Raw genomic sequence first — 111,590 nt, 5'->3', positions numbered from 1 at the left:
CGCCCGTCCTCGCTGCGGGGCTCGCGCTCCAGCGCGGCGTACAGGGTCAGGTGCATCAGTCGGTGCACGGCCGACTGGAGCAACTGCCGCTTGCCCGGGAAGTAGTACGAGACCAGGCCGCGCGCCGCCCCCGCCCGGTCGGCGATGTCGCCGAGTGTGGTGGCCTCGTAGCCCCGCTCGGCGACGAGCTCCACCGTGGACTGCAGCAGCCGCTCCCGGGAACGTCTGCGCAATTCTTCATTGACCGATGCGCTGCGCGGGGACATGCTTACTCCTGCGTTGACTGGCTCGCGGCCAATATACTCAGCGCACGGCGTCGCCTGCTCTGGGTGACACGGGGGATCATCCAGGGCAGGCACGCCCCGTCCTCAGCGCCGTCCTCCGCGCGCTCCTCGGCTCAGCGCTCCACCGGCTCACGCCCACCGAAGCGCAGCGACGTCGCCAGAACCACCAGGACCGTGCCCAGCAGCCAGCCCGCCACGACGTCCGAGAACCAGTGGACGCCGAGGTAGAGCCGGGTGAAGCCGACGCCGAGGACCGAAAGGGCCGCCACGGCCCAGGCGGCCGGGGCCCACGTCGGGGCGGGGCGGGGGACCAGCCACAGCAGCATCCCGCACACCACCGTCGCCGTCAGGGCGTGCCCGGACGGGTAGGCCGCGGAGTGCGCGGAGTCCACCGGGTCCGACCACACCGGGCGCTCCCGCCCCACAGCGGCCTTCAGCCCCTGTGACACCGCCAAAGCGCCCACCGTCGCAAGCGCCACGCGCAGCGCCCGCTCCCGGTCGCCGCGCCACCACAGGAGGAAAGCGGCCACGGCAGCCAGCACCCGCATGGTCCACGGGTCCCAGACCAGGTCGGACAGCACCCGCATGGACTCCCTGACCCCGGAGTGGACGACGGCGTGGGCGTGCAGGTCCCGCGCGACCCGGTCGTCCCAGGCCGACAGGGGCTGCCAGCCCGTGACCACCAGGGCGGTCAGCACCGCCGCAAGCAGCGCGCAGCCGATGCCCACCCGACGCAACAGATCGTTCCACATGAAGGGATCCTTGCACCGGCGACGGCCCGGCGGGGCCGGACACCCCTGGAATGTCGTGCCGGTCGGGCCGGGCCCGCGGCGCCGGGGCACCTCCTACGCCAGCGCGCTCAGCCCCGGTACGAAGGCCACCAGCAGGGGGACGGCCGGGACCAGCGTGGCCAGTGCGGTCAGTCGCAGCCGGCGGCCCGGCGACAGCCGGGGCGCGGCCGACAGCAGTCTGCGCACCCGCTGCGGGACGTGCGCCTCCGGCGCTGAGGAGGCCGCGAACACCCCGCGGTCCTCATTGAGTCCGACGAGCGCCAGCGCGACCGTCAGCCGCCCGAACCGCCGCGAGGCCATGTCGTCGGCGGCCAGTTCCACCAGCCGGTGCATCTCCGCCTCGAAGGCCGCGAAGACGGGCACTTGGGGGAAGGCGCGGGCCAGCGCCCGCGAACAGTGCAGCAGCCAGTCGTGCCGGGCCGCCGCGTGCCCCTGCTCGTGCGCCATCACGGCGTCCAACTGGCTTCCCTTGAGCCGGCCCAGCGCCGCCGTCGTGACCACCAACTGCGGCGCCGCTCCCGGCAGCCACCAGGCATCCGGCCGCGGACCCTCCAGTACGACGAGCCGAGCCCCCACCGGGTCCTCTCCGGGCAGCAGCGGGGCCCGCTGCATCAGTTCGCTGCCCTGCGCGCGCCGACGGGCCCGGGCCCGCAGCACCTCCCCGGCCAGCATCGCCCCGGTCCACAGGCCGCCGCCCGCGAGCGCGAGGGCGGTGACGGCGGCCCACGGGCCGCCGGACGCGCCCAGTGCGTACGCGTCGACCACCCCGTGCGGGGCGGCGGCGAAGAGCCGGCCCCGGACCGCCTGCCAGGCCGCCGCGGAGCTCAGCAGCATGGACAGCCCGAGGCACAGCAGTACCGCACCGACGACGCACTGCCACGCCCACAGGGCCACGACCGGTTCTCGCTCGGGCCACTGGGCACGGGCCAGCAGGCGGGGGGCGAGCACCGCGGTCAGGGCGCCGAGCACGAGGAGGGCGGCGGGGACCATCATGGCCACCAGCCTAGAAGCGAGGGGCTACCTGCGGGTACGGGACGGCGGCATTGGTGACGCAGGACACGTTTGCCGGCTGTCGTCACATCGACAGCAGCATCGCCAACATCCCCATTCCCATGGCGAGTCGGCAGGCCCGGTCGAGCTCCGTGGGGGCCCCGTGCGGGGGCCCGGGAGCCGTACCGCCCCCCGTGGCCAGCCGGGTGCCGCCGAGCATCACGTAACCGGCGTAGTAGAGCAGGAGCAGCCCGGTCAGCAGCGGAGGTCCCGCCCCCCGGCCGTGCCCGTGCGTGCCCCCGGAGCCCGCCGCCGCGGCCATGTACACCATCGTCAGCGACCCCACCAGGTGGTGCAGGTGGTGGGTCGTCCCGCCCCGCAGCAGCCACAGGGCGTGCACGGCCGCGGCGCAGAAGACCGCACCCAGCACGGGCGGACGCCACGCACCGGCGGCCCCGAGCGGCACCGCCATGACCGCCATCCCGATTCCCATCACCGCCTCACCGGCTGCGTCCCCGCGCCCCCCGCATGCCCGCCGCAGGCAGTACCCGCCGCTCACCGCGCACAGCAGCACCAGCAGCCAGGCGGAAACAGAGGCGGACAGGGGCGAGGCGGATCCGTGCACGGCGGAACCTCCCGGTTCGTCGGCGTCACGGAGAGGGATGCCCTTCTCACGGGGCCCTCACGCGGGTGGGGATAGGCTCTCCCCGCCGTCCCAGGCATGTCATATGCCACCGCACCGAACGGAGCGCCCATGTCGACCGCCCAGCCCGCAGCCCTCAGCTTCCGCAGCGCCGTCGAGGCGGACGTTCCGGAACTGGTGGCGCTCGTGGAGTCCGCGTACCGCGGGGACGCCAGCCGGGCCGGCTGGACCACCGAGGCGGACTACCTGGACGGACAGCGCACCGATCCGGACGGGGTCCGCGCCGTTATCGAGAGCCGGGACGGGGTCCTGCTCGTCGTCGAGCGAGCGGGCGAGCTCGTTGCCTGCTGCCACATCGAACACCGGGGCGACCACGCGTACTTCGGCATGTTCGCTGTCCGTCCGGGGCTCCAGGGTGCCGGCCTCGGCAAGGAGATCCTCGCCGAGGCGGAGCGCCGTGCCCGCGAGACGTGGGGCGCCGGGGAGATGCGGATGACGGTGGTGAACGTACGGGAGGAGCTCATCGCCTACTACGTGCGCCGTGGCTACCGGCGCACCGGCGAGCTGAGCCCCTTCCCGTACGGCGACGAGCGCTTCGGCATCCCGCTCCGCGACGACCTCGCCTTCGAACTGCTGGTCAAGCCGCTCCAGCCGTGAACCGCCCGCCAGGGTCTCCGCTCAGGCGGTGAAGCGGCCCGTGCTGCGGATCTCCGGGAAGTCCGTGGCCACGCCGTCGAGTCCGAGCGCCCGTGCCAGCCGCAGTTGGTCGAGGGTGTTGACCGCGAGGCCCGTCATCCGCAGGCCCGCTGCGTGCGCCGCCTCCACCGCCTCCAGGGCGATCACGCGGATGTCCAGGGCGATCGCCGCCGCGCCCGCGGCCACCGCCCGGCCCACGGCGGCCTCGGCGCCCTCGACCGGGGACGGGACGAACAGGGTGGTGCGCACCCCCGGCACCCGCCGGGCGGCCTCGGTGAGCACTGCCTCGTGCGCGGAGCCGATCTCCACCCGGGAGACCAGGTCGCGGCGCAGGAGCAGGTCCGCGAGCGCGATGGCCGCGGCCCGGTCCTGGACGGACACGTGCAGCGGCGGCCGTACCGCGTCCAGCACCTCCTCGAACACCGGGATGCGCTCACCCTGGCCGGCGTCCAGACCGCGCAGCTCGGCCAGGGTCAGGTCGGCGACGGTCCCCGATCCGTCGGTGGTCCGGTCCACCTCGGGGTCGTGCACGGCGACGAGGACGCCGTCCTTGCTCAGCCTGAGGTCCAGCGCGATGGCGTCCATGCCGGCACGTTCCGCTCGGATGTACGACCGCAGGGTGTTCTCCGGTTCGACACCCATGACCCCGCGGTGACCGATGGTGAGGAAAGTCAAGGTTCTCTCGCTTCCGTCGACGGCGGCTCCCCGCGCGGTCGCGGTGTCCCTGCCGGCCGCGCGCGATGAGGTCGCATGCTAGTGCGCCGCTCGTGGATGCGGACCACGCCTGCACGGGCCCGCGGGAGCGCCACCGACCGCTTCCCGCCAGGGTTGTGCGCCCCCGCGAGGGCTTTCGCGGCCGTGCCGCGTCACCCGGGCGTGGGCGCGTCCCCGCGGGCTTGACGTGCCGCCGCACCGTGCCGCGTGGAGGATCCCCCGAGGTCGGCCAACAGGGCTTCGCCAGGCTCCAGTTCGGCGAGATGCTGCCGTTCGCTCCAGCGCAGCGCGAGGGCGGGGAGGGTCCCTTCCGGTATGCCGGCGGCCTGGTCCGTCGCCTCGCGCGCTGCGCCCGGTTCACCCCGGGTGTGCGCCGGCTCACCGACCGTCGACCGCAGCGGGGCCGGTTCGGCCGGGTGGCCGAGCCGGATTCGCAGCAGCAGCCCGTGCTTGAGCACCGGGGGTCTGCGTCCGCCCTTCCGGAGCCCGGGGCGGCCACCGCGGGGGACCGGCCTCGGCGGCCGCGGCCCGCTGGCCTCCCCAGCGCGCGCCGCCCCCGCCGTGCTGCCGCCCGCGCACCGGGTGGTCGCCGGGTGCGATCCGCTGCGGGACGACGGGCGGGTGTACCACCGCTGGCTGGCGCGCAGCGGAATCCGGTCGGTTCTGGACGTCCATCCCGGCATGTTTCACGGCTTCCCGGGGCTGGCCGCGGTACTGCCACAGGCATGTGAAGCCTTGGCGCGACTGGGCGGAGCTATCAGTTCCACCCTGACTGACGGGAAGACTTTCGGTGAATCGGGGGGTGATGCAGGATATTTTCCCGAATCTCCTCTTGAGTGGGAGAGCCTCGCACGCATACGCTGTGCGGACGTGAGGTTCTCCTGTGGAGGAAGTGACATGACGGAAACTCTTGTGCCGGGCGTCGGCGGTGCCGTGATATCCGCTGGAGCGCGGGTGGTCGACCACCCTGCGTGGCTCGAGCTCAAGGCCGCCGTGGAGGAGATCCGTCCCTGGCAGGCCGCCGACGGTTCCATCGACTTCGAGGCGGAGGGCGAGCACGCCCGCGCCACCGTCAAGGCAGCGGTCGAGCGCGTGATCGGCGCCGTCGAGGCGCTTTCCCCGCTGCTCCCGCACGCCACCGCGTACCACCAGGCGCTCGTCGCCGACCTGCGCAAGTGGGCCGCGGACGACTTCGGCGTACCGGACTTCCTCGACTCCCTGATGGCCTTCCACCCGGCCGCCGAGCGCGCCGACGGCCTGCAGCACCTCGTCGTCTTCCCGATGTACACGCAGAACGGCAACCCGGACCGCAACCTCGAGGCCGTCGTGCTGAAGATGGTGTGGCCTGAGTGGCTCTCCGAGCTGGAGCGCACCCGCTACGACAACCCGCTCTTCCTCGGTATCACCTTCGAGGACTTCACCCCGGGCTACGACACGCACTCCGCCGTGCTGTTCCCGGAGACCATCGCCGTGCGCGAGGCGCCCGAGCGCTTTACCTGGGGCGGCATCTTCTGTGACCGCGAGGCCGCCCGCTACCGCAAGGTGACCGCGGCCGCCGTCGACATCCTGGGCATCGACCTGCCCGAGGACATCGCGCGCATGGTCGACGACCAGGAACGCTGCGAGAAGGCGTTCGTCCTGTGGGACATGGTCCACGACCGCACCCACAGCCACGGCGACCTGCCGTTCGACCCCTTCATGATCAAGCAGCGCCAGCCGTTCTGGATGTACGGCCTGGAGGAGCTGCGCTGCGACCTCACCGCCTTCAAGGAGGCCGTGAAGCTGGAGTCCGAGGGCAACGAGCACGGCCGTGACGTGCAGTACGCCGTCCTCTTCGACCGGATGTTCCGCTTCCCGGTTTCCGGCGACCGCAACCGCAACTACGACGGTCTCGGCGGCCAGCTGCTCTTCGCCTACCTCCACAAGCACGACGTCGTGCGCTGGACGGACAACAAGCTGAAGATCGACTGGATGCGCGCCCCGCAGGTCACCAACCAGCTCTGCGCCGAGATCGAGGACCTCTACCGGGCCGGCATCGACCGCCCGAAGCTGGTCCACTGGTTCAAGGCCTACGAGCTCGTCTCCACCTACCTCGCCCCGCACCCGGGCTCCAAGTGGGCCAAGGGCGCCGACGCGCTCGACCTGACGCAGCCGCCGCGCAAGCTCGTCGACGACGTGCTTCCGGACGAGTTTCCGCTCAGCATGTTCTTTGAGGCGCTCGCCAAGAAGCTCAAGGGCACCATCGCCTCGACCAAGGGCATCACCGCTCTGAACGCCGAGCACGGCGAGCGGGTCGCCGCGTGAGCACTCGCCCACAGGAGGCTGTACCGATGAACGGCTCCCACAACGGCAACGGAAAGCTGCACGGAGCGGTGGTGGCGGTGGCTGGAGCCGGCGGGCCCGCCGGCCGCGCGGCCCTGCTCCGCCTCGCCGAGGCCGGCGCGGTGGTCGTCGCCTCCGACGCCGATCCGGCACGGCTCGCGGAAGCCGTCGACGCGGCACGCTACGCCCATGGCGGCGCCACCATCACCGGTGACACCGTCGACCTGCTCGACCTGGACGCCACCAAGGCGTGGGCCGAGCAGACCGAGAAGGAGTTCGGGCGGGTCGACGGACTGGTCCACCTCGTCGGCGGCTGGCGCGGCAGCAAGACCTTCACCGACGTCGACCTCGCCGACTGGGCCTTCCTGGAGAAGCTCCTCATCCGCACCGTCCAGCACACCTCGCTCGCCTTCCACGACGGACTGCTGCGCAGCGACCGCGGGCGCTACGTCCTGGTGAGCCAGTCCGGCGCGCACAAGCCGGTCGCCAACAACGCCGCGTACAACGCGGGCAAGGCGGCCGCCGAGGCGTGGACCCTCGCCATGGCGGACTCGTTCCGCAAGGCGGGGGGTGACGAGGGGCCCGGCGCGGCAGCTGCGATCCTGGTCATCAAGGCACTGGTGCACGACGCGATGCGCGCCGAGCGTCCCAATGCGAAGTTCGCGGGCTTCACCGACGTGAAGGAGCTGGCCGAGGCCATCGCCGGCGTGTGGGAGCGGCCCGCCATCGATGTGAACGGACAGCGTCTGTGGCTCACTCCGCAACCGTGAAGACCGATGCCCGCCGGCACCACGATCCGGCAGTGCGCGGCTTCGCCAGCGACAACTACGCGGGAGTCCATCCGGAGATCCTGGAGGCCCTCGCGCTCGCCAACGGAGGTCACCAGGTCTCCTACGGCGAGGACGAGTACACCGAACACCTGCAGAAGATCGTCCGCAGCCACTTCGGCCCGTACGCGGAGGCCTTCCCGGTCTTCAACGGCACCGGCGCGAACGTCACCGCCCTCCAGGCGATGACGGACCGCTGGGGTGCGGTGATCTGCGCCAAGAGCGCCCACATCAACGTGGACGAGGGCGGCGCGCCGGAGCGGATGGCCGGGCTCAAGCTGCTCGCCGTGCCCACCCCGGACGGCAAGCTCACGCCCGAGCTGATCGACGAGGAGGCCTGGGGCTTCGAGGACGAGCACCGCGCGATGCCGCAGGTGGTCTCGATCACCCAGAACACCGAGCTCGGCACGGTCTACACCCCGGACGAGATCAGGGCCATCTGCGACCACGCCCACGGCCTCGGCATGAAGGTGCACCTCGACGGCGCCCGGATAGCCAACGCCGCGGCCTCGCTCGACATGCCGATGCGCACCTTCACGAACACCGTCGGCGTCGACGTGCTGTCCTACGGCGGCACCAAGAACGGCATGATGTTCGGCGAGGCCATCGTCGTGCTCAACCCGGACGCGGCCCGGCAGATGAAGCACGTCCGCAAGATGTCGATGCAGCTCGCGTCGAAGATGCGCTTCGTTTCGGTGCAGCTGGAGGCGCTGCTCGCCAAGGACCTGTGGCTGCGCAACGCCCGCCACGCCAACGAGATGGCGCAGCGACTGGCCGCCGGCGTCCGCGAGACCGACGGCGTGGAGATCCTCTACCCGGTGCAGGCGAACGCGGTGTTCGCGCGGCTGCCGCACGAGGTGTCGCGGCGCCTGCAGAAGCGATACCGCTTCTACTTCTGGGACGAGGCTGCGGGTGACGTCCGCTGGATGTGCGGCTTCGACACCCAGGAGGAGGACGTGGACGGCTTCCTCCAGGCCCTCAAGGAGGAGCTCGCCCGCTAGGCAGGGACCGCGGAACACGTACATGCTGCATAGGTATGCCACTCACTGTAAATCCATTGATGGATGGTGGGTGGCATACCTATGCTCCGGGCCATGCAGCTGATGCAGCAGGATCCCGACGTCCTCGCCTACCTGGCTTCGGATGAAGCCGTGGACCACCGGCATCCCCGCGTGCGGGACAACGCCAAAGCCCTCTGGTCGGCCACCGGGGACGCCTACGCGTACGCGGAGGCCGCCTTCGAGTTCGTCCGCGACACCATCGCGCACTCCGCCGACTCCGGGGACCCTCGGGTCGCCTGGCGGGCCTCCGACGTGCTGGGTACGCGCAACGGCATCTGCCACGCCAAGTCCCACGCCCTGGTCGCCCTGCTGCGCGCCCAGGGGGTTCCGGCCGGGCTGTGCTACCAGCGCCTCGCCGACGACGACGGCTCCAACCCCCTCGTCCACGGGCTGATCGCGCTGCGTCTGCCCGGCAGCGGCCGCTGGAGCCGCCTCGATCCGCGCGGCAACAGGCCCGGGGTCGACGCCCGCTTCGACCTCGCCGAGGAGCGCCTGGCCTTCCCCGTCCGCCCGGAACTGGGCGAGGTCGACTACCCCGGGCTGTACGCGGCCCCGCACCCGGCCGTACTGGCGGCCCTCCAGGATTCCGCGGACCGGCAGGAACTGTGGCGGAAGCTGCCGACGGCGCTCTGAGGCGCCTCCGCGGACGGCCCCCGGGAGAGCCCGGGGGTGCGCCCGTCCCCCGCGGCGCCGAGCCCGCGGCTCCAGGGCCCTCGGACGGGGCCGCCCGGGCGCGGGAGGGGCCCTCAGCCGGCTTCGCGCACCTGCGCGGCGGTCGGCGCCGTACCGCCGAGGTGGGCCGGCAGCCACCAGGAGTCCTCGGGGCTCCGGGGCTTCTCCGGGTAGGCGCGCTGGGCGGCGTCCAGCAGTTCCTGGACGCGCTCGCGCAGCCGCCGCGTGATCGCCCCGGCGTACTGGTCGGTGGGAGCCTCGATCGGCTCGCCCACCCGCAGCGTCACCGGGATGTGGCTGCGCTTGAGGTTCTTCGGACGTCCCTTGGTCCACAGCCGCTGCGTGCCCCACAGCGCCACCGGGATCAGCGGGACGCCGGCCTCCTGCGCCATGCGGGCCGCACCCGACTTGAAGCTCTTCAGGGTGAAGGACTGGGAGATCGTCGCCTCGGGGAAGACCCCGATGATCTCACCGGAGCGCAGCGACTCCAGGGCGTGCTGGTACGCCGTCTCGCCCTGTTTGCGGTCCACCGGGATGTGCTTCATCGCGCGCATCAGCGGACCGGACACCTTGTGGCGGAACACCGACTCCTTCGCCATGAAGCGCACCAGGCGCTTCTGCGGCCGCGCCGTCAGGCCGGCGAAGATGAAGTCGAGGTAGCCGATGTGGTTCGACACCAGGACCGCACCGCCCTTGCGGGGGATGTTCTCGGTGCCCTTCATGTCGATGCGGATGTCGAGCGCGCGGAACAGCCCGTGCGCGGCGCCGATCACCGGAGGGTAGACGAGCTCAGCCATGGGGAGACCCGCTTTCTGTCTGGGGAGGTGCTCCCGGCCGGAAGTTACGGAAGCGTAGGTACGCGACCCTTGGGGATGGTGCCCCAAACGAGGGCCGCTGGCCAGTCCAGGCGTCCGCGCCCGGGGAGATTCTCGTCACGCCGGGAATTCCGCGGGGCCGCCGGGTGTCCCCATCCACGTACGAGCGTACGACGATCATGTGCGTGGACGAAGACGGTGGTGTGACGGGAGTGCGGGTGCTCGGCAGGGAAGAGGGGCGCAACGGCGCGGGCGGGGCGGTGCCCGCGCGCCTGGGCGCCGCGGAACTGGGTGCGCGACCGGGGCGCCGGGCCACCCTGGTGCAGTTCTCCAGCGCCTTCTGCCAGCCGTGTCGGGCCACGCGGCGGATCCTCGCCGAGGTGGCGGAGATGGTCGAGGGAGTCGCGCACATCGAGATCGACGCCGAAGAGCGGCTCGACCTGGTGCGGGCCCTGGGGGTCGAGAAGACCCCGACCGTGCTCGTACTCGACGCCGCCGGACGTATCGTGCGTCGGGCGGCCGGGATGCCGCGCAAGGTGGACGTGATCGCCGCCCTGGGCGCGGCCGTATGACGCGCGGTGCGGCCGGGGGTGGGAGCGGGTCGGGGCCGGGGGTGCCGGAGGCGCCGGTGCACACGCCCGCACACCGCGTGACGCGCCTGACATCTGCCCGATCCCGCTTGACTGGGTCCACGGGAGATCGCCAGGCTGGCGGTATGCGGTATGAACTCCTGCTCTACGGACGGTTCCATGTGGACCTCGTCCGATACGCGAGCGCGCTCTGTCCGGATCGCTGAACGCCCCGTCCCCGATCCCGACCGTGCCCGCGTGTCCTGCGGCAGAAGGCAGAACCCTGATGAGTGCTCCGACGGCCCCGACGGCTGCTTCCCTCCTTTCCGGCGCCGGCCGTCCCGGCTCGCCCGAGCTCCTGCGCTCCGTTTTCCGGCAGCACGCCGCCGGGGTCGCCGTGATCACCGCCCAGGACGGCGGCCGGCCGGTGGGCTTCACCGCCACCTCGCTGAACTCCGTCTCGGCGGACCCGCCGCTGCTGTCCTTCACGATCGGCACCGGGGCCTCGACCTGGCCCGCGGTGCGCGACAGCGAGCACCTCGGCGTCCACATACTTGGCGAGCACCAAAGGGAGCTGGCGGGCCTGTTCGCGCGGAGCGGAGCCGACCGTTTCGGTCAGGACACCGGCTGGGCCGTCGGCCCGCACGGGGTTCCGGTCCTGGACGGCGTGCTGGCGTGGCTGGTCTGCCGGGTGGTGGCGCGGGTGCCCGCGGGGGAGCACCGTGTGGTCATCGCCCAGGCGGTCGTGGGGGACCCGGCCGGGGAAGGCCGTCCGCTGCTGTACCACCAGGGGCGCTTCAACGCGCTGCGCGACTGAATCGTCCCTGCTGGGGCGGGTCGGGCGGCGTTGGGCAGATCACAGTTCGCCGACCTTGCGACTTGGTGGGACCCACGGTGTACTGACGAGTAACATTCCCTTCGGGGCGCGGGCCGCCCCGATCGGGATCCGCCCGACAAGGCGCCTATGCTGCCTGCATAAGGCGGTACACGAAAAGACGATGCGGTAGGAGAGCCGGCGTGAGCCTGAGGATCGTTGTCTGTGTGAAGTACGTGCCCGACGCCACTGGCGACCGGCAGTTCACCGAGGACTTGACCGTCAACCGTGACGACGTCGACGGCCTGCTGTCGGAGCTCGACGAGTACGCCGTCGAGCAGGCGCTGCAGATCTCCGAGAACTCGGACGACGACGTCGAGATCACCGTCCTGACGGTGGGCCCCGAGGACGCCAAGGACGCGCTGCGCAAGGCGCTGTCGATGGGCGCCGACAAGGCCGTCCACGTCGAGGACGACGACCTGCACGGCACGGACGTCATGGGCACCTCGCTGGTGCTCGCCAAGGCCATCGAGAAGGCCGGCTACGACCTGGTCGTCACGGGCATGGCGTCGACCGACGGCACCATGGGTGTCCTCCCGGCGATCCTGGCCGAGCGCCTGGGCGTCCCGCAGGTCACCCTGCTCTCCGAGGTCAAGGTCGAGGGCGGCACCGTGACCGGCCGCCGTGACGGCGACACCGCCAGCGAGCAGCTGGAGGCCTCCCTTCCGGCGCTCGTCTCGGTGACGGACCAGTCGGGCGAGGCCCGCTACCCGTCCTTCAAGGGCATCATGGCCGCGAAGAAGAAGCCGGTCGAGTCCTGGGACCTCGAGGACCTGGAGATCGAGGCCGACGAGGTCGGTCTCGAAGGCTCCTGGACCGCGGTCGACTCCGCCGCGCAGCGCCCGGCCCGCACCGCCGGCACGATCGTCAAGGACGAGGGCGAGGGCGGCAAGCAGCTGGCCGAGTTCCTGGCCGGCCAGAAGTTCATCTAAGGGCTTCGGCCACCCCTCGCTAGCCCCCAGACACCTCGCAATCGCAGGAGAGCAGTCCCATGGCTGAAGTTCTCGTCTACGTCGACCACGTGGACGGCGCCGTCCGCAAGCCCACCCTCGAACTGCTGACGCTGGCCCGCCGCATCGGCGAGCCCGTCGCCGTCGCCCTGGGCGCCGGTGCCGACGCCACCGCCGCGGTGCTCGCCGAGCACGGCGCGGTCAAGGTCCTCACCGCCGACGCCCCCGAGTTCACCGAGTACCTCGTCGTGCCGAAGGTGGACGCGCTCCAGGCCGCGTACGACGCCGTTTCCCCGGCCGCCGTGCTCGTCCCGTCCTCCGCCGAGGGCAAGGAGATCGCCGCGCGCCTCGCCGTGCGCATCGGCTCCGGCATCATCACGGACGCCGTGGACCTGGAGGCGGGTGACGAGGGTCCGGTCGCGACGCAGTCCGCCTTCGCGGCGTCGTTCACCACCAAGTCCCGCGTCTCCAAGGGCACCCCGGTCATCACCGTGAAGCCGAACTCGGCCGCCGTCGAGGCCGCCCCGGCCGCGGGCGCCGTCGAGGCGCTCGCCGTCACCTTCGGCGCCCTGGCCACCGGCACCAAGGTCACCGGCCGCACCCCGCGCGAATCGACCGGCCGTCCCGAGCTGACCGAGGCCGCGATCGTCGTCTCCGGCGGCCGCGGCGTCAACGGCGCCGAGAACTTCGGCATCATCGAGGAGCTCGCGGACTCCCTCGGCGCGGCCGTCGGCGCCTCGCGCGCCGCCGTCGACGCCGGTTGGTACCCGCACACCAACCAGGTCGGCCAGACCGGCAAGTCGGTCTCCCCGCAGCTCTACATCGCCTCCGGCATTTCGGGCGCGATCCAGCACCGGGCCGGCATGCAGACCTCGAAGACCATCGTGGCCATCAACAAGGACGCCGAGGCCCCGATCTTCGACCTCGTCGACTACGGCGTGGTCGGCGACCTCTTCACGGTCGTCCCGCAGCTGACCGCGGAGATCAAGGCTCGCCAGAGCTGACCGGCTGACCTGCGTTTCTCTTCGCAGCATCGCTTCTTCGGGGCCGTGTGGTGATTCTCACCACGCGGCCCCGAGTCGTTTGCCCGGGACGGCGGAGGGACCATTGACGGAGCGGAACCACGTGACTAAATTCTGCTATGCGGATCTAGGCTTCCGTGAAGCGGAAAAGAGGAGAGTGCACGATGGGTCAGCAGGAGAAGGTGGCGACGAGCCTCGCAGGCGCGGTCAGCGAGGGCATCAGCGCCTCCCTCGCGCCGGTGGACGCGGAGCTCGCGCGCCACTACCCGGGCGACCCCGGCACCCGGCAGCCCATCCACACCGTCTACGTGCCCGGTGACGTCTTCGCCGCCGACACCATCCGCTCCTGGGGCGACCAGGCCCTCGCCGCGCTCGACGAGCACGCTCCCGACGCCGCGACCTTCGCCGCGGTGCTCGGCATCTCCGACGAGCTGGCCGTACCGGTCTACGAACGCGTCCGCGCCAAGCTCCTGCGCGAGCCCGTCGAGGACCTCCGGGTCGACTTCGAGGACGGCTTCGGCGTCCGCTCCGACGAGGAGGAGGACCAGGCCGCGGCCCGTGCCGCCCGCCTCGTCTCGGAGGCCTTCGCCAACGGAACGAACGCGCCGTACATGGGCATCCGTATGAAGTGCATGGAAGCGAACGTCCGCGACCGTGGCATCCGCACCACCGACATCTTCCTCTCCGGTCTGCTGGAGCACGGCGGCCTGCCCGAGGGCCTCGTCCTGACGCTGCCGAAGGTCACCTACGCCGAGCAGGTCAGCGCCTTCGTCAAGCTGCTGGAGGCCTTCGAGGCCACCCGCGGCCTGCGCCCGGGCCGGATCGGCTTCGAGATCCAGATCGAGACCAGCCAGTCCATCCTGGCCTCCGACGGCACCGCCACGGTCGCCCGGATGATCGAGGCCGCGAAGGGCCGCGCCACCGGCCTGCACTACGGCACCTTCGACTACAGCGCCTGTGTCGGCGTCTCCGCCGCTTACCAGGCCAGCGACCACCCGGCCGCCGACCACGCGAAGGCGATCATGCAGGTCGCGGCGGCCGGTACCGGCGTGCGCGTGTCCGACGGCTCCACCAACGTGCTGCCGATCGGCACCACCGAGAAGGTCCACGAGGGCTGGAGGCTCCACTACGGGCTGACCCGCCGCGCCCTGGCCCGTGCCTACTACCAGGGCTGGGACATGCACCCGGCGCACCTGCCGACCCGCTACGCGGCCGTCTTCACCTTCTACCGCGAGGGCCTGCAGGCCGCCGCCGCGCGCCTGAAGGCGTACGTGGCCAGGATCGAGGGCGACGTGATGGACGAGCCCGCGACCGCCAAGGCCCTGGCCGGCTACCTGGTCCGCGGCCTCGACTGCGGCGCGGTGGGCCCCGACGAGGTCACCGCCCTGACCGGCCTCACCCGCGCCGAGCTCGACGCCTTCGCCATACCCCGCCGCTCGGCCACCCTGACCGCCACCGCCTGACCAGCACGGGCGCCCCGCCCCCGGACCGCTCCGGGGGCGGGGCGCCCGCGCCGCGCCGCGTGCCACGTGGGCCGGGGCCGGTGGGACGTCAGTCCGCCGGCGGGAGTTCTCCCGAGCCGCGGGGGATGAGACGGGTGGTCAGTTCCGTGCGGACCGGCGGCAGACCGGTGCCCGACAGGCGCTGGAAGAGGCGGTCCGTGGCCACCCGGCCGAGGGCCGCCGGATCCTGCGCGACCACCGTGACGCCCGGGCGCAACAGGTCCGCCAGCTCGAAGTCGTCGAAGCCGACCAGCGCCACCGGGCGTTCCAGGGGAGCCAGGACCCGTACCACGGTGACCGTCACCCGGTTGTTGCCGGCGAAGACGGCGGTCACCGGCTCCGGACCCGTGAGCATCGACCGCGCCGCCGCCGCGACCCGGCCGGGAGCCGTCGAGCCGAGCGACACCCAGGATCCGGCCACGGGGAGGCCCGCCTCCGCCATGGCGGCGTGGTAGCCGCGCAACCGCTCCGCCGCCGTGTGGATATGGGGGTGGTCACCGAGGAAGCCGATTCTGCGGTGGCCGCCCGCGATCAGGTGCGCGACACCGCCGCGCGCCCCGCCGTAGTTGTCCGACAGCACGACGTCGGTGTCGATCCCACCGGCCGGCCGGTCCACGAACACCGTGGCGACACCGGCCCGCATCTCCGGCTCCAAGTAACGGTGGTCGTTCCCGGCCGGGATCACGATCAGGCCGTCCACCCGGCGGGCGCACAGCGCGAGCGCCAACTCCCGCTCCCGGTCCGGGTCCTGCGCACTGGAGCCGTTGACGAGCAGCGCCCCGTGCGCGCGGGCGACTTCCTCAACGGCCCGGTTCAGCGGACCGTAGAAGGGATCGGCCAGGTCTTCCAGGACCAGACCTACGGTGGCGGTACGGCCCTTGCGGAGCACCCGCGCGCTGTCGTTGCGGCGGAATCCCAGGGCCTCGATGGCCTCCTGGACCCGCTTCTCCGTCTCGGGGGTGACGCCGGGCTCGCTGTTGACCACCCGGGACACCGTCTTCAGGCCGACACCCGCCCTGGCGGCCACGTCCTTCATGGTCGGCCGGCTGCCGTAGCGGGGGTCGGACGGGCGGCGGTTGTGGGGCACTGTCGCGATTCCTCCCTAGCTGCCCGGGCGGGCGCGCGGGCCGTGACCTCGAGGATAAGCACTCGGCCGATAGTGAGGTTTCCGTGACAGGGTGGGGCGGGCAAGCCACTGGGGGCTTCGGACGAGCCATGGGGAGAGGGGTAGACGTGATTGTCTGGATCAACGGTACGTTCGGCGCCGGGAAGACCAGCACGGCCCGTGAACTGACCGGAATCCTCCCGGACAGCACGCTGTTCGACCCGGAGCTCATCGGTGACGCGCTGCGGCTGCTGCTTCCGCCCAAACGGCTGGCCGAGGTGACCGACTACCAGGACCTGCCCAGCTGGCGGCGGCTGGTGGTGGAAACGGCCGCGGCGATGCTGGCCGAGGTGGGCGGGGTGCTCGTGGTCCCGATGGCGCTGCTGCACCAGGAGTACCGGGACGAGATCTTCGGCGGGCTGGCAGCCCGGCGGATACCGGTACGGCATGTGCTGCTCGCGCCTGCTGAAACGATCCTGCGCAAGCGCATCGAGACCCGCACGGAACCGGGGGCCCCCGAGGACGTGGACATCCGGGTCCGACAGTGGGCCTACGACCACATCCCCGCCTACCAGGAGGCCCTCGGTTGGCTCACCGGCGACGCGCACGTCATCGACAACGGTCCCCTGACCGTGCGGGAGACCGCCGAGCGCATCGCCGAAGCCGTCCGCTCCGAGACCGCCCGGGTCTGCGACATCGTGCAGACCCCGGAGCCCACGCGGGAGACCGTGGCGGCCGGGGTGCTGCTCTTCGACGAGCGCGACCGGGTACTGCTGGTGGATCCGACGTACAAGGCCGGCTGGGAGTTCCCGGGAGGCGTCGTGGAGGCGGGCGAGGCACCCGCCCGCGCCGGAGTACGGGAGGTCGCCGAGGAGTTGGGCCTCGTACTGGACCGGGCGCCGGGGCTCCTCGTCGTCGACTGGGAACGCCCGCAGCCCCCCGGCTACGGAGGGCTGCGCCTGCTCTTCGACGGCGGCCGCCTCCCGGAAGAAACGGCGGCTCGCCTCCGCCTGCCCGGTCCCGAACTGCGGGCCTGGCGCTTCGTGACCGAGACCGAGGCCGCGGAGCTGCTGCCACAGCACCGCTACGAACGCCTGCGCTGGGCCCTGCGCGCCCGGGAACGGGCCCGCCCCCTGTACCTGGAGGCGGGCGTCCCCACCGGCTGAGGCAGCCCCTCTTCCGCGGGCTCGGTCGGCCGCCCGCGTGCCCCGTGCCGTCGCCGCTCACTCGCCCCGGGCCGGGGCTCAGGCGGCTCCGGCCGCAGCATCGGCCAGGACGGAGGCGGTGTCCACCGTCAGGGGGTCCCCGTGGCCGAAGCAGGCGACCGACGGCGCGAGCCCGGCCAATCGCCGGAAGGACTCCACGGCCCGGCCACGGTCGACGTTGAACACCCCCAACATCGGCGGACCGACGGCGGCGATGCAGTCCCCCGCGAACAGCACGCCGTGGCGCGGCAGGTGGATGCCGATGCTGCCGTCGGTGTGGCCCGGGGCGTGCACCACGTACGCCCCGTCCCCGAACTCCAGCGCGTCCCCGTCCTCCAACTCCCGGTCGACCCGTGTGGGCGGGGCCTCAGGGACGGTCAGACCGTGCTCGTACAACGGGATCTCCCACTCCAGCAGCACCGGTTCGGGGACGGGCCGCTCACCCCGGACCACCGGAGCGTCCAGCCGGTGCGCGAACACCGACGCCCCCCAGCGGGCCGCGAGTTCACCGGCCGAGCCCACGTGGTCGCGGTGGCAGTGCGTCAGCACGATCCGCCGCAGGTGCTCGGGCAGCAGCCCGAGCGAACGTATCGCCCCCTCGATCTCCGCCGCGGATCCGGCGTGACCCGCGTCGACGAGGGTCAGCGCCTCGCCGTCCCGCCAGAGATAGGCCTGACCGATGGGGAAGCGGAGCATGTGGAGCCGGTTCGGGAGTACGTCGACAAGGTCCATGCCGTGAACGTACGGGCGCCCCGCCGCCCCGGGCAGGCGGCTTCACCATGAGCGAAGCACGCCCGGGGCGGAAACGCGGCGGCCGGCACCGCCCGGATCAGGCGCGCCTGGACTCCGCGTAGTTCACGAGGAAGAGGGCCTCGGCCACCGACAGGCGCTCCAGCTCCTCCGGCGACACGCTTTCGTTGACCGCGTGGATCTGCGCCTCCGGCTCGCTCAGCCCGATCAGCAGCATCTCCGCCCGCGGGTACAACGACGTCAGCGTGTTGCACAGCGGAATCGACCCGCCCATGCCGCTGATCTGCATCTCCTGGCCGGGGTAGGCGGCCTCCAGGGCCGTGCGCATCGACGCGTACGCCGGGCTGCCGGTGTCCGCCCGGAAAGGCTGGCCCTGCCCGACGACCTCCAGTTCGAGGCGGGCCTTCCACGGCGTGTGCGCCTCGAGATGGGCCTGGAGCAGCTTGATGGCCTGCGCGGTGTCCACGCCCGGCGGCACGCGCAGGCTGATCAGGGCGCCCGCGCTCGCGTGCACCGAGGGCGTCGCGCCGACGACCGGCGGGCAGTCGATGCCGAGGACGGTGACGGCCGGGCGGGCCCACAACCGGTCGGCGACGGTGCCCTCGCCGATCAGCTCGACACCCTCCAGGACCTTCGCGTCGGCGCGGAAGTCCGCCTCCGGGTACTGCAGGCCCTCCCACACCGCGTCCGAGGCGAGGCCGTCCACGGTCGTCGATCCGTCCGCGGCGCGCAGCGAGTCGAGCACCCGGATCAGCGCGGCCAGCGCGTCGGGCGCGGCGCCGCCGAACATGCCGGAGTGCAGGTTGCCGCCCAGCGTGTCGATCTTCACCTTGAGCAGGCACATGCCGCGCAGGGTGGCGGTCACGGTCGGCAGGCCGAGACGGAAGTTGCCCGCGTCGCCGATGACGATGGCGTCGGAGGTCAGCAGCTCGGGGTGGGCCTGCGCGTACTGCTGGAGGCCGCCCGTCCCCTGCTCCTCGGAGCCCTCGACGATGACCTTCACACCGACCGGCACACCGCCGTTGGCCTTCAGGGCGCGCAGCGCGAGCAGGTGCATGATGAACCCGCCCTTGCAGTCGGCCGCACCGCGTCCATACCAGCGGCCCTCGCGCTCGGTCAGTTCGAAGGCCGGGGAGATCCAGGCGGCGTCGTCCAACGGCGGCTGCACGTCGTAGTGGGCGTAGAGCAGGACCGTCGGCGCGCCCTCGGGGCCCGGCAGGAAGCCGTACACCGACTGGGTGCCGTCAGGGGTGTCGAGCAGCGCCACGTCCCCGAAGCCCTCGGCGCGCAGGGCGTCGGCGACCCAGTTCGCCGCGGCCTCGCTCTCGCTTTGCGGGAACTGCGCCCAATCCGCCACCGACTGGAAGGCCACCAGCTCGGTCAGCTCCCGCTTCGCGCGGGGCATCAGCGAGGCGATGGTCTCGGCGATCGGATTCTGGGACATGGGCACGCTCCTTTTGGGTGCGACGTTGTATCCGTGTACGCGTCCCGCGCAGGTGCGGGGCGTGCGTATGCCGGGTACGGCAAAAGACAGTCCCGATCCTCGCACAGCGGGGGTGGGGCGGCGTCTCGCCGTAGGATTTCCCCGGCATCGGAGCAACCGGGTGATCAGGAGCAGCAACACATCGTGAGCAGCGACGACGACGTACGCGACGCAGGTGCGGAGCAAGGCGCAGGCATGGGCGCGGACGCGGACGCGGACGCAGGCGCAGGCGTGGGCACGAGCAAGGGCGCGGGCCCGGCCGGGCAGGGGGCGGACGACGAGGTGGCCGGGGGATCCGGCGAGGTGTGGGACGTGGTCGTGGTGGGCGCGGGGCCGGCCGGTTCCTCGGCCGCGTACGCGGCAGCCACGGCGGGGCGCCGCGTCCTGCTGCTGGAGAAGGCCGTACTGCCCCGGTACAAGACGTGCGGCGGGGGCATCATCGGCCCCTCGCGCGACGCGCTCCCGCCGGGCTTCGTCCTGCCCCTCAAGGACCGTATCCACGCGGTCACCTTCTCGATGGACGGCAAGCTGGCCCGCACCCGGCGCTCGAAGCACATGCTGTTCGGGCTCATCAACCGGCCCGAGTTCGACGCCGGCCTGGTCGCGGAGGCGGAGAAGGCGGGCGCCACCGTCCGTACGGGAACCGCCGTGACCCGCGTGGAGCAGCACGGGGCGGCCGTGCCCGACCGGCGGACCGTCGCGGTGGTGCTGGCCGACGGGGAGACCGTCCTGGCGCGTGCCGTGGTCGGTGCGGACGGCAGCGCGAGCCGGATCGGCGCGCACGTGGGTGTCGAGATGGACCAGGTGGACCTCGGCCTGGAGGCAGAGATCCCCGTCCCCGCGACGGTGGCGGAGGACTGGAAGGGACGGGTGCTGATCGACTGGGGCCCGCTGCCCGGCAGTTACGGCTGGGTCTTCCCCAAGGGGGACACCCTCACCGTCGGGGTGATCTCGGCCAAGGGCGAAGGGGCCGCGACCAAGCGGTACCTGGACGACTTCATCGCCCGGCTCGGACTCGCCGGCTTCGAACCGGCCGTCTCCTCCGGGCATCTGACCCGGTGTCGCAAGCCGGACTCGCCGCTCTCCCGCGGTCGGGTCCTGGTGGCCGGTGACGCGGCCGGACTGTTGGAGCCGTGGACCCGTGAGGGCATCTCCTTCGCGCTGCGCTCGGGGCGGCTCGCGGGGGAGTGGGCCGTGAAGATCGCCGAGGCGCAGGACGCGGTGGACGCCCGCCGCCAGGCCCTCAACTACGCCTTCGCGGTGAAGGCGGGGCTGGGGGCAGAGATGGGGGTCGGCAAGCGGATGCTGACCGTCTTCGAGGCCCGGCCGGGGTTGCTGCACGCTGCGATCACCGGGTTCCGTCCGGCGTGGCGGGCCTTCGCCCGCATCACGCGCGGCGCCACGACCCTGGCCGACATGGTGCGTACCTCTCCGCTGGCGCGCAGGGCCCTACACGCGCTGGACGCGCGGCAGGCAGCGGCCCGGACCGGCAACCGCGCGTAGGCCCGGTCTGCCCGCGGATTCCGCCGGCGGACGGTGCCGGGCACCAGGTGCGCCGTCCGGCCGGCGTTGCGCCCGCCGGGTGGCGCGTCCCGCGTGTGGCGCGGGCCTGGGGGCCGGCGCCGCACGGTGCTTCCCCCGGCCCTGCGGGGCATGGCGTCCGGATCCGGGCGGACATGCCCCGGGCCGGGCGCCGGATCCGGGGGTGGGAGAGCAGTCGTTGCCGGGCTGAGGGCTGAGGGCTGAGGGCTGAGGGCTGAGGGCTGTGCGCCGCCCGGCCACCTGCGTCCGGCGCCGGGCTCCGAGGCCCCCGAGGCCGGCCCGCGCGGTTTCAGCTCGATGCCGGGACGATCCGGAAGACGGGGTGGTCGCCGGCGACCGCCTGGAGCTCCGCGTCCGACGCCTTCGCGTCGACGCCGCGGAAGAACCGGTCTACCTCCCAGCCCCACTTCTCCAGGTAGGCGCGCAGGATCGCGGCCTTCTCCACCGGGTCGGTGATCTCGACGGCGGTGAACGCACGTACCTTGCGCCCCACTCGCAGCTCACCCCCGCCCGCGGCCCTCATGTTGCGGACCCACTGGGAGTGGCCGCGGGCCGAGACGAGGTACTCCCCGCCCGCGTAGCGGTGCGGATTGACCGGGATGCGCTGCATCTTGCCCGACGTACGCCCGCGCACGGAGAGCTCGGCGCTGCCGGCCAGGCTGATACCGAAGCGGGCCAGCTTCCCCAGGAGGGAGTTGAAGCGGGCGGCGAAAGGGCCGGCCTGGGCGTAGTACGGGGTGCTGGGCGCGTTCACGGGGACCTCCGGCCGTCTTCGGCATCGCCGTCTTCTGCGTTACGAGAGCACTGCTCTTGCTGAGCCAGTGTGCATCGGATCGGTGCACCAGAGCAAGAGCAGTGCTCTCTCAGTGGAGCGGTGGACTGATTCCTGGGCAGTGCTCCGCCGCGTGGCACACTGGCTCCCATGAACACCGTGCGAGGGGCCAGGGAACGGGCCCGCATCGAGGTCGCCGCCGCCATCAAGGACGAGGCGCGCCGCCGGCTCGCGGCCGAGGGGGCCGCCAAACTCTCCCTCCGCGCCGTCGCCCGCGAGCTCGGCATGGTCTCCTCCGCGCTCTACCGCTATTTCCCGAGCCGCGACGAGTTGCTGACCGCGCTCATCATCGACGCGTACGACAGCCTCGGTTCGGCCGCCGAGGCAGCCGATGCCCGCGCCCTCGCCGCCGGCGCCGCGCCCCGCGGCCGTTGGATCGCCGTGTGCGAGGCCGTCCGCGCGTGGGCGCTGGAGCGTCCCCACGAATACACCCTCGTCTACGGCTCCCCGGTACCCGGCTACAGCGCCCCCGCCGATACCGTCGGACCCGCCTCCCGGGTCGGCAACGTCCTGATCGGCGTCGTCCGAGCCGCCTACGAGGGGCGCGGTCTCGCCCTCCCTCCGCTGCCGCCCGCCCTCGGCCCCGAAGCGGCCCGGATGGCCGCCGACTTCGCCGAGGGCCTGCCCCCGGAGGTCGTCGCCGCCCTTGTCGCCGCCTGGGCGCAGCTGGCCGGGCTCGTGTCCTTCGAGCTGTTCGGCCAGTTCAACGGCGTCGTCGAGGAACGATCCGCCTTCTTCACGCACGCGGCCGGCCAACTGGCGCACGGGGTCGGTCTTCCGGTCGTATGACAGCAGGGCGTGCGAGGAGTGTGCTCCCGCGGGAATTCACGTGATGGGGCGATGGCTCGCTCGCCTGTTCCTCGGGCCAATGCGGGAGGTTCAGCCTTGAACGACGGGCCGCCCGTCTAGTGTTCGTCGAGTCCCCCGCAGAGCCTCCACCGGAGGAAACGTTCATGCCTCGCGCCGAGAAGGCCCTGTACGCCGTCCTGGCCACCCTCCTCCTGGCCGCGTCGGCGCCGTCCGTCGGCGCGCCGCCGCGCGAAGCATCCGCCGGGCCCGCTCCCGCCGCCGCCCCGGCGCCCGGTCCGCCTCCCACACCCCGGATGCCCGGTGTGCGGGGCCTGGAGATCGCCGTCCCCGCGTACGTGATGGCGGACGACCGGATGCTGGCCGACCTCACCGCCACCGCCCCGGCCCCTTCCGTGGTCGTCCTGAACCCGGGCAACGGCGACGCCCCCTTCGGTGCTCCCTGGCGGGCCCGCGCCGACGCGCTCCGTGCCCGCACCACCTCCACCGGTGAGCGGACCAAGGTGCTCGGGTACGTCCACACCGACCACGGCAACCGCGAGATCGCCGCCGTCAAGGCCTCCGTCGACAACTACCTCAAGACGCCCGACGGCCGTCTCCACGTCGACGGCATCTTCTTCGACGTCGTCAGCCGCGACTGCGGACCCGACAACGCAACCCGCGACCACTATGCCGAGCTGCGCCGCTACGTCCAGGACACCATGAACGCCGCGGACCCGGACGTCCCCGACCTGGTGGTCAACAACCCCGGCACGGCCATAGCCGACTGCTACCTGGAGCCCGCCCACCGCACCGCCGACGTCTTCGTCACCTACGAGGACACCTACGCCGCCTACACCGCAGCCGGATGGCTCGGCGGCAACGTCTTCGACCACGACTCCGGCTACCGTCCCGGCACCGAACTCGACCCGAGCGGAACGGCCTTCTGGCACCTGGTCCACGGTGTCCCGGGCGACGCCGCGATGCGCGCCACCCTCCGCACGGCCTTCGACCGCGGCGCGGGCTACGCCTACGCGACCGACACGGTCATGCCCAACCCCTGGAACGCGGGCCCGACCTGGCAGTACGGCGCGCAGACCGGCTACGCGGCCACCCTCGGCTAGGACGTCCCGCCGCCGCGGCGGCCGGCGCGGTCGCCCGCGGCCGGGGTCAGCGGTAGTCGTCCGGGTGGCCCTGCATCCAGGTGTTGATCTTGTCGCGCGTGCCGATCAGCAGCGTCTGGTGCGCCTTGAGGTTCCCGAAAGTCCGGTCGCCGCCGAGCTCCGCATCGAGCTTCGCGATCAGCGCGATCGGTTCGGGGAAGTGCCCGGGGCCCTTCGGGTCCGCCTTCATCGCCGCGTCCAGGCGGTGGAGTTCGTCGTGGACCCGCCCGAGGAAGTAGGCGCAGTCGGCCGGCGTGCACGCGTCGTTCAGCGTCGCCTGGAGCCCGGCGAAGGCGTCCCGGACCTTCTCCGGCGGGGTCCCGGGAAGGGTGGAGGCGCCCGGTCCGCCGCTCGCCGGGGGCGCTGACGGGACGGGGGGCGTCGCGGCGGCGGAGGCCGACTCCGCCGGGGGCGCCGTGGATACCGAAGGCGTGGCCGGCGTGGCCGGCGTAGCCGGATCCGCGTCGCAGGAGACCGCGAACCCTGCCAGGAACACCGCGGCCACCGCCGCGCCGCGCCATGTGGAACCGAACATCCGCCACCCCCGTGATCGTCGAGGAAGTGACCATAACCGCTCGTCCGGGAGGCCTCCCAGCCGGGGCACAGGCGGGAGGCCGGGCGGGAGGCCGGGAGGGGACGCCGGCCGGCGCCCGGCCGCCCGCTCCGGCCGCCGGTCAGATTCCGGCCGTCTCCGTCCACAGCGCGGCCAGCGACAGGTCGCCCGTCACCCCAGGACCCGCCAGGGGCAGCCGGTTCCACAGTGCCGCGTACAGCCAGGCGGCCTCGCCGGTCACCTCGCAGTCGACCGGATCGCCCAGGTCGCCCGGCACCGTGCGCGGCGGTGCCGGAGACAGGTGCACGGTCCACACCGCGCCCGTGTCCGCGGCCCGGATCCGCACGGTCCGCGGCTCCGGGGTCCGCACCCGGCTGCGCGGCCGCGCGTGGAAGCCGGTGAGCAGTTCCTCCACCCCGTCCTCCGCGAACTCCGGCGCCGGCGGCGAGAAGGCGACCCCCAGCGCGCTCTCCGCGTCCAGCCGGTGCACGGTGGTCTCATGGGCCTGACGCCGGGCCCAGAACGCCAGCGGCGAGGGCGGAGCGGTCGGCAGGAAGGTCCAGCACTGCACGTCGGCCGGGGCGTCGGTCAAGGTCCGCACCAGGTCGGCGTGGCCCTCCCGGAACCAGGCCAGGAGCTCGCCGCCGACCAGTTCCGGTGCTTGCGGCAGGCCCATCGGCTCCAGCTGCCGCTCCGCGACGTACCCCGTCGCCCAGCGGTGCACCGCTCCGGTGTGCCGCAGCAGGTCGGTGACGTGCCAGCCCGGACAGGAAGGGATGAGGGCGTCCGTACCGGCCCGTTCGGCCGCTTCGGCGAGCAGCTCGCCCTCCCGGGCGAGGGTCTTCACGTATTCAGTGATCTCCATACCGGGAGTCTCGCAGCCCCGGCACCGACAATGGAGGGGTGGACGGGGAACTCTTTCCGCGCGAGCGGACCGTGATCGCCCCCGGCGCGGTGCACGTGCCCGACTGGCTCGGCACCGGCCGGCAGGACGAGCTGCTGGCGGCCTGCCGCGAGTGGGCCCGCCCGCCGGCCGGCCTGCGCACGGTACGCACCCCGGGCGGCGGGGCGATGACCGCCCGGCAGGTGTGCCTGGGCCTGCACTGGTACCCGTACGGTTACGCCCGTACCGCCGTCGACGGCGACGGCGCACCGGTCAAGCCGATGCCGGACTGGCTCGCCGACCTCGGTCGGCAGGCGGTGGCCGCCGCCTACGGGGTGGCGCCCGACCCGGGTGCGGCCGCCTACGACATCGCGCTGATCAACTTCTACCGCGGGGACTCCCGCATGGGCATGCACCGCGACGCGGAGGAGAAGTCCCCGGCGCCGGTGGTCTCCCTCAGCCTCGGCGACAGCTGCCTCTTCCGCTTCGGGAACACCGGTACCCGCGGGCGTCCGTACCGGGACGTCGAGCTGCGCAGCGGGGACCTGTTCGTCTTCGGCGGCCCCAGCCGGTCGGCCTACCACGGGGTGCCGAAGGTGCTGCCGGGCACGGGTCCGCGGACGCTGGGGCTGACCGGGCGGCTCAACATCACGCTGCGGGTCGGCGGGCTCGGCTGAGGGGCGGCGTCCGGCGCCCTCCGATCATGCGAGGATCGATGCCATGAACGGCAACGGGGCCCCGCAGAGGGTGGGGGACGCGACCACGCCATCGGTGTCGAGCGCGGGGGCGCGGACCAGGCTGGAACGGGGTCGCGGTGCGCTCGGTCCGGCGCTGGAGCTCGTCCACACCGGTCGCGCCCCCACCCGTGCGGTCCTGACGGCCGAGCTGGGGGTCACCCGCGCCACCGCAGGTGCGGTCGCGGCCGAGCTGGAGGCGCTCGGGCTGATCCGGGTCGATTCCCGCCCCGGGGCCTCGGGCGGTACGGGCGGCGGCCAGGGCCGTCCCTCGCACCGGCTCTCGGTGGCCGAGGACGGGCCGGTGGCGCTCGCCGCCCAGGTGCACTCGGACGGCTTCCGGGCCGCCCTGGTCGGGCTCGGTGGCCGGATCGTGGCCACCGCACCGGGCAAGGTCACCGTCTCCGCGGATCCGGCGCAGGTGCTCGGCGCGGTCGTCCAGGCGGGCGCGGAACTGCTCGCGGACAGCGGCCGCCGCTGCGTCGGCGCAGGGCTGGCGGTCCCGTCGGCCGTCGCCGAGCCGGACGGCACGGCTCTGAACCCGCTGCACCTGGCCTGGCCGGCCGGTTCCCCGGTACGGGACATCTTCGCGGAGTGCGTGAAGGCCGCCGGGATCGACGGCCCGGCTCTCACCGGGAACGACGTCAACCTCGCGGCGCTCGCCGAGCACCGGCACGGCGCCGGGCGCAGCGCACAGCACCTGCTGTGCGTGGCCACCGGGCACCGCGGCGTCGGCGGCGCCCTGGTGTTGGACGGCCGCCTGCACAGCGGCAGTTCGGGGCTGGCCCTGGAGGTCGGCCACCTCACCGTGAATCCCGAGGGGCGGGCCTGCCACTGCGGCGGCCGCGGCTGCCTGGACGTGGAGGCGGACCCGCTGGCCTTCCTGACCGCGGCGGGCCGCAGCCCCGGCCCCGAGGTGTCGCTGTTGCAGCAGGCCCGTGACCTGCTGCGCGAGCAACCCGAGGAACCGGCGGTACGTGCGGCCGTGCAGGAGCTGATCGACCGGCTCGGCCTGGGCCTCGCGGGGCTGGTGAACATCCTGAACCCGGACCGGATCATCCTGGGCGGGCTGCACCGGGAACTGCTCCACGCGGACCCGGAGCGGCTCCGCGCGGTCGTCGCGGACCGCAGTCTGTGGGGACGCAGCGGTGGTGTGCCGATCCTGCCGTGCACGCTGGACCACAACAGCCTGGTCGGCGCGGCGGAACTGGCCTGGCAGCCGGTGCTCGACGACCCCCTGGGAGCCCTCGCCTAGGACATCACGGCCCGGGAGCGCTCCCGTCGGGGAAGACGGTCAGCCGGGGTGCACGGCCACCGGTGAGGGCACCGCCAGCGCCGCCGGGGCGGAGCCGGGATCGAGGGCCACGACCAGCGTGCGCGCGGGCTCCCGTACCGGCCTGGCCGCGATCGAGACCGGGCGCTGCGGTGCCACCGGCGCGGGCGCCGCCGTCAGGGAGAACCAGACCACCTTGCCCGGTCCGTCGGGCCGTTCACGGACCCCCCAGGCCTGGCTGAGGGCCGCCACGAGGGCGAGCCCGCGTCCGCAGGTCTCCAGCGGTCCGGCCTGCGCCGGGCGTAGCACGGGAAGCCGCGGATCGCTGTCGATGACCGAGACCGTGAGCCGGCCGAGCCGCAACTCGATCTCGACGACGCAGGTCTTGTCCGGCTGTGCGTGGCGGTGGACGTTGCTCAACAGCTCCGTCACGCCGAGCGTGGCGACGTCGATGAGCGGATCGAGCTGCCAGTGGCGCAGCTGGGCCGAGACGATTCTGCGGATCTGGCCGATCCGCGACGGCAAGGCCTGCAGTTCGACGACGCAGTGCCTGCGGGAATGACTGATCACGGCTGCGACTCCCCGACATGAGTGTTACGGGTGCTGCACCCTCGGTAATCCTCCACCAGGGTCACCCACGGTGCCGCGCAGTGCAACCGAACGCGATCGAAAGCGATCCGCATAGATACCCAAAGTGACTATTTGTGCAGGTGGGAGAGGTACATTGCGAAAGGAGAAGGCGAAGCGGAACCATGAAGGAGCACGGCGCATGAGCACCACCGGCACCACCGACATCACAGGCAACCCCGGCACCGGGACCGGCACCGGGGCGACCGCCACGACCGTCGACGTCGACCGCAGTGACGCGGACTACCGCGCCTGGCTCAAAGAGGCCGTGCGCAAGGTTCAGGCCGACGCGAACCGCTCGGCGGACACGCACCTGCTGAAGTTCCCGCTGCCCGAGGCATGGGGCATCGACCTCTACCTCAAGGACGAGTCCACGCACCCGACGGGCTCCCTCAAACACCGCCTCGCGCGCTCGCTGTTCCTCTACGCCCTGTGCAACGGCTGGGTACGGCCGGGCCGCCCCGTCATCGAGGCATCGTCCGGCTCGACCGCCGTTTCCGAGGCGTACTTCGCCAAACTGATCGGCGTCCCGTTCATCGCCGTCATGCCGCGCACGACCAGCCCGGAGAAGTGCCGCCTGATCGAATTCCACGGCGGCGCATGCCACTTCGTGGACGACCCGATGAAGATGTACGAGGAATCGGCTGAGCTCGCCGCCCGCACCGGCGGGCACTACATGGATCAGTTCACCTACGCGGAGCGGGCCACCGACTGGCGCGGGAACAACAACATCGCCGAGTCCATGTACCAGCAGCTCAGGCTGGAGCGCTTCCCCGAGCCCGCCTGGATCGTCGCGACCGCCGGCACCGGCGGCACCTCGGCCACCATCGCGCGCTACGTGCACTACATGCAGCACGACACCCGCATCTGTGTCCCGGACCCGGAGAACTCCTGCTTCTTCGAGGGCTGGACCCGCAACGACCCGGACGCCAGGAGCGATTGCGGCTCGCGCATCGAGGGTATCGGCCGCCCGAGGATGGAGCCGAGCTTCGTACCCGGCGCCATCGACCGGATGATGAAGGTCCCGGACGCGGCGAGCGTCGCCGCCTGCCGCGCGCTGGAGACGGCCATAGGGCGCAAGGCGGGCGGCTCGACCGGCACCGGCCTCTGGAGCGCCCTGAAGATCGTTTCGGAGATGGTGGCGGAGGGCCGTACCGGAAGCGTCGTCACGCTCCTGTGCGACCCGGGCGACCGCTACCTCGACAAGTACTACTCCGACGCATGGGTGGCGGCGCAGGGGCTCGACCTCGCCCCCTACGCCGAGACCCTCGACACACTGCTGACGACCGGCGTCTGGCGCGAACCGGCCGCCTGAGACCCCCACGGGGCGTCCTGGGCGCTGCCCCACTCCCACATGCTGTGCACCACCGGTTCCAGGGCGCGGCCCCGGCCGGTGAGGACGTAGCGGACCCGGGGAGGCCAGCCGGGGATGCGGTGGCGCTCGATGACGCCCACCCGGGTCAACTGGGCCAGCCGGTCCGAGAGGACCTTGTCCGACAGTGCGGGCAGGGCGGCGGACAGCTCGGAGTACGTGGCCCGGCCGCGGCGCAGGAACTCCCGCAGGACCAGGGGCGTCCACCGGCCGGCCAGCGCGGCGAGGGTGACGTCGACCGGGCAGTGTGGCGCACCGGCCGGCGGGACGAGGGTGCCGTCCGGGCAGTCCGCCAGCGCGCCCTGCGCCGGGAAGCCGTCCGCCGCCGGGGCGTCCGCCGCCGGGGCGTCCGCTGCCGGGACGTCCGCAGACGGGCAGCGCCGGCCGTCCAGGGCGTCCTCCGGCGCGTGTCCAACCGTTTGGTGAGTCACGAAAGCCCCTCATAGCGTCCATGGCGAACAGCCCGCCCGCATACCTTCAGGGGGCCCTTGTGCGCATCCATCATCTCAACTGCGGTTCACTCCGGACGATTCCACCGCTCGGGACACCGCTCCGGACACCGCACCCGGCCGGCGCCGCGCACCGCGCGCTGCCCGCCGTCTGCCACTGCCTGGTCATCGAGACGGACACCGACGGACCGGTCCTGGTCGACACCGGGCTCGGCACCGCCGACCTGCGGCAGCCCGACCGGGCGCTGGGCGCGGACTGGGTGGCCTACGCCGAGCCCGTGCTGGATCCGCGGGAAACCGCACTGCACCAGCTCGCCCGCCTCGGGTACGAGCCGCGGGACGTGCGGCACATCGTCGTCACCCACCTGCACCGGGACCACACGGGAGGGCTGGCGGACTTCCCCCACGCGCGGGTGCACGTGCACCCCGACGAGTACCGGGCCGTCACCGACCCGGCGGCCGTGCACCACCGGCACAGCCTCGACCGCTTCATGTCCGAGCACCGGGCGCACGGCCCGCTGCTGACCCCGGCGACCGCGGACGGACGCACGACATGGTTCGGCTTCCCGGGTGTGGCGCGACCGCAGGGTATGGGGTGCGCGTTGTTGCTGGTGCCGCTGCCCGGTCACTCGGCCGGACACGCGGGCGTGGCGGTCCGCGACGACGACGGCCGCTGGCTGCTGCACGCGGGCGACGCGTACACCCATCACGCGGAACTCGAACAGACCCCGCCGCTCGCCCACCCCGTCTTCGAACCGGTCCAGCAGGGCGCGCAGACGGACGCCGCGGCGCGCATCGCGACCCGCGACCGGCTGCGCGACCTCGTCCGCGACCACGGCGACGAGGTCACCGTCTTCAGCGCCCACGACCCGTGGGAGTACGCCCGTCTCGCCGCCGTCACCGGCCGCTCCAACGGCGGGCGCTGAGGCGGGCGTCCAGGGTGCGCACCGCCGTCCGGAACGAGTGGCCCAGGCCCGGGCGGGCGGCCGTCAGGGCCAGCCGGAACCCGGTCGGACCGTCCGCGGCGAAGGTCCAGCGGACGTGCGTGCCCGAGCCGGCCGGAGCAAGCCGCCACTCCTCCAGCAGGGCACGGACGCCGGGGGCGTTGGTCGTGTCGACCCGGTACGCGTAACGCCGTTCGGGCTCCGCAGCCATGATCGTCTCCTGCATGCGCACCCCTCCCAGCAGCCTGATCTCGCGGCCCGCTCCGCCGCGCGCGGGGCGGGCCAGCGTCACCGCCCTGAACCAGTGCGGCCAGTCGGCCACTTCGCGGGCGAGCGCCCGGTACACGGCTTCGGGCGGCGCCGCGGCCTCGGCGGCGAACACCAGCCGGACGGGCGCGTCGTCGATGAAGTCCAGCTCCACCGGGCGGAGTCGGCGATCCATGGGCGATACCTCCGGGAGCGGTGATCGGGACGGACGTGCGCGTCACCATAGCCGTGCGTCCACGAGATGTCCGCTGCGATCCGCCCACGATGTCTCCGCTCGCTGTCTTGCCCGATTTCCCCGTGACTGTCCCGCGTTCTCCCCGCATTCCCCTCGCACGGCAGGGCCGACGGCAGGGCAGCCGACCCGTACGACGGCCCCGTTGCTCCGCTCCGGCGTCGTCCGGTCGGGGCCCGCGCGCCGTACGGCCCGCCCCGCCGCCGGTTCCCCCGTACGGGGCCTGGGCAGGAACCCCGCCGCGCGGGATCCTGGAGCGGCCGCAGCCCCCCGCGAGCGGAGGCCTCCGTGCCCGACCGCCCCCAGCCCGACCCGCCTCCCGCCCTCGAACTCCTCGTCCATGGTGTCGCCGGAGCATCCCCGGCCGAACTGCTCGGCGAGCCGCGCACCGTCCGCGTCACGGGCGACTCCACCGCGGCCGTGTTCCGCCGCGCCGAGGACGCCGATGCCGAAGCCCACCCCGAGCGGTACGCGGGACTGCCCGTCCCCGAGGCCTACTGCTGGTCCCGGCTCACCTCCGGCAACGGAGCCCGCGCCCTGTGGCTGCTGCTCCTGCCCTTCATGGTCGTCAACCTCGCCCACTGGGCCCGGCCGGCCGGGCCCGCCGACGCCCCCGCGCCGCGCGCGGTGCGCACCTACGGAGTCCTCGTACGGATCCTCGCGCTCAGCCTGACCGTCCTGCTGATCGCGGCCGCCTGCGAGGTCGCGCTCGACCTCGCCGCCTGGCAGTGCGCGGGCTCCGCGACCTGCACCGCGCCCGACTCCCGGCTCGGCTTCCTCGCCCCCGACGGCGGCGGCTGGTGGTCGCAGCCCGGGCGCCGCCTCGCCCTCGGCGCGCTGGTCCCCACCGCGCTGACCGGACTGCTCTGGTTCCTGTCGAACCGCACCTGGAGCGCCTACGAATCCCAGCCGCCGCCCGCCGGGGCCGCCGACCCGGACACCGCCTGCGACACCGCGCCCGCGCTCGGCCGCCCCGGGTTCTGGTACGGGCGCCGTATCGTCGCCCGGCTGCGAGCCGCGCACACCGCGGCCGGGCTGCTCACCGTCGCGGTGGCCGTCTCCGCACCCACCGCCGCCCAGGACCGCCGGGCCGCGGTGACCTCCCCCGCCCTCGAACTCCTCGGCTGGATCACCCAGACCCTCCTCGCGGCCGGGGCCGTCACCGTCGCCTGGGTCGTCTGCCGGCGCGGACGCACCGAAGCCCGACCCGACCACCGCCTCGACCGGGCCGCCGTCAGCCTGCTCCCCGGCGCCGCCTTCGCCCTGCTCACCGCCGTCCTCCTGCACGCCTGCTGGTCACGCCCGGGCTGGACCTCCACCGGGCGACTCCCGGGCGACTTCGCCTTCGGGGTCATCATGCTCGGCCAGGGCCTGTGCGTGCTCGCCCTCGCCTCCGTCGCCCGCCACCTGCACCGCAGGGCCCACGATCCGGCGGCCGCCCTGCGCGGATTGGGCGGCCCCGCCGTCGCCATGCTCGGCTGCGCCCTCGGCGGTGTGATGTCCGGCGGGGTCGCCCAGCGGGTCGCCGACTGGATGGACGGCGGGGCCACCCCCGGGATGCCGGGCGCACCGCTGGCCGGGCCCCCCGTCCTGCTTTCCTGGCAGGCCGCCGTCCTGCCGCCGCTGCTCGTCGTACTGGCGCTGCTCGCCGCCTGGTTCGCCGTGCGCGCGACCCGCGCCCGGCGCCGCCTCGCCACCGCCATCGCCGCCGAATACCCGGGAGAGAGTCCGGACGAGGCGCGCAGCCGGCGCATCGCCGGGGCGCGGACGACCGCCGCACTCACCGACTCCGCGCCCTGGTTCGTCGGCGCCGTCTCCGGGATCACCCTGGTGCTCGGCGCGGGAGCCCTGGCCGGAGCCTGGCTCACCGGACGGGTCCCGGGTGAAGCCGCCCGCGGGGGCCCGCCGCTACTGGAAGCCGCCGCCCGCGCCGCCCAGGACGCCGGGTCCTGGCTCATCGGCCTCGGTATCGCGCTCTTCGCGGCCTGGGGGCGACGCGCCTACCGGGACCCGGCCGCCCGGCGGACCATAGGGATCCTGTGGGACGTCGGTACTTTCTGGCCGCGCGCGGCCCACCCCTTCGCACCTCCGTGCTACGCCGAGCGGGCCGTCCCGGACCTGACCTGGCGGATGGCCGGCTGGACCGGCCGCACCGGCGGGCGGCTGGTGATCTCCGGCCACTCGCAGGGCAGCGTGCTCGCCGCAGCGGCCGTCTGGCAGCTGCCGCCCTCCGTCCGCCGACGCGTCGCGCTGCTCACCTACGGCTCCCCGCTCGCCCGCCTCTACGGCCGCTGGTTCCCCGCCTACTTCGGCTCCGGACAGCTCACCGCGCTGCACCGCGACGTCGACTGCTGGCGCAACCTCTGGCGGGCCACCGACCCCATCGGCGGGCCCGCGCTCCCCGGCCCGGACTCGCCGGAGGTGGACCGCGGCCCGCTCGCCGACCCGCTCGCCTACGGGCGCAGCGCCCGCCACCCGCTGCCCGCACCGATCCTCGGGCACGCCGACTACCAGGCGGACCCGGCCTTCGCCGCCGAACGCGCCGCTCTGCTCACCCGGCTGGAGGGGCCGGTCCGGGCCGCGGAGCCCCGCCCGGCGCCGGCCGGGGGAGTACCGGACCAGCGCCCCGGGGTCAGCAAGAGGCGGGCAGCGTCGGCAGATCCGCCGGGAACAGCAGGGTGAGCTCGTCCGTGTCCGGCTCCGACAGCTGGGCCACCCGCCCCGCGTGCCGCTCCACCATCGACTCGAAGGTCTGGCGCGCGGTGCGGCCGTTTCCGAAGGCCGGACCCTTGGGCAGCGCCGTGAAGTACGCCAGCAGCGCCTCGGCCGTGCCCTCCCCGAGACGGTACTCGTGCTCCTCCGCCTGCTGTTCCACGATCCGTAGCAGTTCCCCCGGGCCGTAGTCGCCGAAGGCGATGGTCCGCGAGAACCGTGAGGCCACGCCCGGGTTCACGGTCAGGAAGCGTTCCATCTCCGCCGTGTACCCGGCGACGATCACCACCACCGCGTCCCGGTGATCCTCCATCAGCTTCACGAGCGTGTCGATCGCCTCGCGCCCGAAGTCCCGCCCCGAGTCCTCCGGGGCCAGCGCGTACGCCTCGTCGATGAACAGCACCCCGCCGCGCGCCCGCTCGAAGGCCTCCTGCGTGCGGATCGCCGTGGATCCGATGTGCTCGCCCACCAGGTCCACGCGGGACACTTCGACCAGGTGCCCGAGTTCCAGCACCCCGAGGGAGGCGAGGATCTCGCCGTACAGCCGGGCGACCGTGGTCTTCCCGGTGCCGGGGGAGCCGGTGAAGACCAGATGGCGCCGCACCGAGGCGGCCTTCAGGCCCGCCTGCTGCCGCCGGCGGCCCACCTCGATCATGTCGGTGAGCGCCCGCACCTCGCGTTTGACGCTGTCCAGGCCCACCAGCCCGTCGAGCTGCCCCAACACTGCGTCGGACGGCCGCGCTGCGGCCTCCGGAGCCCCGGCCCGCTCCGGGTCCGCGGGCCGAGGAACGGACGCCCGGGCCGCCGGTGCCGGCTGCGCCACTGGGCTGCGCTCCGCGGCCTGCGGGCGGATTGCGGTCTGCACCCCGGCGAGGCCGCCCGCGGCGGGCTGGGCCGTTTGCCGAGGGCCCGACCCGTCGCCGGTGCACTCCTCGGCGACGGGCCCGTCCTCCGCGAACTCGTAGCCGCCGCGGGCACAGCGCTCCGTGTGGCAGCGTTTCAGCGTGGTGCGGCAGCCGTCGAGGACGTGGAAGCCGAAACCGGAACTGTCCGTCACCCGGCAGGCCGTGAAGGTGCCGCGGCCGCCCGCCGACACGTAGAAGCCGGCTTCGGCCGGTGAGGTGACCGTGCAGCGCTCCAGGGCCGGGTCGGCGCCCTTGGTGACGATCACACCGGTCTGCACGGCGTCGACGGTGCAGCCGGCGAGGGTGCCGCCGCTGCCGTGGTCGCGGAACCAGGCCCCGGTGCCCGCCTCGCGGATGCGGCAGTCGTCGAGCCGCGCCGTGGCCCCGTCGCTCACCGAGACCGCGGTGTTGCGGACCTGGGACAGATCGCTGTCGGTGACCTCGACGGCCGACCCTCGGTCCAGTACGAAGAGCGCGTCGGGCACGTCGTGCACCCGGCAGGAGTCCAGCGAGGCGGAGGCTCCGTCGCTGACCCACACCGCCGGATAGTCGCCCGTGCTGTCGTGGATCTCGCAGGACTCGGCGTCCACCCGGGTGCCCGGGTCCCACACGGACAGGCCGTTGCGCCCGAACCGGCGCACCGAGGTGCGGCTGAGGGTGAGCACCGAACGCGACCGGAGGTCGACCGCGTTCTCCGGGATGTCGTGGATATCGCACCCGGCCAGGGCGAGCACGGCATCGGTGTCGAGCGTGACCCCGTCGGCCGAGGTGCGGTGCACCGCACAGTCGGTGAGGCGGGCGGCGGCCCGTGCGGCGATCTGCACCCCGGCCCCCCGTACTTCGTACACCTCGCAGCCCAGCGCCTCCAGGCCCGAGCCCTCGCCGGTGACGGCGATGCCCGCGCCCGTGGAGTGGTGGATGCGGCAGCGCTCCAGCCGGGGCCGGCCGCCGCCGCGGACGGAGAACCCGGTCTGTCCCGAGGCCACGACCTCGCACTCCTCGAAGACCCCGCCACCGCCGTCCAGTACGGCGATGCCTACGCCGGCCGGGTTCTCCACGGTGCAGCGGCGCACCAGCGGCCGGGCGCCGGGGCCGCGCACCTCGATACCGGCCGCCGAGTGCGTGCTCACGCGCAGGTCGCTCAGCTCGGGGGAGCCGTCCTCGATCAGCAGCGCCGGGGCCGCCCGGTCCTGGCCCTCCAGGTACAGGTCCTGCACCACGGCCGAGGCGCGCAGGGTCAGTGCGACGCCGTCGAGCGGCGCGATCCGCACCGATCCCGACCCGTCCTCGGGCCCGCGCAGGGTGACCGCGTGCTGCAGCACCAGGTTCTCCCGGTAGGTGCCCGGGGCGATGGACAGCACGTCCCCGTCGCCCGCGACGGCGAGCGCGGCGGCCAGCGTCGGATATTCACCGGAGCGGCGCCGCCACCGCGAAGAGCCGCCGTGCGTCACCTGGACCGTGCCCTGAACCATGGTGCTGTCGTGCCCCCACCCTCGTGCTCGCGCTGCCGATGCGGCCGGAGCCGCTGATGTCCGAGGCCACTTGAGAGACTGCTGCCACGGGAGCGACCGGTCCGGCCGCTCCACCGTAGCGCGCGCGGAGCGGATGGGCCGCCAGGTCAGCCACCGGCGTCCGCCCTGCCCCAGTCCGGCCCGACGGCCGCCCATGCCCGGTCCAGGTGTGTGTACCGACGGTGCATGAGCCGTCGTACGACCAGGCGGCGGACCGTCACGGCCATGACGGCCACCCCGGCCGCGGCGGCCAGACCCGCCGTCCCCGCGTGGAAGGAGGCGGCCGATGGGTCGAGCGGCTGTCCCACCAGGCGACCCCGTGCGTCGGTCCATATGCGGAACCGGTCCCCGGGGCGCGGCGGTTCCTCCGCGGCCGGCACCGTGCCCTGGTGGCTGCTGCCGTCGGGCGCGGTCCACGCGGCCACGATCTGCGTGCGTCGGGGGGCGGTCCGCTGTGCCGAGGAGTCGGCGGACACCTCCCCGGCCTGCTCCGGGGCGGGCCGGACGACCACAGCCGGGACGAGATGACGCTCCTGCCGCTGCTCGTGCGCGGCCCGCTGCAGCGTGGCGTCCACACGCAGGCCCGCCACCCAGCCGATGGCCGGAGCCACCACCACGACGCACACGAGCGCTGCGAACGCCACCCATGCCTCGAAGAGATCGGTCGGCCGGCGCAGCGGATTGCGCCGCCAGCGCCACACTCCCATCGCTGTCTTCACGGTCAGGCTCCCCCTGCCGACGGGTGCCCTGCCGGCCGCGTCGGGCTCGCGGCGCACGGCGCCCCGCCCCGCCGCGCCGTCCTCGTCCGGCGACGCTCCGGGCCGCCTGCCCCGTCCGCCCCGCGATGCTTCTCCTCGGCCCCGCGGGGCTGGTCAGACCCCATGGCGCCGTGCGCCGCTCCCTGATACGCCCTGATCGACAAGACACCCCCCTAGCGCCAGTCTCCGTCTGTGCGCGCCCACGCCCTCCGCCTGCCCCGGGGGACGCGTTCCGGGACGCACGAGACATGTGCCACCCGATCCGGACCGGTCTTCCGGTGTCACTGCCCGAGCGGGTGCCCACCTGTTCTGACTGCTCCAACGGCCTGGTCGCGCCGGTTGGTTCCAGCTCGGCGAAGGAGCCCCCCGAAGGTGTCATTCCGGTGGTTCGGGCGTCACCCGCGGGCGGCCCGTCAGGCCAGGACGCGGACCTCGTCGCCCACCTGGAGGGTGCCCGGCCGTAGCGGCACCAGCAGCCGCCCGAAAGCCAGCGACCTGCCGATCCGCCGGTGCCTGCCCAGGGTCTTCAATGGCTCTCTGCCCCGCTCGGCCGTCCGCTGGTCGGTGGTGGTGACGACACACCGGCCGCATTCGCGCGCCCCGCGGAACAGCGCGTCCCCGATGGCGATGCGCTGCCAGTTGTCCTCCGCCCAGGCCTGGGCCCCCGAGACCACCACGTTGGGACGGAAGCGGTCCATGGGTAGCGGGCCCTCATCGGGATGGTCCCCCTGCGCGATGAGCGCGTTGAGGGCGTCCAGCGAGGCGAGTGTGGTGAGCAGCAGCGGATAGCCGTCGGCCAGGCTCACCGTCTCACCCGGGAGTGCGTAGTCCGGATCCACCGGACGCCGTACGGCCGGGTCGTCCAGGTGCACCAGCCGGACCGGTACCCCGAGATACGTGCTGAACCAGTCGGCCGCGGCCCCCGCCGCGACCACGGTCTCGACCTTCTTCCCGAACAGCGACACCGGCTCCAGTGGACCCGGCTCGGGCACCTCCACGACCAGCTCCGTCATGTCCGGAGCGGCCACCGCGATCCGGCCGCCGCCCAGCGGTCGTGCGGAAGCCAGGGCCAGCCGGGGATGGCGGCGTTGGGTGACGACCGTCCCCTCGGGGTCGATCAGGGCCCACCGCCGGTCCCCGGACAGACCCCAGGGCTCCACGGCCGCCTCGTCGGGTGAGGTGCCGGCTACCGACTTGACGGGGTGGACGTGGAGCGCCTGGACGTGCAACTTCGACATGAGGGCATACTGCCAGCCCGCTCCGCCGTCCCGGCGCGCGCGAGGGGCCCGGTCAGTAGCCGCGGCCCTGGTAGGGGCGGCCGTAGGGGTCCTCGTACGAGGACCCCGCGGCCGGAGCCGACACCTGCATGGGCCGCGGCGCGGCCGGGCGCATCGCCTCGTAGCCGGTGGCCATGGCCGCCGGGCGGGGCTGCTGGGGCTGGGGCTGCGACACGAACCCGGCCCGGGCCGCGACCGGCTGCTGCTGCGGAATGTAGGGAGCGGGTGCGTTCTGCAGCGGCATCGGCTGCGGAGCGGCCTGCTGTTGGTAGGGGTACCCGTATGACGGAGCCTGCTGCTGAGGGGTGGCAGCCGGCAGTGCGGGCAGGGCCGACGGCAGGGCCGGCAGGTATCCGCCGCTCGAATAACCCGCGCTCGGGGACTCGTAGGCGGCCGGGACGCGGATCGGGGCGATCTGCGGAGTGCCCCGTTCTGCGACGAGAGAGTCGTAGATGGGGGTGTCCGGGAAGGAGGGCGCGGAGTAGTAACCGCCGCCATAAGTGGAGCGGGGGGAGGTCATGAGACATAAGTTAAGCCCACGAATTCGCGGGGTCTATAGCGAGGTGCCGTCAACACCGCGCTGACCTGCATATTCGCAGGTCAGAGCCACAGCTTTCACTTGACGTTCACGTGCGCGATTTGGTCACTTCCATCCCACCTTGGTCTAACTCGTACCCAACGGTTGCGCGTTGCACCGACTTCTTGCTGACGCAGCGTCACAATGCGGTGACCTCGGATGACGCCCGGTCAGGATGGTGGTTCGCCGGGTCAGGCGTCGCTCGGGCGGGCGTAGGTGCGGCCCTTCCACGACGCGCCCCGCCCGCGGTAGTGCTGGACGGCCGAGTCGACGGTCATCAGGAGGTACAGCAGCGCCGTGAACGGAAGCAGCGGCGCGAGCGCCGCGGACTGGCGGTAGTGGCGCAGCATCGGCACGTACGTGCCGGCCATCAGGAGCCAGGCGAGACCACCGGCCCACGCGGTGGCGGGGCGTCCGGTCGCGAGGCCCGCCAGGAGGGCGGCCGGGGGCACCAGGTAGACGAGCACCAGTCCGGCGACCGTCCCCGCCAGCAGCAGGGGCTGATGACGCAGTTGCGCGTACGCGCTGCGCGAGACCATCCGCCACAGGTCCGCGAGCGCGGGGTAGGGGCGGATGCTGTCCACCCGCTCCGCGAGCCCCAGCCAGATCCGGCCGCCTGAATCCTGGACCGCGCGGGCCAGCGAGACGTCGTCGATGACGGCCTGGCGGATCCGGTCGGGGACCCCCGCCCGCACGGCGGCCCGGGTCCGCAGCAGTACGCAGCCGCCCGCGGCCGCGGCGGTGCGCGCGCCGGGCCGGTTGATCCGGCGGAACGGGTAGAGCTGTGCGAAGAAGTACACGAAGGCCGGTACGACCAGGCGCTCCCACATGCCGCAGACGCGCAGCCGGGCCATCTGCGAGACGAGGTCGAGGTCGGCGGAGACCGCGGCGGAGACCAACGCGCGCAGACTGTCCGGCTCGTGTGCGATGTCGGCATCGGTGAGCAGGAGGAACTCGGGCTCGCCGGCCTGCGCGGCCCGGGCGAGCGAGATGCCGTGGCGCAGCGCCCACAGCTTGCCGGTCCAGCCCGGGGCGGGATCGCCGGGGGAGACGACGGTGAGCGGGAGGCCGGGCCGTTCGGCGGCCAGACGGACGGCGAGGGCGCCGGTGCCGTCGGTGCTGCCGTCGTCGACCAGGACGATCTCGGCCGCACCGGGATAGTCCTGCGCGAGGAGCGAGGGCAGGCTCAGCGGCAGCACCCCGGCCTCGTCCCGGGCGGGTACGACGACGGCGACGGACGGCCAGTGCGCGGGGGCGCTGCGCGGGGGCAGCCGGACGTCGGTGCGCCAGAACATGCCCTGGGCGAGGGTGAGCCACAGCCATGCGGCGAGCGAGGCGAAGGACGCGGCGGTGAGGAGGCCCATGGCGGCAGTGTGCCGCGCAGCCGGGCCGCTGTCCCGCACCCGGCCTCCCGGTGCGGCGCCCCTCGCGCGGGGTCTGGCGGGGCGGGGTGCGGTGGCGCCCCGGCTCCGGGACATCTCCCCGGTCGGCGGTCGCAGGTGGATGCGGCCGTGCGTGGGCGCACGGGCGAAGGCCGGGACCCGGTGGGTGCGGCCGTGTTCGGCACCGGGGCGCCCTCCGGGGTGCGAGGAGGGCGGGCGGACGCGCCGGAGCCCCGCGTGCGGGCCGGGCACAGGGCGGTTTGGCGGCCCGCGCCCGGGCGGAGACGGACGCGACGGTTCCCGGCCGTGCGGCGGCGTGGATATGGGCGGTGCCGGGGTCGGTCGGGGGCGGTGTCGACTAAGGTGGCCGGGTGAAGATCGCGCTCATGGACTCCGGAATCGGCCTCCTCGCCGCGGCCGCCGCGGTGCGGCGGCTGCGGCCGGACGCGGATCTGGTCCTCTCCTCCGACCCCGACGGGATGCCCTGGGGTCCGCGGACCCCCGACGACCTCGCCGGGCGCGCGCTGGCCGTGGCCCGGGCCGCCGCCGCGCACCGCCCCGACGCGCTGATCGTGGCCTGCAACACCGCCACCGTGCACGCCCTGGAGGCCGTCCGGGCGGAGCTGGAGCCTGCCATCCCGGTCATCGGGACCGTGCCGGCGATCAAGCCCGCCGCCGCGGCCGGTGGGCGGATCGCCATCTGGGCCACCCCCGCCACCACCGGCAGTCCTTACCAGCGCGGGCTGATCCGCGACTTCGCCACCGGCGCCCGCGTCACCGAGGTGCCCTGCCCCGGGCTCGCCGACGCCGTCGAGGCGGCCGACGACGCCGCAGTGACCGCGGCCGTCGCCGCGGCCGCCGCGCTGACCCCGGACGACGTCACCGACGTGGTGCTCGGCTGTACCCACTACGAACTGACCGAGGCCCCGATCCGGGCCGCCCTCGCCGCGCGGACCGGGGGAGCGGAGCTGGTCTACCACGGCTCCGCCGAGCCCGTCGCCGTCCAGGCGCTGCGCCGGCTCGGAGCCGTCGCCGAGCCCGGCCTGCCCCGCACGGGCGGCCTGACCGTCCTGCACAGCGGCCGCGAGGCGGCCCTGCCCGCCGCCGCGTTCGCGTATGCGGAGGGCCGCCTGCTGTCCGGTCAGGGCGCCCCCGTCGGCTGACCTTCCGCGGGGTGTCCGCCGGAGCGCGCCGGCTGGCCGTCCGGGGCCCGCCCGGCCGTGGTGGAGGAGCCGGAAGTGGCGCCGTCCCGACGTCGGGGGACCCTCGTGGTGGTCACCACCGGCCGGCGGACGCGCGCGGGATGGTGCGGCCGCCGTCCGGAACGTCAGCGGGAGCCGGCCGTCGCGAGCCGCCGAGCCAACGCGCGCAGGTCCTCCGCCTCCAGAACCCGATCGCCGAACCCGGGCAGCGGTACGTGGAGCGGGGCCGTCCAGTGTGCGGGCACCGCTTCCTGCCCGTAGCGTGCTCCGGCCAGCGCGCCCGTCACCGCGGCGACCGTGTCGGTGTCCCCGCCCAGGTCCACCGCCGCCCGCACGGCCTCCGCGAACCCGCTGGTGGTCCGCAGCGCCCACACCGCCGAGCCGAGGCAGGGCCACACCGCCCCGTTGAACTCGGTGGCCAGGCCGGGGTCCCAGTCGGGCGCGAGGACCCGGCCGTACCGTTCGCGGTGGTCCGGGTGCACCGCGCCGAGCGCGTCCGGGAGGGTGGCGAGCGGATCGGCGCCGTCCAGGGCGACGCGGACGAGCTCGTGCAGGATGGCCGTCCCCTCCCAAGCGGCCCGGTCGCCGTGGGTCAGTGCGGCGATCCGCCGCCCGGCGTCCATGGTCACCTCCCGTCCCCCCGCGGCGAAGTACACCGCCGAAGTGGCGGCCCGCATCAGGGATCCGTTCCCGGCGGCCCGGGCGTTGACCTGGAAGTGCAGGGCCGCCGCCAGGTCCCAGGGCTCGCCGTTGGTGAGCACGTCCTCGGTCTGGAGGCCGATGTCCTTGGGCTGGCCGGCCGCCCACCGCTGGAACCGGGCGAAGACATCGGAGAGTTCGAGGCCGTCGTGCTCCAGCAGCGACTCCGCGACCAGGACAGCCATCTGGGTGTCGTCCGTCGCCTCGCCCGGATCCCAGCCGCTTCCCCCGCACATCTCCCGGCCTCGCGCGCTCAACTGACCCGCCGGCCCGAACTCGTACGGTGCGCCGAGTGCGTCACCCGCGGCCGACCCGAGCACGGCCCCCACGGCCCGGTCGAGCCGGGCGGACGCCATCACCGCGCCTCCTCGGCGCATACGGCGGCCAGCACGCGACGGGCGAAGCCGGTCAGGTCGTCCAGGCCGGCGGCGGCCAGGGTGGCCGGGGCTCCGGCCAGGAGGTGGGGGATGGCCCCGTGCAGGGCGAGGGTCAGGGCCCGGGCCCGCTCCGGCCCATCCGGGAGCCCGGCCGTGCGCAGCAGGTGCGCGTGTGCGGCGAAGTCCTCCGCCGCGATGGGGTCCAGCAGTGCGGCCAGCCACGGCCGCCGTGCCCCCTCGGTCCGGAGCTCCAGGTACGCCAGCGCACCGGGGCGGCCCGGCCCCGCCACGTCCCGCAACCGCCGGGCCAGCAGTGCCGCGAGCTGCTCGGCGTCGGCCGGCCCCGGGCCGGTCCCCGCCGGCGGCGCGGCGGACGCCCGATGCCGCTCCGAACAGTGCTCGGCGACCGCCCGCAGCAGGGCCTCGCGGGTGGGGAAGTAGTTCTTGGCCGTGCCCGTCGGCACGGCGGCTGCCGCATCGACGGCCCGGTGGGTCAGCCCGCGACCGCCCGACTCCGCCAGCACGGCGACGGCCGCGTCCCGCAGCCGGTCCCTACGGTCCGGATTCACGGCGCCAGGATAGCCATGTCGCCTGCTACCGCACATGTGGTACCACGGGCGTGGTGGTCGTGATCGTGGCCGTCGTCGCCGGTGAGGCCGGTGCGGGCCGGGACGGCGGCCCGTCCTGCAGGCGAGACCACGAACCGCCCCGTCACCCCGAACGGCCACGCGGCGGGACGGCGCCCGACGCCCCGGACCCGGCGCCCGCTCTGCGGGACGTCCTTCCGACATCCTCCCCGGCCGAGCCCCCGCCCGTGGTGCGCGCGTCGCGACGGGCTCCGCGGCGACCCGCGGCCGTAGGGTCGGATTCCGCACCGAGGGAGGACACCTGATGCGACGCGTGACCTATGCGATGGGCGTCTCGCTCGACGGCTACATCGTCGGGCCGGACGGTGACTTCGACTGGACCGAACCGGACGAGGAGGTCTTCCGCTTCTGGATCGACGAGACCCGCGAGGTCGGCGTCCACCTCCTGGGGCGGCGGCTGTACGAGACGATGCTCTACTGGGAGACCGCCGACCAGGACCCCTCGCTCGACGCCGCGTCACTCGAATGGATCTCGGTCTGGAATCCGCTCCCGAAGGTGGTGTTCTCCAGTACCCTCTCGGCGGTACAAGGCAACGCCCGCCTGGCCTCGGGCGGCCTGGCCGAAGAGATCGGGCGACTGCGGGCCGAGCCGGGGGGCGGTGACATCGCGATCGGCGGCGCCACGCTCGCCGCCGAGGCAGCCGCCCTGGACCTGATCGACGAGTACCGGATGGTGGTCCATCCCGTGCTCGTCGGCAGTGGCATCCCCTTCTTCCCCCGGCACGGGCGCCGGGTGGACCTCGAACTCCTTGAGACCCGCACCTTCAGCTCCAAGGTCGTCCACCTCCGCTATCGCGTGACACGCCGGCCCGTGCGTCCGCCCGGCCCCCCGGCGACGGGCGGTGGTGTCCGCGCGGAACCTGGGTAGGCTGCTCCGTATGACGGGTCACCCTCCTGGTCCGCTCTGGACGGGCCGGGCCTCCAACCCCATGCAGTGGCTGCTCGCGGCGGTCGGAGCCGCCTGCGTGGCACTCGGCGTCGAGCTGGCCGTCGACAACGCCTGGACCTCCGGCTTCGTCCCCCTGCTCATGGCGGTGACCGGCTGCCTAGCCGCCGGACTGCTCATGGTCTACGGCACGGTCGCCTTCGTGCACGTCGCCGTCACCATCGATGCCCGAAGCCTCTACGTGCGCTGCGGCCACATCGGGCTCCCCCGCCGCAGGATCGATCTCGCGGACGTGGCCTCGGCCGAGTTCCTCCCCCGGATCACCCCGCAGAACTGGGGCGGCTGGGGGTACCGCTGGCGCCCGGAGAAGGGCACCGCGGTGATCGTCCGGCGCGGCGAGGGCTTCGAACTGAGGCTCGTCGACGGCAAGCTCTTCACGGTCACCGTCGACGACGCCGAGAACGCCGTCCGCGTCATCCGCGCCCATCTGCGCAGTCTCGCCGGCTGATACCGCCGGCGGACCGAGGCGCCTGCCCGATCCGAAGCCGCGGGGACGTACACTCCGCCAGATGAGCAGCAGTGTGACGCGCGAGGCCGCCTCGAACGAGCCCCCGCAGCCCGCCGGCGGACCGGCCGAGCCCAGGACGCCGTCCGTGACGCCCCCCGCCGACGGGCCCGCGCCGGCCACCACGGCCGCACCGCCGCGCCGGGGCGCCGCGCCGGTCCGGGCCGCGCTCGCGGCGCTGTCCGGCGTCCTGCTGTACCTCAGCTTCCCGCCCCGCCCGCTGTGGTGGCTGGCCCCGCTCGCCCTCGCCCTGCTCGCGGGCTGCCTGCACGGGCGCCGCCCGCGGGCCGGCTTCGGACTCGGCACCCTCGCCGGCCTCGGCTACCTGCTGCCGCTCCTCGTCTGGACCGGTGAGGAGGTCGGCCCGGTGCCCTGGCTCGCGCTGGCCTTCCTCGAAGCCCTCTTCATCGGCCTGACCGGCCTGGGCATCGCCCTCGTCGGCCGGCTCCCGGCCTGGCCGGTCTTCGCCGCCGCCGTCTGGGTCGCGGGCGAGGCCCTGCGTGCCCGGGTCCCCTTCGGCGGGTTCCCCTGGGGCAAGCTCGCCTTCGGACAGGCAGACGGCGTCTTCACCCCGCTCGCCGCACTGGGCGGCACACCGCTGCTCTCCTTCGGCGTGGCCCTCTGCGGATTCGGCCTCTACGCGGCCGTGCGCCTCGTCCGGCGCCACCCCGGCCGCACCACCGCCGCGCTGACCGCCCTCACCGTCGCCGCCCCCGTCGCCGCGGCCCTCGCCGCCCGGCCGCTGGTCTCGGACGCCGCCGAGGACGGCTCCGTCGTCGCCGCGGTCATCCAGGGCAACGTGCCCCGCCTCGGTCTCGACTTCAACTCCCAGCGCCGGGCCGTCCTCGACAACCACGTCAAGCGGACCATCCAGCTCGCCGAGGACGTCGAGGCCGGCCGGGTGCCCAGGCCCGACTTCGTGGTCTGGCCCGAGAACTCCTCCGATCTCGACCCCTACGCCGAGCCGGACGCCCACGCCGTCATCGACCGGGCGGTCAAGGCCATCGGCGTGCCCGTGGCCATCGGTGCGGTCGTCGCCCCGGAGACCGGCCCGCTGCGCAACACGATGATCCTCTGGGACCCCGTCGCGGGCCCCACGGAGACCTACGACAAGCGCAAGATCCAGCCCTTCGGCGAGCGCATCCCGATGCGCTCCTTCGTCCGGCTCTTCAGCTCCGACGTGGACCGGGTACGCCGCGACTTCGGCCCCGGCACGGAGCCCGGCGTCTTCGACATGGCCGGCAGCGGCGTGGGCATGGTCACCTGCTTCGAGGCCGCCTTCGACGACGCCGTCCGCTCGACCGTCCGGGACGGCGCGCAGGTGATCGCCGTACCGAGCAACAACGCCACCTTCGGCCGCACGCAGATGACCTACCAGCAGCTCGCCATGGACCGGGTCCGCGCCGTCGAGCACAGCCGCACCGTCCTCGTCCCCGTGACCAGCGGCGTCAGCGCCGTCATCCGCCCGGACGGTCGGATCGTCTCGCAGACACAGATGTTCACCGCGGACGCGCTCGTCGCCGAGATCCCGCTGCGCTCGACCCGCACTCCGGCCACCGTGCTCGGGCCGCTCCCCGAGTACGCCCTGCTGCTGCTCGCCGCGGGCGGGTTCGGCGCACTCGCCACCCGCCGGATCCGCGCCGGCCGCGCCGCATGAGACGTGGAGAGTCCCCGGCCTCGTAGGGTCGAGGGATGACCACACCTGATTTCATCCGGCGGATCCGCGAGTCCGCCGGGCACCAGCTGCTGCTCCTGCCCGGGGTCACGGCCATCGTCTTCGACGACCGGGGCAGGGTCCTGCTCGGCCGCCGCTCCGACACCGGGCGCTGGTCCGTGGTCGGCGGCATCGCCGAGCCGGGCGAGCAGCCCGCCGAGACCGCCGTGCGCGAGGTGTACGAGGAGACGGCCGTGCGCTGCGTCCCCGAGCGCGTGGTCCTCGTCCAGATGCTCGACCGGATGACCTACCCCAATGGCGACGTCTGCCAGTTCCAGGACATCACCTTCCGCTGCCGTGCCACCGGCGGTGAGGCGCGGGCCAACGACCACGAGTCCCTCGAAGTGGGCTGGTTCGACGTGGACGCGCTGCCCCCGCTGGATGCCTTCGCGCTGGACCGGATCCACCGGTCCTTGCGCGAGGAGCCCACCTGGTTCGAGGTCCCGGCCGGGACTGCGGACCGGGGCGCGCTGTGATGATCATGACGGCCGCCCCGGGCGGACCCCGCGCGGCCGGCCTGTAGGGTTCCGCTGACCTGGCGGTCTGCAGCGGACCGTCACGCATTCGGGGAGCGGTCGAGGGATGAGCGTGCGAGCAGCGGAGGCGGCAACGGCCGGGATACCGGCGGCGGGCGGGCGCGCGAGCGCTGCGGTACCGCCCGCCGGAACACCCGGCCCGCGGCTCGCGGCGCTCGACGGGATCAGGGTCCTCGCCGCGCTCTCCGTGCTCTTCTACCACTACGCGGCTCTGGACAGCGCCTGGGGGAAGCCGGCCGCGGACGTCTTCCCGGCTGCGCACGCGCTGGCCGTCTACGGCTGGCTCGGCGTCGAGATCTTCTTCCTGGTCAGCGGTTTCGTCATCTGCATGAGCGCCTGGGGCCGCACCGTGGGCGACTTCGCGGTCTCACGGGTCTCCCGGCTCTTCCCCGCCTACTGGGCGGCCGTCGTCTTCACCTCACTCGTCCTGTTCACCTGGCCGGAGGTGCGCGGGGTCGGTTCGTTGAGCGACGTGGTGGTGAACCTCTCGATGCTGCAGGGCGGGATCGGGGTCCCCCACGTGGACGACGCGTACTGGACGCTCTTCGTCGAGCTCAAGTTCTACGTGCTGTTCGCCGTCGTCGTCGTGCGCGGGGTGACCTACCGCAACTGTGTCCTCTTCTGCGGGGTCTGGACCTTCGCCGGCGTCGTGGCCCCGGCCGTCGACAACGGCCTGCTGTCCTTCTTCGCGGTGCCGTCCGCGTCCCCCTACTTCATCGCGGGCATCGCCTTCTACCTGATGCGCCGTTTCCGGCCGAACGCCGTCCTGTGGGCCGTGGTCGGCGTGCAGTTCCTCCTGGCCCAGCACCACGTGCACGCCCGCATGATCTCCAGCCTGGGCAGGGACGCCGCCGAGCAGACGCCCGCCTGGCCGGCGCACGTGGTCATCGCCCTGGGATTCGCCGTCATGGCGGCCGTCGCGCTCGGTGGCCTCGACCGCGTCCGGTGGTCCTGGCTCCGGCACGCCGGAGCGGTCACGTACCCGCTGTACTTGATCCACATGATGGCCGGGCTGACCCTCATCCACCACTTCCGCCGCGACGTCGCGCCCGTGCCGCTGGCGATCGGCGTCACGGCCCTCATGGTGGTCCTCGCCTGGCTGGTCCACCGCCTCGTCGAACGCCCGTTGGGCCGACGGTTGCGGGACGGCCTGCGGCGCGGGTTGCAGGACATCCGCCGCGGGACCCCGCGCCGTGCCGGGCTCGGCCGGATTCCCGCCCAGCCCTGCGCACCCGGAGCGGAACGCGTCCCGGCCGGCCGTTCCTGACGCACCTCCGGCACGATCCCGCGGCCGGTACCGCCCTCAGCCGCGGACCGCGGCCTCCCGGTACAGCTCCACCGCCTGGTCGCCCATCACCGCGCTGTAGGAGATCTCCGGTACGGTCCCGCCGGCCTCGTGGCCCCCCAGCACCCCGGCCAGGGCACCGTCCACCAGCCAGGGGCTGCCGCTGGTGCCGCTGCTGAGGTCGGGGCAGCCGATCCGGCGCTGGGTCGGCGACAGTAGGCCGGTGCTGTTGGCGCAGCGCAGTGGGGCCTCCAGCGTCCGCGGGTAGCCGATGACCGTCACCCTGGCCCCGGGGGGCTGCTCGGCCGCGATCGGGAAGCCGCCGACGAGTTCCTCGACGCGGCCCGTCCGCCCGCTGTCCACCGGGGCCACCGTCGCGAAGGCGATGTCGGCGTCCGGGTCCTGCCCGTCGGTCCACTCCGGTGCCACGTACACGCCGGTGAGTCGCCACAGACCGTACGGCGCCCTTCCGTCCCGGTAGCCCGGCGCGAAGACGGTCGTGGACGGGCTCTCCAGGCAGTGCGCGGCGGTGGCGATCACATCGCGGTCCTCGCTGCGCACCACGGCCGCGGTGCAGAAGTGGCCGCCGTCCAACCCGTCCGCGAACAGCGCGCCCACCCGGTCGGCCTCGGCGCCGGACGGAGCCCACGCGGTGACGCCCAGCGGGGGTCCGGCCATGGTGCCGGGCAGGTCCACGCCGAGCAGCGCGGCCATCGCGGTCAGTGCGAGCAGGATCCGTGATGCCCGCCGCGCACGGGAGCGCCGGGCCGTTCGGGGGAGCGCTTCGTGGATCATGCATGCCACCCTGCCCGCCGAACCTATGACCGGAGGGCGGAGTTCCGTATGAATTCGCTGTGAATCCCGTGAAGCTGTTGTGAAGGCCGGCCCATGCCGGGACGAGGCCGTCCCGAACGGGACAGTGCCGGACGAGCCGCGCGGGCGGCACGGGGCGTGCGGGATCAGCCCCGGCGCTCGTACACCGTCACGCGGCGCCCCCGCACCTGCCGGTCCTCCACTGCCGTGAACCGCTCGCGCAGCACCGTGGCCTTCGCCTTGTCCCGTGCCGCCGACGGAGCCTTCGCGACCTTCGCCGAGTCCGTCACCAGCAGCACCCGCCGCTGCTCCAGCAGCGCCCCACGGATCCGCTCCGGCTGGGCCTCCTCGCCCTTGAGGGTGGCCGAGTCCACCGGGCTCTCGGCCAGCGCCAGGTCGGTCAGGCCCGAGAAGGCGTCCGGGGAGACCAGCGCCGTGTCCCGCCGCGCGGCCGGCACGAACAGCACGGCGTCCCCGTCCCTCTTCAGCCGGGCCACCTCACCGGCCACCGCCAGCACGTCGTCGACCCGGCTGGCCGGATCCCGCTTGCCCAGCTCCACCGGCAGCAGGGCCAGTACCGAGACGCCGACCACCCCCGGGACCAGCAGGGCCGAGGCCTTCGGGAACCGGGGCGCGCAGGCCCGCACGGCAGCCCCCAGAGCCGCACCGATCAGCAGCGCCAGCCCCACCATGCTGAACAGCACGTAGCGGTCCAGGAACAGCGGCTGGACCAGCGACAGTCCGATCAGCCCGACCTGGGGTACCGCCAGCAGCGGCAGCCCCACCGCCGCCGCCGAGAGCCGGGACCGGTCCGGCCGGTCCGCCCAGGCCCCCAGTGCGCCGATCGCCAGGAGGATCCCCGGGCCGATCAGCATGTGCCAGGTCAGCGGCGGTATCCAGGACACCTGGTCGGACTGGCCCCGGCTGAACAGGATCAGCGGCAGCGCCCCCGCCACCGCCCCGGATCCGTACGCCGCCCAGCGCAGCCACACCCCGCGCCCCGCCCGCACCCACCACAGGGTCGCCGCGTGCGCGGGCAGGGCCAGCAGCGACAGCCAGTTCAGCAGCGCGCACACCAGCGCGACCGCCCCGTACGCCGCCCAGCGCGGCCACGTCCGGCGCCCGGTCCGATCCTCCAGCAGCGACACCAGCAGCAGTGCCGACAGCCCGGCCCCCGCCGCGACCAGTGCGTAGGGCCTGCCCTCCTGGAGGTAGAACTGAACAGCCGGCAGCAGTCCGAGCGCCAGGGCGCCCCCGAGCCCCGCCCAGAAACCCGCCAGGCGCCGCCCGATCACGGCCACGCACACCGCGGCGCACGCGACCGCCAACACGGACGGCAGCCGCAGGGTCGTCGTACTCGCCCCGAACACCTCGAAGAGGCAGTGCATCAAGAGGTAGTAGAGCCCGTGGACGGCGTCGACGTTCCCGAGCATCCGCCAGATCTCCCCCGCCGACCGTCCGGCCACCTGCCAGGTCGCCGCCTCGTCGCGCCACACGCTGTCCTGCCGGGAGAGTCCCCACAGGCCGAGCGCCAGGGTCCAGAGGAAGGGGACGAGACAGAGGAGGAGGGGCCCGCGCCGGGCCGCGGGTATGTGGCAACGCATGAAGGTGCTGGATTCCTCGCTCTGGCGTTCGGCGGAAGTCACCAGTCTAGGGACGCCACGGAGGCTCCCCCGACCGCCTGTTGCGCACCGCGGAGCGAGCTCGCCGGCACCGCCCGCCGCCCGCCTCGCGGCAGGGAGCATCAGGCGATGCCCGGCCCGACGTGCACCGGTTCCCGAACGCCGCGGTCGCCGGGCGTCCCCGGGCCTCCGCCGCTGCGGCCGACTCCGCCAAACGCGGGACACGTGACGTTATTTCCTGAAAGGATCGAGCCATCGCGGGCTTCGCTTCAAGGGCCCCGCGGACTTCATGAGCGTGCGACACGCATCCTGGCGGACCCGTACCCCGGCCGACCGATCGCACACCCCGGGACATGGTTCACCTCGCGTAGGTGGCGCCAACTGGCCGTGCGCGAACGCATGGGCGGGTGCTGTCCGGCCGGACTCCGGCGGAGAAAGCGAAGAAACGGGAGGAACCATGTCCGAACTGGTGGCGACCGCCGCTGTGATCGCGCCCTTCGTCAGCGCGGCCGCGGCATCCATGGCCCATGCCCTGGTCGATTCCGCACAGACCAGGCTCGCGGACGGCGCGGTCGAGCGGGGGCGGCAGCTCCTGGACAGAGCACTACACCGCGGCGACGACCAGCCCACCGGCCGTGACAGCGACGCCGTCCGGGCGATCGAGGCCCTCTCCCGGGACGAACGCGAGCTCCTGGAAGGGGCGATCGGCCGGTGGCTGGGAGACGGCACCGATCTGAGCGCCCGAGCCCTGGAGCGGCAGATCAGCGAGGCCGGCCCCGCGGCCAAGCGGTTCCACGTCGCCACCTACGGGAACAACTCGCCGGCGATCGGCGAGGCGGCCGAGGTCACCTTCACCTTCAACACCGCGCCGGACCCGGGTAGCGCCGGAAAGTGAGCGGCAACCCGGCGGGACGGCACAGCGCTCAGACCCGAGGAGACAACTCACCGGCGATCGGCTTCGTCGGCAAGCTGTTCCTCAGCGTCCTCGTCGGTGACGTCGTCGAGTTCGCCGACCGGGCGAAGCGCTGGGGCGGCTGGAACTGGCCGCCGTTCCTGCTCGTTGTCATGCTCGACGGCTACGCCCTGATCAGCGCCCCCGCCGGTCCACCGCACCAGTTCCTCTCCGTGTATCTCGCGATCGCCGGTTCGCTCGTCCTGGCGCTCGCCCGGCTGGCCCACCCCAGGAGCGACAGTCCGGCCCGGCACTGGCGCGTGCTCATCTCGGCCGCCGCCGTGATGCTCGCGGTCGCCGGCACGGTCGGCATGGACCACCTCTCCGATCACGGCGAGAAGGACGTCACCGGCCGCACCAGTCTGACACCGCCCGGCGAGGTCACGCCGGGCTCCGAACTGACGCTCGTCGTCGCGGGCCCCACCGACCGCGCCCACCTGCGGCTGAAACTCACGATCTCCGACGCCCATCCGGATCGGGGGTTCTGCGATCCGGAGACCCACTACGCCGCTCAGCTCCGTGACCGTGCCGCCACCCGGGTCAAGGAGATGCGCAGCGGCCGGACGGCCGACTTCCCGCTGGGTGGTCTCCAAGGCCGGATCGAAGTGCAGATCACCCTGTGGGCCGAAGAGGGGTGCCGGATGAACGTGTCCGTCGCCGAAGCCGTCCTGCACGACTGAGAGGATCCCGTGCCCGCCACGTCCCCGAAGCCACCCCCGTCCCTCCGGCAGCCCGGCCGGATCGGCAGGTCGGCCGCCGTCCTGGCCCTACTGCTGAGCCTCGCCTCGTGCTCCTCCGAGGAACCCGAACCGGAATTCCTCGGCATGCCGCGCATCACGGTCGCCACACACAACGACCTGCCAGGCATGTCGTACTCCGAGAACTACGACCGCTCCGGACTGGACTTCCTCGTCTTCCAGCACGTCAAGGAGGAACTCCACCCCGTCCCCTTCACCGATCCCTTGGACGTCGCCTCGGGTGGCAGGGTCACCCAACTCCGTGAGGGAAGGGCCGACATGGTCATCGCCTCGTTCTCCATCACGGCGGAGCGGATGAAGCTGATCGATTTCGTCGGGCCCTATCTCAAGACCAGGCAGGGGTTTCTCGTCGGTCCTGACAGTGCCCACGTACAACACCTCTCCGATCTCAGCGGCATGAGGATCTGCACCTGGGAAGGGACCACCTCGAAGGAAGCACTGGACGACATCGAGAACACCGTCCACGCCGAACCGGTCGTCCTCACCGACGCCTCGGACTGCATCGAGCAACTCCTCGCCCACGAGGTACAGGCGGTCTCCACCGACCAGACGATCCTCTACGGCTTCGCCCGGCACTACGAGGACGACGGGCTGCGCGTCGTCCCCGACGCGACCATCGGGACGCCGCAGCACTACGGGATCGGCCTGCCGAAGGGGCACCGGAAGGACTGCCGGAAGCTCAAGGACTGGCTGAAGGAATATGTCGGCACCAGTACCTGGACCCGGGACGTGGAGACCTCCCTGCCCGCTCTCACCGCTGCGGACACGGGCTGGATCAGCAAGCACAAGCCGAGCGAAGCGGAGATCGAAGCACGCACGTGCCGCGACGGCATCAGCCCTTGAGCGGCCGGGCGCGATCGCGTCCTGGCAGCTGCCGGTGGACCGCGCGGGCCCGTTCCCCGGCCCGGGCTCCCACGCGGGGGTCGACCGGCGCGAGAACTCCGAGTCGGTCCTCGACCGCCTGGGCCGCGTCCAGGCACAGGTCCTCCCGGAACGCGCGCCCGACGATCTGCACTCCGCAGGGGAGCCCGTCGGCCGTCCCGGTCGGCACGGCCACACCGGGTACGCCCACGAAGCTGGTCACCGTGCACAGGCGCATTCCCGACGCGACACGGTCCCTGCCTGACCTGTCGCGCGATTCCAGCCCCGGCTCGACCGGCGGCTCGGTGAAGACCGGGCCGAGCAACAGCGGGTACTCGTCGAGGAATTCGGCCCAGGAACGGCGGATGTTCAGCCAGGTGCCCATCAGCTTCATGAGCTCCTCCGCGCTTGCGGGCGGGGTCTGCTCCATCGCCATCCCGATATAGCGGTCCCCGCCCGTGCCGAGCAGTCCGCGCACCACCGGCCAGCTCGGGGCGAACTCGGTCACGGTGATCCGGCCGTACGCCTCCAGCGCCTCCGCCATCCGCGGTACGTCCGGTACCTCGCGCACGTCGTATCCGGCGTTGCGGAGCGCATCGGCCGCGGACGCGACGGCTCCGCGAATCGCGGGGTGGACGCCGTGCCCGCCGGGGTCCGCCACGACCGCGACCTTCACACCTCCGGGGAGCGGTTCGCCGTAGGCGGGCACCGGCACGGCCCGCGGGTCTCGCGGATCGGTCCCGGCCAGCGCCTCGAATGCCAGCCGCAGATCGCCCACGCTGCGGGCCAGCGGGCCGTCGGTCACCAGCATCTGGGACGCCGGGCCCGGGTCGTCCGGGCCGAGAACGCGATGGTCGGCGGGAAACCGGCCCGCGGACGGCTTCAGCCCGGCCACACCGCAGAACTGGGCCGGTATGCGCACCGATCCGCCGGAGTCGTTGCCGAGGCCGAGCGCTGCCATGCCCGTGGCGACGGCCACCGCGTCGCCCCCGCTGGAGCCGCCCGGGGTCCGACTGCTGTCCCACGGGTTGACCGTGTCACCGAACAGCTCGCTGCGCGTGTGCATCCCCGCCAGGATCAGGGTGGGGATGTTGCTGTGCCCGATGGGGATGGCTCCGGCCGCGCGCAGCCGTGCCACCGGGGGTGCGTCGGCCGGCGCCACCGCATGACGGAAGCGCTCCGTGCCGAACGTGGTCGGCACGCCTTCGACGGCTGTGCTCTCCTTCACCGTGAAGGGCACCCCCGCGAGGGGCCCCAGCGCTTCACCGGCGGCTCGTCGGCGGTCCGTCTGTGCCGCGGCCTCACGCGCCCGCTCCGCCAGGAGCTGCGTCACCGCGTTCACCTGAGGGTTGACCTCGGCGATGCGGTGCAGGTGGCTGTCGACCAGTTCCACGGCCGAGACTTCTGCGCTGCGTACGGCCTCCGCCTGCGCGGCGGCCGACATCTTCCACAGGGCGTCCTGCATGGCTGCACCTTCCTCGTCCACGTACCAATGCGTATGCATCGGAACGATATCCCGGGAACCGATGCGCTCGCATCGAATAAACTTCGCCTCGAAGCGGAGCGCGGTTGAATCGAAAGGCGGTCGGACATGCCCAGACAGGTGGACCACGGGAGTCGACGCCGCCTCATCGCCGAGGCGGTGTGCCACCTCGCCGACGAGCGCGGACTGGAGGGCGTGACCCTCCGCGACGTCGCCGCCCGCGCCCAGGTGTCGATGGGCGCGGTGCAGCGGTGCTTCCGCACCAAGGAAGAGATGCTCGTGTTCGCTCTCGGCCACATCGGCGAGCGAATCGGCGAGCGGGTACAGGCGCGCCTCCTCGGGAGCCCGGCCCAGTCGGCCGGCACCGCCCTGGGCCACGCAGCCACCGAGCTCTCACTGCTCCGGGAAGAGCACCGGGCCGAGGCCAGGGTCTGGCTCGCCTTCGTCGCCCAGGCGGCTGTCAGCGAGTCGCTGGCCGGGATATTGAAGGCGAACTACGCAACCCTGCACGAGGCGTTCACCCGCCTGATCTCGGAAGCCGTCGAGGGTTCCGAACGCGCCGACGGCGCCGTGCGCCTCGATCCCCACGTCGAGGCCCGCACCCTCCTCGCCCTCGCGGACGGCCTCACCGCGCACGTCCTCATCGGCCACCTCACCCCGCACGAAGCGCACGACGTCCTCCACGCGCACCTGGCCCGCCTGTGGGAGTAACCGGTCGTCAGCGGCCCGCACGCCCCGTCACGCACCTCCGGGCGGTCCGGCTACCGTCGGGGCCCGGGCTTCGTCGTCTTCATGACCCTTCCGGGGCTGGCCATCCTGCTCACTGCCAGGGCCTTCCTCGACGGTCCGCCGTCATCCGCGTGCCTGCTACGGGGCGCAGCGGTACGTGAAGTGCACCGAGGCCGTGCGCTGCCCGGGCGACAGCAGTTGGAGCTCGGCCTTGGCCTGGTAGGTGCCCGCGCCCCGGAACGTCCACAGCAGGTGCAGCCTGGCCTCGCGCTGCCCGCGTGGAACCCGTTCCGTCAGTTTCTCGGACTTGGTGCCGTCGCTGCGGACCCAGCGGTAGGCGAGCGTTCCCGGGCGGCCGTCGGTGGCCACGACGGCCACCACGTCGGCGGTCCCGTCGCAGCCGGGACCGGCCGGATCGGTGCTCACGGCCACGTCGCGGACCTCGATCCCGGGCCCGAACCGCTGCCACCCGAGGTACGCCAGGACCGCGGCCAGCACGGTTGCGGCGAGTGCGTACCGGCGCAGCCCCGCACCCCGTCGCCGCCGGGGTGCGGCGGCCACGGCCACGGCCGCGTCCAGCGGGAACGGTGCGGGCATGGCCGCCGTGACCCCGGGCCCGAAGCGGAGTACGGACCCCTCGACGCGGTCGGGCGCCACCGGCTCCGGCGGACCGGGCGGTCCGCTGAACCAGTGGCTGCCCAGGACGGTCGCGCTGTAGTCGTCGCCCTCGGGGGCGCGGGAACCGCTCATCGTGGCACCTCCACGCAGCGGGCCAGGTACTGCGAGGCCGACGCGGACTTGTTCCCGGCGGTGGGCTTGGTGGTCACCCGGACCCCGCCGTAGCAGCCGCGGTCACGGCTGAAGGTGTGCGACCTGGTCGCGGTGGCGGTCGAACCGCCCTCGACCGTGAACGACTCGCTGCCGTCGGGCACGGAGAAGGAACCCTGAGAGCCGCCGAGGAACCACTCCACCACCACGGTCACCGGCCCGGTGCCCTGGGAGGAGACCGTGATGCCCGCATCGCCGTGGTAGACGCCGGTCTTGAGGGACACGGAGACGTTCGTGACCCGCAGGGTCGGCGTCGGCGTGGGCCGGGGCGTGGGAGACCAGCTCACCGTCGGCCGCCCGGTCGTGGGACTCGGCGACAGCGACAGCGACGGCGACGGCGACGGCCAGGTCGAGGCGGACGGGGAAGCGGACGGGGAAGCGGACGGCGAGGGGCTCGGCGAGGCCGAAGCGCTCGGACTCGGCGACGGCGACGGCGAGGCCGAAGCGGACGCGTCGGGGGTGGGGGAGGCCGACCCGGGAGGGGCCGCGCTCGTCGTGGCGAAGGCGCTCAGCGCCGACGCCCCGCCCGGGGCGGCGCCGCTCGCGTCCGTCGTCAACACCAGCACCGCCCCCAGGACCAGGGACACCCCCGCCGCGATCCAGCCGCGCTTGCCGGGAGCCCAGCCCGAGCCGCTCTCCACCTTCGTCGTCGCCACGGCGGTGGTGCCCGCCGCCGACCCGCCCGCCGAAGGGAACAGCAGCGGCAGCAGCGCGGCCAGCGCCGCCAGCTTGCGCTGCCCGCGTTCCTCCCAATCAGGCCCGTACGCGGCCAGCGCCACGTCCTCCAGTTCGGCCACGAACGCTTCGGCGTTCTCCGGCCGCTGCTCGGGCGCCTTGGCGAGACCGCGCCGGATCAGCGGACGCACGGGCTCCGGGGCCTCGGTCTCCGGCACCGGGGCCTCGATGTGCTGGACCGCGAGCTCGGCGAAGTTCTGCCCGTCGTAGGGCTTGCGCCCGGTGAGGCACTCGAAGAACGTTGCCGTGGCCGCGTACACGTCGGCGGCGGGCGACGCGGGCCGGCCCTGCCACTGCTCGGGCGCCATGTAGGCGGGAGTGCCGGCGACACCGGGGGTGCTGCCGCGGTTCGCCGCGATCCCGAAGTCCACCAGCTTCGACGAGCCGTCGGCCGCGACCAGCACGTTCTCCGGCTTGTAGTCCCGGTGCACGACGCCCGTCCGGTGCGCCGACGCCAGGCCCAGCAGGGACCCCTTGAGGACCACCAGCGCGGCCTCGGCGTCGGCCTGGCCGGACTGCTTGAGCAGCGCGCGCAACGAGACGCCGTCCACCAGCTCCATCACGATGGCGGCGCCGCCGGGCGCCTCCACGTACTCGTACAGGCGCACCACGTACGGAGACTCCAGCCCGCCGAGCAGCCGGGCCTCGGCGCGGAACTCCCCGACGAAGGCGGGGTCCTCGCGCAGCCGGTCGCTGAGGTACTTGACGGCGACCGCCGTGCCCGTGGCGTCGTGGACGGCGAGCACCACCCGGCCGCTGCCGCCCGAGCCGAGCTCGCGGACCTCGGTGTAACCGGGGACAGACCATGCCGCCCGCGTGTCGTTCATCGTTCCTGCCCCCTGCCTGCTGCCTCTGCCTGCTGCCTGCCGTGCGACGCCGGATCCGCCCATGTCACCGGCCGGCCCGGACTCCCCATGGGACGTGTTGCGGGCCACGGCCGGTTCCCGACGGTGTGCGGTGTCTCAGGCCGCGGTCGACTCCGCGCCGATCATGGCGTGCAGCCGGTCCGCGGCCGCCCGCCCGAAGGCCGGGTCGTTGATGTGCGTGTCGTAGTCGTAGAGCCGTACGGCACTGCCCCGCAAGCCCTCGCGCAGTGCCGAGAACAGTGCCCCGTCCGCGCGGGGGTCATGGTACGGGCCGCCCGGCGCGCCGAGTGTGGACAGTCCGCGGAGCGGGACGCAGACGGCCGTGTGCCCGGTCGCCGCGCGGAGTTTGGCGGCGACCCGGCGGCCGAGCTCCGCGCACTCGGCCTCGCTGGTGCGGATCACCGTGATCGACGGGTTGTGGACGTGGACGCCCCGGTCCAGGACCCGCTGGGGCAGGGACTCCAGCGGGCCGAACTTCACCATGTCCAGCGCGCCCAGGCTCACCACCTGGGGCACGCCCGCCCGGCCTGCCGCGCTGAGCCGGTCGGGACCCGCGGTCAGCACGCCCCCGCACAGGTCGTCGGCGAGTTCGCTGAGGGTCAGGTCGAGCACCCCGGCGAAGACCCCCTGGGCCGCCAGGCTCTCCAGCGTCCGGCCTCCGGTACCGGTCACGTGGAAGACGAGCACCTCGTAGCCGAGTTCGGTCAGTCGCTCGCGCGCCGCGTCCACGCCGGACGTGGTCACACCAGCCATGCTCGCCGCGACCAGCGGACGGGGGCCCGCCCCCAGCCGCGCCGGGCGCTCCGCCGAGCCGCGGGCGAAGGATCCGGCCATCCCGGCGATGGCCGCCACGGCGTTCGCCAGGATCGGTGCGGAGACGCTGTTGATCCCCGCGATGTCCACCACGCTGTACATCATCGTGATGTCCGAGGTGCCCACGTACGGGGCGGTGTCCCCGGACGCCATGGACGAGACCATCAGTTTCGGGACGCCCAGCGGCAGCGCGCGCATCGCCCGGGTGGCGATGGAGGTACCGCCGCTGCCGCCGATCGCCAGGACTCCGTGCAGCCGGCCCTCGGCGTGCAGGCGCAGCAGGGTCGCCTCGGCGCCCCGGGCCATCGTGGTCACGGCCGCGCCCCGGTCGGCGGCCGATCGCAGGAGGGACAGTTCGGTTCCCGCGGCCCGGGCCACGGCAGCGCGCGGTACGTCCGCGGCGACCCGGGGTTCACCCATGACCCCCGTGTCGACCAGTACCACTTCGACGCCGGCCCGCAGCAGCCGCTCGCGCAGCCAGCCGTACTCCACACCCTTGGTGTCCAGGGTTCCCACCAGCACGACGTTCGTCATAGCTGCAATGTCCAGGCATGCGGGAACGTTGGCAAGTACGAGCTCTGGTCAAGCCTTCATCAGCGCCAACAGTCTTTCCAGGAAGGGGAGCTGCGCAGGGATCAGCATGCTCTGCGCCATCTCGGGAGTGCACCAGGCGACCCGGTCCAGCTCCGGGAACTCCTGGACGTTCCCCGAACGCGGGGGCCACTCCAGGGTGAAGGTCCCCGGCACCATGAGCGCCGGATCGAGGTCCGCCTCCACCGCCCAGATGGTCACCAGCTTCCCGCTGGAGAGCCGTACCTCGCCCAGCGGCAGGTACTCGCCCTCCGGCGGGGGCAGGCCGATCTCTTCGGTGAACTCCCGGCGGGCGGCGTCGCGCGGGGTCTCCTCCGGCCCGTACTCGCCCTTGGGGATGGCCCAGTCCCCGGAGGTCCTCCCCGACCACAACGGGCCGCCCATGTGCCCAAGCAGGACCTCGACCCCGGGCCCCGGCCGCGAGGGCGCCCGCGCCCCCGCCCCGTCCGTCCGCCGGAAGAGGAGCAGTCCGGCGCTGCGCTTGTTCGTCATGGGCCCATACATGCCCCGTACCGGCGCGGGTCAGTGGTCGTGCACTGGTCAGTGGTCGTGCGGGCCCTCCCGGTGGACCGGTCCGTGCGCGTCCGCGCAGTGCGGGTCGTAGGCGGCCTCGCCCCGCCGGCCGACCGAGAGGAGGGAGTCCTGCACGTGGTCCACCTGCAGCGTGGTGTGGGTGATCCCGTACTCCTCGTCCAGTAGCCGCTCCAGCTCCCGGCGTACGGCGTGGCAGTCGCCCGCCGGTTCGACCAGTACGTGTGCGGAGAGCGCGGCCTGTCCCGAGGTGATCGTCCAGATGTGCAGGTCGTGCACCTCGGCGACCGGCGGGTGCCCGACGAGGCGGTCGCCGACCGCGTCCGGGTCCACATGGGCGGGCGCGGCCTCCAGGAAGATCCGCCCGGAGTCGCGGACCAGTCCGTAGCCCGCCCTGACCATCAGGGCCACGACCACGAGCGTGGCGATCGCGTCGGCCTGCCGGAACCCGGTCGTCATGACGACCAGACCGGCGACGCCCGTTCCGATGAAGGCGAACAGGTCGTTCAGGACGTGCTGGTAGGCGCCCTCCACTGCCAGCGACGAGCGGTTCGCCCGGGAGATGCACCAGGCCGCGGCCACGTTGACGACGATGCCCGCCAGGGCCGTCACCAGGACCAGCCCGCCCTCCACCGGCGGCGGGTCCATCAGCCTGCGCACCGCTTCGTACGCCAGCCAGGCGGCCAGCAGCAGCAGCGTCAGGCCGTTGGCCTGGGCGGACAGTATCTCCGCCCGCTTGAGGCCGTACGTGAATCCGCCGCGGGCCGGGCGGGCGGCCAGCCTCATCGCGATCAGCGCGAGGACGATCGAGACGGCGTCCGTCAGCATGTGGGCCGCGTCGGAGATCAGAGCCAGCGAGTGCGCCATGACGCCGATGACCACCTCGACGGCCATGAACCCGCCGATCAGGCCGAGCGCGATGGCCAGCCAGCGGCGGTCGGCGTCGGCGGACACGCCGTGGCTGTGGCCGCCGGGCCCGTGGCCGTGGTCGTCGTGCCCGTGGTCGTGCCCGGTCATGGCATCCCCTTCGCGTCGCGGCAGCCGTTTGTTCGGTTCCCGTCGCGTGAAGTGAAGCGCACCCGGACGTGATGGGCAAAGGCTGCAACGGGGACCGTTGTCATTCCCCATAAGAGGCCTCTGACCTGCGGTTTCATCCGGCCGCTGCCAGGGTGGCGTGATCGTGGGAAAATCTGCTCATGGTCCAGCGCCCCGGTGTGCCGACCGCGCCCGAGCTCGTCCTGGAAACCGCCACGGGCTCCACAGCGATGAGCCCGGGCCGGACCTACCACGTCGGCAGGGACCCGCTCTGCGAGATCTGCTTCGAGGACGCCCGCGTCTCCTGGCACCACGCGATCCTGCGCCCCGACGGCGACCACTGGACGGTGGAGGACGAGGACAGCACCAACGGCACCTGGGCCGACGGCCACCGCATCCACGAGTGGAGCGTCGGCGTCGGCAGCGAACTGCGCTTCGGCGACGCACGGGACGGCCCGCGGGCCGTCCTCACCGCGCCCCGGCCCCCCGGTGCCGGAGCCCGGCCTTCCAGGGTCTCCAACCCGTCGATGACCACCACCTTCCGCCGGCCGAGCGCCGTCCTGCCGCTGCCCGCCCGCACCACCGTGCGCATCGGGCGCGCCACCGACAACGACCTCGTCATCGACGAGCTCGACGTGTCACGCCGACACGCCGAACTGCGGGCCCTCCCCGACGGCGGCTACCAGATCGCCGACCTCGGCAGCCACAACGGCACCTACCTCAACGGCGCCCCGGTCACGGGCGCAGCCCCCCTCGCCGAGGGAGACATCGTCGGCATCGGCCACCTGGCCTTCTGCCTCGTCGGCGACCGGCTCCAGGAGTACGAGGACACGGGCGAGGTCACCCTGGACGTGCAGGGCCTCACCGTCGCCGTCGACCGCGGTCGCAAGACCCTCCTCGACGGGGTCTCCTTCCCCGTGGGCGCCAAATGCCTGCTCGCCGTCATCGGTCCCAGCGGAGCCGGCAAGTCCACCCTGCTCGGCGCCCTCACCGGCCTGCGCCCCGCCGACCGGGGCGCCGTCCTCTACGACGGCCGCGACCTGTACCGCGACTACGCCGAACTGCGCAGCCGCATCGGACTCGTGCCCCAGGACGACATCCTGCACTCCCAGCTCACCGTCCGGCGCGCCCTCTCCTACGCCGCCGAACTGCGCTTCCCACAGGACACCGCGAAGGCCGAACGCCGGCGGCGGGTCGACGAGGTGATCGGCGAACTCGGCCTCGAACAGCGCGCCGACCAGCCCATCCACAGCCTCTCCGGCGGCCAGCGCAAACGCGTGTCCGTCGCCCTGGAACTGCTCACCAAACCCTCCCTGCTCTTCCTGGACGAGCCCACCTCCGGCCTCGACCCGGGCATGGACCGCTCGGTGATGCACATGCTGCGCGGCCTCGCCGACGACGGCCGCACCGTCATCGTGGTCACCCACAGCGTCCTCAGCCTCGACGTCTGCGACCGGCTGCTGGTCCTCGCCCCAGGCGGCCGCATCGCCTACTACGGGCCGCCCGCGGGGACGCTCGGCTTCTTCGGGTTCTCGCAGTGGCCCGAGGCATTCGAGGCCTTCGAGAACCAGCGCGGCCGCGACTGGGCGGGGGAGTACGCGGCCTCGACGGCCCACCGCACCTACGTCCTGGGCGGGGCCCGCCAGCCCTGGCACGGCGGGGACGACCGGGCGGCCGCCGGGGCCGCCCCAGCGGCCGGCTTCGTCCCCGCGCCTCCCAAGGCGCAGAGCTGGGGATCCCAGCTGTCCACCCTCGTACGGCGCTACGCGGCCGCACTCGCCGCGGACCGGACCTTCCTCGCCATCATGATCGCGCTGCCCTTCGTCATGGGGGCCATGGCCCGCGCCCTGGCCGGCAGCAGGCTCACCCAGGAGACCGCGATCAACGCCCTGCTCATCCTGTCCGTCGGCGGCGTCCTCACCGGGGCCGCCAACGCCGTGCGCGAACTGGTCAAAGAGCGGGTCATCTATCGGCGGGAGCGGGCCGTGGGGCTCTCCCGCTCCGCCTACCTGATGTCCAAGGTCGTGGTGTTGGGCGCGGTCACCGTCGCCCAGGCGGTGGTCCTCACCCTGGTGGCACTCTACGGAGTGGACCTGAACGCACCGGGCGGCCGCGGCGTGCTCCTGAATCCCCTCCTCGAGATCACCATCGCCGTGGCGCTGCTGGCGTTCAGCGCGATGATGCTCGGCCTACTGGTCTCCGCCCTGGTCCGCAAGGAGGAGGTCACCATGCCGCTGCTGGTCCTCCTGGCCATCGTGCAGGTGGTCTTCTGCGGGGCGCTGCTGGAGCTGGACGGCGTGCCCGTCATCGAGCAGCTGGCCTGGCTGGTCCCCTCGCGCTGGGCCCTCGGTGCCATGGCGGGCACCATCGACCTCGGTGCGATCGTGCCCGGCCCGCTCACCGACGACCCGCTGTTCGCGCACAGTCCCGGGGTGTGGCTGCTGAACCTGGGCATGCTGGTGGTCCTGTCCGTCCTCTTCGGAGTGCTGGTGGCGAGGCTGCTGCGCCGGCACGAGCCCGCGATCATGCGGAAGTAGGCCTCATGAGCAGCTCCATGGATTCCGGGACCTCCGTGGCGGACTTCCGGCCCACCCACGTGGTGCCGCCGCCGGGTCTGCCCGCCTGGGAGGCCCCCGACGTATCCCGGCCGACCGCGGCCCTGGACGCCTTCCTGCCGGTGCAGCTGCTGTCCCGGCGCGGGGAGTGGGGGGAGATCCTGTGCGCCAACGGATGGAGCGCCTGGGTCGACGGGCGGCTCCTCCTGGCGGTTCCGCAGCCGCCGCCGACCACGGGGGAGGGGCCGTCCGTACGTGCCGAGGACCCGAGGCCGCTGCTCCAGCGCGGCGCCGACGCCCTGGAGCGCTACCGGCACGCCGTGGACGAGCTGGCCTCCGGCCGCGCCGACACCGACGCCTTCCGGCGCTCCCTGCGCGGGCTGCGGGCGGGTGTGGTCCTCGACGGGGAGTCGGTGTGGCTCTACGACGAGAACGCGGGGCGGTGGATGTACGGCGACGGGACCCGCCTGGCGACCTACGCGGTGACCGAGGGGCCGGGGACCACCCGGGGGCACCCGTCGACGGCGGATCATGACAGCGCCGGTGCGGCCCGACCGGGGCCGGCCGCGCCGCCCGAGGGCCCCCCGGCGGGCCGGCCCGCCGGGGCCACCCCGACCCGGATCGTGGACGCGGGCGATTCCGCACCGGAGTGAAGGACGGGCTCGGGCACCGAAGCGGAGTTCTGCCGCGGGGCGCCCCGCGGCGGACACCGGGCCGGTGGTGCGTGCGCCCGGTCAGGCGTGTGTCGCGGCGGGGGCGTCCACCTGCCCGCGGCGGTGCAGCGGGCGGGCCAGGACGCCACCGAGGAAGCCCGCCACCGCCCCCCACAGGAGGCCGAGGCCGACCGTGCGCCACAGCACGGGGTCCAGCACGATCTTCCCGCCGAGGGCGTCCACCTCGCCGATGCCCAGCAGCGACAGCCCGTACTCGGCCCCGACCCGGGCCAGCAGGCAGACCGTCAGGGTGGCCAGGGCGAGGGCCGCCCCCAGATGCAGGGCGTGCTGCCAGGGCCGGACATGCGCCGGGGAGCGCACGGCCGCCAGCACGCCCGCGCCGAGCAGCAGTACGGCGGCCACCACCACCAGCCACCACGCCCGCGGGTCCCGGGCCGCGAAGGACGCCACATCGACGGGGGCTCCGTCGGCATCGCGCAGCACCTCGTCCACGAGCGGCGGCATCGGCAGCCCGAAGGCCCCTTCCACCCGGGATTCCCAGGCTCCGCCGAAGCCCAGGGTGAGGGCGATCCAGACGAGGTTCGGCAGGGCCAGCAGGAGTACGGCAAGGGTCCGGCCGGCGTTGCCCTGGGTCGCGGCCGCCACCAGGCCGACCGCGACGCCGATCACGACGTAGGCGAGGAGCAGCAGGGTGGTGGCGAAAGCGGCCGGACGCACCGCGGTGTGGAAGCGGACCAGTGCCGCCGGAAGCGGTGCGCGGCGCGACACGAGCAGGGCGATGAGCAACAGGCCCAGGACCCAGAGCAGTCCGAACAGCAGTGTGGCGGGCAGGTCGGCGCGGAAGCCCACCGTCGGCGCGGAGTCGAGGAGTTCGCCGATCACCCCGAGGGTGGAGTCGCCGGTGGAGATGCCGAAGTCCTGCCGGGCCAGGGCCGTCGCGCCGGTCAGGGCGAGCAGCCACAGCACCACCAACGGAACCGCGCGGCCGAGGAGTTCCCGGGGCCCGGCCACGGCCCGGTTGTGCAGTGGGCGCAGGAAGCAGTAGCCGGCCGCGAGAGCGCCGGCCAGGCTCACCGAGAGCGGAAGCACCGACAGGCTCACGTCTGCGCCGGCCAGCAGCCCGGCGTCACCAGAGACCTCCACTGCGCCGCCGGCCCCCATCACGACGACGGCGGCGAGCACGTGCGGGAACGCCCCTTCCGGCAGGCCCCCGGCCCCGGCGCACGCCAAGCCCGCCGCGGCGATCGCGACCATCGCCGCGAAGCCGGCCACGACGGCGACGAGTGCGTCGCGCCACGCCCGCGCGGAGCCCCCGGACGATGCCGATCTCGCTGTCTGGCTCACCCTGCAACCGTGGCACTCCCGGCTTGCGGGCACCACCCGGACGGCGCACACAATGGTCCGATGGGAACTCCCTCCTCCTGGGAAGAAGAGCCCGTGAGCACACAATCCTCCGGCGGGCAGCCGTCGTCAGAGCGACCCACCGGGCCGCCTTCCGGGCCGCTGTCGGGCGGTCAGCAGGTGCCGCCGCCCCCGCCGCCGACCGGGCCGCCCGATGGTCCCGGAGGTTCCGGAACTCCGGGGCCGGACAAGGGCCCTTGGTGGCGGTCCGTTCCACGCCTCGTCACCGCGCTCGTCGCCGTGGTCGCGGCCGTGACCCTGGCGGTGGTGCTGACCCGGCCCGACGGCGCACCGAGCGCCGGGGCCGAGGTGTTCCTCCAGCCGGCCGCCGCGGCCGGCCCCGACCCCTTCACCGAGTCCACCGTGGTGAAGGAGGACGCGCCGCCTCCGGTGAGCCCGGCGCCGTCCCCCACCACGACCGGCTCCGCCCCCGCCCCCGACGGCACCACCACGGGCACCAGGAGCGTCAGCGGATCCGCCCCCGGCGTGTACGGGGGCACCCAGGACGTGGCGAGCTGCGACGTCGAGAAGCAGATCACCGTGCTGGCCGCGGAGCCCGCCAAGAACGAGGCCTTCGCATCGACGCTCGGCATCCAACCGGCTGCCGTTCCCGGGTACCTGCGCTCGCTGACCCCGGTGCAGCTGCGGCTGGACACCCGGGTCACGAACCACGGCTTCCAGAACGGCAAGGTCACCAGCTACCAGGCCGTGCTCCAGGCCGGGACGGCCGTGCTCGTGGACGACCGGGGCGTGCCGCGGGTGCGCTGCGCCTGTGGGAATCCGCTCGGTCCGCCGGTGCCGCTCAAGGCCGCGCCGAAGCGCTACGGGCAGACGTGGCCCTCGTACCAGCCGGCGAAGGTGGTCGTCATCGCGCCGGCCGTGCAGCCCATGACGAAGATCGTCATCTACGACCACCAGAACCGGCACTGGTTGGAGCGCGACAAGGGCCCGCACCAGGACAGGAAGCCGGACCGGCCGATCCCGCCGCCCGTGATCCCGACGCCGCCGACCTCGCCGAGCCCCGCGGTCACCCCGACGCACACCGGCTCGAAGCCGCCGGGACCACCGTCGACGTCGCCCACGCCCACGGGCTCGACGACCCCGACGCCGACGCCCACGACGACGACCACGCCGACCCCGACGACGACCGCCACGCCGACGCCGACATCGCCCACGTCGCCCCCGGTTTCGCCGTCGCCCTCGACGACCCCGTCCCCGACGCCGACGCCTTCGGCCTCACCGTCCGCCTCCCCGTCGCAGTCGCCGTCCGGATCGCCGCCGGTCTCGCCGACGCCCCCTGCGTCGGGTGCCCCCTCACCGACGGTCGCCTCGTCACCGTCCTCGGCCGAGCCACCCTCGGGATCCCCGTCGGAACCTCCCTCGCCGCCGGGTCCGGGGACCTCGGCGGCGTCGCCCTCGACCAAGCCGTCACCGTCGCCCTCTGAGGCGCGCCCACCGCAGCCCGAGGCCCCGCCGTCTGCGGAGTAGCGCCGCGAGGGCGGGGGCGGGAACCACGGCGGAGGCAACGGCGGGAACCGGTAGCCGGCCCCGGCGAGCTCGGCTGGTCCGCTTCCGGACAAGGCCGTTGAAAACGGGTGAGAGCCGCCCGCCCCGACCACCGTGTTCGGACGGCCCTGTTGGTCCACGACGCTGACGAACGGGCCTTCAGGACGCGCGTGTCCGGGCCGTGGCGCGGGCCGGCCCGGTGAAGCCGGGCTCCGCGGTGCGCGAGACGTTCCGAGGATGCGGCAGCGCTCGAAATGGATGGCCCTTGCATGGGAATTGTTCGCCATTCCGGACGGATTGAGGGCCTGCCCGAGATGCCGATCGGATGGACGGTGACTAATATCATCCGTAGGTAACTGTGGCAACCGCGGGATGCACACCCTCTGCCCGCGGTGACAACGCCAGAGCGCGCGGCGTGCGACATACATCGCACCGGCCCGCGAGGTCCACGGTCCGAAGAGGCCGTGTTGACGGGGGATGCGCGCAATCCGACACATCTGTACGGCCACAGGTGCAGCCGTGTACAGCCCGTGCTGAGGAGGAAGAGCAAATTTTCGTGCCACAGCAATGCGTGCCATAGCAACGAGAAGGGTTCTCAACCATGCGAGCAACGAGAGTCAAGCGTCTCTTCGCGGCGTCCGCCATCGGCGTTCTGATGGCCGGCGGAGCCCTGGGAGCCGCAGGCACCGCCTCGGCGGCGACCCCCACCCAGCCCGTCTCCTACGTGAGCGGCGGCGGAGGCTGGGACCACGACAGGGGCGGCCACCACGGCTGGTACGACGACGATGACGACGACGACTACCGCGGCGGAGGCTACGGCCACGGCTACGGCCACGACTGCTGACACCATCGCACGCTGTGCGGCCCGTACGACGGGCCGCACAGTGCCGTGTCCGGCCACGGCGCCCCGCCGCCGTGCGTCCCACGGGGACACCGGCGGAGGACAGTGAGACCCTGGCTGCATGGTCGGTAGGGAAGACGTTCCCGAGGTCGGCTGGCCCGCGCGGCCGGACACGAGCTTGGCGCTCAACCGCATGGGCACCTTCGACTGGGACCTCGACAGCGGGCGGATGTACCTGGATCCCATCGCCCTCGATGTCCTCGACCTGCGCCCGGACGAGTACAGCGGCACTCCCGCCGGGCTCCGCGCCCGCATCGCCCCCGCCGAGGAGGCCCGGCTCGACTCCCGGGTCGCCCAGGCCCTCAAGGACGGCCGGAGCCACTACGGGGCCTATGTCCGCAGCCGCCGCCGCGACGGGTCACCGGCCTGGACCCACGTCCAGGGGCACATCCTGCGAGACCCGGCCGGCCGCCCGTACCGCGTCATCGGCGTCCTGCGCGACGCCGCCCACGATCCGGGTGAGCCCGGAGCCTTGGGGGAGCAGGACGAGGGGCGCCGCCGGATGACCGGCGTGGTCGAGCGGACCACCGCCATCCTCGCCCACGCCCGTACCGTCAACGACGTGACCGACGTCCTCAAGGACCCCCAGGCCCTCGGCCACCTCGGGGCGGTCAGCGTGATGCTGGGCGTCGTCGACGGGGGCCGCATCCACCTGGTCGCGGAGGGCAGGCTCGGCACGTACGTCCCCGAGATCGAGTACACGCGGATCGACGCGCAGTTCCCCATGAGCGTGGCCGTGCGCACCATGCGGCCGGTCTTCATCCTCTCGCGGCAGGAGTTCCAGGAGTCCTATCCGGAACTGTGGCCCTACATCGAGCCGCTGTCCGTCCACAGCGGGGTCTACCTGCCGCTCATCGCACAGGGCCGGCCGGTCGGCGCCCTGGGACTGCTCTACCGGCGCGAGGGCGACTTCACGGCCGAGGAACGCAACGTCCTGATGGCGCTCGGCAGCGGCGTCGCCCAGAGCCTCCAGCGCGCCATCCTCTTCGAGCAGGAGCACGACCTCGCCGAGGGGCTCCAACGGGCCATGCTGCCCCGGCGGATCCCCGCGGTGCCGGGCGCGCTGATCGCCGTACGCTACCGGTCCGCCCGGATGGGGCGGGACATCGGCGGCGACTGGTACGACGTCGTCCCGCTCGGCGGCGGCCGGGTCGGTGTGATGATCGGCGACGTCGAGGGCCACGACACCGACGCGGCGGCCGTCATGGGTCAGCTGCGCATCGTGATGCGCGCGTACGTGGTCGAGGGGCACACGCCGGGCGCGGCGATGGCCCGGGCTTCGGCCTTCTTGCGCGAACTGGACACGGAACGCTTCGCCACCTGTACCTACGCCGAGGTCGACCTCACCACCGGCACACTCCAGATGGTCCGCGCCGGCCACCTCGACCCGGTCGTGCGGCGCGGCGACGGCAGCTGCCATCGGATCCAGGTGGCGGGCGGCCTGCCGTTGGGACTGCCGCCCCGCGAGGCGAACGGGGCGGTGGGCTCCGGCTACCCCGTCACCAGCCTGGAGCTGCACCCCGGGGACACCCTGGTGCTGTGCACGGACGGCCTGATCGAACGGCCCGGAGCCGACCCCGACATCGGCATGCGCGAGCTCATGGCGGCGATCCACAGCGGCCCGGCGGACGTCGAGGAACTCGCCGACGTGCTGTGCGACCTGGTCGGGGACTCCGGCGGCGGGGACGACATGGCCCTGCTCGTCCTGCGCCGCCGCGGTACGCCCACCGGACGCGGCGGCGGCCCGCTGTGCCAGCGCCTGGACCCGGGCGACGCCCGGGCCCCGGCCCTGGCCCGGCATCTCGTTCGGGCCGCGGCGGCCGCCTGGGGCGCGCGGGACCGGGCCGACGAGATCGAGCTGGCGGCGGACGAGCTGATGACGAACGCCCTGGTGCACACGGACGGCGGCGGCCGGATGAGCGTGCGGATCACACCGCAGGGACGGATCCGGATCGAGGTCGAGGACTCCAGCAGCGCCCTGCCGAGGCGGCGCGAGGCCGACGACTGGGCGGTGTCGGGGCGCGGCCTGATGCTGGTGGAGCAGCTCGCGGACGCGTGGGGCGTGGAGCCACGCGGCGGCGGCAAACGCGTGTGGTGCGAGTTCGCCCCGACCGACCCGCAGAGCACGACTCGAAGGCCCGGCCCGTGATCCCTGGTGGTCGGCGCACGACGCCGGGCGTCCGCCGGGGATCGGCCGGGGATCGGCCGGCGGTCCTCGCGGGCCGGGTCAGCGCCGAGGCCGGGCGGGCGCTGCGCACCGACCGCGGCGAGCAGCCGGCAGGAGGCGCCCGGTCCGCCCGATCGAACGGGAATCCTTCCGGCGGCGCTCGGCCGGCCGGGCGAACCGAGCGGCTCGGGTCCGACCGCGCCGTCGCGGCCGGTGCCGGGGGACCGGCCCAGGATCCGACCGCGGCCGATCCCCGGGGGCACGCCCGGTCCCCCGGCACACGCCCGGGGTAGCGGCCGCCCCATCCGGCGGCGTCGTGGCAGTCCGCCGCCCACCGCCGGGACGGGGGACCTACAGTCCCACCAGCGTGACCTCGGTGGCCTTCACACTCGTCCACACCTCGGAGCCGTCGGCCAGGCCCAGTTCGGCCGCCGCGTCCGGGGTGATCTCGGCGACCAGATCGGGCGCCTCGGCCGAGGAGATCAGCACGCGCAGCCGGCTGCCCACCGCGGTGATCTCCCGGACGGTGCCCGGCCACACGTTACGGGGGCTGCCGCCCGGGCGGTCACGGTGCACCGACACCGCCTCCGGGGCGATGATCGCCAGCGCCCGGGACCCCTCGGGCAGGGCCTCGGCGACCACCAGGCGGCCGCCGGCGGCGAGGGTGAGGCCGTCCCCCGAGGCGGTGCCCGGCCAGGCGTTGCGCCCGAGCATGCGGGCCACCCACGGGGACCGTGGGTGCCGGGACACCTCGGCCGGCGGCGCGTCCTGCAGGGCCCGGCCGTCGGCCAGTACGAGCACCCGGTCGGCCAGCGACACCGCCTCGACGGGATCGTGGGTCACGATGAGGCAGACCCCGCCGAAGCCGGCCAGGTGCGTGCGCAGGGTGTGCCGTACGTGGGCCCGCGTGGCCTGGTCCAGGGCCGCGAGCGGCTCGTCCAGCAGCAGGAGCCGCGGCCGGGCGGCCAGAGCCCGGGCGAGGGCGACCCGCTGGGCCTGGCCGCCCGAGAGCTGGGACGGCCTGCGGTGCGCGAGGTGGCCGACGCCCAGCCGGTCCAGCCAGGCCTGGGCATCGCGGCGGGCGTCGGCGCGCGGCACCCGGCGGGCGCGCAGCCCGTACGCGGTGTTCGCCAGCGCGCTCAGGTGCGGGAACAGCGCCCCGTCCTGCGGGACCCAGGCCACCTGTCGCTGGTGCGGCGGCAGGGCGGTGACGTCGGCGTCACCGAGCCGCAGCTCGGCGTGGGCCCGCGGCGTCAGGCCGAGCAGGGCGCGCAGCAGGGTGGTCTTGCCGGCCCCGTTCTCGCCGACGACGGCGATGGTGGTGCCCGGTTCAGCTTCCAGGGTGAGGCGGTTGAAGCCGGTGACGGTGGCATGCAGGGGCCAGCGCCCCGGTTCCGCGCCGTGCGGCGCGGACTCCGTGGGGACTCCGGCTGCCGGGCTGCCCGCCCCGGCCGGTCCCCGGTCCCCCTCCGGTCCCCGGTCCCCCTCCGGTCCCGGGTCCCCCTTCGGCACCAGGGCTTCCTCCGGCGCCGGTGGCCGCGCCGTGATCGCCCCGCGGTCGACCGGGGCGCCCGTCCACCGGCCGCGTAGTGCGATCAGTACGGCCATGGCGATCGCCAGGAGGAGCAGCGACACCGAGGTGGCCGCCTCGGGCTGCTCCTGGAGCAGCAGGTACACCTGGAGCGGCAGGGTCTGGGTCGTGCCGGGAAGGTTCCCGGCGAAGGTGATGGTCGCGCCGAACTCGCCCAGCGCGCGGGCCCAGGTGAGGGCGGCGCCGGCGACCAGGCCGGGCGCCACCATCGGCAGGGTCACCGTGAAGAACACGCGGACCGGCCCCGCGCCGAGCGAAGCCGCGGTCTCCTCGTAGCTCTCCTTGAGGCCGCCGAGGGCGCCTTCCAGGCTGATGACCAGGAACGGCATGGCGACGAAGGTCGCCGCGACGACAGCCCCCGAGGTGTGGAACGGCAGGGTGATCCCGAAGGAGTCCTCCAGCCAGGGCCCGAGCAGCCCCCGCCGGCCGAAGCCCAGGAGCAGGGCGACACCCCCCACGGTCGGCGGCAGCACCATCGGGAGCAGCACGAGCGAGCGGACCAGCGCCTTGCCCTTGAAATCCACGCGGGCGAGCAGCCAGGCCAGCGGCACACCGAAGACGAGCGAGCAGCCCAGCGCCCACAGCGAGACCAGCAGCGAGAGCTTCAGGGCCTCGACCACGTCCGGGCTACCGAGGTGTTCACCGAGGTTGCCCCACGGTGTGCGGACCAGGATCCCGATCAGCGGCATCAGCAGGAACGCGACGGCGAGCAGCGCGGGGAGCGCCAGCGCGAGCGGGGGCCGGGTGCGGGTACGGAGTCTGCTCACGGGACTTCCTGGCTGGGGCCGGCAGGGCCGGGCGGGTGGGACGGTCGTGCGGGGCAGGGGACGCGGGGGCGCAGGGGATGCAGAAGACGCGGGGCGCAGGGGGGAAGCCTATGCGGCAGCGGCCGGCGGAGGCGGCGGTGCGCGGGCACGCCGAAGGGGGCCGTCCGAACCCCAGGACCGGACAGCCCCCGGACGCCCCGGCGCGGCGGAGCGCCGGCTACGGCTGCTGGAAGCCCGCGTCCCGGAGGATCTTCTGCGCCTCGGGGGTGCCCAGCCAGGTGACGAACGCGGCCGCGGCCTCGGCGTTGCGGGACTGCTTCAGCGTGGCGGCCGGGTAGGAGGCCACGGCGTTCTGGTCGTCGGGGATCTCCACGGCGACGACCTTGTCGCCCGCCGCGGTGGAGTCCGTCCGGTAGACGAGGCCGGCGTCCGCTTCACCCAGCTCGACCTTGCTCAGGACGGCGCGGACGTTGGGCTCCAGGGAGACCGGCTTCACTTCGATCCTCTGGGCGTCGAGGATCTGCTTGCTGTAGCGGCCGACCGGCACCTCGGGCGCGGCCAGCACGACCTTGATCTTGGCGTTGGCGAGGTCCCCGAGCTCGTCGATCTTGAACGGGTTGCCCTTGCCGGCCGCGATGACCAGCCGGTTCTTCGCGATGATCGTGGCGTCGCCGGTTTCGGCCTTCAGTCCCTCCATGGTCCTGGTGTCGGCAGTCACCAGCGCGTCGGCCGGAGCACCCTGCCTGACCTGCGCCGCGAGCTCCTGGGATCCGGCGAAGGAGAAGGTGACCTTCGTGCCGGGGTGGGACTTCTGGTACGCCTCGCCCGCGGTCCTGAAGACGTCGGTGAGGGAGGCGGCGGCCAGGACGGTGATCGCCTTCGGTGCGGTGGACGCCGAGGGCGCGGCCGGGTCGGAGCCGGAGGCGGCGGGCTTGTCCTCGCCGCAGGCCGTCAGAGCCACGAGCAGGGCGGCGGACAGGACGGCGGCGGCGGTGCGGCGGAGGGCCGGGGTCGGGGACGGTGACATGGGTGCGGGCTCCTCGGTCGGCTCGGCGGCCGGCCGGGTGCCGGATCCGCGCTGTGGTGACCCGCGCCGGTGACGGGCGGAGCGGGTGGGGAGGGTGCGGCGGTGCTGAGGGATGGTGGTGCGGGGCCGCGGGGTGGGCCGGGAGCGGGTCGTCGGCCCGCCGCGGGCTGCGTCCGCGGTTCAGGCGCGGGCGAGCCGGGCGCGGGCGGACTTCGAGGGGCCGTCGACCGGCGGCCGGCCGGCCCCGCCGCGCCGGTTCACGACCCGGCCGGCGTCGGCCCGGCGCCGCGCGGTGTCCGGGCCGACGCTCGGACGTCGCGCCACCCGCTCCATGGTGTAGGACTGCATGTGCGACAAGGTAGGGGCATGAATGGCGCATGTGCAATCCTCTTTGGTTGATCGCCATGGCAGATGCGGCACCCCTTGGTGTATCCGCCGAACACTGCCGGAAACTCATTCCGTCCTGAGGGGCCCGAATCGTTAGAGTCGGGGCATGGCTGATGAGGTATCGGTGACGGAAACGGGCACGGTGCGGGTCGATGCGTGGATCTGGTCCGTACGTCTGACCAAGACCCGCTCGATCGCGGCGACGGCCTGCCGGGCGGGCCATGTGAAGGTCAACGGGGAGCGCGCCAAGCCGGCGCAGCCGATCCGCGCCGGCGACGAGGTGCGGCTCTTCCACGCGGGGCGCGAGCGGATCGTCGTCGTCAGACGTCCCGTGTCCAAGCGGGTGGGCGCGCCCGTCGCCGCCGAGTGCCTGATCGACAAGAGCCCGCCGCCGCCGACCGCCGTGGAGGCCGCGGTCGTCGGTGTCCGGGACCGGGGCACGGGCCGCCCCACGAAGCGCGACCGCCGCGAGATCCAGTCCCTGCGCGGACGCTGACGCCGAGCGGCCGACCCCGCAGGTCCCTGCGGATCAGCGCGGGCCCGCGGCGTCCGGGACCGGGGGCCCGCGCTGCAGGGCCCTCCGGGCGTCGACGGACCGCACGGGACTCCTCCGCCCGCTTCGGGATCCCTTGGCTCCGGTAGGTCGATCGGCTGACCGGACCGGGGCGCGAACCGCACGAGGCCGCCGCCCGGCGGACCGGCCGGCCGATCTGCCGGGCGGCAGCCTCGCCCGCGGTCGGTCCCCCGGCTTTCGGGGCGGGCCCGCCGCGATCGCGGGAGCCGGCCGTGCGTCCGCCGATCGCCGCCACGCGGCGGACGGCCGCGCGGCCCGCGCCTCAGGCCTTGCGGTAGGCGTACGCCTCGGCCGCGGCCTCCGCGACCTGTGCCAGCGGGGCGCCCGCGGACGCGGCGACCACTGCCGCCACCGCGCCCTCGACGAACGGCGCGTCCACCAGCCGTGAATCCGGCGGAAGCTCGTCCTCCAGCAGCAGCGTCTTCACCGTCAGCACCGAGCTCCCGAGGTCCGCCAGCAGGGCCACCCCGGCGCCCCGGTCCACCTCGCGCGCGGCCTGCACGATCCGCTCCGCGCTCGTGCCGAGCCCACCGGCGGACGTGCCGCCCGCAGCGGCCACCGGAGCCACCGCTCCACCCGCCGCCAGGCCCCGTGCCAGCTCCGCCACCGACTCCGCCACCTGTGCACTGTGCGAGACCAGCACGACCCCGACCAGGTCCGGCGGGGTACCGTCGTCGTCGCGTCCGCCCGTCACCGCGCGTCCTCCGTCCGCCCGGCCACATCCGCGAGCGCCCCGAGCAGCAGCGCCGACGAGGTTGCGCCCGGATCCTGGTGGCCGATGCTGCGCTCACCCAGATAGCTGGCCCGCCCCTTGCGCGCCTGCATCGGCACGGTCGCCAGCGCCCCGCTCTGTGCCGCGTCCGCCGCCGCACGGTACGACGTGCCCAGCGCGGCCACGCCCGGCAGCAGTGCGTCCAGCATGGTCTTGTCGCCCGCGGCCGCTCCGCCCAGCTGTGCCACCGCGGCGACCCCTCGGTCCAGGGCCTCCCGCAGTTCCTCGTCGGACACCTCCGGAGCCTCCCCGAGCTCCTTGCCGGTCCGGCGCAGCAGCATCCCGTACAGCGGGCCCGACGCACCGCCGACCGTCGAGATCAGCGTCCGCCCGGCGAGCTGGAGCACCGCGCCCGGCGCGGCCGGGGCCTCGGCCTCCAGGGTGGTGCGCACGGCCGTGAAACCCCGCAGGAGATTGCTCCCGTGGTCGGCGTCCCCGATGGCGGAGTCAAGCTCCGTGAGCCGGTCCGCCTCACGCTCCACGGCGGCCGCGGCGGCCGCCATCCAGCTCCGGAAGAACTCTGCGTCACGCACCGGATCTCCTCGCCTCGCGTCCGCCCGGGCCACTCCCTGCCGCCACCATAGATCAGCACCCGTGTCGCGGGCCCGCGGTCCGCACGGGCGCGTCAGACCGACGCTGACTCCTACAGCGCCTCGGCTGCGCAGAATCGGTCAATTGGCGCCGCATCCGGTCAACCGGAAGCGCGAGATTCGGCCACGTGGTCGTATGTGTGCTTCTGCGGAATTCGACGAGTGCGAGGCGCGGCGTGGCAGCGACGACTGAAGAGCCGTTCAGGGCTCTGCTGGAAGCGGCACCGGACGCGATGGTGATCGTGGACGACGCCGGGGTGATCCGGCTGGTGAACGCGCAGACCGAGGCCCTGTTCGGCCACCCCCGGGCGGAGCTCCTGGGCCGCCACATCGAGGTGCTGGTCCCCGAGCGGTTCCGTGGCCAGCACCCGGGCCACCGGGTCGGCTACGCAGCGAGCCGCCAGGTCCGCCCGATGGGCGCCGGCCTGGAGCTGTACGGCCTGTGCCGGGACGGGCGCGAGTTCCCGGTGGAGATCAGCCTGAGCCCGCTGGAGACCCCGGAAGGCCTGCTGATCTCGGCGGCCGTACGCGACGTGAGCGAGCGCAGGGCCGCCGAGGAGCGCTTCCGGGCCCTGCTGGAGGCGGCCCCGGACGCCATGGTGATCGTCGACGAGCGCGGCGCGATCCAGCTCGTCAACGCCCAAACCGAGGCCCTCTTCGGGTATGCGCGGGAGGAACTGCTGGGAAGACCGGTGGAGGTGCTCGTACCGGAACGATTCCGCGGTCACCACGCCGACTTCCGCCACGGCTACTTCGTCAACCGCAAGACCCGCCCCATGGGCGCGGGCCTGGAGTTGTACGGCTTGCGCCGCGACGGGGGCGAGTTCCCGGTGGAGATCAGCCTGAGCCCGCTGGAGACGCCCGACGGCACCCTGGTCTCCGCCGCCATCCGCGACGTCACCGAACGCAAGTCGGCCGAGGAGATGCTCGCCAAGCTCTACGAGCAGCAGCGCCACGTCGCGCTGACCCTCCAGCGCAGCCTCATGGGATCCCCACCGGACGTTCCCGGGATGCCCACCGCGAGCCGGTACTTCCCGGCGCGGCAGGGGGCCGGGGTGGGCGGCGACTGGTTCGACCTCATCCCGCTGGGCGGGGGCCGGGTCGGCGTGATGGTCGGCGACGTGATGGGGCGCGGCCTGGACGCCGCCGCCGTCATGGGACAGCTCAAGTCCGCCTCCCACGCGCTGGCCAAGACCGGGATGCCGCCGTGGCAGCTCATGCGCGCCCTGGACGCGGTCGTCAGCGAACTGCCGGACCAGTTCGTCACCTGCTGCTACCTGGTCCTCGACGCCGACTCGGCGGAGATCACCATGTGCTCGGCGGGGCACCTGCCGGTCCTGCTCGTCGCCCCGGGCGGCGAGGTGACCCGGCTGCCGGTCGAGGTGAGCGTGCCGCTGGGGGTGGGGGAGGTGCCCCACCACGAGACCCGGCACACCGTCGAGCCCGGCTCGGTGCTCGCGCTCTACACCGACGGCCTGGTCGAGACGCCGGACAGCGACATCGACGGGCAGGTGGACGGTCTCGCGGCGGCGCTGGAGAAGGCCGTCGCCACGTCGGACGGCCTGGAGGCGGCCGCCGACCGGCTGCTGGACGAACTGCTCCCGGACGCCGACGACAACCCCGACGACGTGACCCTCCTGCTCGTCCGCATCCCCGACACCCCGGTGACCTCGCAGAGCATGCTCCTCGCCGCGGACCCGAGCAGCGTCGGCGCGGGGCGGCGGTTCCTGCGCAACACCCTGGCCCTGTGGGGCAAGGACGACGAGCAACTCCGCGACACCGCCTGCCTGCTCACCTCCGAGCTGCTCTCCAATGCGGTCAACCACAGCCGCGGACCCGTGCGGCTCCGGCTGCGCCAGGCCGGCCGCGAACTCAGCGTCGAGGTCTGCGACGGAAGCCCGGTCCTGCCCCAGGCCCGATTCGCCGCCCCCGACGCCGAATCGGGCCGCGGCCTGCTCCTCGTCGACTCCCTCGCCTCCTCCTGGGGCACGCTGCCGACGGCCGAGGGCAAGGCCGTCTGGTTCTCGCTGCCCCTTCCGGCCCCGCGCCCCGCGCCTCCCCTGCGGCTCCCGCGCGAAAGCGTGCTGAGCCCCGGGACGGCCACGTGATCGAATGGGGGTGTGAACGGCCGTGACGGAAAGGGTCCCGCTGTGTCAGATACGCCCCCGCCGAACGTGTGGGCCGCGCCGCCCGCAGGCGCTCCGCGATGGCCGGCCCCGGCGCAGGGGTGGCCGCTCGCCGTGCACGGCGGGCCCCCGCCGCCCCCGCCGACCGCTACCGCGCCGGCCGGCAGCGCCTTCCACGAACAGGGCCGCAACGGCCGGCAGAAGGCCCCGCAGCGCATCGGGGAGTTCCTCCTGGTCGCCGTCGGGAATCTGGCCCTGCCGCTGGTGGTGATCGCGTTCGGCGCCCTCGCCGGCTACGTGCTGGGGGCGGACTTCGCCGCCGAGGACGGCGAGCGGATCCTGGCGGATCCCCTCGCCGACGAGGCACTCGCCCTGCTCTCCATAGCCACCGGCATACCCGTCGTGCTGCTCGCCGTCCGCTGGTGCGGCAGCCGCCCCGCCGGGACCGCGGCCTCGGTCGTGGGCCGGCTGCGCTGGGGCTGGCTGGTCCGCTGCGCGGCGGTTGCCTTCCCGCTGATCGTCCTCCAGATGGGCGGGCTGGCGCTGTGGGGCTACCTCAGCGACGGCGAGGAGTCCCTCGCCGGCGACTTCCCCGGATGGTCCGGGTTCGTGCTCTCCCTCCTCGTGCTGTGGGCCCTGATCCCCTTTCAGGCCGCGGCCGAGGAGTTCGTCTTCCGGGGCTGGCTCGCCCAGTTCTTCGGTGGGTTCCTGCGGTCCCCGTGGCCCGGCATCGTCCTCGCGTCCGCGCTCTTCGCCGTCGCGCACGGCTTCGGCGAGTGGTCGGGATTCGCCTTGCTCTTCTACTCCGCCCTGTGGTGGGGGTGGCTGACCATCCGCACCGGAGGCCTTGAGGCCGTCATCGCCGTGCACGTGGCGAACAACATGACTGCCTACGGCATCACCGTCGCCCTGGGGGAGCTGGCCGAATCGGGGAACGCGGCGGACGCCCCGTGGCAGGCGCTCGTCCTCGAACTCGTCGCCGCGCCGCTGTACTGCCTGCTGATCGCGCGGCTCGCCACGGCCCACGGCGTTCGCCGCCTCAGCGCTCCGGACCCCGCCGGCCGGACGGAGCAGGCCGCGTAGGCACGGCTCACCGGCCGGCGCCCGATCCGATCTCCACCACCCGGGCCCAGGGCGGTGTCCGGTCCGGGCGGTAGTGCGGGTCGTCCTCGTTCCACCGGAGAGCCACCGGGCGGGTGAAGCGGCCCACGACCGTCCGGCAGGGCGGGCGGGCGGCCGGCCAGGCCGTCTGCCCGTCCGTCAGGACCACGATGACGTCGGGCGGCGGCCCCGCCTGCAGGGCCTTGGCGAAGCCCGCGCGCAGATCCGTACCGCCCCCGCCCAGCAGGGGGATGCCCTCGCCCTCGCACAGCGGGTGCACGATCCGCGCCGCCGCGTCGCAGGGCACCACGGTGACCAGGTCGCGGCGCCCGCCCACGGCCTGCGCGATCGCGGCGACCTCCAGGAGCGCGCTGCCCAGTTCGGCGTCGCTGACCGAACCGGAGGTGTCGATCACCACGGAGACCCGCGGCGGCCTGCGGCGCAGGCTGGGCAGGACGATGCCGGGCAGCCCGGCCGAGCGTCGGGAGGGCCTGCCGTAGCTGTAGTCCTCGCCGGCCCCCGCGCCGGAGGCTGCGGACCGGACCGCCGCGCCCAACAGCTCCCGCCACGCCTGCGGTGGGTGGAAGGCCTCCTCCGCCCACCGCTTCCAGCCCTTCGGAGCGCGTCCCGGGCGCCCGTTGATGCCCTGCGCCACCCGGAAGCGGACCGCGTCCTGCTCGTGCGCGCTGAGGCCGTGCGCGCCGTCCGCTCCCAGGTCCCACGCACGCTCCATCCCGTCGGCGCCGCTGCCGCAGTCCAGCCAGACCAGGGCCTGCGTCCGCGGCCCCAGCCCGAACTGGTGCAGATAGTCCTCCATCAACTCGCCCCCGGACAGACCCAGGTGCTGCGGGGTGACGGCCCCCGCCGGCCGCACCAGCCCGTGGCCGAACACGTCGTCGTTGATCTCCAGGTCCGCGGCGATGTTGATCCGCAGCCGTGCCCCGGGCCCTTGCAGTCCCTGGAGCCGCGCGGTCCGGTCACCCCGCCGGTGGTGGTCGCGCAGCAGGTGGGACACCTCATGGACCCAGACACCGGCCAGGTCCCTGACCGGGGTCCGGTCCACGAACCCGGCGGAGACATACACCCGCCAGTACCTGTCGACGGCCATTGTCGGCACCTGCCGCGACTCCACGGTGTGCAGCGCGAACAGCGCCGTAGCGAGGTACGGCCGGACCCGTGCGGCGTGCAGCCGGGCGGTGTAGAGCTTGTCCCGGTCCAGCGCCCCCGGCGCCCCGGCACTCACGGGCGGGCCCCCGCGGCGACGCCCGCCCGGTCCCCGGCTCCTTCCGCGGCCCGGTCCGCGCGCCGGGACAGGTCCACCACCCCGGCGAGCCGCTCGATCGTGGCGGGTACGTCCCACTCGTCCCGGCGCAGCGCGGCCAGCGCGGTCGCCGGGACGACCACCAGGTCCGGGGCCCCCGTCTCCAGAGCCCGGGCCATGATCGTCCATGCCGCGTCCCAGCGGGACTTCTCCGGACGCCGGTTGACCGCGGACACGATCCCGTCGAGCACGGCCTGGCGCTGGTCGCCCCGTTCGGGTAGTTCGGCGCCGGCCGGGTCGCGGAGCAGTGCTTCGGGGTCCGGGAGCTCCATCCGGTCCAGCGCGGCGAGCAGTTCCAGTCCCGGGCCGTCCCCCACGGTCCCCCTGACCAGCAGGGAGAGGACCTCCCGGGAGGAGCCGGCGGCGGTGGCGAACGCGAGCAGACGCAGTGTCATGTCCCAGCTGCGGGGCGACGGCCAGGCGCCGCCCCGCCGCGTCTCGCCGGAGGGCAGGCGGTGTACCAGTGGGGGCCGGGTGGTGAGGAACCCGCACACCGCGCGCCGGGCGAAGTCGACGGCGGCCGGCAGGGCCTGAGGGTCGAGCCGAGGCAGGGTGGCGCGCGGCCAGGTCCCGCCGAGGCCGCGTACGACGACATCGTGGTCGTGGGTCCACTGGAGGTGGACGAACCGGTTGGCCAGCGGCGGGCTCAGCTCCCAGCCGTCGGCCGCCGAGGACCTCGGGTTGGCGGCCGCCACGATCCGCACGCCGGGCGGCAGGTGCAGGGCACCGATCCGCCGTTCCAGTACCAGGCGCAGCAGTGCGGCCTGCACGGCCGGGGGCGCGGTGGACAGCTCGTCGAGGAAGAGCAGGCCGCGCCCGGCCCGCACCAGGCGCACTGCCCAGTCCGGCGGGGCCATGGGGACGCCCTGTTCGGCGGGGTCGTCGCCGACGACGGGCAGCCCGGAGAAGTCGGACGGCTCGTGCACACTGGCGATGACCGTGGTGAGCGGCAGGCCCAGGGAGGTGGCGAGCTGGGTCAGGGCTGCGGTCTTCCCGATCCCCGGTTCGCCCCACAGCAGGACGGGCAGGTCCGCGGCGACGGCCAGGGTGAGGGCTTCGAGCTGGTCATCGGGGCGGGGCTCGGTGGTGGTCTCGCCGAGCAGGGCCAGCAGAGTGCCGGCGACGTCGAGTTGCGAGAGGGTGGGCATGTCCGTGGGCATGAAGGGTCACCTGCGGGTTTCGTAAAGGGTGAAGGGAGAAGGGGGCACGGCCGACGGCGCGGCCCGCCGGTGCTCAGGAGGCCCGGCGGGCGTGCCGGGCGCGAACGGGATTCGGGGGGAGGCGTCTGGGCCCGGGGCCGGCCAGGCCCGCACGGAACAGCCCGTAGGTGATCCGCCGTCGGGCGGCCGCCTCCAGTTCGTCCAGCAGGGCGCCCGGACGCAGCAGGGCGTCCGGGCCCAGCAGGCCCTCGACGACGGCCAGCGCGCCGGTGACGTCTCCGTGGTCGAGGCGTTCACGGACGCCGGTGAGGCAGTCCGGCCGGCGGTGTGCCGCGTCGATGGCCCGCAGACAGGGCAGGGGAGTTCCGGACAGGGCCGCCAGCAGTTCCTCGCGCCGGACCTCGTCCGGGCCGTGGTCCAGTGGTGTCAGCACCCCGTCGACGAGGCCGATGCGGTGCCGGGCTCCACGGCATTCGACCGGACGCGGTTGCCCGGGCCCCGTCTCCGGGCCGGCGGTTCGCGGCGCCGGTGCTGCTGCGGCCTCCGGTGCCAGGGCGGCGGCGACCAGCGGGTGCAGCCGAGCGGCCTCGATGGAGCCGGTGCGGAGCAGTTCCAGGTCCGGGAGCAGCCGGGCCGCCGCGTCGGGCAGCACCGGGAGCGTGTGGGCGCTGCCATCCGTGGGGGCGGTTCGGATCCGGAGGGAGGGAGCACCGGTGCCGGGCCCGTCCCGGACCAGGTCCAGGACCAGCCGTTGCCGGCCTCCGAGCCGCACGGTGATGCTGCCGGTGTCGCGCCCCTCGGCCCGGAGCACGATTCCGGCCTCGGCGGCCCACCGGTCGACGGCGCAGCCGTGCTCCGGTGGCAGCGCTCCGGCGAGGTCGGGATCCGGTCCGGACGGATCGCGGCACGGCGGCCCGTCGGCCCCGGAGCGGGCCCGCAGTTCGTCCGTCCGGCGGGCGTCCCACAAGTGGCGGTGCAGGTCGAGGCGGAAGCGCCGGTCGGGGCGGGCAGCGCGGCGGGGGTCGGCGCCGGCGACCCCGGCCTCGGAGCGGGAACCGTCCCACAGCGCGAGGCCGATGCGCTGGCCGCCGTCCGCCCAGGCGGGTGGGGTACGGGCGACCAGGTGCACCGGGGCAGCCTTGTCCTCGGGCCCGGCGGTGGCGTACCGGGCGAGGGTGAGAGTCAGGCCGGGGCGCAGCAGCCCGTGGGGAGCGATCCGCGGCATGTGCCAGCGCAGCAGGTCGGGGGCCAGGTGGCGGAGGTCGGCCCGGATCCGGTCCGCGAGGTCGCGGCCGTGCGAGCGGGCCAGGGAACGCAGGTTGAAGTCGACATCGAAGCCTGCGGCGGCGCATGCCGCGGCCCAGTCGCCGCAGTGGCGGCGGGCGGTCGCAGTCTCGATCATGGGTGCCGGCACGGCGTACTGCCGTACGCGGAGCCAGAGGGCGAGGCGGGAGTCCCCGTTCGCGGTCCGAGTGAGCATCAGCGCTCACCTTGCGCGGTGGGGACCTCCGATCCGTGAGTGGAGTGAAGGTTCATCGCGGTGATCGTAGCGACCCCGACCGCGGCCGGCCAGGGTTTTTCCGACGGGTGCCGTCCCGCCCGGGCCACTGGTGGTGGTGCTGGTCGATGACGTAGTGGTGGCCGTGCCGCCAACCGCCGCCGGCCGGGCGGGCGTCCGCGAGGTGAGGGTGACCGGGCGGCAGGTCCGGGTGTACGTGGTCCAGCCGGTCGGGGTCGCGGACCGGCCAGGCCGCCGCCGCAGCGGCGGTGGCGGCCAGGGCGACCGCTCCCAGGGCAGCGGCGGTCACTGATAGGCCGACCCGCGGGGCGAGCCACCCGGCCAGCGGGTAGGTGAGCAGCCAGCAGCCGTGGGAGAGGGAGAACCGGGCGGCGAAGGCGGCGGGCAGGTCCGCGTCAGCGGTGGAGCGGCGGACCACCCGGCCCCCGGGCGTCAGGACGGCCGAGGACGCGGCCCCGATCGCCGCCCACGCCGCCAGCAGCGCGGGCCAGGACCAGTCGCCGGGCCCGGTCGCGGTGAGCCCAGCCGCGGCGGCGAGGACCACCGGGAGCGCGGCGGCGGCCCGGAGCATGACGGCGCGGTCGACGGAACGCCGCAGCAGCCGCGGCAGGGCGAGCGCGGTGAGCGCGGACCCGGCACCGTACGCACCCAGGGCGACCGATACCGCCCCGGCGGGGCGGTCGAGGTGGCCGCGGACGACGGCGACGGTGTCCACGAGGACGAAGGCCCCGGCGGCGGCGACCGCCAGGTCGAGGGCGAGCAGGGCCCGCAGTCGCGGAGTGGCCCGGAACAGGCGGATGCCGAAGGCGGTCCTGGCGTATGCCCCGCCGGTCCGTTCGGCGGGCGCGGGCCGGGGCAGCGCGGAGGTGGTCACGAGTGCGGCGGAGGCGAGGAAGCCGGCGGCGGTGCCGGCGAACAGCCGGTCGTAAGAGACCACGGTGAGCAGCGCCGCGGCCAGGGCCGGGCTGAACAGGCTCTCCAGGTCGTAGGCGAGCCGGCTCATCGACAGGGCCCGGGTGTAGTCCCGTTCGTCGGGCAGGACTTCGGGGATCGTGGACTGGAAGGCCGGGGTGAAGGCCGCCGAGGCCGCCTGGAGCAGGAAGATCAGGACGTGGACCTGCCACACCTCGGTGACGAGGGGGAGGGCCAGGGCGACACCGGCGCGGGTAAGGTCCGTCGCCGCCATGAGGATGCGGCGGGGGACCCGGTCGGCGACGGCGGTCACCAGCGGCGCGACCGTCACGTAGGCGATCATCTTGACCGCCAGGGCGGTGCCGAGGACTTCCGGTGCACCGTCACCGGCGAGGTCGTACGCGAGCAGACTGAGCGCGACGGTGGCGAGCCCGGTGCCGACCAGCGCGACGACCTGGGCGGTGAACAGGCGGCGGTAGGTGGCGTTGCGGAGGACTGACCGCGCGGACGGCACGGAGGGTGAGGACGGCACGGGCGGCCCCGTTCCGGTCGGCGGATCGATGACGCCATGCCAGCGTAGCCAACATGTGCGCACCTGTGCACGTATCGCCGGCGACGAGCCGGGCCATCACGGCCGCCCCGGGCCCGGTCGACGGGCTCAGTCGTGCGGCGGGAGGGAGCCGATCTCGTGGTCCGCGACGTTCATGGCCTCGTCCACCAGCCGGCGCAGGTGTCCGTGGCGCACGGAGTAGACCACGCGGCGCCCGTCCCTGCGGGTGGTGACGAGCCCGGCGAGGCGGAGCTTGGCCAGGTGCTGGCTCACGGACGGACGGGCCGCGCCGCACGCCTCGGTGAGCGTGGTGACGTCCGCCTCGCCCCGGCCGAGCCGCTCCATCAGCGCCAGTCGCGTGCGGTCCGCGAGCAGCGCCAGCACGGACGCGGCGACCTCCAGCCGGTCACCCCGCTCCTGCGCATCCCGCGCACCTGCCGGACGCGTGCCTGAGCTCATGCGGACATCGTAGGGCGCCCGGTGCGCGAAGGGTGCGCCGATGCGCACGCGGGAGAACGCGCACGGGCCTCGCACCCCCCAGGGGGTGCGAGGCCCGTGCGCGCACGTGGCGGTGGATCAGCCGAGGGCGGGCGCCTGCTGCTGAGCCGTCACTTCCGCGCCGTCAGTGCGCGCGTCCAGGAGCCGCTGGGCCAGGATCCCGAAGACGACGGCGAACACCGTCCACAGGACGAGCTGGACGGCCAGCGAGGCCATCCGGAACTCCCACAGCAGGGCCGCGGGGAAACCGGGCTGGACCGCGTCGCTGTTGTCCGGCAGGAACACGAACGCCACGGCGGTGGCGGCGACGAAGCCGCCGGCCGCGGCCAGCGTCGCGTTCCAGTTGCCCAGGCGGGGTGCCAGGCGCCGCCCGAGGATGACCGCGCCGACGCCGAGCAGCACGCTCAGCAGGATCATCAGGAAGAACAGCGTGGTGCGCTGTCCGATCGTGTCCGGATTGCCGACCGCCGGCGGGGTGGCCGGGTACTTGAGGAACGGCACCAGGTAGACCAGGGCGAACGCCCCCGCCCCGGTGAGCGCGGCCGTGGCCCGCGGACTGAAGCCGCCGACCCGGCCGAGGGCGAACGAGAACGCGAGCGAGGCGATGCCGCCCAGCGCGACCCCGTAGACCAGGACACCGGTCGCCAGGCCGACGGTCGACTGGACCGGCCGGCTGACGAGCTCCTCCTCCTCGGCGGCCTCGCCCGACGCGGCGTCACCACCGTGTCCGGCGTGAGCGCTCGGGGCGCTCGCGGTGTCATGGGAGGCGGCGGCCTCCTCCACGGCGATGGAACCCCGTACCGGCGGCTCACCCACCACGTAGGCGACGGCGAAGGCGACCAGCCCCGCGATCAGGCCCGCGAGCATGCCGCGGACCAGCAGACCTCTGACAGTGGAGGCGTACATGTGCGCGGCCTCTCAGTGGCAGGGGAAGCCGAGCAGGTGACGCCCGTCGTGCACCCACTCGTGCACGCCCTCACCGGCGAACACGGCGGTGGCGCCCTGTTCGGCACCGACGAAGTAGAGGGCCACGAGCATCAGGAGACCGACGAAGGCAGCCCAGGGCAGTACCGCGCGCACGGGCAGCGGAGCCGACGGCGAGACGGCGGGGGTGGATATGGCAGCGGAAGCGACAGCCTCGGCCATGATGGAACCTCCTTGGGGAACAACGCGTCCCATACGGTGGTGCAGGACGACGGTCCTCGGGTCTGACTCGCCGCGACGCCCATGGCGAGGGCACCGCAGCACACAGTGGCGCGACCATGCCGGATTCACACCGGGCTTCCGTCTCGCCGTCGTCGCTATGTGGAAATGTCGCCGTGACGCTACCGTGCGGCGGGCCCGCGGCCAAGACCGTGAGTCCCTGATCACACACCTACGCTGCGGTAATGCCGTTGCGGACTCTTCGGAAACGTCGAATGCTCGGCGAGCGGTCCGCGAGTCCTGCTAGAGTCCCCGTCGTTGGCCTTCGGCACGTGTGCTCCGCGCATGCGCCCGGAGGCTTTTTTCATGCCTTCCCACCTGGCCACCGGCCACGACGCCCCGCCGTCCACCGGCTACCGGGCCCTCCTCCGCACCACGGAATTCAGCGGCCTCTACCTCAGCTTCACCCTCACCGCCGCCGCGGGCGCCCTGTCCGGCATCGCGCTCGGCACCCTGGTCGACCGGCAGACCGGCTCGCCGTTCCTGACCGCCGTGAGCATGTACGGGGCGACCTTCACGACGGTCCTGGGCGCCCTGACGCTGATGTCGGTCGCCGACGGGAAACGCCCCCGCCGCACCCTCCTCCTGCTCCAACTCGCCTCGCTCGCGGGCGTCTGCGCCCAGGCGGTGCCCGGGCTGCCGCTCGCGGCCCGGTTCGCCCTGCTGCTGGCCCTCGGCTTCTTCCAGTCCCTCGCAACCGGCGCGCGGCTCGGGCTGCTCGCCGAGGCTGTGCCGGCCGCCGGATACGCACGGGCCCGCTCGCTGCTGAACATGACCGCGGGCGCGACGGCGATACTCGGCTACGCCGGAGGCGCCGCACTGCTGCGATACGCCGGCCCCCAGGGGGTCTTCGCCGTCGCCGCCTGCCTCACCGCCCTCGGGGCGGTCGTGGTGGCGGCCACCGTCCGGGAACGCTCGGTCCGGTTCACCCGTCGTCCGGGCCTGCGGCAGACCTGGCGGACCAACGCCGACGTGTTCTCCCACCCCCGCAGGCGGGCCCTGCTGCTGGCCCTGTGGGTTCCCAACGGCCTGATCGTCGGCTGCGAGGCCCTTTTCATCTCCTACGACCCCGGCCGCGCCGGGACCCTCCTGGCCGCCGGGTCCGCCGGCATGCTCCTCGGCGACCTGGTCGTCGGCAGGCTGCTCACCGCAGGGCGGCGCCGCCGCCACGCCTTCGCCCTGCGGCTGCTGCTCGCCGCACCCTTCCTGCTCTTCGCCCTTCACCCGCCCACCCCTGTCCTGGTGATTTCGGTGTTCCTCGCCAGTGCCGGCTTCGCGGCCACCCTGCCCCTCCAGGAGCAACTCCTGGAACTGACCCCCGAGTCGATCCGCGGGCAGGTCCAGGGCGTCGAATCGGCGGGGCGGATGACCTGGCAGGGCCTGGGCGCCGTGATCGCCGGGGCGCTCGCCCAGTACGTGGGGGCCGGCGCGGCGATCGCCCTCGCCGCCGCTGCCTCGCTCGCCCTCACCCTCCTCACCCGGCCACCCCGCCGTACGCGCGCCCGCCGGCGGCTCTGAACGGCGGGCGGGGAGGCCGGGGCCGAGTCGCACCGCAGGTATTCGCGCATCTGTTCGGTTAAGGGGTTAGGCTGGGGCCATGCACGCGGTCCGGGCTCTGCAGGGCTCCCTCTTCGACCAGGGCGACGAGATCGGCCCCGGCCCTCTCGGCGGGCTGCGCCGGACCGAGCTCGGCGCCGGGGCCTGGGTCGACCACCTGCCCGGCTGGCTGAGCGGCGCGGACGCGCTCTTCGAGCGGCTGGCCGCCGACGTGTCCTGGCGCGCCGAGCGGCGCCAGATGTACGAGCGGGAGGTGGAGGTGCCCCGGCTGCTCGCCTTCTACGGCGAGGGCGAGGCCCTGCCGCACCCCTCGCTCGTCGCCGCCCGGGACGCGCTGAGCAGCCACTACGCCGCCGAGCTGGGCGAGCCGTTCACCACCGCCGGACTGTGCCTGTACCGCGACGGGCGGGACAGTGTCGCCTGGCACGGCGACCGGACCGGACGTTCCGCGACCGAGGACACCATGGTCGCCATCATCTCCGTGGGCGACCCGCGCGACCTGGCCTTCCGCCCCCGCCACGGCGGGGCGACCCTGCTGAGGCTGCCGCTGGGCCACGGAGACCTGGTGGTGATGGGCGGTTCCTGCCAGCGGACGAGGGAACACGCCGTGCCGAAGTCGGCGCGGGCCGTCGGGTCCCGCATCAGCGTCCAGTTCCGGCCGCGGGGCGTGCGCTGAGCCGCGGGGCGTGGATCCGGGCGCACGCCGCACGGGCGCGGCCCACCGCTTCCGGCGGGAAGTCTGCGTGGAGCGGGCCGGTCCGGATCGGATCAGGCGCCGGTCCGGACGTCGACGCCCGACTCCTTCGACGGGCGCGCGGCCGCGGCCGCCGCGTGCAGTGAGCGCAGCGCCAGCATCAGGATCCCGATGTCGTCCAGGTAGACCGGGTCCGGAATCAGGTCCACGGGCGAGACGGTGTAGAGGAGAGCGGCCCAGAACAGGGCCTTGTCGTGCAGCGGGATGCCCGCGTCGACCAGGAGCCGGCGCGCCCTGAGCACGCGCACGAACAGCACGGCCGCGACCACGGCGAGCCCCGCCATGACGACCGAGCCCACGACGAGCCAGACCGTTCCGTCCATGGCGCCCATATACCCCGATTCCGTCCGGTGATACCCCCGGGGCCGCCGGCGGACCTCAGGTCCCCGGTTCGCGCAGTCGGCGCCCGACCTCGCCGAGTCCCTCGGCGAGCGCGTCGAGCTGCGTCGGGGTCAGGACGTCGACGAGGACCTCCCGGACGGTGGCCACGTGCCCGGGTGCGGCCTCCTCCAGTTTCGCGCTACCGGCATCGGTGAGCACGGCGAAGACCCCCCGTACGTCCGAGGGGCAGCTGCGGCGGCGGACCAGTCCGGCCTTCTCCATCTGGGTGACCTGGTAGGTCAGGCCGCTCTTGGAGTTGATCAGGCCGTTGGCGAGCTCCGTCATCCGCAGTTCCCGGCCCGGCGCCGCGGCGAGCCGCACGAGGATCTCGTACTGCGGGTGCGAAAGCCCCGCGTCGTCCTTCAGCTGCTGGTCGAGGCGCCGGTTCACCAGGGCCGAGGCGGCCAGGAAGCCGCTCCAGGCCCGCATCTCGCGCTCGTCCAGCCATCGCGGTTCAGCCATGGGTCCCACCCTACACGGGTTGTTCGAATTTGAATCACCGGCTAGGGTCCATGGCTAGCGGTTCGAATTTGAACAAATTTCTCCCTGCCTCCCCGGGCCGCACCACCGGAAGGACCCCCACGATGACCAGCCCCTCCGTCACCACGACGAAGCCGCAGGCCGCCGCCCCGGCCGCACGAACCCTGCCCGCCACCCCCGGCCAGGACGCCGGCCTGCTGCTCCTGCGTCTCGTGCTCGGCCTGACCATGGCCGCGCACGGGGCGCAGAAGCTCTTCGGCTGGTTCGGCGGTGGCGGCATCAGCGGCACCGGCCAGTTCTTCACCGCCAGCGGCTACCCCGCCGGCGACGCCATGGCCGTCCTCGCGGGCCTGACCGAGACCCTCGGCGGCCTCGGGCTCGCCGCCGGCCTGCTCACTCCGCTCGCCGGCGCCGCCGTCGTAGGCACCCTCGTCAACGCGATCGCCGTCCACGGCACCGGCTCCTTCTTCGCCCCCGCCGGAATCGAGTACGAACTCCTCCTGACCGCGGGCGCCGCGGCCCTCGCGCTCACCGGCCCCGGCCGCTACGCCGCGGACCGCTTCCTGCCCGTCCTGCGAGCCCACCGCCCGGCCCACGGAGCCCTGGCCCTCGCTCTCGGTGCCGTCCTCGCCGCCGTGATGCTGCTCGTGCGCAACTAGCGCGTCGCTCGGGGGTGTCCGGGGCTCGAACTGATTGGCCCCGGACGATCAGGGGAAGAGCGCACCAATGACACAACCCATCGAAGACTACGCACTCATCGGCGACCTCATGACCAGCGGACTGGTCGGCCGCGACGGGTCCATCGACTGGCTGTGCCTGCCACGCTTCGACTCGGCGGCCTGTTTCGCCAGGCTCCTCGGCGACGAGGAGAACGGCCACTGGCGCATCGCCCCCCTCGGCGCCGCCGACGACGAGCGCTGCACCCGCCGCGCCTACATCGACGGCTCCCTGGTCCTGGAGTCGTACTGGGAGACCGAGACCGGCACGGTCAAAGTCATCGACTTCATGCCGCAGCGCGACGTCGCCCCCGACGTCGTCCGTATCGTCGAGGGCATCAGCGGCACCGTCCGGATGCTCAGCACCCTGCGGCTGCGCTTCGACTACGGGCACGTCGTGCCCTGGGTCCGCCGCAGCGACGGAGACCGCGTCGCCGTCGCCGGACCCGACTCCGCCTGGTTCCACAGCGACCCCCCCGTCCGCACCTGGGGCGAGGCCAACAGCACCCGCTCCCAGTTCCCGGTCACCGCCGGCCGCCGCGTCGCCTTCGTCCTGACCTGGCACCCCTCGCACGAACCGCGCCCCGAACCCACCGACCCCTTCGCAGCCCTGGAGACCAGCCTCGCCGACTGGCGCGAGTGGACCTCCCAGTGCTGCTACGACGGCCCCTATCGGGAAGCGGTCACCCGCTCCCTGATCACCCTCAAAGCCCTCACCTACGCCCCGACCGGCGGAATCGCCGCCGCCGCCACCACCTCCCTGCCCGAGGAACTCGGCGGCGTCCGCAACTGGGACTACCGCTACTGCTGGCTGCGCGACTCCACCCTCACCCTCGGCTCGCTCCTCACCACCGGATTCCTCGACGAGGCCCGCGCGTGGCGCGAGTGGCTCCTGCGCGCGGTCGCCGGAGCCCCCGAAGACCTCCAGATTATGTACGGGATCGCGGGCGAGCGGCGCATCCCCGAGAGCGAACTGCCCTGGCTGCGCGGCTACGCCTCCTCCGCGCCGGTCCGCGTCGGCAACGCCGCCGTCGACCAGCTCCAGCTCGACGTGTACGGGGAGGTCATCGACTCCCTGCACCTGGCCAGGTCCGCCGGACTGCCCGCCGAATCCCACTCCTGGCGGATCCAGCTCGCCCTCCTCGACTTCCTGGAGCAGAACTGGCGCCGGCCCGACGAAGGCCTGTGGGAGGTCCGAGGCCCCCGCCGCCACTTCGTGCACTCCAAGGTGATGGCCTGGGTCGCCGCGGACCGGGCCGTCCGGACCCTGGAGGACGACCCCTCGCTGCCCGGCGAGCCGGACCGCTGGCGCGCCATGCGGGACGCGGTCCACCGCGACGTCTGCGACCACGGCTTCGACCCCGAGCGCGGCACCTTCACCCAGTACTACGGCTCCAGCGAACTCGACGCCGCGACCCTCCTCATCCCGAGGGTCGGATTCCTGCCGCCCGACGACCCTCGGGTCATCGGCACGGTCGACGCCGTGCGCGCCGAACTCGGCCGCAGCGGACTGGTCCGCCGCTACAGCACCACCGATTCCGTCGACGGACTGCCCGGCGACGAAGGCGCCTTCCTCGCCTGCTCCTTCTGGCTCGCCGACGCCCTGCACCTGACCGGCCGCGAGGACGAGGCCCGCGTCCTGTTCGAACGCCTCCTAATGGTCCGCAACGACGTGGGACTGCTCGCGGAGGAGTACGATCCCGTCTCCGGGCGTCAACTCGGCAACTTCCCGCAGGCGTTCAGCCACGTCGGCCTGGTCAACACCGCGCTCACCCTGGCCGGCATGGGCCACCGGACGACCGGGGCGGGCTGAGCTAGGAACGGCCCCGGTCGGGCTGCTCCGTCCCGCCAACGAGGGACGCCAGCAGCAGGGCGATGTCGTCCGGCCGGTCGACGGCGTTGCCGATGAGCCGGTCGGCGGTCTCCGTCAGCGGGACCGGCAGCGCCGACGCCAGCGCCAGCCGAAGCCGCTCCACCCCCTCGTCGATGTCCACACCGGGCCGCTCGACCAGCCCGTCCGTGTACAGCGCGAGCACCGCGCCCGGCTCCAGCCGCAGTTCCGTCACCGGGTACGAGGCCTCCGGGTCGACCCCCAGCACCACCCCGCCCGCCAGGTCCAGTACCTCGGTGCGGCCGTCGGGACGGCGCAGCAGCGGCTGCGGGTGCCCGGCCCGGACGGCCAGGGCCGAGCCGGACGCCGGGTCCAGCACCACGTAGCAGCAGCTCGCGAACTGCCCCGGATCGAGGTCGATGAGCAGCCGGTTGGTGCCGCGCATCACCTGCTCCGGCGTGCTGCCGGCCAGCGCGAAGGCCCGTACGGCGCTGCGAAGCTGGCCCATGGTCGCGGCGGCGGCCACACCGTGGCCCTGGACGTCGCCGATGACGAGGGCCAGCCGACGCGACCCGGTCTCGACGACGTCGTACCAGTCACCGCCGACGTCCATGCCCGCGGAGCCGGGCAGATACCGGCCCACCGTCCGCACGTGCTCGCGCACCGGAAGCCGGTGCGGCAGCAAGGCCGACTGCAGCCCGTGGGCGAGCGCCGCCTCGCTGTCGTAGCGCCGCGCCCGCGCCAGGGCCTGCGCGATCAGCCCGGCCAGCGCGGTCAGCACCGTACGCTCCTCCGGGCTGAAACCGCGCGGCGCGTCGAAGCCGAGGATGCACGAGCCGACCGGCCGGCCCGAGGCGATCAGCGGCAGGAACGCCCGGGCGCCGACGTCGGCGTCCAGCGGGATGCCCGGATAGGCCGCGGCCAGCCGCTGCATCGACTCGAAGAACAGCGGCCGGCCCGTGGTCAGCGTTTCCACGCCCGGCAGCCGGACATCGAGGGCGACGCCGTCGAACCGGTCCAGGAAGCCCTGCGGGAAACCGGTCTCCCAGGCCAGGTACAGATGCCGCTGGTCGAGGAGGTAGATCGCCAGCTGGCGGCCGCCGAACGCGGGCAGCAGCTCCTCGGTCACCACCGCCGACACCTGCCGGGCCGTGACCGCCTCCGTCAGGGCGATGGCCAGGGCCACCGGCCGGTACAGGGTGGACGCCTGGTCGGCGGGCGAACCCGGGCCCGTGGCGGGGTCGGCCGAGGCCGACGGCGCGAAGGCGGGCGGGTCGGCGGAGCCGATCGTCAGGGTCACGCCGTCGGCCGCCGGGTAGAGGCCCACCGCCAGCCACGCGCCCGGCGGATGTCGCCCGCGGCGGGCGGCGAAGTGCACCGGCTCCGACGACATGAAGACGGCCCGGAAGTGGTCGTCGTACGCGGGATGCCCGAGCCAGGGCACCGCCTCCCACAGCAGCCGCCCGTGCAGATGCGCGGAGCCGAGGCCCAGAAGGTGCTCCGCCGCCGTATTCACGAAGCCGATCCGGCCCTGCCGGTCGAGGGAGAGCACCGCCTGCGCGAGCCGGTCCACGGCACCGCGGGCGCCCGCGGCCCCCGTCTCCGGCGCCGGAGACGGCATGCACACCGGGTCCCCCTCCCACCCCACCGCTTCCCCCGCCGCCGACAGGGCGGACAGCTCGCGCGCCAGCTCGTCCGCGGCCTGCCGGAGCCGTTTGCGGTCCCCGGCCCCGACCGGGACCCCGGGGGTGGCCGGACGCAGCACCACCAGCACGCCGTAGCGCTCCGACCCCGACGAGACCGGCTCGTACAGCGAGGCGAACGGGAAGGGCAGCCCGGCGACGAACTGGGGGAAGCGGCTCATCGCCGACTCCGCGTCGGTCAGGTGCACGGCCTGCCCCGACCGGTAGGCCTCGGCCACCGGGTAGGGGCGGTTGACCTGCATCCGCCACCACGGCCGGAACAGCGGCAGCGGCAGCCCGGAGAACAGGGCGAGCAGCAGGAGTTCGTCGGAGCGCGAGCGCAGGTAGACCCCTCCCGCGTACCCGCCCACGGCCTCCACCGCGCCCGCGACGGCCCGCGCGAGCGCCTCGACCGTGGCGTCGGTGGCGGTGCCGACGCCGTCCGCTCTCGCCATCACACAGTCAGCATGCGCCATCGGCGACGCCATCGGCATCCCGGCGCCGAGGCCGCCACGACCCCCGCAGCCCCGCGCCACGGGGCCCCGCCACCACTGCGCCCGCCGTGCACGGCCCGGTCCCGCCGGCCGCCGGGACCGCCGCCGCGATGGGCCGACCGCTTCCCTCGTCCGGGGGACGTACGGGGGCGTACGGGTGTGCGGGCCGCCCGCCCGGGCGCACCGCGGGGCACGATACGCACGGGGCCCACCCCCGGCAGGCCCCCGGAAGGCAGAGCATGCGGTTCCAGTACGACACCATCGGCGAGCGCTACGCGGAGTCCGCGAGCACGGCGGCCTTCTCCGCGGCCGACACCTACACCCTGCACGGGGCCCTCGACGCGCTCGGCGGACTGCGCGGCCTCGACGCCCTCGACCTGGCGTGCGGATACGGCTACAACACCCGCCTGCTGGCCCGTGGCGGCGCCCGGCGGACCGTCGGCGTGGACGTCTCCGAGGAGATGATCAGGCTGGCCCGCGAGCACGAGGCGACGAAGGGCCGCCCCGACGTCGAGTACCTCGTCGCCGACGCCGCGGGCCTGCCCGACCTCGGCCCCTTCGACCTCGCCACCGCCGCGTACGTCTTCAGCTACGCACCCGACCGCCGCACCCTCCACGCGATGTTCCGGTCCGTCCGCGCCAACCTGCGCGCCGGCGGCCGACTGCTCGCCATCGTGCCCAACGCCGGGGCGTTCCCGAGAGTGGACTGGTCACCGTATGGCGTCCGCATCCTCGACCGGGTCCGGGACGGCGACGCACCGCTGCTGAAGGCCCACTTCCTGACCGAGCCGCCGGTGCCCTTCGAGTTCCGCGAATGGGCCCACTGCGACCTCGCCGAAGCGGCGGTGGAGGCGGGCTTCGTCACCGTCGGCTGGCAGCCCAACCGAACCCCGCCCGCCGACCGCGTACGCGACGAGGCCTACTGGACGGCGTACCGTGCCTGGCCCATCAGCTCGCTGATGACCTGTACGGCGTAACCGGCCCCGGGCGTCCTGCCGGGGGCCGGGCCCGCGCCGTCCGGCCTCCGGCGTCACCCGCTCGCCGCGGACCTGACCAGCTCGACGATCCGGTCGCGTGCCGCCCGCCCCTGGGCCAGCGCCAGCAGCGGGTACGCGTGCGGCATTCCCTCCGCCTCGTGGAACTCCACCTCGGCGCCCTCCGCGCGGGCCCGGCGCACCAGCTCCCGGCTGTCCGTCGAGAGCACGTCGCGGGTGCCGCTGAACACGGTCAGCGGAGCCAGCCCCGAGAACGTCCCGTACAGCGGGCTCACCAGGGGATCCTCGGCGTCCAGGGTCCCCGCGTACAGCCGCCCGGCCTCCAGCAGCCCCGCACGGGCCAGCAGCGGGTCGGCCTCCTCGATCGCCGGCTGGTCCGGATGGCTCATCGTCACGTCCAGCCAGGGCGAGACCAGCACGATCCGCGAAGGCTGCTCGCCGTCGCGGTCGCGCAGCCGCTGCGCCGCCGCCAGCGCCATCCCGGCCCCGGCCGAGTCGCCGATCAGCACCGTCCCCCCGTCGCCGCCGCCCGCGATCAGCCCGCTCAGCAGGTCGGTGGCGACCGGGACGGTCCGGTCCGCGGTCCCGCGCGGCGCCAGGATGTACGCGGGCACGACGACGCGCGCCCGGGCCCGCGTCACCAGGGTCCGCACCAGCTCCCAGTGCGGGCGCTCCAGCTCGCCCACGTAGCAGCCGCCGTGCAGGTACAGCACCTGCGCCGAAGGCTCGGCCCCCAGCGGGGACACGTCGTACACCGGCCAGGCACCGACGAACGTACGAGAGATGTCAGCGACCCGGCCCAGCCGCCGCGGCGGCAGATGCGACGCGGGCCTGCGGGCGGCAGCCGCCACCCGGTCGCGCACCGCCTCGGCACTCGCGAACCGTCTTCGCCGCCCCACCGCCGCCAGCGCCACCGAAAGTGCCCTGCTGCGCAGACTCGGCACGCCCCTCACCTCCCCTTTTCCCTGCCCCGTCAAGGGAGGAGCATAGGCGTGAAGACACGCTCGTGAAGCTGCGCTGTCGGCCCGCTTAAGAAACTCTCGATGGACCGATCACCACGGAGATCGGCAGATTGGTGCCCGTCACCGACGCCGTTCGAGCCCCGCACGCTCGCGGCGCTCCCTTCCGCATGCCTGGAGCCACCCATGAAGGCACTCGTCAAGCACAAGGCCGAACCCGGCTTGTGGCTCATGGACGTCCCGGAGCCCGAGTACGGCCCCGGCGACGTGCTGATCAAGGTGCTGCGCACCGGCATCTGCGGAACCGACCTGCACATCCGCTCCTGGGACGGCTGGGCGCAGGGCGCGGTCAAGACCCCGCTCGTCCTCGGCCACGAGTTCGTCGGCGAGGTCGCGGCGGTCGGCGCGGACGTACAGGACATCGAGCTCGGCGCGCTCGTCAGCGGCGAGGGCCACTTGGTGTGCGGCAAGTGCCGCAACTGTCTCGCCGGCCGTCGCCACCTGTGCCGCAGCACGATCGGCCTCGGCGTGGGCCGCGACGGCGCCTTCGCCGAGTACGTGGTTCTGCCCGCGCAGAACGTGTGGGTGCACCGCACGGCCGTGGACCTGGACGTCGCCGCGATCTTCGACCCCTTCGGCAACGCCGTGCACACGGCGCTGTCCTTCCCGCTCGTCGGCGAGGACGTGCTGATCACCGGGGCAGGCCCGATCGGCATCATGGCGGCCGCCGTCGCCCGGCACGCCGGAGCCCGCAACGTCGTCATCACCGACGTCAGCCCCGAGCGGCTGGAGATCGCCCGCAAGGCGGGCGCCACGCTCGCCGTGAACGTCGCCGAGTCCTCGATCGCCGAGGCCCAGTCGCAGCTCGGCCTGCGCGAGGGCTTCGACATCGGCCTGGAGATGTCCGGACGTGCCGAAGCGATGCGCGACATGATCGACAACATGACCCACGGCGGCCGGATCGCCATGCTGGGCCTGCCCGCGACGGAGTTCCCCGTCGACTGGGCGAAGGTCGTCACCTCGATGATCACGATCAAGGGCATCTACGGCCGGGAGATGTTCGAGACCTGGTACGCGATGACGGTGCTCCTGGAGGGCGGGCTCGACCTCAGCCCCGTCATCACCGGCCGCTACTCCCACCGGGACTTCGAGGCAGCCTTCGACGAGGCGTCGACCGCCCGCAGCGGCAAGATCATCCTGGACTGGACGGCGTAGGGGCGTCCTGCCCCGACCGCCCTCTTCCCCCACGAACCCTCTCCCCCCGGCCGGGCCCCGCACACCCTCCCCCCTCCGCGGGGCCCGGCCCCCCCTCCGCGCCGCACAAGGAGAACGCAGCATGTTCGAGACCGTACGCGACGACCTCCGCACCACCCTCGACGAGATCCGCTCCGCCGGTCTGCACAAGCCCGAGCGCGTCATCGGCACCCCCCAGAGCGCGGCCGTCGCCGTCACCTCGGGCGGCGCCGGGGGCGCTGCCGGCGAGGTGCTCAACTTCTGCGCCAACAACTACCTGGGGCTTGCCGACCACCCCGAGGTCGTCGCCGCGGCGAAGGACGCACTGGACCGCTGGGGCTACGGCATGGCCTCCGTGCGCTTCATCTGCGGCACCCAGGAGGTCCACAAGGAGCTCGAGGCCCGCCTCTCGGCCTTCCTCGGCCAGGAGGACACGATCCTCTACTCCTCCTGCTTCGACGCCAACGGCGGCGTCTTCGAGACCCTCCTGGGCGCCGAGGACGCGGTGATCTCCGACGCCCTCAACCACGCCTCCATCATCGACGGCATCCGCCTCTCCAAGGCCCGCCGGTTCCGCTACGCCAACCGCGACATGGCCGAGCTCGAGGCCCGCCTGAAGGAGGCCGCCGAGGGCGGCGCCCGCCGCAAGCTGATCGTCACCGACGGCGTCTTCTCCATGGACGGCTACGTCGCCCCGCTCCAGGAGATCTGCGACCTCGCCGAGCGCTACGAAGCCATGGTGATGGTCGACGACTCCCACGCGGTCGGCTTCGTCGGCCCCGGCGGCCGCGGCACTCCCGAGCTGCACGGCGTCATGGACCGCGTCGACATCATCACCGGCACCCTGGGCAAGGCCCTCGGCGGCGCCTCCGGCGGCTACGTCGCCGCGCGCGCGGAGATCGTCGAGCTGCTGCGCCAGCGCTCGCGCCCGTACCTCTTCTCCAACTCCCTCGCCCCGGTCATCGCGGCGGCCTCCCTCAAGGTCCTCGACCTGCTGGAGTCGGCCGGCGACCTGCGCGAGCGCCTCGCCGCGAACACCGCGCTCTTCCGCGCCAGGATGACCGAGGCCGGCTTCGAGATCCTGCCGGGCGACCACGCCATCGCCCCCGTGATGATCGGCGACGCGGCGGAGGCCGGCCGTATGGCCGAGCTGCTCCTGGAACGGGGGGTCTACGTGATCGGCTTCTCCTACCCGGTGGTGCCGATGGGCGCGGCGCGCATCCGCGTCCAGCTGTCGGCGGCCCACTCCACGGCCGACGTCGAGCGCGCGGTGGCCGCCTTCGTCGACGCCCGTGCGGCGCTGGGGACCACCGGGGCCTGAGTGACCTCAGCATCCTGAGACAATGGTGGGGTGATCGACCCCCGCCGGCTGCGCATCCTGCGGGCCGTGGCGGACCACCGTACGGTGACCGCCGCGGCCGCAGCCCTGTACCTCACCCCCTCCGCCGTCTCCCAGCAGCTCGCGGCGCTGGAACAGGAAACGGGCCACGCGCTGCTCACCCGCAGCGGGCGGGGCGTCCGGCTGACCGCAGCGGGGGAGATCCTGCTCGGCCACGCCCACGAGGTGCTGGCGCAGCTGGAGCGGGCGGAGGCCGAACTCGCGGCCTACGCGGGCGGTGCGGCCGGCGAGGTCACCGTGGCCGCCTTCGCCACGGGCATCGCGGAGGTACTCGCCCCGGCGATCGCCCGGCTCGCCCTGGAGCGGCCGGGGATCAGGCTGCGGGTGCGCGACGCGGAGGGCGACCAGAGCCTGCCGCTGCTCCTGGACGGCGAGGCGGACCTGGCCCTCGCGGTGGAATACCGGGGCGCGCCGGGTGCCGACGACGGCCGGCTCTCCGTCCTCCCGCTGTACGCGGAGCCCTTCGACGCGGTCCTCCCCTCGGGACATCCGCTGGCCGACCTGCCGACGGTGTCGCTCGCGGACCTGTCCGACTCGGACTGGGTGGGCCAGTACCCCGGCAACCCGTGCCATGACGTGACCCTGCTCGCCTGCGAACTGGCCGGCTTCCAGCCGAGGTTCGCGCACTCTTCCGACGACTTCCGGGCGGTGACCGCGCTCGTCGGCGCCGGGGCCGGGGTGGCTCTCGTACCGCGCTCGGCACTGCGGGGCATGGACCTCAAGGAGGTCCAGGTCCGCCCGGTCAGCGGGCCGGCCGCCACCCGCCGGGTGTTCGCAGCCACCCGCCGCGGGGCCGAGACCCACCCGTTGATCGCCCCGGTCCTGGCAGCCCTGGTCCGCGAGTCGGAACGCCTGCCGGCCCACTGAGGGGGCGCAGGCTTCGGAGGCGGTTTACCCCCGGATCCCGCCCCTACCTCCCGCCCTACCTCCCGTCCCGCCCACGACCGCCGTTCACACCGTGACCACCTCGACGCCCTCCGCGGTGAAGGCCCGGGCCAGTGGTGGGGCGAGGCCGGTGTCCGTCACCAGGACGTCCACCGCCGAGGTCGGGCAGATGCGGGCAAAGGCGCGGACGCCCAGTTTGCTGGAGTCCGCAGCCACGACCACCCGGCGGGCGCGCTCGCACAGGAGGCGGTTGATCGAGGCCTCGTCCTCGTGCCGGGTGGCCGCACCGTCCCGTGGGTCGAAGCCGTCCACGCCGAGTACCGCGGTGTCCACCGAGAGCTGCCCGAGCACCTCTTCGGCGAGCGGCCCCGTCAGCTCGTACGACTGCGGGCGTGCGACGCCACCCGTCAGTACGATCTTGAACTGCGGCCGGATCACCAGTTCGCCCGCGATGTTGAGGGCGTTGGTCACCACGGTGAGCGCAGGCGAGCCCTGGGCCAGGTCCGGCCGTCCGGCCAGGGCGCGCGCCACCTCCGTGGTCGTGGTGCCGCCCGTCAGGCCGATCACCTCGCCCGGGGCGACCAGCGCCGCCACGGCCTCGCTGATCCGGCTCTTCTCGGCAGCGCGCCGTGACGTCCGGTAGCGCAGGGGGAGTTCGTAGCTGACCCCGTGCAGCACGGCCCCGCCACGGGTGCGGACCAGCAGTTGCTGCTCGGCGAGCTGGTCGAGGTCTCGGCGGATGGTCGCCGCGGACACCCCGAGGGCCTCGGCGGCCGGGTCCACCTCCAGCTCGCCCCGTTCCACCAACAGGTCCAGCAGCGCCTGCCAGCGCTCCTTGCGGGTCATCGGTCGCCCCCTTCCGCGCTCGTCCCGTGGCCCCCGACGGGCCACCTGGCGACACTAACCCAGTCGAACACCCCGTGTTTGCTTGAAGTTGCGCGAAACTGCCCGATATCTTGCAGGAAAACGCATTCAGACCCACCTTTCGCACGAGGGAGCCTGTATGAGTCACATCGCGCACGAGTTGGGCACGCAGCCGACGTGCTGGGCACGGGCCGCCGAACTGGCCCCGGCCCGGCGGGCGGTGCTGCCGCAGCCGGGGGAGCGTACCGCGATCATCGGATGCGGCACCTCGTACTACATGGCCCAGTCGGCCGCCGTGTTGCGCGAAGAGTCGGGCCAGGGGGAGACCGATGCCTTCCCCGCCTCGGAGTTCCCGCGTCACCGCCGCTACGACCGGGTCGTCGCGCTCACCCGCTCCGGCACCACCACCGAGGTGCTGGAGCTGCTGGCCGCACTGCGCGACACGGGCGTGCCCACGACCGCCGTCATCGGCGATCCCGCGACCCCGGTGATGACGCTCGCGGACGAGCTCGTCGTCCTCGACTTCGCCGACGAACGGTCCGTCGTGCAGACCCGGTTCGCGACCACCGCCCTCACGCTGCTGCGCGCCCACCTCGGGCTGCACCGTCCGCAGGCCGTCGCCGACGCCCGCACCGCCCTCGGCGAACCGCTTCCCGCGGAGCTCGACGACCGGGGGCAGTTCACCTTTCTCGGCCGCGGGTGGAGCGTCGGACTCGCACACGAGGCGGCCCTGAAGATGCGCGAGGCCGCGCTCGCCTGGGCCGAGTCGTACCCGGCGATGGAGTACCGGCACGGGCCGGTCAGCATCTCCGGGCCCGGCACCGCCACCTGGTCGCTCGACGAGGCACCCGAGGGCCTCGCCGAGCAGGTGCGCGGGACCGGCGGCCAGTGGGTGGCCGGGCGGCTGGACCCGCTCGCCGAGTTGGTCCGCGTGCACCGCCTCGCCCTCGCCGTGGCCCTCCGGCGCGGGCTGGATCCCGACGCGCCGCGCAACCTGACGCGCTCGGTGATCCTCGGCACCGGCGAGGAGGCGGTCCGATGACCCTCGTCTGCGCGGGCGAGCTCGTCCGGGACGCGGCCGGCGCGGGCCGTGCCGTCGCCGCCTTCAACATCATCACGCTGGAGCACGCCGAAGCGGTCGTCGCCGGCGCCGAAGCGGCCGGACTGCCAGTCATCCTGCAACTCAGCGAGAACGCGGTGAAGTTCCGCGACGGGCGGCTGCTGCCGATCTCCAAGGCCGCCATCGCCTGCGCGGAGGCCGCCGCGGTCCCGGTCGGCCTGCACCTCGACCACGTCAAGAGCCCCGAGCTGCTGCGGCAGGCCTGCGACGCGGGATACAGCTCGGTGATGTACGACGCGGCGCAGCTCCCGTACGCCGAGAACCTGGAGGCCACCCGCTCGGCGGCCGACTGGGCGCACGCCAACGGGCTCTGGATCGAGGCCGAACTGGGCGAGGTCGGCGGCAAGAACGGCGCCGCGCCGCTGGACCCGCACGCACCCGGTGCCCGTACCGATCCCGACGAGGCGCGGCGGTTCGTGGCCGACTCCGGGGTCGACGCACTGGCCGTCGCCATCGGCAGCAGCCATGCGATGACCAGCCGGACCGCGGCTCTCGACCACGCCCTGCTGGCCAGGCTGGCCAAGGCGGTGGACGTACCGCTCGTCTTGCACGGCTCGTCCGGACTGCCGGACTCCGAGCTGGCGGCGGCCGTCGCAGGCGGCATCCGCAAGGTCAACATCGGCACCGCGCTGAACCTGGCCATGACCGAAGCCATCCGCACCCATCTGACCCCGGCGGATCCCCGGCCGTACCTGACGGCGGCCCGCGCGGCGATGGCGGCGACGGCCGCGGCTATGATCGGCGCCCTGAACTGAGGGGAACCGGAGGGCCGTCGTGGACGAACAGCGGGGTCGGCCGGGACGGCCGGCGCAGCGGGGACGCACCAGCCGCAGACGCTTCCTGCTGATCGGCGGAGTCGCGCTGCTGGCCGTGGGCGCGGGTACGGCCTACGTGATGCGGCCCGGGCCGGCCCGGCCCGGGTTCCAGGTGCGCACCGACCTGGAACCCCTGAACGCGCGCTTCGGCCCCTCCGTGGGGACGCTGGGCGATGCGCACTGGCTCGGCTACGACATCGACGAGGAGCCCGGTTCGGCCGAGAGCCGGACCGTCCCGGGCCCCGACTCGCGGATCCGCCTGGTCGGCGTCGCCCGCCTGGCGGCCGGCGGGGCGGCGGCGATCACGGGCAGGGCGGAGTACGCCTTCTCGCCCGCGGCCACGCCGTCCGCGCTGCCCGCCGAGCTGGTCCCGTACGCGCCGGCCGGTGCGGCCTGGCAGCACAGCCCGCGGTTCGACGCATACGCCAACCGTGCGGAGGCGGAGGGGAGTCCGTCGGGGGAGTACCTCTTCGACGCGGGCCTGGACCTCGTCCGCTTCGATCTCCTGTACCTCCGCACCTGAGCGCCCGAACCCCGACGGGCGGACGGCTGGGGGTCAGAGCCCCACGGCCCCGTCGATCCGCTCGCGCAGCAGGTCCGCGTGGCCGTTGTGCCGGGCGTACTCCTCGACCATGTGGATCAGGACCCAGCGCAGGGACACCCGGCCCCGCCACGCGTCGTCGGCCTCGACGTCGAGGTGGGGCGCCTCGGCGACGAAGCGTTCCGCGAAGGCCACTTCGCGGCGCCAGACCTCCCAGGCCTCCTCGACCGCGGCGGGGTCGTCGGCCAGGGCGCCGTCGAAGTCACCGTCCGGGTCGTCGGGTGAGGAGAAGCGGGGCGGGGCGTCCTGACCGGCCAGGACCTTCCGGAACCAGCGGCGCTCCACATCGGCCATGTGCCGGACCAGTCCCAGCAAGGACAGGGTGGACGGTTCCGCCGAACGCCGAGCCAACTCATCGTCCAGGCCGGCGCACTTCAACTCCAGGGTCGTCCGATGGTCCGCCAGGAAGGCCGCCGGCATGGGCCGTTCCTCGCCGGTCGCGGGGCTTGCGAAGCGGTGGTCGCGCTCGGGGTCGACGAAGAATTCCGCTCTGCTGCGTGGCGCCGTCATGGTCGAGCGTATGGCCGCCGGAGCCGGACGGCCGGTACGCGGGTCCTTCCGAATTCTTGCAACAGGTTCTAATCTGACCGCCGCCACACGCCATCAGGCCATCACGCCATCACGGCGAACCGGCTGGACCGCGAGATTCCCGGAGGGGCCGTGCACCTCGAATACACGCCTGAGCAGCAGCAGTTGCGCACAGAGCTGCGCGCCTACTTCGCCGAGCTGGTCCCCGAGGACGTCTACGCCCGCTACGAGGATCCGGCTGCCCAGAAGCGGTTCTACCGGGACACCATCCGCAGGCTCGGTGCCGACGGCTGGCTGGGTGTCGGCTGGCCGAAGGAGTACGGGGGCCGCGGGATGACCCCGATGGACCAGTTCATCTTCTTCGACGAGGCCGCCCAGGCCGTCGTACCGCTTCCCCTGATGGCTCTCAACACGGTCGGTCCCACCCTCATGCAGTTCGGCACGGACGAGCAGAAGGCCTACTTCCTCCCCGGGATCCTCGCCGGGGAGATCGACTTCGCCATCGGCTACAGCGAGCCCGATGCCGGCACCGACCTCGCAGCGCTCAGGTGCAAGGCCGTGCGCGAGGGCGACGAGGAGACCGGCACCTACGTCGTCAACGGGCAGAAGATCTGGACCACCAACGGCGACACCGCCGACTGGGTCTGGCTCGCCGTCCGCACCGATCCGGACGCCCCCGCGCACCAGGGCATCACCATGCTGCTCGTCCCGACCTCGGACCCCGGCTACTCCTGCACCCTCATCAACACCCTCGCGTCCCACGACACCACGGCCAGCTACTACGAGGACATCCGCGTCCCCGCCTCCCGCCGCGTCGGCCGGGAGAACAAGGGCTGGCGCCTGATCACCAACCAGCTCAACCACGAGCGCGTCACCCTGGCCGCACACGGCACCATGGCCATCAGGGCCCTGCACGACGTCCAGCGCTGGGCCGCGTCGGCGAAGCTCGCCGACGGCCGCCGGGTCATCGACCTGTCCTGGGTCCGCGGGCGGCTCGCCCGCACCCACGCCCGCCTCGACGCGATGAAGCTGCTCAACTGGCAGATGGTGAACGCGGTCGAGGCCGGCACCCTCACCCCGCAGGACGCCTCCGCGGTCAAGGTGTACGGCTCGGAGGCCCGCCGTGACGCGTACGCCTGGCTGATGGAGGTCGTCGGCGCCGCCGGCCCCCTCAAGGACGGTTCGGCCGGCGCCGTCCTCCACGGCGAGCTCGAACGCGGCTACCGCAGCGCGGTCATCTTCACCTTCGGCGGCGGCAACAACGAGATCCAGCGCGAGATCATCTCGTGGATCGGCCTGGGCATGCCCCGCGTCCGGCGCTGAAGCCCTGTGACGAGGCTTTTTAGTTGGCACAAAAGCGGGATAGTTGGCGCCAGCTGAAATTGTTGGCCAAGCGAGCAGTAGTTTGACGAGCCGGCTGCCCGAGGTGCCTGACCTGCTACGTTCTGTGAATTGATGAGGTTCGGGCGTACCGTGCGTCGCGGTTCCTGCTTGCTGATCGCGTGTACGGAACCGCAGAGGGTCAGATTTTGGTCGCAGGCAGTCCCAGGCTGGGTTGCGCAGCGGTCCAGACGTGGCTGCTAGTGAATTTGTTGATGATCTATCGCTCGGCACGCGGACTGGGAGTCTTCACGTTGAGGTCTGCGGCGGAGAGGATGTCGTCGATATTGATCTTGAGGTCGGTCTCATGGTCGCAGGCACGCGCCAACTGTGCCGCGTAGGCATCAAGGCGCCTACGGAGTCGGAGCCGGGCGCCGCGCATGTCGTCCCGTTGGAGAACGGAGACTTCTTTGCTGAGGAAGGTGATGTCCCTGATTTCGAGCTCGGCTTTGCGGATGACAGGGCTGTGCAATGGCTCGCCCTGAGTGGCGCCGGCCCACGCGAGAGCGGTTCCGATGTCAGGGTCACCCTGCTCGTGAAGCCTGCGGAGGCGAGGGATCCCGCTGGTCAGGAGGTGCCACTCTCCACTCGGCATGCGCCACTCGGCCAGGCCCCGGCGGCGGCTCGCGTAGTTGATCAGTTCGTCGGAGACATCGAGGTGGTCTGCGATCTGGTCGACTCGGCGGTCGAACTCCGGCCACAGCTTTACGGGTTCGAAGCGCTTGGCAAGGCTGGAGAGGAGCTTGCCAGCCATCTTCGGAGTCAGGCCGAGAGCCTCGGCGCAACGATGCCAGGCGAGTCCGGTGGCGAGTTTTGCCAGTTGGAGAGAGATGGCTCGGCGCAGCGCGCGCTCTCTGGGCTGTTGATCTTTTGGCATGTGGTCGAGGAAGCCGTCGAAGTACGTGTCGAACCAGAGTTTCGGCAGGTAGGCGGGGACCTCCTCAACCGAGTACCGGTGCTTCCGGGATGGTGTCCGCAGGCTGCGGTGCCCGTGGGTGCTGTAACTCTTCGTCGCCAGGGCCTGCGCGAAGCGAGGAGAGATGTCGAGCGACCGGGCGATCTGGCCGTAGTACATCGGGGCACGGGACCGGACGGTTTGGACCAACGGCCGAACCCCTTGGCGGAGAGATGTCTGGTCCTGGTCGCCGAGCAACGTGTCGGCTGCCAGCAGTAGCGCTGCTCGTTGCGTGGTGTCCTCAGGGGCTGCACGGGCGCCGGTGCGCCGGGAGGGTAGGCCCGTGGCTTGGCCGGCTTGGATCAGTTCGGCGATTGGTGCAGCATGCTCGTCGAAGCGTGTCTGCAGGTAGCCGGAGGGGATGAGGTCTGCAGCTGCTGGCCAGCTGAGAGTGATCAGGTGTGCGGCCAAAACCATGTCATCGAAGTACGAGGTGCCGTCCGGATCTTGGTGGTCACCGAAGAGACGTTGGTCGATGCGCTGCTGGAGAGCGAGCAGTTGGCCGAGATCGGAAGCGATTGGTCCGGTCGGCGGCTCCGAGGCATGTTCTAGGCGGGCACCGCAGCGGCCGTCTTCTCGAGCCTTGGAGGTCGCGTCCTGGGCGCGATTGCGGCATTGCAGTGAATGCATTTGCGTGCCCGGACTGGTGATCAGGTTGAAGCGTCCCGAGCTGGAGGTATTGAGCTGCCGTCGGCAGCTTGGGCAAACCGATTCGAGCAGTCGGTGGTGCTGGGGACAGATGAAGGTCACGGGCAGATACCACTGGAGCTTCCACGGGCCGCCCCCTGCCTGTTGGATCGCGCTCCCGTTCCCGCCCAGGCATGGGGGCAGTAGCGCGGTGAGAACTCCATGGCCCAGTGGGCACTGAGCATCGTAGTCGTACGGTGCGGGGTTCGATATGCGGTTCGCAGGGGCGGATAGCGAGACTTGAACCGTCTCAGAGTCAGCGCGTTGACCTCGGCGAGGTCGAGCCTTGTGGCCTGGGCAAAGCGCTGTGCCGTAGGGCCTGGGAGCTCCTGCAGGAGCCGGGTTGGAATGCGGGTGTTATGTACTGAGTGTTCCGCAAGGCTGCATCGGACTGCGAGCCGACTGGGCGGGATCTCGAGTCGGCTGGAGAGCCGCAGGAGGAAGCCAGGCAGGGATTCCTCCTGCAACGGGGTCAGGCTTCGCGCCAAGGGGCGGAAGGTCACAGAGGGGAACACTCCAGCCGGTACGAGAGGCGCAAGAGGAAGCCGGGCAGGGACTCCTCCGGTAAAGGTGCGAGGCTGCGGGCGAGTTCGCGATGCCGGTCGGGTACGTCTGTCACGATGACAACCTTGGTGCTGATGGTGTGTGTCTTCAAGGAGCGTAGTGCGGGGCGGGGGCGAGCGTGATCGCAATGCCCTGAATTCGCTCGTTCTGGGGGCCTTCAGGGCGCTTGTCTACCCGACGGCCGGGGAGGTCCCGACGCCGGACTGTAGTCAGTCCTTCCCCTGAGTCGTCTGGTTTGTCTGGCGGGTGACCCACGACAGCCCGCCGAGGTCGAGGCGTTGCCGCGCTCGGGTCACGGCGACGTATGCCAGGCGGGCCTCGCTCTCGTCGATCGAGGGTGGGGCCGACTGGGTGTGGTTGTGGTCGGGTTCGTCGTCGGTCGGGGGTTCGAAGTCGTCGGCGATCCTCACCGAGGCCCATTCCCTCCCCTTGGCCTTGTGCGCGGTCGACACCGCAACCTGTGCGGCTTCCTCGGGTACGAGGCGGGCGACGGCTGCCAGAATGGCGTCGGGGCCGTGGGTGTCCACGAGATCGACGAAGGGTTGCAGATCGCGGCCATTGGGGTCGTACGCGGCGTATTCCTGCAGGTCGTGCCACGTGGTGAAGAGCAGGAGTTCGGGGTGGTGGGATCGGCGGCCCTGCTTGAGGTCGCGCGCAGCCGTGGCCAGGGCCTGAAGCCCCTGGCCACCTCCCACTAGGGCCACGCGGAGGCCGGCTGACATCAGCTGCATCACCTGGGCCATGGCGCCGACATTCGTGCGGCACAGCACCGCGTCCGGGCGGATGACGGGGCCGAGCTCGGTGGTGATGGTGTCGGTGCCGGTCAGGCGCAGGGGAGCGTCGGCGAGCGTGAGCCACCGGTTGGCTTCGGTGGCCAGGCGGGGGCCGAAGCGGAAGGACTGGGTGAGGGTGAGGCGGGTGCCGTCGAAGCCGGTCATGACGTCCCTGGCGCCGCGCCAGTGGTAGATGGCCTGGGCGGAGTCGCCGACCATGACCAGCTGAGCGTGATCGCGTTGTGCCAGGAACACCTGCTCGACGACAGGGTTCGTGTCCTGTGCCTCGTCGAGGAGGAGGAAGTCGGCCTCGATCCGTGGCTGGGTGAGGGCCCAGATCTTGAGGTAGTGGTCATGGTCGAAGCGGACGACGCCTTCGTCAACGTACTGAAGATCCCGCCACGCCTTGCGGGCGAACGGGACGAGGAATTCTGAGAGTTCGGCATGGTGGTCGGGGTCGTCCAGGCCGCGGAGCTGGGGTACATGGTGGTGACCGATGGTGTACTCGGCGGTGTGGCAGAAGCGAGTGACGGTGCGCAGGGCGGCGTTGGACAGGGTGCGTTGCGAGATGTCGCGGTCGCCGATGCGGAGGGAGTCGGACAGGCCGAGGTCGCACCCGGTTCGCCAGGCGGGCCGGCGTGGGGAGTTCAGGCGGCGTGTATAGCGGTGGCCAACGGCGGCGTAGGCGAGAGCGTGGGCGGTTTTGCAGGTGATGGTCGCGGGGAAGCGGGCGCGGGCGTCGTCGGCGATGGCGCGGTTGAAGGCGAGGTAGCGCCCGCGACGCTGGGTGGAGCGGGCGAGCAGCGCGAGCGTGGTGGTCTTGCCGGTGCCAGCGCCGGCTTGCAGCGCCAGGTGGTCGCCGGCGTGGAAAGCGTCGGCGGCAGCGGCTTGCTCGTCAGTGGGGTTCAAGAAGGGTGTCCTTGTACTGGGGCGGGCATGGTGCGTCGGTCGGCCGGCGATGCAACAGGAGGGGAGGAGCAGTCGACGGCGGCCGCGTCAAAGGGCGGAGTGGTCGATGAGGCTTCAGGTCTCCGGTGAGGCGGGCACTGACCCAGGCAGGTGCGTGTGGATGTGGGCATGGTGGAGGAGAGGGTCGAAGACCCGCCATCCGGCCAGAGCGAGGTCGGGGGCGGTGCTCGTAGCCATATGGGCGGGGCAGCGCTGCGCTCGCCATCGCAGCTGCTCCGCGTACGGTGCACGGTTCAGGCTGTACAGGACCAAGTGCTCCGAGGGCAGGGCGAGGCGCCCCTTGTCCGACAAGACGGTGGTCAAGGTCCAGGAGCCGCTCGGGGCGGCCGGATCCAGGACCGGGTGGGGGCAGCGGTGGCCCCGGCGGGTCTGGGACACGCACCGCAGCGCATCGAGGGGCCGCTCGGCGAGGTAGCGGATGTAGAGGATCTCCACGATCGGCAGGACCAAGCGCTCGGCCGACTGCTTCGACGTCGGGCATGTGACAGGGGGCTGCGGGGTGAAGAGCCCCGCGTCGATCCGTCGGCGGGTGAGCACTCCCAGGCGGCGACGCAATTCCGTCAGAGCAGGGGTGAGGCCGATGTCCGGAGTGCGTCGGGGGCAGACAGTGGCGTGCGGGACACGACACCACGGGGCGTCGGCGCCGCGGTAGGCGACGCCGCCGCTCAGATACCAGCGGCAGGCGATGGGGACGGGACGGATGGGCAGCTCGTGGGGATGCAGGCCGATCGGTCGGTGATTGGCGCGCGGATGCCAGTCGACGAGGTTGCCGCATTCCTGGCACTCACTGCTCTGTCCCCGACGCAGGAGGCGGCTGGGGCTGGAGGTATCGACGCACAGGCGGCGGCGAGGGGGCTTGGTGACGCGGCTGCCGTCCCAGCGGCGGGCGAAGTGGTGCGGTTGCATGGCGAGCAACGTGCCAGGTGGCGCGCCGTGATCCAGCGCAGCGGCCACCGTAGGTCATGCGGATGGCCCTATCGATTGCGACAGGCGTACGAAGCGAGGTGCGGACGTTCGAGACCGGATCGCCGTTCGGGTGAATCACGGGAGGGGCCTGGGGCGGGCTGCCTCGTGCGAGGGAGTCGATCACGACTCTTCGGCGTGAGGCGGTTCGTGCCCGTCGCAGAGTGGCTCCAGCATCTGGTCGATCGGGAGGCCGAAGGCGTGAGCCAGGGCATGCCACGTGGTGATCTTTCCAGTGGTGCGGCCATGCTCGAGGTCGATGAGGGTGCGCCGCGCGAGGCCGCTGCGATGGGCCAGCTCGTCGAAAGTCCACCCGCGCTCATCCCTCATCCGCGCGAGCTGGATGCGCAGGGCGTCGAGGTTGGGGTCGGGAGGGAAGATCGTCACCCCACCATCCGATGGTGCAGACCCCTGCCCCGTCAGTGCAGAGTTCTGCACTATTTGCTAGGGAAGGGGTGATGTTCGCCGGGGCGCCGAGTCGATCTCGTGCTGCGCCCCAGTTCCCCCGTGCCTTGCAAGGCCGAGCCCTGGACAAGAGGAGTACGGGAGCGATGAGGCTCTCCCTGCACGCTGTGGTCCCTCGGGTGTGGACCGTGGAGTTGCGGTCGGGTGTGGGTGGTCCGCGGCTCATGTGCCCGCGCTGCGGGCCCCGGACCGCCCCGGAGCAGGCGGCCGCGGCTCAGTCCGCCGCCCTGCGGCATCTCGCTGCACATGCGCGTGGTGATGCGCTCGCCGGGCACCTGCGCACCTGTCAGTGCCGACAGCGGGAGTGCCGCTGGCATCCCCGGCACCGCGGCTGCGCCGGCCCCATCAGGCTGGTGCTGTCGCGCGACACGACTGGGCGCAACTGGCGGCTGGCTGACTCCTGCACCGCCTGCGCGCACGCGACGCCTCGCGCGGCCGTGGTCCCCGAAGCCGTCACAGCGGTGGCCGTACCCGGGGAACGTGCTGGCCGCGGCGGAGCGGGAGCGCAAGCGGCCGCGCCGCCCCCCGGGCCGTCGTCGGCCACCCGGGTGCGGGAGATGCTCGCGTACCTGGCCGCTGCCCTTCCGGCGTGCACGAGCGCCGCAGCCCGCTTGGCTGCGGTGCAATGCGCCCTCCGTGCCGACTCCGGCGGGCGCGTTCTGCTCTCGGGCGGCATCGCGAGAAGCATGCGGCTGGGGCATCTTCCTGTCATCTGGGAGGAGTTGGAACAGGCCGCCTGGTTGCGCCCCGTTCCTTCGGCGCAGGGTGCCCGCCGTTTCGACCTTCTCGACCCCGCCGTGCTCACACAGGTTCCCGGCCGTGGATCTCGTGCCCAGGCGGCCGACTGGGCCCTGCGCCAGACCTGTCGTGCGACGGTCCGGCGGCAACGAGCCGTCGCTCGCCTGGTGGCACTGCAGGTTGCCGCGCATACCGATGATCAGGGCCGGGGCAGCATCGAAGTCGCTCACCTGACCCGTACGGCAGGTCTCTCCTCCGTGGCCGCGGCTACGCTGCTCGACCGGCTCGCCACGGCGGGAGCGATCGGCCGCTGGAGGCTCGACACGGCAACCGATGAGATCTGCTGGGCTTCGGGAGCGGGCCCTGGCTGGGGTGGCGCCGTTGGCTGACCGCCAGCGCGTTCATCAGGAGGGGAGATTGCGAGTCGGGTCAGGTGAAGTGCAGTGCGGCAGCCTGCCGGTCGCAGGCGGCAGAAAGGAGGTCAGAGTACGTTTCGAGACGGTGCAGGAGCTCGCGTTTGCCACCCTTGCAGTTGGCTGGGGTTCGGAGCTGGTTGATCGACGCGACCAGGCGCTGGGTGCTGCAGCCTGAATCCCTCAGTGTGCCGAGTACGGGGCTGTGAAGGTGATCGCCCTGGGTGACCTGGGCCCAGATCAGCACGGTCGCGGTATTACGGGTGGGAGAGGTGGTCCCCTGGCGGAACTGCTCGAGGCCGCGGCACAGTTCGGCCCAGTCATCAGTCGGAACCTGCCAGGAGGAAAGAAGCTCCCGGCGGCGCCTGTAGTGAACACGATCCGTGCGCCAGTCCAATTGGCTGGCCACACTTTCGACGCACCGTTCAAAGTCCGGCCACAGGTCCCGTGAATTCAACTCCTGCCTGATGACTTTGAGGGACTGCTGTGCAGCGTTCCACGGGAT

General features: G+C 73.3%; 106 protein-coding genes and 2 pseudogenes (2 of these 108 running past the window's edge). 52 read left to right on the top strand and 56 right to left on the bottom strand.

What is annotated here, in order from left to right:
• The 4 genes from R4Z63_RS02890 to R4Z63_RS02875 all read right to left on the bottom strand — a co-directional run.
• Positions 1-266, bottom strand: partial view of a TetR/AcrR family transcriptional regulator gene (locus tag R4Z63_RS02890; RefSeq protein ID WP_384444953.1) — the beginning only. Its footprint begins 364 nt before the window's first position; the window shows 266 of its 630 coding nt (coding positions 1-266); the start codon lies at positions 264-266; its stop codon lies off the left edge, out of view.
• Between the two features lie 131 nt (positions 267-397).
• Complete coding sequence (locus R4Z63_RS02885) at positions 398-1,036, bottom strand: phosphatase PAP2 family protein (protein ID WP_384444951.1); 639 nt, start codon at positions 1,034-1,036, stop codon at positions 398-400.
• Positions 1,037-1,129: 93 nt separating this feature from the next.
• The gene (locus R4Z63_RS02880) at positions 1,130-2,068 is read right to left on the bottom strand and encodes a M56 family metallopeptidase (protein WP_384444949.1); all 939 of its coding nucleotides are present in this window, start codon (positions 2,066-2,068) and stop codon (positions 1,130-1,132) included.
• Between the two features lie 82 nt (positions 2,069-2,150).
• The gene (locus tag R4Z63_RS02875) at positions 2,151-2,690 is read right to left on the bottom strand and encodes a DUF5134 domain-containing protein (protein ID WP_384444947.1); all 540 of its coding nucleotides are present in this window, start codon (positions 2,688-2,690) and stop codon (positions 2,151-2,153) included.
• A gap of 129 nt (positions 2,691-2,819) precedes the next feature.
• On the opposite strand from R4Z63_RS02875, the gene R4Z63_RS02870 reads away from it, so the two are divergent.
• Positions 2,820-3,365 carry a GNAT family N-acetyltransferase gene (locus R4Z63_RS02870; RefSeq protein ID WP_384444945.1) on the top strand — a complete coding sequence of 182 codons (546 nt, stop codon included), beginning with the start codon at positions 2,820-2,822 and terminating at the stop codon, positions 3,363-3,365.
• 21 nt (positions 3,366-3,386) lie between these two features.
• Here R4Z63_RS02870 and R4Z63_RS02865 read toward each other — a convergent pair whose 3' ends face one another.
• Both R4Z63_RS02865 and R4Z63_RS02860 read right to left on the bottom strand, forming a co-directional pair.
• Positions 3,387-4,079 carry a glycerophosphodiester phosphodiesterase gene (locus R4Z63_RS02865; protein WP_037921753.1) on the bottom strand — a complete coding sequence of 231 codons (693 nt, stop codon included), beginning with the start codon at positions 4,077-4,079 and terminating at the stop codon, positions 3,387-3,389.
• A 191-nt stretch (positions 4,080-4,270) separates the two neighbouring features.
• Positions 4,271-4,576, bottom strand: a complete 306-nt coding sequence (locus R4Z63_RS02860) for a hypothetical protein (protein WP_384445024.1) — start codon at positions 4,574-4,576, stop codon at positions 4,271-4,273.
• Between R4Z63_RS02860 and R4Z63_RS02855 the strand changes: the two are divergent.
• The 5 genes and pseudogenes from R4Z63_RS02855 to R4Z63_RS02835 all read left to right on the top strand — a co-directional run.
• A pseudogene (locus R4Z63_RS02855) lies at positions 4,485-4,802 on the top strand (alpha/beta hydrolase fold domain-containing protein); the annotation flags it as partial. The gene R4Z63_RS02860 and the pseudogene R4Z63_RS02855 sit on opposite strands and share 92 nt — an antisense overlap.
• Positions 4,803-5,015: 213 nt before the next feature.
• Positions 5,016-6,422, top strand: a complete 1,407-nt coding sequence (locus R4Z63_RS02850) for a DUF6421 family protein (RefSeq protein ID WP_384445020.1) — start codon at positions 5,016-5,018, stop codon at positions 6,420-6,422.
• Positions 6,423-6,448: 26 nt separating this feature from the next.
• A complete protein-coding gene (locus R4Z63_RS02845) occupies positions 6,449-7,210 on the top strand; it encodes an SDR family NAD(P)-dependent oxidoreductase (RefSeq protein WP_037921756.1) in 762 nt (253 codons plus the stop codon).
• Positions 7,207-8,268: a threonine aldolase family protein gene (locus R4Z63_RS02840; protein WP_172671329.1), complete on the top strand. Its 1,062-nt coding sequence runs from the start codon at positions 7,207-7,209 to the stop codon at positions 8,266-8,268. Before R4Z63_RS02845 ends, R4Z63_RS02840 begins: the two co-directional genes overlap by 4 nt.
• A 93-nt stretch (positions 8,269-8,361) precedes the next feature.
• On the top strand, positions 8,362-8,961 hold the full coding sequence (locus tag R4Z63_RS02835; protein WP_384444942.1) for a transglutaminase-like domain-containing protein: 600 nt from the start codon (positions 8,362-8,364) through the stop codon (positions 8,959-8,961).
• Between the two features lie 113 nt (positions 8,962-9,074).
• Here the strand turns inward: R4Z63_RS02835 and R4Z63_RS02830 are convergent, their stop codons facing one another.
• A complete protein-coding gene (locus R4Z63_RS02830) occupies positions 9,075-9,797 on the bottom strand; it encodes a lysophospholipid acyltransferase family protein (RefSeq protein ID WP_037921761.1) in 723 nt (240 codons plus the stop codon).
• 230 nt (positions 9,798-10,027) lie between these two features.
• On the opposite strand from R4Z63_RS02830, the gene R4Z63_RS02825 reads away from it, so the two are divergent.
• The 6 genes from R4Z63_RS02825 to R4Z63_RS02800 all read left to right on the top strand — a co-directional run bounded on the left by R4Z63_RS02825 (position 10,028) and on the right by R4Z63_RS02800 (position 14,693).
• Positions 10,028-10,387: a TlpA family protein disulfide reductase gene (locus tag R4Z63_RS02825; protein ID WP_063890588.1), complete on the top strand. Its 360-nt coding sequence runs from the start codon at positions 10,028-10,030 to the stop codon at positions 10,385-10,387.
• Positions 10,384-10,611, top strand: coding sequence for a putative leader peptide (locus R4Z63_RS02820; protein WP_384444939.1), 228 nt, complete (start codon positions 10,384-10,386; stop codon positions 10,609-10,611). Before R4Z63_RS02825 ends, R4Z63_RS02820 begins: the two co-directional genes overlap by 4 nt.
• A gap of 59 nt (positions 10,612-10,670) precedes the next feature.
• Positions 10,671-11,201, top strand: coding sequence for a flavin reductase family protein (locus R4Z63_RS02815; protein WP_384444937.1), 531 nt, complete (start codon positions 10,671-10,673; stop codon positions 11,199-11,201).
• A 200-nt stretch (positions 11,202-11,401) separates the two neighbouring features.
• Positions 11,402-12,190 carry an electron transfer flavoprotein subunit beta/FixA family protein gene (locus tag R4Z63_RS02810; protein ID WP_037921766.1) on the top strand — a complete coding sequence of 263 codons (789 nt, stop codon included), beginning with the start codon at positions 11,402-11,404 and terminating at the stop codon, positions 12,188-12,190.
• 59 nt (positions 12,191-12,249) lie between these two features.
• Entirely contained in the window at positions 12,250-13,212 is a 963-nt protein-coding gene (locus tag R4Z63_RS02805) for an electron transfer flavoprotein subunit alpha/FixB family protein (protein WP_384444934.1), read from the top strand.
• 182 nt (positions 13,213-13,394) lie between these two features.
• A complete protein-coding gene (locus R4Z63_RS02800) occupies positions 13,395-14,693 on the top strand; it encodes a DUF6986 family protein (RefSeq protein ID WP_384444932.1) in 1,299 nt (432 codons plus the stop codon).
• Between the two features lie 88 nt (positions 14,694-14,781).
• On the opposite strand, the gene R4Z63_RS02795 is transcribed toward R4Z63_RS02800, so the two are convergent.
• Positions 14,782-15,768, bottom strand: coding sequence for a LacI family DNA-binding transcriptional regulator (locus R4Z63_RS02795; RefSeq protein WP_078556565.1), 987 nt, complete (start codon positions 15,766-15,768; stop codon positions 14,782-14,784).
• Between the two features lie 197 nt (positions 15,769-15,965).
• Here R4Z63_RS02795 and R4Z63_RS02790 point away from each other — a divergent pair, with 197 nt between their 5' ends.
• Positions 15,966-17,003, top strand: a complete 1,038-nt coding sequence (locus R4Z63_RS02790) for an NUDIX hydrolase (RefSeq protein WP_384444930.1) — start codon at positions 15,966-15,968, stop codon at positions 17,001-17,003.
• A 78-nt stretch (positions 17,004-17,081) separates the two neighbouring features.
• Here R4Z63_RS02790 and R4Z63_RS02785 read toward each other — a convergent pair whose 3' ends face one another.
• Complete coding sequence (locus tag R4Z63_RS02785) at positions 17,082-17,774, bottom strand: MBL fold metallo-hydrolase (RefSeq protein ID WP_384444928.1); 693 nt, start codon at positions 17,772-17,774, stop codon at positions 17,082-17,084.
• A gap of 97 nt (positions 17,775-17,871) precedes the next feature.
• Positions 17,872-19,236 carry a dipeptidase gene (locus tag R4Z63_RS02780; protein WP_384444926.1) on the bottom strand — a complete coding sequence of 455 codons (1,365 nt, stop codon included), beginning with the start codon at positions 19,234-19,236 and terminating at the stop codon, positions 17,872-17,874.
• Between the two features lie 342 nt (positions 19,237-19,578).
• On the opposite strand from R4Z63_RS02780, the gene R4Z63_RS02775 reads away from it, so the two are divergent.
• On the top strand, positions 19,579-20,778 hold the full coding sequence (locus R4Z63_RS02775) for a geranylgeranyl reductase family protein (RefSeq protein ID WP_037922819.1): 1,200 nt from the start codon (positions 19,579-19,581) through the stop codon (positions 20,776-20,778).
• Between the two features lie 328 nt (positions 20,779-21,106).
• On the opposite strand, the gene R4Z63_RS02770 is transcribed toward R4Z63_RS02775, so the two are convergent.
• On the bottom strand, positions 21,107-21,571 hold the full coding sequence (locus R4Z63_RS02770) for a nitroreductase/quinone reductase family protein (RefSeq protein ID WP_384444924.1): 465 nt from the start codon (positions 21,569-21,571) through the stop codon (positions 21,107-21,109).
• A 168-nt stretch (positions 21,572-21,739) separates the two neighbouring features.
• Here R4Z63_RS02770 and R4Z63_RS02765 point away from each other — a divergent pair, with 168 nt between their 5' ends.
• Entirely contained in the window at positions 21,740-22,438 is a 699-nt protein-coding gene (locus tag R4Z63_RS02765; protein ID WP_384444922.1) for a TetR/AcrR family transcriptional regulator, read from the top strand.
• Between the two features lie 164 nt (positions 22,439-22,602).
• A complete protein-coding gene (locus tag R4Z63_RS02760; RefSeq protein ID WP_384444919.1) occupies positions 22,603-23,559 on the top strand; it encodes a spherulation-specific family 4 protein in 957 nt (318 codons plus the stop codon).
• 46 nt (positions 23,560-23,605) lie between these two features.
• Here the strand turns inward: R4Z63_RS02760 and R4Z63_RS02755 are convergent, their stop codons facing one another.
• Entirely contained in the window at positions 23,606-24,133 is a 528-nt protein-coding gene (locus R4Z63_RS02755; RefSeq protein ID WP_384444917.1) for a hypothetical protein, read from the bottom strand.
• Positions 24,134-24,272: 139 nt separating this feature from the next.
• On the bottom strand, positions 24,273-25,016 hold the full coding sequence (locus R4Z63_RS02750) for a maleylpyruvate isomerase family mycothiol-dependent enzyme (RefSeq protein ID WP_384444915.1): 744 nt from the start codon (positions 25,014-25,016) through the stop codon (positions 24,273-24,275).
• A gap of 38 nt (positions 25,017-25,054) precedes the next feature.
• Here R4Z63_RS02750 and R4Z63_RS02745 point away from each other — a divergent pair, with 38 nt between their 5' ends.
• Both R4Z63_RS02745 and R4Z63_RS02740 read left to right on the top strand, forming a co-directional pair.
• Positions 25,055-25,711, top strand: a complete 657-nt coding sequence (locus R4Z63_RS02745; protein WP_037921788.1) for an alpha-ketoglutarate-dependent dioxygenase AlkB family protein — start codon at positions 25,055-25,057, stop codon at positions 25,709-25,711.
• Positions 25,712-25,754: 43 nt separating this feature from the next.
• Positions 25,755-27,023 (top strand): ROK family protein, encoded by a 1,269-nt coding sequence (locus R4Z63_RS02740; protein WP_384444912.1) that lies wholly within the window; start codon positions 25,755-25,757, stop codon positions 27,021-27,023.
• A gap of 39 nt (positions 27,024-27,062) precedes the next feature.
• Here R4Z63_RS02740 and R4Z63_RS02735 read toward each other — a convergent pair whose 3' ends face one another.
• A complete protein-coding gene (locus tag R4Z63_RS02735; protein WP_384444911.1) occupies positions 27,063-27,611 on the bottom strand; it encodes an ATP-binding protein in 549 nt (182 codons plus the stop codon).
• Between the two features lie 199 nt (positions 27,612-27,810).
• On the opposite strand from R4Z63_RS02735, the gene R4Z63_RS02730 reads away from it, so the two are divergent.
• Positions 27,811-28,983: a PLP-dependent cysteine synthase family protein gene (locus R4Z63_RS02730; protein WP_384444908.1), complete on the top strand. Its 1,173-nt coding sequence runs from the start codon at positions 27,811-27,813 to the stop codon at positions 28,981-28,983.
• Here the strand turns inward: R4Z63_RS02730 and R4Z63_RS02725 are convergent.
• The gene (locus R4Z63_RS02725) at positions 28,923-29,471 is read right to left on the bottom strand and encodes a winged helix-turn-helix transcriptional regulator (RefSeq protein ID WP_384444906.1); all 549 of its coding nucleotides are present in this window, start codon (positions 29,469-29,471) and stop codon (positions 28,923-28,925) included. The genes R4Z63_RS02730 and R4Z63_RS02725 overlap by 61 nt on opposite strands.
• A 59-nt stretch (positions 29,472-29,530) precedes the next feature.
• Between R4Z63_RS02725 and R4Z63_RS02720 the strand changes: the two genes are divergently transcribed.
• A complete protein-coding gene (locus R4Z63_RS02720; protein WP_384444904.1) occupies positions 29,531-30,415 on the top strand; it encodes an MBL fold metallo-hydrolase in 885 nt (294 codons plus the stop codon).
• Here the strand turns inward: R4Z63_RS02720 and R4Z63_RS02715 are convergent.
• Positions 30,387-30,875: an SRPBCC family protein gene (locus R4Z63_RS02715; RefSeq protein WP_384444902.1), complete on the bottom strand. Its 489-nt coding sequence runs from the start codon at positions 30,873-30,875 to the stop codon at positions 30,387-30,389. The genes R4Z63_RS02720 and R4Z63_RS02715 overlap by 29 nt on opposite strands.
• Positions 30,876-31,220: 345 nt before the next feature.
• Here R4Z63_RS02715 and R4Z63_RS02710 point away from each other — a divergent pair, with 345 nt between their 5' ends.
• Positions 31,221-33,614, top strand: a complete 2,394-nt coding sequence (locus R4Z63_RS02710) for a hypothetical protein (protein WP_384444900.1) — start codon at positions 31,221-31,223, stop codon at positions 33,612-33,614.
• On the opposite strand, the gene R4Z63_RS02705 is transcribed toward R4Z63_RS02710, so the two are convergent.
• From R4Z63_RS02705 to R4Z63_RS02685, 5 genes are all read right to left on the bottom strand, one after another.
• Positions 33,565-36,021, bottom strand: a complete 2,457-nt coding sequence (locus tag R4Z63_RS02705) for a right-handed parallel beta-helix repeat-containing protein (protein ID WP_384444898.1) — start codon at positions 36,019-36,021, stop codon at positions 33,565-33,567. The genes R4Z63_RS02710 and R4Z63_RS02705 overlap by 50 nt on opposite strands.
• A gap of 146 nt (positions 36,022-36,167) precedes the next feature.
• Positions 36,168-36,779 carry an Rv1733c family protein gene (locus tag R4Z63_RS02700; RefSeq protein WP_052030587.1) on the bottom strand — a complete coding sequence of 204 codons (612 nt, stop codon included), beginning with the start codon at positions 36,777-36,779 and terminating at the stop codon, positions 36,168-36,170.
• 452 nt (positions 36,780-37,231) lie between these two features.
• Positions 37,232-38,056: an MOSC domain-containing protein gene (locus tag R4Z63_RS02695; RefSeq protein ID WP_384444896.1), complete on the bottom strand. Its 825-nt coding sequence runs from the start codon at positions 38,054-38,056 to the stop codon at positions 37,232-37,234.
• Positions 38,057-38,108: 52 nt separating this feature from the next.
• A complete protein-coding gene (locus R4Z63_RS02690) occupies positions 38,109-38,615 on the bottom strand; it encodes a DUF6643 family protein (protein WP_037921811.1) in 507 nt (168 codons plus the stop codon).
• 248 nt (positions 38,616-38,863) lie between these two features.
• The gene (locus tag R4Z63_RS02685) at positions 38,864-40,036 is read right to left on the bottom strand and encodes a glycosyltransferase (protein WP_384444894.1); all 1,173 of its coding nucleotides are present in this window, start codon (positions 40,034-40,036) and stop codon (positions 38,864-38,866) included.
• Between the two features lie 389 nt (positions 40,037-40,425).
• Between R4Z63_RS02685 and R4Z63_RS02680 the strand changes: the two genes are divergently transcribed.
• A complete protein-coding gene (locus tag R4Z63_RS02680) occupies positions 40,426-41,217 on the top strand; it encodes a glutamate racemase (RefSeq protein WP_037921816.1) in 792 nt (263 codons plus the stop codon).
• Positions 41,218-41,381: 164 nt separating this feature from the next.
• Here R4Z63_RS02680 and R4Z63_RS02675 read toward each other — a convergent pair whose 3' ends face one another.
• Positions 41,382-42,311, bottom strand: a complete 930-nt coding sequence (locus tag R4Z63_RS02675; protein WP_384444891.1) for an ADP-ribosylglycohydrolase family protein — start codon at positions 42,309-42,311, stop codon at positions 41,382-41,384.
• Positions 42,311-42,901 carry a TetR/AcrR family transcriptional regulator gene (locus tag R4Z63_RS02670; protein ID WP_037921821.1) on the bottom strand — a complete coding sequence of 197 codons (591 nt, stop codon included), beginning with the start codon at positions 42,899-42,901 and terminating at the stop codon, positions 42,311-42,313. The genes R4Z63_RS02675 and R4Z63_RS02670 overlap by 1 nt, the downstream gene beginning before the upstream one ends.
• Positions 42,902-43,223: 322 nt before the next feature.
• On the opposite strand from R4Z63_RS02670, the gene R4Z63_RS02665 reads away from it, so the two are divergent.
• The 5 genes from R4Z63_RS02665 to R4Z63_RS02645 all read left to right on the top strand — a co-directional run bounded on the left by R4Z63_RS02665 (position 43,224) and on the right by R4Z63_RS02645 (position 47,947).
• A complete protein-coding gene (locus R4Z63_RS02665) occupies positions 43,224-43,847 on the top strand; it encodes a dihydrofolate reductase family protein (protein WP_384444889.1) in 624 nt (207 codons plus the stop codon).
• 10 nt (positions 43,848-43,857) lie between these two features.
• Positions 43,858-44,373 carry a hypothetical protein gene (locus R4Z63_RS02660; protein ID WP_037921823.1) on the top strand — a complete coding sequence of 172 codons (516 nt, stop codon included), beginning with the start codon at positions 43,858-43,860 and terminating at the stop codon, positions 44,371-44,373.
• A 61-nt stretch (positions 44,374-44,434) separates the two neighbouring features.
• A complete protein-coding gene (gene lnt, locus R4Z63_RS02655; protein WP_384444887.1) occupies positions 44,435-46,087 on the top strand; it encodes an apolipoprotein N-acyltransferase in 1,653 nt (550 codons plus the stop codon).
• Positions 46,088-46,122: 35 nt separating this feature from the next.
• Positions 46,123-46,620, top strand: coding sequence for an NUDIX hydrolase (locus R4Z63_RS02650; RefSeq protein ID WP_384444885.1), 498 nt, complete (start codon positions 46,123-46,125; stop codon positions 46,618-46,620).
• A 106-nt stretch (positions 46,621-46,726) separates the two neighbouring features.
• Positions 46,727-47,947 (top strand): acyltransferase family protein, encoded by a 1,221-nt coding sequence (locus R4Z63_RS02645; protein ID WP_384444883.1) that lies wholly within the window; start codon positions 46,727-46,729, stop codon positions 47,945-47,947.
• A gap of 36 nt (positions 47,948-47,983) precedes the next feature.
• Here the strand turns inward: R4Z63_RS02645 and R4Z63_RS02640 are convergent, their stop codons facing one another.
• Both R4Z63_RS02640 and R4Z63_RS02635 read right to left on the bottom strand, forming a co-directional pair.
• Positions 47,984-48,760, bottom strand: a complete 777-nt coding sequence (locus R4Z63_RS02640) for a trypsin-like serine peptidase (protein ID WP_384444881.1) — start codon at positions 48,758-48,760, stop codon at positions 47,984-47,986.
• A gap of 164 nt (positions 48,761-48,924) precedes the next feature.
• Entirely contained in the window at positions 48,925-50,382 is a 1,458-nt protein-coding gene (locus R4Z63_RS02635) for a hypothetical protein (RefSeq protein ID WP_384445017.1), read from the bottom strand.
• 475 nt (positions 50,383-50,857) lie between these two features.
• On the opposite strand from R4Z63_RS02635, the gene R4Z63_RS02630 reads away from it, so the two are divergent.
• Genes R4Z63_RS02630 through R4Z63_RS02620 form a run of 3 tightly spaced genes read left to right on the top strand, consistent with a single transcriptional unit; the run spans position 50,858 to position 52,953 of the window.
• Positions 50,858-51,295: a hypothetical protein gene (locus R4Z63_RS02630; RefSeq protein ID WP_384444879.1), complete on the top strand. Its 438-nt coding sequence runs from the start codon at positions 50,858-50,860 to the stop codon at positions 51,293-51,295.
• A complete protein-coding gene (locus R4Z63_RS02625) occupies positions 51,292-52,032 on the top strand; it encodes a hypothetical protein (RefSeq protein ID WP_384444877.1) in 741 nt (246 codons plus the stop codon). The genes R4Z63_RS02630 and R4Z63_RS02625 overlap by 4 nt, the downstream gene beginning before the upstream one ends.
• Before the next feature lie 9 nt (positions 52,033-52,041).
• Positions 52,042-52,953 (top strand): transporter substrate-binding domain-containing protein, encoded by a 912-nt coding sequence (locus R4Z63_RS02620; protein ID WP_384444875.1) that lies wholly within the window; start codon positions 52,042-52,044, stop codon positions 52,951-52,953.
• Here R4Z63_RS02620 and R4Z63_RS02615 read toward each other — a convergent pair.
• Complete coding sequence (locus R4Z63_RS02615) at positions 52,943-54,436, bottom strand: amidase (RefSeq protein WP_384445015.1); 1,494 nt, start codon at positions 54,434-54,436, stop codon at positions 52,943-52,945. The genes R4Z63_RS02620 and R4Z63_RS02615 overlap by 11 nt on opposite strands.
• 126 nt (positions 54,437-54,562) lie before the next feature.
• On the opposite strand from R4Z63_RS02615, the gene R4Z63_RS02610 reads away from it, so the two are divergent.
• Entirely contained in the window at positions 54,563-55,165 is a 603-nt protein-coding gene (locus tag R4Z63_RS02610; protein WP_384444873.1) for a TetR/AcrR family transcriptional regulator, read from the top strand.
• 156 nt (positions 55,166-55,321) lie between these two features.
• Here R4Z63_RS02610 and R4Z63_RS02605 read toward each other — a convergent pair whose 3' ends face one another.
• The 5 genes from R4Z63_RS02605 to R4Z63_RS02585 form a co-directional block, all read right to left on the bottom strand.
• Positions 55,322-55,933: a hypothetical protein gene (locus R4Z63_RS02605; protein ID WP_384444871.1), complete on the bottom strand. Its 612-nt coding sequence runs from the start codon at positions 55,931-55,933 to the stop codon at positions 55,322-55,324.
• Complete coding sequence (locus R4Z63_RS02600) at positions 55,930-57,573, bottom strand: serine/threonine-protein kinase (protein ID WP_384444869.1); 1,644 nt, start codon at positions 57,571-57,573, stop codon at positions 55,930-55,932. The genes R4Z63_RS02605 and R4Z63_RS02600 overlap by 4 nt, the downstream gene beginning before the upstream one ends.
• Before the next feature lie 135 nt (positions 57,574-57,708).
• A complete protein-coding gene (locus tag R4Z63_RS02595) occupies positions 57,709-58,959 on the bottom strand; it encodes a Tm-1-like ATP-binding domain-containing protein (RefSeq protein ID WP_384444867.1) in 1,251 nt (416 codons plus the stop codon).
• A 48-nt stretch (positions 58,960-59,007) separates the two neighbouring features.
• The gene (locus tag R4Z63_RS02590; RefSeq protein WP_384444865.1) at positions 59,008-59,508 is read right to left on the bottom strand and encodes an NUDIX hydrolase; all 501 of its coding nucleotides are present in this window, start codon (positions 59,506-59,508) and stop codon (positions 59,008-59,010) included.
• Positions 59,509-59,556: 48 nt separating this feature from the next.
• Positions 59,557-60,564 (bottom strand): cation diffusion facilitator family transporter, encoded by a 1,008-nt coding sequence (locus R4Z63_RS02585; protein ID WP_384444863.1) that lies wholly within the window; start codon positions 60,562-60,564, stop codon positions 59,557-59,559.
• 179 nt (positions 60,565-60,743) lie between these two features.
• On the opposite strand from R4Z63_RS02585, the gene R4Z63_RS02580 reads away from it, so the two are divergent.
• Together R4Z63_RS02580 and R4Z63_RS02575 are read left to right on the top strand one after the other, a co-directional pair.
• Positions 60,744-63,119, top strand: a complete 2,376-nt coding sequence (locus R4Z63_RS02580; protein WP_384444861.1) for an FHA domain-containing protein — start codon at positions 60,744-60,746, stop codon at positions 63,117-63,119.
• Between the two features lie 5 nt (positions 63,120-63,124).
• Positions 63,125-63,790, top strand: coding sequence for an SH3 domain-containing protein (locus R4Z63_RS02575; protein ID WP_384444859.1), 666 nt, complete (start codon positions 63,125-63,127; stop codon positions 63,788-63,790).
• Between the two features lie 81 nt (positions 63,791-63,871).
• Here the strand turns inward: R4Z63_RS02575 and R4Z63_RS02570 are convergent, their stop codons facing one another.
• Positions 63,872-65,155, bottom strand: coding sequence for a streptophobe family protein (locus R4Z63_RS02570; protein ID WP_384444857.1), 1,284 nt, complete (start codon positions 65,153-65,155; stop codon positions 63,872-63,874).
• 60 nt (positions 65,156-65,215) lie between these two features.
• Here R4Z63_RS02570 and R4Z63_RS02565 point away from each other — a divergent pair.
• The 3 genes and pseudogenes from R4Z63_RS02565 to R4Z63_RS02555 all read left to right on the top strand — a co-directional run.
• A pseudogene (locus R4Z63_RS02565) lies at positions 65,216-66,499 on the top strand (DUF6777 domain-containing protein); the annotation flags it as partial.
• Between the two features lie 820 nt (positions 66,500-67,319).
• Complete coding sequence (locus tag R4Z63_RS02560) at positions 67,320-67,562, top strand: hypothetical protein (RefSeq protein ID WP_037921864.1); 243 nt, start codon at positions 67,320-67,322, stop codon at positions 67,560-67,562.
• A 118-nt stretch (positions 67,563-67,680) separates the two neighbouring features.
• Complete coding sequence (locus R4Z63_RS02555; RefSeq protein ID WP_052030601.1) at positions 67,681-69,768, top strand: SpoIIE family protein phosphatase; 2,088 nt, start codon at positions 67,681-67,683, stop codon at positions 69,766-69,768.
• Between the two features lie 369 nt (positions 69,769-70,137).
• Here the strand turns inward: R4Z63_RS02555 and R4Z63_RS02550 are convergent, their stop codons facing one another.
• The 3 genes from R4Z63_RS02550 to R4Z63_RS02540 form a co-directional block, all read right to left on the bottom strand.
• Positions 70,138-72,066 carry an ABC transporter permease gene (locus tag R4Z63_RS02550; protein ID WP_384445013.1) on the bottom strand — a complete coding sequence of 643 codons (1,929 nt, stop codon included), beginning with the start codon at positions 72,064-72,066 and terminating at the stop codon, positions 70,138-70,140.
• Between the two features lie 295 nt (positions 72,067-72,361).
• A complete protein-coding gene (gene modA, locus R4Z63_RS02545) occupies positions 72,362-73,171 on the bottom strand; it encodes a molybdate ABC transporter substrate-binding protein (RefSeq protein ID WP_384444852.1) in 810 nt (269 codons plus the stop codon).
• A gap of 180 nt (positions 73,172-73,351) precedes the next feature.
• Positions 73,352-73,519 (bottom strand): hypothetical protein, encoded by a 168-nt coding sequence (locus R4Z63_RS02540; protein WP_384444850.1) that lies wholly within the window; start codon positions 73,517-73,519, stop codon positions 73,352-73,354.
• Between the two features lie 145 nt (positions 73,520-73,664).
• Here R4Z63_RS02540 and R4Z63_RS02535 point away from each other — a divergent pair, with 145 nt between their 5' ends.
• Entirely contained in the window at positions 73,665-74,054 is a 390-nt protein-coding gene (locus R4Z63_RS02535; protein WP_037921872.1) for an RNA-binding S4 domain-containing protein, read from the top strand.
• Positions 74,055-74,394: 340 nt separating this feature from the next.
• Here R4Z63_RS02535 and R4Z63_RS02530 read toward each other — a convergent pair whose 3' ends face one another.
• Positions 74,395-74,826, bottom strand: a complete 432-nt coding sequence (locus R4Z63_RS02530) for a PTS-dependent dihydroxyacetone kinase phosphotransferase subunit DhaM (protein WP_384444848.1) — start codon at positions 74,824-74,826, stop codon at positions 74,395-74,397.
• Positions 74,823-75,437: a dihydroxyacetone kinase subunit DhaL gene (gene dhaL / locus R4Z63_RS02525; RefSeq protein WP_384444846.1), complete on the bottom strand. Its 615-nt coding sequence runs from the start codon at positions 75,435-75,437 to the stop codon at positions 74,823-74,825. Before dhaL ends, R4Z63_RS02530 begins: the two co-directional genes overlap by 4 nt.
• A 290-nt stretch (positions 75,438-75,727) precedes the next feature.
• Here dhaL and R4Z63_RS02520 point away from each other — a divergent pair, with 290 nt between their 5' ends.
• Both R4Z63_RS02520 and R4Z63_RS02515 read left to right on the top strand, forming a co-directional pair.
• Positions 75,728-77,602: a SpoIIE family protein phosphatase gene (locus tag R4Z63_RS02520; RefSeq protein ID WP_491522629.1), complete on the top strand. Its 1,875-nt coding sequence runs from the start codon at positions 75,728-75,730 to the stop codon at positions 77,600-77,602.
• 42 nt (positions 77,603-77,644) lie between these two features.
• On the top strand, positions 77,645-78,703 hold the full coding sequence (locus tag R4Z63_RS02515; RefSeq protein WP_384444842.1) for a CPBP family intramembrane glutamic endopeptidase: 1,059 nt from the start codon (positions 77,645-77,647) through the stop codon (positions 78,701-78,703).
• A 7-nt stretch (positions 78,704-78,710) separates the two neighbouring features.
• Here the strand turns inward: R4Z63_RS02515 and R4Z63_RS02510 are convergent, their stop codons facing one another.
• The 7 genes from R4Z63_RS02510 to R4Z63_RS02480 form a co-directional block, all read right to left on the bottom strand.
• A complete protein-coding gene (locus R4Z63_RS02510; RefSeq protein WP_384444840.1) occupies positions 78,711-79,964 on the bottom strand; it encodes a vWA domain-containing protein in 1,254 nt (417 codons plus the stop codon).
• Positions 79,961-81,202: an AAA family ATPase gene (locus R4Z63_RS02505; RefSeq protein WP_384444838.1), complete on the bottom strand. Its 1,242-nt coding sequence runs from the start codon at positions 81,200-81,202 to the stop codon at positions 79,961-79,963. The genes R4Z63_RS02510 and R4Z63_RS02505 overlap by 4 nt, the downstream gene beginning before the upstream one ends.
• 73 nt (positions 81,203-81,275) lie before the next feature.
• Complete coding sequence (locus R4Z63_RS02500) at positions 81,276-82,682, bottom strand: hypothetical protein (RefSeq protein WP_384444836.1); 1,407 nt, start codon at positions 82,680-82,682, stop codon at positions 81,276-81,278.
• 52 nt (positions 82,683-82,734) lie between these two features.
• On the bottom strand, positions 82,735-84,165 hold the full coding sequence (locus R4Z63_RS02495; protein WP_384444834.1) for an MFS transporter: 1,431 nt from the start codon (positions 84,163-84,165) through the stop codon (positions 82,735-82,737).
• A gap of 126 nt (positions 84,166-84,291) precedes the next feature.
• Positions 84,292-84,642, bottom strand: coding sequence for an ArsR/SmtB family transcription factor (locus R4Z63_RS02490; RefSeq protein WP_384444832.1), 351 nt, complete (start codon positions 84,640-84,642; stop codon positions 84,292-84,294).
• A 117-nt stretch (positions 84,643-84,759) separates the two neighbouring features.
• A complete protein-coding gene (locus R4Z63_RS02485) occupies positions 84,760-85,587 on the bottom strand; it encodes a CbtA family protein (protein ID WP_037921889.1) in 828 nt (275 codons plus the stop codon).
• Positions 85,588-85,599: 12 nt separating this feature from the next.
• Positions 85,600-85,827, bottom strand: a complete 228-nt coding sequence (locus R4Z63_RS02480; protein ID WP_060180303.1) for a CbtB domain-containing protein — start codon at positions 85,825-85,827, stop codon at positions 85,600-85,602.
• A 363-nt stretch (positions 85,828-86,190) separates the two neighbouring features.
• Between R4Z63_RS02480 and R4Z63_RS02475 the strand changes: the two genes are divergently transcribed.
• Positions 86,191-87,402: an MFS transporter gene (locus tag R4Z63_RS02475; protein WP_384444829.1), complete on the top strand. Its 1,212-nt coding sequence runs from the start codon at positions 86,191-86,193 to the stop codon at positions 87,400-87,402.
• 79 nt (positions 87,403-87,481) lie between these two features.
• The gene (locus R4Z63_RS02470; RefSeq protein WP_384444827.1) at positions 87,482-88,117 is read left to right on the top strand and encodes an alpha-ketoglutarate-dependent dioxygenase AlkB; all 636 of its coding nucleotides are present in this window, start codon (positions 87,482-87,484) and stop codon (positions 88,115-88,117) included.
• A gap of 92 nt (positions 88,118-88,209) precedes the next feature.
• On the opposite strand, the gene R4Z63_RS02465 is transcribed toward R4Z63_RS02470, so the two are convergent.
• Together R4Z63_RS02465 and R4Z63_RS02460 are read right to left on the bottom strand one after the other, a co-directional pair.
• Positions 88,210-88,518, bottom strand: a complete 309-nt coding sequence (locus R4Z63_RS02465; protein WP_384444825.1) for a YkvA family protein — start codon at positions 88,516-88,518, stop codon at positions 88,210-88,212.
• Between the two features lie 55 nt (positions 88,519-88,573).
• Positions 88,574-89,038 (bottom strand): MarR family winged helix-turn-helix transcriptional regulator, encoded by a 465-nt coding sequence (locus R4Z63_RS02460; protein WP_384444823.1) that lies wholly within the window; start codon positions 89,036-89,038, stop codon positions 88,574-88,576.
• Positions 89,039-89,160: 122 nt separating this feature from the next.
• Here R4Z63_RS02460 and R4Z63_RS02455 point away from each other — a divergent pair, with 122 nt between their 5' ends.
• Both R4Z63_RS02455 and R4Z63_RS02450 read left to right on the top strand, forming a co-directional pair.
• A complete protein-coding gene (locus tag R4Z63_RS02455) occupies positions 89,161-89,715 on the top strand; it encodes a DoxX family protein (protein ID WP_384444821.1) in 555 nt (184 codons plus the stop codon).
• A gap of 67 nt (positions 89,716-89,782) precedes the next feature.
• Positions 89,783-91,585, top strand: coding sequence for a glycoside hydrolase family 15 protein (locus R4Z63_RS02450; RefSeq protein WP_384444819.1), 1,803 nt, complete (start codon positions 89,783-89,785; stop codon positions 91,583-91,585).
• Position 91,586: 1 nt separating this feature from the next.
• Here the strand turns inward: R4Z63_RS02450 and R4Z63_RS02445 are convergent, their stop codons facing one another.
• The gene (locus R4Z63_RS02445; RefSeq protein ID WP_384580240.1) at positions 91,587-93,740 is read right to left on the bottom strand and encodes a GAF domain-containing SpoIIE family protein phosphatase; all 2,154 of its coding nucleotides are present in this window, start codon (positions 93,738-93,740) and stop codon (positions 91,587-91,589) included.
• Between the two features lie 278 nt (positions 93,741-94,018).
• Here R4Z63_RS02445 and R4Z63_RS02440 point away from each other — a divergent pair, with 278 nt between their 5' ends.
• Positions 94,019-94,756 (top strand): class I SAM-dependent methyltransferase, encoded by a 738-nt coding sequence (locus R4Z63_RS02440; protein ID WP_037921906.1) that lies wholly within the window; start codon positions 94,019-94,021, stop codon positions 94,754-94,756.
• A 53-nt stretch (positions 94,757-94,809) separates the two neighbouring features.
• Here R4Z63_RS02440 and R4Z63_RS02435 read toward each other — a convergent pair whose 3' ends face one another.
• The gene (locus tag R4Z63_RS02435) at positions 94,810-95,718 is read right to left on the bottom strand and encodes an alpha/beta hydrolase fold domain-containing protein (RefSeq protein WP_384444817.1); all 909 of its coding nucleotides are present in this window, start codon (positions 95,716-95,718) and stop codon (positions 94,810-94,812) included.
• Positions 95,719-95,919: 201 nt separating this feature from the next.
• On the opposite strand from R4Z63_RS02435, the gene tdh reads away from it, so the two are divergent.
• The 3 genes from tdh to R4Z63_RS02420 all read left to right on the top strand — a co-directional run bounded on the left by tdh (position 95,920) and on the right by R4Z63_RS02420 (position 99,232).
• Positions 95,920-96,948 carry an L-threonine 3-dehydrogenase gene (gene tdh, locus R4Z63_RS02430; protein WP_037921911.1) on the top strand — a complete coding sequence of 343 codons (1,029 nt, stop codon included), beginning with the start codon at positions 95,920-95,922 and terminating at the stop codon, positions 96,946-96,948.
• Positions 96,949-97,069: 121 nt separating this feature from the next.
• On the top strand, positions 97,070-98,287 hold the full coding sequence (locus R4Z63_RS02425; RefSeq protein WP_037921914.1) for a glycine C-acetyltransferase: 1,218 nt from the start codon (positions 97,070-97,072) through the stop codon (positions 98,285-98,287).
• Between the two features lie 30 nt (positions 98,288-98,317).
• Positions 98,318-99,232 (top strand): LysR family transcriptional regulator, encoded by a 915-nt coding sequence (locus R4Z63_RS02420; RefSeq protein ID WP_037921917.1) that lies wholly within the window; start codon positions 98,318-98,320, stop codon positions 99,230-99,232.
• Between the two features lie 84 nt (positions 99,233-99,316).
• Here R4Z63_RS02420 and R4Z63_RS02415 read toward each other — a convergent pair whose 3' ends face one another.
• A complete protein-coding gene (locus R4Z63_RS02415) occupies positions 99,317-100,096 on the bottom strand; it encodes a DeoR/GlpR family DNA-binding transcription regulator (RefSeq protein WP_037921921.1) in 780 nt (259 codons plus the stop codon).
• Positions 100,097-100,253: 157 nt separating this feature from the next.
• Here R4Z63_RS02415 and R4Z63_RS02410 point away from each other — a divergent pair, with 157 nt between their 5' ends.
• From R4Z63_RS02410 to R4Z63_RS02400, 3 genes are read left to right on the top strand one after another with little or no spacing between them, the layout of a single operon-like run.
• Positions 100,254-101,156 carry an SIS domain-containing protein gene (locus R4Z63_RS02410; RefSeq protein WP_037921924.1) on the top strand — a complete coding sequence of 301 codons (903 nt, stop codon included), beginning with the start codon at positions 100,254-100,256 and terminating at the stop codon, positions 101,154-101,156.
• Positions 101,153-101,989: a class II fructose-bisphosphate aldolase gene (locus R4Z63_RS02405; RefSeq protein WP_384444814.1), complete on the top strand. Its 837-nt coding sequence runs from the start codon at positions 101,153-101,155 to the stop codon at positions 101,987-101,989. The genes R4Z63_RS02410 and R4Z63_RS02405 overlap by 4 nt, the downstream gene beginning before the upstream one ends.
• A gap of 19 nt (positions 101,990-102,008) precedes the next feature.
• Entirely contained in the window at positions 102,009-102,572 is a 564-nt protein-coding gene (locus R4Z63_RS02400; protein ID WP_384444812.1) for a hypothetical protein, read from the top strand.
• A 33-nt stretch (positions 102,573-102,605) separates the two neighbouring features.
• Here the strand turns inward: R4Z63_RS02400 and R4Z63_RS02395 are convergent, their stop codons facing one another.
• Positions 102,606-103,160: a DinB family protein gene (locus R4Z63_RS02395; protein ID WP_384444810.1), complete on the bottom strand. Its 555-nt coding sequence runs from the start codon at positions 103,158-103,160 to the stop codon at positions 102,606-102,608.
• 150 nt (positions 103,161-103,310) lie between these two features.
• On the opposite strand from R4Z63_RS02395, the gene R4Z63_RS02390 reads away from it, so the two are divergent.
• Positions 103,311-104,501 carry an acyl-CoA dehydrogenase family protein gene (locus R4Z63_RS02390; protein WP_037921932.1) on the top strand — a complete coding sequence of 397 codons (1,191 nt, stop codon included), beginning with the start codon at positions 103,311-103,313 and terminating at the stop codon, positions 104,499-104,501.
• 277 nt (positions 104,502-104,778) lie between these two features.
• Here the strand turns inward: R4Z63_RS02390 and R4Z63_RS02385 are convergent, their stop codons facing one another.
• The 5 genes from R4Z63_RS02385 to R4Z63_RS02365 all read right to left on the bottom strand — a co-directional run bounded on the left by R4Z63_RS02385 (position 104,779) and on the right by R4Z63_RS02365 (position 109,856).
• Complete coding sequence (locus R4Z63_RS02385) at positions 104,779-106,263, bottom strand: hypothetical protein (protein WP_384444807.1); 1,485 nt, start codon at positions 106,261-106,263, stop codon at positions 104,779-104,781.
• Positions 106,260-106,703: a TniQ family protein gene (locus R4Z63_RS02380; protein WP_384444805.1), complete on the bottom strand. Its 444-nt coding sequence runs from the start codon at positions 106,701-106,703 to the stop codon at positions 106,260-106,262. Before R4Z63_RS02380 ends, R4Z63_RS02385 begins: the two co-directional genes overlap by 4 nt.
• A 270-nt stretch (positions 106,704-106,973) precedes the next feature.
• Complete coding sequence (locus tag R4Z63_RS02375; RefSeq protein ID WP_384444803.1) at positions 106,974-108,446, bottom strand: UvrD-helicase domain-containing protein; 1,473 nt, start codon at positions 108,444-108,446, stop codon at positions 106,974-106,976.
• 114 nt (positions 108,447-108,560) lie between these two features.
• Complete coding sequence (locus R4Z63_RS02370; RefSeq protein WP_384444801.1) at positions 108,561-109,412, bottom strand: DUF6083 domain-containing protein; 852 nt, start codon at positions 109,410-109,412, stop codon at positions 108,561-108,563.
• 180 nt (positions 109,413-109,592) lie between these two features.
• Positions 109,593-109,856 carry a helix-turn-helix transcriptional regulator gene (locus R4Z63_RS02365; protein WP_384444799.1) on the bottom strand — a complete coding sequence of 88 codons (264 nt, stop codon included), beginning with the start codon at positions 109,854-109,856 and terminating at the stop codon, positions 109,593-109,595.
• 635 nt (positions 109,857-110,491) lie between these two features.
• Between R4Z63_RS02365 and R4Z63_RS02360 the strand changes: the two genes are divergently transcribed.
• Positions 110,492-111,061, top strand: coding sequence for a hypothetical protein (locus R4Z63_RS02360; RefSeq protein WP_384444797.1), 570 nt, complete (start codon positions 110,492-110,494; stop codon positions 111,059-111,061).
• Positions 111,062-111,101: 40 nt separating this feature from the next.
• Here R4Z63_RS02360 and R4Z63_RS02355 read toward each other — a convergent pair whose 3' ends face one another.
• A protein-coding gene (locus R4Z63_RS02355) for a hypothetical protein (RefSeq protein WP_384445022.1) crosses the window boundary here: on the bottom strand, positions 111,102-111,590 show its final stretch. The gene runs 741 nt beyond the window's last position; only the last 489 of its 1,230 coding nucleotides appear in the window; its start codon lies beyond the right edge, outside the window; it ends in the stop codon at positions 111,102-111,104.

The organism is Streptomyces sp. PL-29 (genome assembly GCF_058344425.1).
Note: the sequence above shows the minus strand (reverse complement) of the source record. Positions and strands in the feature narration are given on the sequence as shown.

Bases quoted from the DNA above. Each gene is read 5' to 3' on its own strand.
- R4Z63_RS02885 (WP_384444951.1), bottom strand. From the start codon at position 1,036: ATGTGGAACGATCTGTTGCGTCGGGTGGGCATCGGCTGCGCGCTGCTT.
- R4Z63_RS02880 (WP_384444949.1), bottom strand. From the start codon at position 2,068: ATGATGGTCCCCGCCGCCCTCCTCGTGCTCGGCGCCCTGACCGCGGTG.
- R4Z63_RS02870 (WP_384444945.1), top strand. From the start codon at position 2,820: ATGTCGACCGCCCAGCCCGCAGCCCTCAGCTTCCGCAGCGCCGTCGAG.
- R4Z63_RS02850 (WP_384445020.1), top strand. From the start codon at position 5,016: ATGACGGAAACTCTTGTGCCGGGCGTCGGCGGTGCCGTGATATCCGCT.
- R4Z63_RS02845 (WP_037921756.1), top strand. From the start codon at position 6,449: ATGAACGGCTCCCACAACGGCAACGGAAAGCTGCACGGAGCGGTGGTG.
- R4Z63_RS02835 (WP_384444942.1), top strand. From the start codon at position 8,362: ATGCAGCTGATGCAGCAGGATCCCGACGTCCTCGCCTACCTGGCTTCG.
- R4Z63_RS02830 (WP_037921761.1), bottom strand. From the start codon at position 9,797: ATGGCTGAGCTCGTCTACCCTCCGGTGATCGGCGCCGCGCACGGGCTG.
- R4Z63_RS02820 (WP_384444939.1), top strand. From the start codon at position 10,384: ATGACGCGCGGTGCGGCCGGGGGTGGGAGCGGGTCGGGGCCGGGGGTG.
- R4Z63_RS02815 (WP_384444937.1), top strand. From the start codon at position 10,671: ATGAGTGCTCCGACGGCCCCGACGGCTGCTTCCCTCCTTTCCGGCGCC.
- R4Z63_RS02805 (WP_384444934.1), top strand. From the start codon at position 12,250: ATGGCTGAAGTTCTCGTCTACGTCGACCACGTGGACGGCGCCGTCCGC.
- R4Z63_RS02800 (WP_384444932.1), top strand. From the start codon at position 13,395: ATGGGTCAGCAGGAGAAGGTGGCGACGAGCCTCGCAGGCGCGGTCAGC.
- R4Z63_RS02795 (WP_078556565.1), bottom strand. From the start codon at position 15,768: ATGAAGGACGTGGCCGCCAGGGCGGGTGTCGGCCTGAAGACGGTGTCC.
- R4Z63_RS02785 (WP_384444928.1), bottom strand. From the start codon at position 17,774: ATGGACCTTGTCGACGTACTCCCGAACCGGCTCCACATGCTCCGCTTC.
- R4Z63_RS02780 (WP_384444926.1), bottom strand. From the start codon at position 19,236: ATGTCCCAGAATCCGATCGCCGAGACCATCGCCTCGCTGATGCCCCGC.
- R4Z63_RS02765 (WP_384444922.1), top strand. From the start codon at position 21,740: ATGAACACCGTGCGAGGGGCCAGGGAACGGGCCCGCATCGAGGTCGCC.
- R4Z63_RS02760 (WP_384444919.1), top strand. From the start codon at position 22,603: ATGCCTCGCGCCGAGAAGGCCCTGTACGCCGTCCTGGCCACCCTCCTC.
- R4Z63_RS02755 (WP_384444917.1), bottom strand. From the start codon at position 24,133: ATGTTCGGTTCCACATGGCGCGGCGCGGCGGTGGCCGCGGTGTTCCTG.
- R4Z63_RS02750 (WP_384444915.1), bottom strand. From the start codon at position 25,016: ATGGAGATCACTGAATACGTGAAGACCCTCGCCCGGGAGGGCGAGCTG.
- R4Z63_RS02740 (WP_384444912.1), top strand. From the start codon at position 25,755: ATGAACGGCAACGGGGCCCCGCAGAGGGTGGGGGACGCGACCACGCCA.
- R4Z63_RS02730 (WP_384444908.1), top strand. From the start codon at position 27,811: ATGAGCACCACCGGCACCACCGACATCACAGGCAACCCCGGCACCGGG.
- R4Z63_RS02715 (WP_384444902.1), bottom strand. From the start codon at position 30,875: ATGGATCGCCGACTCCGCCCGGTGGAGCTGGACTTCATCGACGACGCG.
- R4Z63_RS02705 (WP_384444898.1), bottom strand. From the start codon at position 36,021: ATGGTTCAGGGCACGGTCCAGGTGACGCACGGCGGCTCTTCGCGGTGG.
- R4Z63_RS02695 (WP_384444896.1), bottom strand. From the start codon at position 38,056: ATGTCGAAGTTGCACGTCCAGGCGCTCCACGTCCACCCCGTCAAGTCG.
- R4Z63_RS02690 (WP_037921811.1), bottom strand. From the start codon at position 38,615: ATGACCTCCCCCCGCTCCACTTATGGCGGCGGTTACTACTCCGCGCCC.
- R4Z63_RS02685 (WP_384444894.1), bottom strand. From the start codon at position 40,036: ATGGGCCTCCTCACCGCCGCGTCCTTCGCCTCGCTCGCCGCATGGCTG.
- R4Z63_RS02675 (WP_384444891.1), bottom strand. From the start codon at position 42,311: ATGGCGTCCGCCCGGCTCGACCGGGCCGTGGGGGCCGTGCTCGGGTCG.
- R4Z63_RS02665 (WP_384444889.1), top strand. From the start codon at position 43,224: ATGCGACGCGTGACCTATGCGATGGGCGTCTCGCTCGACGGCTACATC.
- R4Z63_RS02660 (WP_037921823.1), top strand. From the start codon at position 43,858: ATGACGGGTCACCCTCCTGGTCCGCTCTGGACGGGCCGGGCCTCCAAC.
- lnt (WP_384444887.1), top strand. From the start codon at position 44,435: ATGAGCAGCAGTGTGACGCGCGAGGCCGCCTCGAACGAGCCCCCGCAG.
- R4Z63_RS02650 (WP_384444885.1), top strand. From the start codon at position 46,123: ATGACCACACCTGATTTCATCCGGCGGATCCGCGAGTCCGCCGGGCAC.
- R4Z63_RS02645 (WP_384444883.1), top strand. From the start codon at position 46,727: ATGAGCGTGCGAGCAGCGGAGGCGGCAACGGCCGGGATACCGGCGGCG.
- R4Z63_RS02640 (WP_384444881.1), bottom strand. From the start codon at position 48,760: ATGATCCACGAAGCGCTCCCCCGAACGGCCCGGCGCTCCCGTGCGCGG.
- R4Z63_RS02635 (WP_384445017.1), bottom strand. From the start codon at position 50,382: ATGCGTTGCCACATACCCGCGGCCCGGCGCGGGCCCCTCCTCCTCTGT.
- R4Z63_RS02630 (WP_384444879.1), top strand. From the start codon at position 50,858: ATGTCCGAACTGGTGGCGACCGCCGCTGTGATCGCGCCCTTCGTCAGC.
- R4Z63_RS02615 (WP_384445015.1), bottom strand. From the start codon at position 54,436: ATGCAGGACGCCCTGTGGAAGATGTCGGCCGCCGCGCAGGCGGAGGCC.
- R4Z63_RS02610 (WP_384444873.1), top strand. From the start codon at position 54,563: ATGCCCAGACAGGTGGACCACGGGAGTCGACGCCGCCTCATCGCCGAG.
- R4Z63_RS02605 (WP_384444871.1), bottom strand. From the start codon at position 55,933: ATGAGCGGTTCCCGCGCCCCCGAGGGCGACGACTACAGCGCGACCGTC.
- R4Z63_RS02600 (WP_384444869.1), bottom strand. From the start codon at position 57,573: ATGAACGACACGCGGGCGGCATGGTCTGTCCCCGGTTACACCGAGGTC.
- R4Z63_RS02595 (WP_384444867.1), bottom strand. From the start codon at position 58,959: ATGACGAACGTCGTGCTGGTGGGAACCCTGGACACCAAGGGTGTGGAG.
- R4Z63_RS02590 (WP_384444865.1), bottom strand. From the start codon at position 59,508: ATGACGAACAAGCGCAGCGCCGGACTGCTCCTCTTCCGGCGGACGGAC.
- R4Z63_RS02585 (WP_384444863.1), bottom strand. From the start codon at position 60,564: ATGACCGGGCACGACCACGGGCACGACGACCACGGCCACGGGCCCGGC.
- R4Z63_RS02580 (WP_384444861.1), top strand. From the start codon at position 60,744: ATGGTCCAGCGCCCCGGTGTGCCGACCGCGCCCGAGCTCGTCCTGGAA.
- R4Z63_RS02575 (WP_384444859.1), top strand. From the start codon at position 63,125: ATGAGCAGCTCCATGGATTCCGGGACCTCCGTGGCGGACTTCCGGCCC.
- R4Z63_RS02560 (WP_037921864.1), top strand. From the start codon at position 67,320: ATGCGAGCAACGAGAGTCAAGCGTCTCTTCGCGGCGTCCGCCATCGGC.
- R4Z63_RS02555 (WP_052030601.1), top strand. From the start codon at position 67,681: ATGGTCGGTAGGGAAGACGTTCCCGAGGTCGGCTGGCCCGCGCGGCCG.
- R4Z63_RS02550 (WP_384445013.1), bottom strand. From the start codon at position 72,066: ATGCCGCTGATCGGGATCCTGGTCCGCACACCGTGGGGCAACCTCGGT.
- modA (WP_384444852.1), bottom strand. From the start codon at position 73,171: ATGTCACCGTCCCCGACCCCGGCCCTCCGCCGCACCGCCGCCGCCGTC.
- R4Z63_RS02540 (WP_384444850.1), bottom strand. From the start codon at position 73,519: ATGCAGTCCTACACCATGGAGCGGGTGGCGCGACGTCCGAGCGTCGGC.
- R4Z63_RS02535 (WP_037921872.1), top strand. From the start codon at position 73,665: ATGGCTGATGAGGTATCGGTGACGGAAACGGGCACGGTGCGGGTCGAT.
- R4Z63_RS02520 (WP_491522629.1), top strand. From the start codon at position 75,728: ATGGTGATCGTGGACGACGCCGGGGTGATCCGGCTGGTGAACGCGCAG.
- R4Z63_RS02505 (WP_384444838.1), bottom strand. From the start codon at position 81,202: ATGCCCACGGACATGCCCACCCTCTCGCAACTCGACGTCGCCGGCACT.
- R4Z63_RS02500 (WP_384444836.1), bottom strand. From the start codon at position 82,682: ATGCTCACTCGGACCGCGAACGGGGACTCCCGCCTCGCCCTCTGGCTC.
- R4Z63_RS02490 (WP_384444832.1), bottom strand. From the start codon at position 84,642: ATGAGCTCAGGCACGCGTCCGGCAGGTGCGCGGGATGCGCAGGAGCGG.
- R4Z63_RS02485 (WP_037921889.1), bottom strand. From the start codon at position 85,587: ATGTACGCCTCCACTGTCAGAGGTCTGCTGGTCCGCGGCATGCTCGCG.
- R4Z63_RS02480 (WP_060180303.1), bottom strand. From the start codon at position 85,827: ATGGCCGAGGCTGTCGCTTCCGCTGCCATATCCACCCCCGCCGTCTCG.
- R4Z63_RS02475 (WP_384444829.1), top strand. From the start codon at position 86,191: ATGCCTTCCCACCTGGCCACCGGCCACGACGCCCCGCCGTCCACCGGC.
- R4Z63_RS02470 (WP_384444827.1), top strand. From the start codon at position 87,482: ATGCACGCGGTCCGGGCTCTGCAGGGCTCCCTCTTCGACCAGGGCGAC.
- R4Z63_RS02465 (WP_384444825.1), bottom strand. From the start codon at position 88,518: ATGGACGGAACGGTCTGGCTCGTCGTGGGCTCGGTCGTCATGGCGGGG.
- R4Z63_RS02460 (WP_384444823.1), bottom strand. From the start codon at position 89,038: ATGGCTGAACCGCGATGGCTGGACGAGCGCGAGATGCGGGCCTGGAGC.
- R4Z63_RS02455 (WP_384444821.1), top strand. From the start codon at position 89,161: ATGACCAGCCCCTCCGTCACCACGACGAAGCCGCAGGCCGCCGCCCCG.
- R4Z63_RS02450 (WP_384444819.1), top strand. From the start codon at position 89,783: ATGACACAACCCATCGAAGACTACGCACTCATCGGCGACCTCATGACC.
- R4Z63_RS02445 (WP_384580240.1), bottom strand. From the start codon at position 93,740: ATGGCGAGAGCGGACGGCGTCGGCACCGCCACCGACGCCACGGTCGAG.
- R4Z63_RS02440 (WP_037921906.1), top strand. From the start codon at position 94,019: ATGCGGTTCCAGTACGACACCATCGGCGAGCGCTACGCGGAGTCCGCG.
- tdh (WP_037921911.1), top strand. From the start codon at position 95,920: ATGAAGGCACTCGTCAAGCACAAGGCCGAACCCGGCTTGTGGCTCATG.
- R4Z63_RS02425 (WP_037921914.1), top strand. From the start codon at position 97,070: ATGTTCGAGACCGTACGCGACGACCTCCGCACCACCCTCGACGAGATC.
- R4Z63_RS02415 (WP_037921921.1), bottom strand. From the start codon at position 100,096: ATGACCCGCAAGGAGCGCTGGCAGGCGCTGCTGGACCTGTTGGTGGAA.
- R4Z63_RS02410 (WP_037921924.1), top strand. From the start codon at position 100,254: ATGAGTCACATCGCGCACGAGTTGGGCACGCAGCCGACGTGCTGGGCA.
- R4Z63_RS02405 (WP_384444814.1), top strand. From the start codon at position 101,153: ATGACCCTCGTCTGCGCGGGCGAGCTCGTCCGGGACGCGGCCGGCGCG.
- R4Z63_RS02395 (WP_384444810.1), bottom strand. From the start codon at position 103,160: ATGACGGCGCCACGCAGCAGAGCGGAATTCTTCGTCGACCCCGAGCGC.
- R4Z63_RS02370 (WP_384444801.1), bottom strand. From the start codon at position 109,412: ATGCAACCGCACCACTTCGCCCGCCGCTGGGACGGCAGCCGCGTCACC.
- R4Z63_RS02360 (WP_384444797.1), top strand. From the start codon at position 110,492: ATGCTCGCGTACCTGGCCGCTGCCCTTCCGGCGTGCACGAGCGCCGCA.